This is a genomic window from Alkalihalobacterium chitinilyticum (genome assembly GCF_029028005.1).
Lineage (GTDB): Bacteria > Bacillota > Bacilli > Bacillales > Bacillaceae_F > Alkalihalobacterium > Alkalihalobacterium chitinilyticum.
In genome coordinates this window covers 1-115343 of sequence record NZ_JAOTPO010000004.1, presented here as the reverse complement: position 1 = coordinate 115343, position 115343 = coordinate 1, and the positions used below count along the sequence as shown (strand labels likewise).

At 37.5% G+C, this 115343-nt stretch carries 114 protein-coding genes and 2 pseudogenes (1 of these 116 running past the window's edge); 87 read left to right on the top strand and 29 right to left on the bottom strand.

Going from position 1 to position 115343, the window contains the following annotated elements; all coding sequences use genetic code 11:
* Nucleotides 1-510, bottom strand: the 5' portion of a protein-coding gene (locus tag N7Z68_RS07840) for a response regulator transcription factor (RefSeq protein ID WP_275117915.1). It extends 186 nt beyond the left edge of the window; 510 of the gene's 696 nt are visible here — the first part of the coding sequence; the start codon lies at nt 508-510; its stop codon lies beyond the left edge, outside the window.
* A gap of 193 nt (nt 511-703) precedes the next feature.
* Entirely contained in the window at nt 704-1267 is a 564-nt protein-coding gene (locus tag N7Z68_RS07835) for a DUF7010 family protein (protein WP_275117914.1), read from the bottom strand.
* Nucleotides 1268-1451: 184 nt separating this feature from the next.
* Here N7Z68_RS07835 and N7Z68_RS07830 point away from each other — a divergent pair, with 184 nt between their 5' ends.
* The 5 genes from N7Z68_RS07830 to N7Z68_RS07810 all read left to right on the top strand — a co-directional run bounded on the left by N7Z68_RS07830 (nt 1452) and on the right by N7Z68_RS07810 (nt 6220).
* A complete protein-coding gene (locus tag N7Z68_RS07830) occupies nt 1452-1604 on the top strand; it encodes a hypothetical protein (RefSeq protein ID WP_275117913.1) in 153 nt (50 codons plus the stop codon).
* 497 nt (nt 1605-2101) lie between these two features.
* A complete protein-coding gene (locus N7Z68_RS07825; RefSeq protein WP_275118074.1) occupies nt 2102-3493 on the top strand; it encodes a protoporphyrinogen oxidase in 1392 nt (463 codons plus the stop codon).
* Nucleotides 3494-3781: 288 nt separating this feature from the next.
* On the top strand, nt 3782-4462 hold the full coding sequence (locus N7Z68_RS07820; protein ID WP_275117912.1) for an alpha/beta hydrolase: 681 nt from the start codon (nt 3782-3784) through the stop codon (nt 4460-4462).
* Nucleotides 4446-4757 (top strand): alpha/beta hydrolase family protein, encoded by a 312-nt coding sequence (locus tag N7Z68_RS07815; RefSeq protein ID WP_275117911.1) that lies wholly within the window; start codon nt 4446-4448, stop codon nt 4755-4757. Before N7Z68_RS07820 ends, N7Z68_RS07815 begins: the two co-directional genes overlap by 17 nt.
* A gap of 410 nt (nt 4758-5167) precedes the next feature.
* Nucleotides 5168-6220, top strand: a complete 1053-nt coding sequence (locus tag N7Z68_RS07810; RefSeq protein ID WP_275117910.1) for a hypothetical protein — start codon at nt 5168-5170, stop codon at nt 6218-6220.
* Between the two features lie 62 nt (nt 6221-6282).
* On the opposite strand, the gene N7Z68_RS07805 is transcribed toward N7Z68_RS07810, so the two are convergent.
* The gene (locus tag N7Z68_RS07805; RefSeq protein WP_275117909.1) at nt 6283-6729 is read right to left on the bottom strand and encodes a DUF2512 family protein; all 447 of its coding nucleotides are present in this window, start codon (nt 6727-6729) and stop codon (nt 6283-6285) included.
* A 214-nt stretch (nt 6730-6943) separates the two neighbouring features.
* Between N7Z68_RS07805 and N7Z68_RS07800 the strand changes: the two genes are divergently transcribed.
* Both N7Z68_RS07800 and N7Z68_RS07795 read left to right on the top strand, forming a co-directional pair.
* Complete coding sequence (locus N7Z68_RS07800; RefSeq protein WP_275117908.1) at nt 6944-7306, top strand: HIT family protein; 363 nt, start codon at nt 6944-6946, stop codon at nt 7304-7306.
* 220 nt (nt 7307-7526) lie between these two features.
* A complete protein-coding gene (locus N7Z68_RS07795) occupies nt 7527-8471 on the top strand; it encodes an anti sigma factor C-terminal domain-containing protein (protein WP_308447218.1) in 945 nt (314 codons plus the stop codon).
* Nucleotides 8472-8570: 99 nt separating this feature from the next.
* Here the strand turns inward: N7Z68_RS07795 and adhP are convergent, their stop codons facing one another.
* Entirely contained in the window at nt 8571-9581 is a 1011-nt protein-coding gene (gene adhP, locus N7Z68_RS07790) for an alcohol dehydrogenase AdhP (RefSeq protein ID WP_275118072.1), read from the bottom strand.
* Between the two features lie 554 nt (nt 9582-10135).
* Here adhP and N7Z68_RS07785 point away from each other — a divergent pair.
* The 6 genes from N7Z68_RS07785 (at nt 10136) to N7Z68_RS07760 (ending at nt 17578) form a co-directional block, all read left to right on the top strand.
* On the top strand, nt 10136-11785 hold the full coding sequence (locus N7Z68_RS07785; protein WP_275117907.1) for an ABC1 kinase family protein: 1650 nt from the start codon (nt 10136-10138) through the stop codon (nt 11783-11785).
* Nucleotide 11786: 1 nt separating this feature from the next.
* The gene (locus tag N7Z68_RS07780; protein ID WP_275117906.1) at nt 11787-12044 is read left to right on the top strand and encodes a hypothetical protein; all 258 of its coding nucleotides are present in this window, start codon (nt 11787-11789) and stop codon (nt 12042-12044) included.
* A 1037-nt stretch (nt 12045-13081) separates the two neighbouring features.
* Entirely contained in the window at nt 13082-13756 is a 675-nt protein-coding gene (locus N7Z68_RS07775) for a response regulator transcription factor (protein ID WP_275117905.1), read from the top strand.
* A complete protein-coding gene (locus tag N7Z68_RS07770) occupies nt 13753-14781 on the top strand; it encodes a sensor histidine kinase (protein WP_275117904.1) in 1029 nt (342 codons plus the stop codon). The genes N7Z68_RS07775 and N7Z68_RS07770 overlap by 4 nt, the downstream gene beginning before the upstream one ends.
* 92 nt (nt 14782-14873) lie before the next feature.
* Nucleotides 14874-15632 (top strand): ABC transporter ATP-binding protein, encoded by a 759-nt coding sequence (locus tag N7Z68_RS07765; RefSeq protein ID WP_275117903.1) that lies wholly within the window; start codon nt 14874-14876, stop codon nt 15630-15632.
* On the top strand, nt 15629-17578 hold the full coding sequence (locus tag N7Z68_RS07760) for an FtsX-like permease family protein (RefSeq protein WP_275117902.1): 1950 nt from the start codon (nt 15629-15631) through the stop codon (nt 17576-17578). The genes N7Z68_RS07765 and N7Z68_RS07760 overlap by 4 nt, the downstream gene beginning before the upstream one ends.
* 87 nt (nt 17579-17665) lie before the next feature.
* Here the strand turns inward: N7Z68_RS07760 and N7Z68_RS07755 are convergent, their stop codons facing one another.
* Together N7Z68_RS07755 and N7Z68_RS07750 are read right to left on the bottom strand one after the other, a co-directional pair.
* The gene (locus tag N7Z68_RS07755) at nt 17666-18967 is read right to left on the bottom strand and encodes a DUF4179 domain-containing protein (protein WP_275117901.1); all 1302 of its coding nucleotides are present in this window, start codon (nt 18965-18967) and stop codon (nt 17666-17668) included.
* The gene (locus tag N7Z68_RS07750; RefSeq protein ID WP_275117900.1) at nt 18943-19482 is read right to left on the bottom strand and encodes an RNA polymerase sigma factor; all 540 of its coding nucleotides are present in this window, start codon (nt 19480-19482) and stop codon (nt 18943-18945) included. The genes N7Z68_RS07755 and N7Z68_RS07750 overlap by 25 nt, the downstream gene beginning before the upstream one ends.
* Nucleotides 19483-19764: 282 nt before the next feature.
* Between N7Z68_RS07750 and N7Z68_RS07745 the strand changes: the two genes are divergently transcribed.
* From N7Z68_RS07745 to N7Z68_RS07735, 3 genes are all read left to right on the top strand, one after another.
* Nucleotides 19765-20145, top strand: a complete 381-nt coding sequence (locus tag N7Z68_RS07745; protein ID WP_275117899.1) for a small multi-drug export protein — start codon at nt 19765-19767, stop codon at nt 20143-20145.
* 33 nt (nt 20146-20178) lie between these two features.
* Nucleotides 20179-21615, top strand: a complete 1437-nt coding sequence (locus N7Z68_RS07740) for an RNA-guided endonuclease InsQ/TnpB family protein (protein WP_275117898.1) — start codon at nt 20179-20181, stop codon at nt 21613-21615.
* A 152-nt stretch (nt 21616-21767) separates the two neighbouring features.
* Nucleotides 21768-22001 (top strand): small multi-drug export protein, encoded by a 234-nt coding sequence (locus N7Z68_RS07735; protein ID WP_275118071.1) that lies wholly within the window; start codon nt 21768-21770, stop codon nt 21999-22001.
* A 166-nt stretch (nt 22002-22167) separates the two neighbouring features.
* Here N7Z68_RS07735 and N7Z68_RS07730 read toward each other — a convergent pair whose 3' ends face one another.
* On the bottom strand, nt 22168-23412 hold the full coding sequence (locus N7Z68_RS07730; RefSeq protein WP_275117897.1) for a S8 family serine peptidase: 1245 nt from the start codon (nt 23410-23412) through the stop codon (nt 22168-22170).
* Nucleotides 23413-23766: 354 nt separating this feature from the next.
* Between N7Z68_RS07730 and N7Z68_RS07725 the strand changes: the two genes are divergently transcribed.
* The 3 genes from N7Z68_RS07725 (at nt 23767) to N7Z68_RS07715 (ending at nt 25840) form a co-directional block, all read left to right on the top strand.
* Nucleotides 23767-24003: a DUF3953 domain-containing protein gene (locus N7Z68_RS07725; protein WP_275117896.1), complete on the top strand. Its 237-nt coding sequence runs from the start codon at nt 23767-23769 to the stop codon at nt 24001-24003.
* Between the two features lie 206 nt (nt 24004-24209).
* Nucleotides 24210-24773, top strand: a complete 564-nt coding sequence (locus N7Z68_RS07720) for a hypothetical protein (protein WP_275117895.1) — start codon at nt 24210-24212, stop codon at nt 24771-24773.
* A gap of 95 nt (nt 24774-24868) precedes the next feature.
* Nucleotides 24869-25840 carry an aldo/keto reductase gene (locus tag N7Z68_RS07715; RefSeq protein ID WP_275117894.1) on the top strand — a complete coding sequence of 324 codons (972 nt, stop codon included), beginning with the start codon at nt 24869-24871 and terminating at the stop codon, nt 25838-25840.
* A gap of 51 nt (nt 25841-25891) precedes the next feature.
* Here the strand turns inward: N7Z68_RS07715 and N7Z68_RS07710 are convergent, their stop codons facing one another.
* Nucleotides 25892-27322, bottom strand: a complete 1431-nt coding sequence (locus N7Z68_RS07710; protein ID WP_275117893.1) for a sigma-54 interaction domain-containing protein — start codon at nt 27320-27322, stop codon at nt 25892-25894.
* Nucleotides 27323-27525: 203 nt separating this feature from the next.
* Between N7Z68_RS07710 and N7Z68_RS07705 the strand changes: the two genes are divergently transcribed.
* The 5 genes from N7Z68_RS07705 to rocF all read left to right on the top strand — a co-directional run bounded on the left by N7Z68_RS07705 (nt 27526) and on the right by rocF (nt 33300).
* Entirely contained in the window at nt 27526-27777 is a 252-nt protein-coding gene (locus N7Z68_RS07705) for a biotin/lipoyl attachment domain-containing protein (protein WP_275117892.1), read from the top strand.
* A 247-nt stretch (nt 27778-28024) separates the two neighbouring features.
* Nucleotides 28025-29569 (top strand): L-glutamate gamma-semialdehyde dehydrogenase, encoded by a 1545-nt coding sequence (gene pruA / locus N7Z68_RS07700; protein WP_275117891.1) that lies wholly within the window; start codon nt 28025-28027, stop codon nt 29567-29569.
* 17 nt (nt 29570-29586) lie between these two features.
* Nucleotides 29587-30783 (top strand): ornithine--oxo-acid transaminase, encoded by a 1197-nt coding sequence (locus N7Z68_RS07695; protein WP_275117890.1) that lies wholly within the window; start codon nt 29587-29589, stop codon nt 30781-30783.
* A gap of 27 nt (nt 30784-30810) precedes the next feature.
* Entirely contained in the window at nt 30811-32097 is a 1287-nt protein-coding gene (locus N7Z68_RS07690; RefSeq protein WP_275117889.1) for a Glu/Leu/Phe/Val family dehydrogenase, read from the top strand.
* Nucleotides 32098-32400: 303 nt separating this feature from the next.
* Nucleotides 32401-33300, top strand: a complete 900-nt coding sequence (gene rocF, locus N7Z68_RS07685) for an arginase (RefSeq protein ID WP_275117888.1) — start codon at nt 32401-32403, stop codon at nt 33298-33300.
* Nucleotides 33301-33497: 197 nt separating this feature from the next.
* Here the strand turns inward: rocF and iadA are convergent, their stop codons facing one another.
* Nucleotides 33498-34670, bottom strand: coding sequence for a beta-aspartyl-peptidase (gene iadA, locus N7Z68_RS07680; RefSeq protein ID WP_275117887.1), 1173 nt, complete (start codon nt 34668-34670; stop codon nt 33498-33500).
* Nucleotides 34671-34691: 21 nt separating this feature from the next.
* The gene (gene yfcC / locus N7Z68_RS07675) at nt 34692-36197 is read right to left on the bottom strand and encodes a putative basic amino acid antiporter YfcC (protein WP_275118070.1); all 1506 of its coding nucleotides are present in this window, start codon (nt 36195-36197) and stop codon (nt 34692-34694) included.
* Between the two features lie 415 nt (nt 36198-36612).
* Here yfcC and N7Z68_RS07670 point away from each other — a divergent pair, with 415 nt between their 5' ends.
* The 10 genes and pseudogenes from N7Z68_RS07670 to N7Z68_RS07625 all read left to right on the top strand — a co-directional run bounded on the left by N7Z68_RS07670 (nt 36613) and on the right by N7Z68_RS07625 (nt 46763).
* Nucleotides 36613-37422, top strand: a complete 810-nt coding sequence (locus tag N7Z68_RS07670; protein ID WP_275117886.1) for an HAD family hydrolase — start codon at nt 36613-36615, stop codon at nt 37420-37422.
* Between the two features lie 907 nt (nt 37423-38329).
* A complete protein-coding gene (locus tag N7Z68_RS07665; RefSeq protein ID WP_275117885.1) occupies nt 38330-38689 on the top strand; it encodes a hypothetical protein in 360 nt (119 codons plus the stop codon).
* 79 nt (nt 38690-38768) lie between these two features.
* Nucleotides 38769-39575, top strand: coding sequence for an SMI1/KNR4 family protein (locus tag N7Z68_RS07660; protein WP_275117884.1), 807 nt, complete (start codon nt 38769-38771; stop codon nt 39573-39575).
* A 165-nt stretch (nt 39576-39740) separates the two neighbouring features.
* Complete coding sequence (locus N7Z68_RS07655) at nt 39741-41819, top strand: methyl-accepting chemotaxis protein (RefSeq protein WP_275117883.1); 2079 nt, start codon at nt 39741-39743, stop codon at nt 41817-41819.
* 471 nt (nt 41820-42290) lie between these two features.
* Nucleotides 42291-42452, top strand: a pseudogene (locus N7Z68_RS07650) (SMI1/KNR4 family protein); the annotation flags it as partial.
* A 21-nt stretch (nt 42453-42473) separates the two neighbouring features.
* Nucleotides 42474-42842: a hypothetical protein gene (locus N7Z68_RS07645; protein ID WP_275117882.1), complete on the top strand. Its 369-nt coding sequence runs from the start codon at nt 42474-42476 to the stop codon at nt 42840-42842.
* Between the two features lie 167 nt (nt 42843-43009).
* A complete protein-coding gene (locus tag N7Z68_RS07640; protein ID WP_275117881.1) occupies nt 43010-43756 on the top strand; it encodes a class I SAM-dependent methyltransferase in 747 nt (248 codons plus the stop codon).
* Nucleotides 43757-44039: 283 nt separating this feature from the next.
* On the top strand, nt 44040-44639 hold the full coding sequence (locus tag N7Z68_RS07635; RefSeq protein ID WP_275117880.1) for an SAM-dependent methyltransferase: 600 nt from the start codon (nt 44040-44042) through the stop codon (nt 44637-44639).
* A gap of 132 nt (nt 44640-44771) precedes the next feature.
* On the top strand, nt 44772-46208 hold the full coding sequence (locus N7Z68_RS07630; RefSeq protein WP_275117879.1) for a spore germination protein: 1437 nt from the start codon (nt 44772-44774) through the stop codon (nt 46206-46208).
* Between the two features lie 177 nt (nt 46209-46385).
* Nucleotides 46386-46763, top strand: a complete 378-nt coding sequence (locus tag N7Z68_RS07625) for a hypothetical protein (RefSeq protein WP_275117878.1) — start codon at nt 46386-46388, stop codon at nt 46761-46763.
* A 209-nt stretch (nt 46764-46972) separates the two neighbouring features.
* Here the strand turns inward: N7Z68_RS07625 and N7Z68_RS07620 are convergent, their stop codons facing one another.
* Genes N7Z68_RS07620 through N7Z68_RS07610 form a run of 3 tightly spaced genes read right to left on the bottom strand, consistent with a single transcriptional unit; the run spans nt 46973 to nt 49520 of the window.
* On the bottom strand, nt 46973-47887 hold the full coding sequence (locus N7Z68_RS07620) for a glycine betaine ABC transporter substrate-binding protein (protein WP_275117877.1): 915 nt from the start codon (nt 47885-47887) through the stop codon (nt 46973-46975).
* A gap of 16 nt (nt 47888-47903) precedes the next feature.
* On the bottom strand, nt 47904-48542 hold the full coding sequence (locus N7Z68_RS07615) for an ABC transporter permease (RefSeq protein WP_275118069.1): 639 nt from the start codon (nt 48540-48542) through the stop codon (nt 47904-47906).
* Nucleotides 48543-48551: 9 nt separating this feature from the next.
* The gene (locus N7Z68_RS07610) at nt 48552-49520 is read right to left on the bottom strand and encodes an ABC transporter ATP-binding protein (RefSeq protein WP_275117876.1); all 969 of its coding nucleotides are present in this window, start codon (nt 49518-49520) and stop codon (nt 48552-48554) included.
* 338 nt (nt 49521-49858) lie between these two features.
* On the opposite strand from N7Z68_RS07610, the gene N7Z68_RS07605 reads away from it, so the two are divergent.
* The 4 genes from N7Z68_RS07605 to N7Z68_RS07590 all read left to right on the top strand — a co-directional run bounded on the left by N7Z68_RS07605 (nt 49859) and on the right by N7Z68_RS07590 (nt 53749).
* On the top strand, nt 49859-50650 hold the full coding sequence (locus tag N7Z68_RS07605; RefSeq protein WP_275117875.1) for an IucA/IucC family C-terminal-domain containing protein: 792 nt from the start codon (nt 49859-49861) through the stop codon (nt 50648-50650).
* A 168-nt stretch (nt 50651-50818) separates the two neighbouring features.
* Complete coding sequence (locus N7Z68_RS07600; protein WP_275117874.1) at nt 50819-52765, top strand: IucA/IucC family protein; 1947 nt, start codon at nt 50819-50821, stop codon at nt 52763-52765.
* A 94-nt stretch (nt 52766-52859) separates the two neighbouring features.
* Nucleotides 52860-53255, top strand: a complete 396-nt coding sequence (locus N7Z68_RS07595) for a rhodanese-like domain-containing protein (RefSeq protein WP_275117873.1) — start codon at nt 52860-52862, stop codon at nt 53253-53255.
* A gap of 77 nt (nt 53256-53332) precedes the next feature.
* A complete protein-coding gene (locus tag N7Z68_RS07590; protein WP_275117872.1) occupies nt 53333-53749 on the top strand; it encodes a nucleoside deaminase in 417 nt (138 codons plus the stop codon).
* 400 nt (nt 53750-54149) lie between these two features.
* Here the strand turns inward: N7Z68_RS07590 and N7Z68_RS07585 are convergent, their stop codons facing one another.
* Entirely contained in the window at nt 54150-55838 is a 1689-nt protein-coding gene (locus N7Z68_RS07585) for a formate--tetrahydrofolate ligase (protein ID WP_275117871.1), read from the bottom strand.
* A gap of 300 nt (nt 55839-56138) precedes the next feature.
* Nucleotides 56139-57389 (bottom strand): erythromycin esterase family protein, encoded by a 1251-nt coding sequence (locus tag N7Z68_RS07580; protein WP_275117870.1) that lies wholly within the window; start codon nt 57387-57389, stop codon nt 56139-56141.
* 570 nt (nt 57390-57959) lie between these two features.
* Here N7Z68_RS07580 and N7Z68_RS07575 point away from each other — a divergent pair.
* From N7Z68_RS07575 to N7Z68_RS07540, 8 genes and pseudogenes are all read left to right on the top strand, one after another.
* A complete protein-coding gene (locus tag N7Z68_RS07575) occupies nt 57960-58955 on the top strand; it encodes a helix-turn-helix transcriptional regulator (RefSeq protein WP_275117869.1) in 996 nt (331 codons plus the stop codon).
* Between the two features lie 359 nt (nt 58956-59314).
* Nucleotides 59315-60643 (top strand): DUF4139 domain-containing protein, encoded by a 1329-nt coding sequence (locus tag N7Z68_RS07570; RefSeq protein ID WP_275117868.1) that lies wholly within the window; start codon nt 59315-59317, stop codon nt 60641-60643.
* Nucleotides 60644-60812: 169 nt separating this feature from the next.
* Nucleotides 60813-61526 (top strand): SIR2 family NAD-dependent protein deacylase, encoded by a 714-nt coding sequence (locus N7Z68_RS07565; protein WP_275117867.1) that lies wholly within the window; start codon nt 60813-60815, stop codon nt 61524-61526.
* A 51-nt stretch (nt 61527-61577) separates the two neighbouring features.
* Complete coding sequence (locus tag N7Z68_RS07560) at nt 61578-62063, top strand: hypothetical protein (RefSeq protein WP_275117866.1); 486 nt, start codon at nt 61578-61580, stop codon at nt 62061-62063.
* 250 nt (nt 62064-62313) lie between these two features.
* The gene (locus N7Z68_RS07555; RefSeq protein WP_275117865.1) at nt 62314-62922 is read left to right on the top strand and encodes a class I SAM-dependent methyltransferase; all 609 of its coding nucleotides are present in this window, start codon (nt 62314-62316) and stop codon (nt 62920-62922) included.
* On the top strand, nt 62894-63586 hold the full coding sequence (locus tag N7Z68_RS07550) for a response regulator transcription factor (protein ID WP_275117864.1): 693 nt from the start codon (nt 62894-62896) through the stop codon (nt 63584-63586). Before N7Z68_RS07555 ends, N7Z68_RS07550 begins: the two co-directional genes overlap by 29 nt.
* 188 nt (nt 63587-63774) lie before the next feature.
* Nucleotides 63775-64662, top strand: a pseudogene (locus tag N7Z68_RS07545) (HAMP domain-containing sensor histidine kinase); the annotation flags it as partial.
* 189 nt (nt 64663-64851) lie between these two features.
* Nucleotides 64852-65244: a hypothetical protein gene (locus tag N7Z68_RS07540; protein WP_275117862.1), complete on the top strand. Its 393-nt coding sequence runs from the start codon at nt 64852-64854 to the stop codon at nt 65242-65244.
* A gap of 246 nt (nt 65245-65490) precedes the next feature.
* On the opposite strand, the gene N7Z68_RS07535 is transcribed toward N7Z68_RS07540, so the two are convergent.
* Complete coding sequence (locus N7Z68_RS07535; RefSeq protein WP_275117861.1) at nt 65491-66843, bottom strand: cytochrome P450; 1353 nt, start codon at nt 66841-66843, stop codon at nt 65491-65493.
* A gap of 252 nt (nt 66844-67095) precedes the next feature.
* Between N7Z68_RS07535 and N7Z68_RS07530 the strand changes: the two genes are divergently transcribed.
* From N7Z68_RS07530 to N7Z68_RS07510, 5 genes are all read left to right on the top strand, one after another.
* On the top strand, nt 67096-67566 hold the full coding sequence (locus N7Z68_RS07530; RefSeq protein WP_275117860.1) for a hypothetical protein: 471 nt from the start codon (nt 67096-67098) through the stop codon (nt 67564-67566).
* A gap of 1 nt (nt 67567) precedes the next feature.
* The gene (locus N7Z68_RS07525; RefSeq protein WP_275117859.1) at nt 67568-68581 is read left to right on the top strand and encodes an alpha/beta fold hydrolase; all 1014 of its coding nucleotides are present in this window, start codon (nt 67568-67570) and stop codon (nt 68579-68581) included.
* A 218-nt stretch (nt 68582-68799) separates the two neighbouring features.
* A complete protein-coding gene (locus N7Z68_RS07520) occupies nt 68800-69996 on the top strand; it encodes a M50 family metallopeptidase (protein WP_275117858.1) in 1197 nt (398 codons plus the stop codon).
* Between the two features lie 683 nt (nt 69997-70679).
* Nucleotides 70680-71840: an ATP-binding protein gene (locus N7Z68_RS07515; RefSeq protein ID WP_275117857.1), complete on the top strand. Its 1161-nt coding sequence runs from the start codon at nt 70680-70682 to the stop codon at nt 71838-71840.
* A 186-nt stretch (nt 71841-72026) separates the two neighbouring features.
* Nucleotides 72027-72236, top strand: a complete 210-nt coding sequence (locus tag N7Z68_RS07510; RefSeq protein WP_275117856.1) for a hypothetical protein — start codon at nt 72027-72029, stop codon at nt 72234-72236.
* 634 nt (nt 72237-72870) lie between these two features.
* On the opposite strand, the gene N7Z68_RS07505 is transcribed toward N7Z68_RS07510, so the two are convergent.
* On the bottom strand, nt 72871-75981 hold the full coding sequence (locus N7Z68_RS07505; protein ID WP_275117855.1) for a trifunctional glycoside hydrolase family 18/polysaccharide deacetylase/glycosyltransferase family 2 protein: 3111 nt from the start codon (nt 75979-75981) through the stop codon (nt 72871-72873).
* Between the two features lie 204 nt (nt 75982-76185).
* On the opposite strand from N7Z68_RS07505, the gene N7Z68_RS07500 reads away from it, so the two are divergent.
* Nucleotides 76186-76839: a hypothetical protein gene (locus N7Z68_RS07500; RefSeq protein WP_275117854.1), complete on the top strand. Its 654-nt coding sequence runs from the start codon at nt 76186-76188 to the stop codon at nt 76837-76839.
* 60 nt (nt 76840-76899) lie between these two features.
* Entirely contained in the window at nt 76900-77208 is a 309-nt protein-coding gene (locus tag N7Z68_RS07495) for a hypothetical protein (protein ID WP_275117853.1), read from the top strand.
* 141 nt (nt 77209-77349) lie between these two features.
* On the opposite strand, the gene N7Z68_RS07490 is transcribed toward N7Z68_RS07495, so the two are convergent.
* Nucleotides 77350-77898, bottom strand: a complete 549-nt coding sequence (locus N7Z68_RS07490) for a helix-turn-helix domain-containing protein (protein ID WP_275117852.1) — start codon at nt 77896-77898, stop codon at nt 77350-77352.
* 200 nt (nt 77899-78098) lie between these two features.
* Between N7Z68_RS07490 and N7Z68_RS07485 the strand changes: the two genes are divergently transcribed.
* The 7 genes from N7Z68_RS07485 to N7Z68_RS07455 all read left to right on the top strand — a co-directional run bounded on the left by N7Z68_RS07485 (nt 78099) and on the right by N7Z68_RS07455 (nt 82299).
* Nucleotides 78099-78260, top strand: a complete 162-nt coding sequence (locus N7Z68_RS07485; RefSeq protein ID WP_275117851.1) for a hypothetical protein — start codon at nt 78099-78101, stop codon at nt 78258-78260.
* A 777-nt stretch (nt 78261-79037) separates the two neighbouring features.
* Nucleotides 79038-79529: a MarR family transcriptional regulator gene (locus tag N7Z68_RS07480; RefSeq protein WP_275117850.1), complete on the top strand. Its 492-nt coding sequence runs from the start codon at nt 79038-79040 to the stop codon at nt 79527-79529.
* Nucleotides 79530-79565: 36 nt separating this feature from the next.
* Entirely contained in the window at nt 79566-80066 is a 501-nt protein-coding gene (locus N7Z68_RS07475; protein ID WP_275117849.1) for a CBO0543 family protein, read from the top strand.
* Nucleotides 80067-80170: 104 nt separating this feature from the next.
* Nucleotides 80171-80296, top strand: a complete 126-nt coding sequence (locus tag N7Z68_RS07470) for a hypothetical protein (protein ID WP_275117848.1) — start codon at nt 80171-80173, stop codon at nt 80294-80296.
* Between the two features lie 162 nt (nt 80297-80458).
* Nucleotides 80459-81118 (top strand): hypothetical protein, encoded by a 660-nt coding sequence (locus N7Z68_RS07465; protein ID WP_275117847.1) that lies wholly within the window; start codon nt 80459-80461, stop codon nt 81116-81118.
* Between the two features lie 85 nt (nt 81119-81203).
* On the top strand, nt 81204-81449 hold the full coding sequence (locus N7Z68_RS07460) for a hypothetical protein (RefSeq protein ID WP_275117846.1): 246 nt from the start codon (nt 81204-81206) through the stop codon (nt 81447-81449).
* Nucleotides 81450-81930: 481 nt separating this feature from the next.
* Nucleotides 81931-82299, top strand: a complete 369-nt coding sequence (locus N7Z68_RS07455) for a hypothetical protein (RefSeq protein WP_275117845.1) — start codon at nt 81931-81933, stop codon at nt 82297-82299.
* Nucleotides 82300-82357: 58 nt separating this feature from the next.
* On the opposite strand, the gene N7Z68_RS07450 is transcribed toward N7Z68_RS07455, so the two are convergent.
* Nucleotides 82358-84415 (bottom strand): catalase, encoded by a 2058-nt coding sequence (locus N7Z68_RS07450; RefSeq protein WP_275117844.1) that lies wholly within the window; start codon nt 84413-84415, stop codon nt 82358-82360.
* A 276-nt stretch (nt 84416-84691) separates the two neighbouring features.
* On the opposite strand from N7Z68_RS07450, the gene N7Z68_RS07445 reads away from it, so the two are divergent.
* From N7Z68_RS07445 to N7Z68_RS07420, 6 genes are all read left to right on the top strand, one after another.
* Nucleotides 84692-85279, top strand: coding sequence for a histidine phosphatase family protein (locus tag N7Z68_RS07445; RefSeq protein ID WP_275117843.1), 588 nt, complete (start codon nt 84692-84694; stop codon nt 85277-85279).
* A gap of 50 nt (nt 85280-85329) precedes the next feature.
* Nucleotides 85330-85476 carry a hypothetical protein gene (locus N7Z68_RS07440; RefSeq protein ID WP_275117842.1) on the top strand — a complete coding sequence of 49 codons (147 nt, stop codon included), beginning with the start codon at nt 85330-85332 and terminating at the stop codon, nt 85474-85476.
* A gap of 169 nt (nt 85477-85645) precedes the next feature.
* Nucleotides 85646-86281, top strand: coding sequence for an FMN-dependent NADH-azoreductase (locus N7Z68_RS07435; RefSeq protein WP_275117841.1), 636 nt, complete (start codon nt 85646-85648; stop codon nt 86279-86281).
* A gap of 681 nt (nt 86282-86962) precedes the next feature.
* On the top strand, nt 86963-88507 hold the full coding sequence (locus N7Z68_RS07430) for a methyl-accepting chemotaxis protein (RefSeq protein WP_275117840.1): 1545 nt from the start codon (nt 86963-86965) through the stop codon (nt 88505-88507).
* 218 nt (nt 88508-88725) lie between these two features.
* The gene (locus N7Z68_RS07425; protein WP_275117839.1) at nt 88726-89061 is read left to right on the top strand and encodes a hypothetical protein; all 336 of its coding nucleotides are present in this window, start codon (nt 88726-88728) and stop codon (nt 89059-89061) included.
* A 75-nt stretch (nt 89062-89136) separates the two neighbouring features.
* The gene (locus tag N7Z68_RS07420) at nt 89137-89370 is read left to right on the top strand and encodes a hypothetical protein (protein ID WP_275117838.1); all 234 of its coding nucleotides are present in this window, start codon (nt 89137-89139) and stop codon (nt 89368-89370) included.
* 225 nt (nt 89371-89595) lie between these two features.
* Here N7Z68_RS07420 and N7Z68_RS07415 read toward each other — a convergent pair whose 3' ends face one another.
* From N7Z68_RS07415 to trhA, 3 genes are all read right to left on the bottom strand, one after another.
* Nucleotides 89596-90015 (bottom strand): hypothetical protein, encoded by a 420-nt coding sequence (locus N7Z68_RS07415; RefSeq protein ID WP_275117837.1) that lies wholly within the window; start codon nt 90013-90015, stop codon nt 89596-89598.
* A 175-nt stretch (nt 90016-90190) separates the two neighbouring features.
* Nucleotides 90191-90331, bottom strand: coding sequence for a hypothetical protein (locus N7Z68_RS07410; RefSeq protein ID WP_275117836.1), 141 nt, complete (start codon nt 90329-90331; stop codon nt 90191-90193).
* A 462-nt stretch (nt 90332-90793) separates the two neighbouring features.
* A complete protein-coding gene (gene trhA / locus N7Z68_RS07405; protein WP_275117835.1) occupies nt 90794-91432 on the bottom strand; it encodes a PAQR family membrane homeostasis protein TrhA in 639 nt (212 codons plus the stop codon).
* Between the two features lie 394 nt (nt 91433-91826).
* On the opposite strand from trhA, the gene N7Z68_RS07400 reads away from it, so the two are divergent.
* From N7Z68_RS07400 to N7Z68_RS07365, 8 genes are all read left to right on the top strand, one after another.
* Nucleotides 91827-92522: a peroxiredoxin gene (locus N7Z68_RS07400; protein WP_275117834.1), complete on the top strand. Its 696-nt coding sequence runs from the start codon at nt 91827-91829 to the stop codon at nt 92520-92522.
* Between the two features lie 686 nt (nt 92523-93208).
* Nucleotides 93209-93805: a TetR/AcrR family transcriptional regulator gene (locus N7Z68_RS07395; RefSeq protein WP_275117833.1), complete on the top strand. Its 597-nt coding sequence runs from the start codon at nt 93209-93211 to the stop codon at nt 93803-93805.
* A 13-nt stretch (nt 93806-93818) separates the two neighbouring features.
* Entirely contained in the window at nt 93819-94730 is a 912-nt protein-coding gene (locus N7Z68_RS07390) for a cation diffusion facilitator family transporter (RefSeq protein ID WP_275117832.1), read from the top strand.
* A 1023-nt stretch (nt 94731-95753) separates the two neighbouring features.
* Nucleotides 95754-96347: a hypothetical protein gene (locus N7Z68_RS07385; protein ID WP_275117831.1), complete on the top strand. Its 594-nt coding sequence runs from the start codon at nt 95754-95756 to the stop codon at nt 96345-96347.
* 201 nt (nt 96348-96548) lie between these two features.
* Complete coding sequence (locus N7Z68_RS07380) at nt 96549-97388, top strand: SDR family NAD(P)-dependent oxidoreductase (RefSeq protein WP_275117830.1); 840 nt, start codon at nt 96549-96551, stop codon at nt 97386-97388.
* The gene (locus N7Z68_RS07375; RefSeq protein WP_275117829.1) at nt 97385-98941 is read left to right on the top strand and encodes an AMP-binding protein; all 1557 of its coding nucleotides are present in this window, start codon (nt 97385-97387) and stop codon (nt 98939-98941) included. Before N7Z68_RS07380 ends, N7Z68_RS07375 begins: the two co-directional genes overlap by 4 nt.
* The gene (locus N7Z68_RS07370) at nt 98928-99458 is read left to right on the top strand and encodes a hypothetical protein (protein ID WP_275117828.1); all 531 of its coding nucleotides are present in this window, start codon (nt 98928-98930) and stop codon (nt 99456-99458) included. Before N7Z68_RS07375 ends, N7Z68_RS07370 begins: the two co-directional genes overlap by 14 nt.
* A gap of 107 nt (nt 99459-99565) precedes the next feature.
* Nucleotides 99566-99943 carry a cytidine deaminase family protein gene (locus tag N7Z68_RS07365; RefSeq protein ID WP_275117827.1) on the top strand — a complete coding sequence of 126 codons (378 nt, stop codon included), beginning with the start codon at nt 99566-99568 and terminating at the stop codon, nt 99941-99943.
* A 320-nt stretch (nt 99944-100263) separates the two neighbouring features.
* Here the strand turns inward: N7Z68_RS07365 and N7Z68_RS07360 are convergent, their stop codons facing one another.
* The 3 genes from N7Z68_RS07360 to N7Z68_RS07350 all read right to left on the bottom strand — a co-directional run bounded on the left by N7Z68_RS07360 (nt 100264) and on the right by N7Z68_RS07350 (nt 102051).
* Nucleotides 100264-100473, bottom strand: coding sequence for an ATP-binding protein (locus N7Z68_RS07360; protein ID WP_275118068.1), 210 nt, complete (start codon nt 100471-100473; stop codon nt 100264-100266).
* Nucleotides 100474-100608: 135 nt separating this feature from the next.
* Nucleotides 100609-101541, bottom strand: coding sequence for a sensor domain-containing diguanylate cyclase (locus N7Z68_RS07355; RefSeq protein ID WP_275117826.1), 933 nt, complete (start codon nt 101539-101541; stop codon nt 100609-100611).
* A gap of 204 nt (nt 101542-101745) precedes the next feature.
* On the bottom strand, nt 101746-102051 hold the full coding sequence (locus tag N7Z68_RS07350; RefSeq protein WP_275117825.1) for a DUF3784 domain-containing protein: 306 nt from the start codon (nt 102049-102051) through the stop codon (nt 101746-101748).
* Nucleotides 102052-102398: 347 nt separating this feature from the next.
* Here N7Z68_RS07350 and N7Z68_RS07345 point away from each other — a divergent pair, with 347 nt between their 5' ends.
* Entirely contained in the window at nt 102399-102770 is a 372-nt protein-coding gene (locus tag N7Z68_RS07345; RefSeq protein WP_275117824.1) for a hypothetical protein, read from the top strand.
* A gap of 56 nt (nt 102771-102826) precedes the next feature.
* Here N7Z68_RS07345 and N7Z68_RS07340 read toward each other — a convergent pair whose 3' ends face one another.
* Nucleotides 102827-103147, bottom strand: coding sequence for a DUF3592 domain-containing protein (locus tag N7Z68_RS07340; protein WP_441296787.1), 321 nt, complete (start codon nt 103145-103147; stop codon nt 102827-102829).
* Nucleotides 103148-103515: 368 nt separating this feature from the next.
* Here N7Z68_RS07340 and N7Z68_RS07335 point away from each other — a divergent pair, with 368 nt between their 5' ends.
* Entirely contained in the window at nt 103516-103710 is a 195-nt protein-coding gene (locus N7Z68_RS07335) for a DUF4177 domain-containing protein (protein WP_275117823.1), read from the top strand.
* Between the two features lie 118 nt (nt 103711-103828).
* Here N7Z68_RS07335 and N7Z68_RS07330 read toward each other — a convergent pair whose 3' ends face one another.
* Nucleotides 103829-104209 (bottom strand): DUF1761 domain-containing protein, encoded by a 381-nt coding sequence (locus N7Z68_RS07330; protein ID WP_275117822.1) that lies wholly within the window; start codon nt 104207-104209, stop codon nt 103829-103831.
* Between the two features lie 147 nt (nt 104210-104356).
* Here N7Z68_RS07330 and N7Z68_RS07325 point away from each other — a divergent pair, with 147 nt between their 5' ends.
* From N7Z68_RS07325 to cuyA, 6 genes are all read left to right on the top strand, one after another.
* The gene (locus N7Z68_RS07325; protein ID WP_275117821.1) at nt 104357-104767 is read left to right on the top strand and encodes a hypothetical protein; all 411 of its coding nucleotides are present in this window, start codon (nt 104357-104359) and stop codon (nt 104765-104767) included.
* A 39-nt stretch (nt 104768-104806) separates the two neighbouring features.
* Nucleotides 104807-105361 carry a hypothetical protein gene (locus N7Z68_RS07320; RefSeq protein WP_275117820.1) on the top strand — a complete coding sequence of 185 codons (555 nt, stop codon included), beginning with the start codon at nt 104807-104809 and terminating at the stop codon, nt 105359-105361.
* 180 nt (nt 105362-105541) lie between these two features.
* On the top strand, nt 105542-105697 hold the full coding sequence (locus N7Z68_RS07315; RefSeq protein ID WP_275117819.1) for a hypothetical protein: 156 nt from the start codon (nt 105542-105544) through the stop codon (nt 105695-105697).
* Between the two features lie 377 nt (nt 105698-106074).
* Nucleotides 106075-106371, top strand: coding sequence for a hypothetical protein (locus N7Z68_RS07310; RefSeq protein WP_275117818.1), 297 nt, complete (start codon nt 106075-106077; stop codon nt 106369-106371).
* A 307-nt stretch (nt 106372-106678) separates the two neighbouring features.
* A complete protein-coding gene (locus N7Z68_RS07305; protein WP_275117817.1) occupies nt 106679-107170 on the top strand; it encodes a hypothetical protein in 492 nt (163 codons plus the stop codon).
* Nucleotides 107171-107390: 220 nt separating this feature from the next.
* Nucleotides 107391-108386 (top strand): D-cysteate sulfo-lyase, encoded by a 996-nt coding sequence (gene cuyA, locus N7Z68_RS07300; protein ID WP_275117816.1) that lies wholly within the window; start codon nt 107391-107393, stop codon nt 108384-108386.
* A gap of 147 nt (nt 108387-108533) precedes the next feature.
* Here the strand turns inward: cuyA and N7Z68_RS07295 are convergent, their stop codons facing one another.
* Both N7Z68_RS07295 and N7Z68_RS07290 read right to left on the bottom strand, forming a co-directional pair.
* Nucleotides 108534-110381: a YhgE/Pip domain-containing protein gene (locus N7Z68_RS07295; protein WP_275117815.1), complete on the bottom strand. Its 1848-nt coding sequence runs from the start codon at nt 110379-110381 to the stop codon at nt 108534-108536.
* 5 nt (nt 110382-110386) lie between these two features.
* Nucleotides 110387-112444, bottom strand: a complete 2058-nt coding sequence (locus tag N7Z68_RS07290) for an efflux RND transporter permease subunit (RefSeq protein WP_275117814.1) — start codon at nt 112442-112444, stop codon at nt 110387-110389.
* Between the two features lie 140 nt (nt 112445-112584).
* Here N7Z68_RS07290 and N7Z68_RS07285 point away from each other — a divergent pair, with 140 nt between their 5' ends.
* From N7Z68_RS07285 to N7Z68_RS07270, 5 genes are all read left to right on the top strand, one after another.
* Nucleotides 112585-113151 carry a TetR/AcrR family transcriptional regulator gene (locus N7Z68_RS07285; protein WP_275117813.1) on the top strand — a complete coding sequence of 189 codons (567 nt, stop codon included), beginning with the start codon at nt 112585-112587 and terminating at the stop codon, nt 113149-113151.
* A 289-nt stretch (nt 113152-113440) separates the two neighbouring features.
* Complete coding sequence (locus N7Z68_RS07280; protein WP_275117812.1) at nt 113441-113683, top strand: hypothetical protein; 243 nt, start codon at nt 113441-113443, stop codon at nt 113681-113683.
* 156 nt (nt 113684-113839) lie between these two features.
* The gene (locus tag N7Z68_RS24340) at nt 113840-114040 is read left to right on the top strand and encodes a hypothetical protein (protein ID WP_373323119.1); all 201 of its coding nucleotides are present in this window, start codon (nt 113840-113842) and stop codon (nt 114038-114040) included.
* Nucleotides 113971-114219, top strand: a complete 249-nt coding sequence (locus N7Z68_RS07275; RefSeq protein ID WP_373323118.1) for a YjdJ family protein — start codon at nt 113971-113973, stop codon at nt 114217-114219. The genes N7Z68_RS24340 and N7Z68_RS07275 overlap by 70 nt, the downstream gene beginning before the upstream one ends.
* 700 nt (nt 114220-114919) lie before the next feature.
* On the top strand, nt 114920-115343 hold a 424-nt coding region (locus N7Z68_RS07270), incomplete at its 3' end, for a reverse transcriptase domain-containing protein (protein ID WP_275117811.1).

The window sequence follows — 115343 nt, the reverse complement described above, 5'->3', positions numbered from 1 at the left end:
CTCAGCAAAAAGCAAAAGCAAGTCATATTCTTTCGGTTTAATTTTCACTTCTTCCTCTCTTTTAAACACCGTACGGGAGGCAGGATCGATTTTTATGTATTCGTTAATTTTCATGAAAGTTTCGATGTTTGCTAGACGTTGCCCCCGGCGCAATGCAACTTTTACACGGGTTAAAAGCTCTCGAATGTCAAACGGTTTCGTCATATAATCATCGGCACCCAGCTCTAATCCAAGAATTTTATCAACAATGTCATTTCGAGCAGTCAGCATAATAATCGGAATATGTGGATAGTCGTGCACCACTTTTTTGCAAATATCAAATCCATTCGTATCTGGCAGCATTACATCCAACAAGATTAAATTCGGTTGCATACTCTCCATCAGGTTATATGCTTCTTTGCCGGTAAACGCACATTGTACAAAATAGCCTTCTTTCCGCAGCGAGTACGAAATGATATCTGAAATGGATTCGTCATCTTCAACTACAAGAATTCTCTTAGTTTCTGTCATAAGCGTTACTCCTCTTTAAAGGTCGATCGTCCACACTCTATTGTACTACCAAGTTGTTGCCAAAATATAAACAATTTTATAGAGATTAAAATCAATTGTCTTAAGTGTTGACCTATCGTTTATCATCTCTTATACAACAAAATTTAGCATGGAGAACAATTCTCCATGCCTAATAAGGGGTTTTTAATAACTCTCAAATAGATGACGTTGTACCTTGCATGGCTTTTAATCGTTTAACCTCTAATGATAAAAAGCACGTAATAATGGAATACTCAATCGCTAATGCGAACGGAAGAAACACCATCATTCCATTCGGGATATAAAAAGAGATAAGGGCAATACCAATGACCGCAAAGGAGTGAATGAGATACCATTTTGTTTGATAAACCCAGGAAAAAGGTAAAAAGTGAGCGCCTGTTAAAACCGCTAGTACATAAGGGATAATCGCTGGGTTCTTCGCAATAAAGATCAGAACAACCGGAATAAATAAAATTTGCATGGCACCTAATAATCCAGCCAGCGAAGACAGAGGATTGTCGTGGACAAACATATCTTTTTTTAGGATTTTCGAAATGAGTATCCCTAACGGAAAGATAATTCCAACCCCATAAATATACACCCAAAACCTAATGTCCTCAGGGATAAAAAAATAGGATAGCCCGGCAAAAAACCAAAACAAAATCCCCGCATACAGCATAGGTGTTCCTTTCGCAGTAGAAATGGATAATTCCCTTTGAAGCTGTTGAAGCGACTTCATTCGCATCCCTCATTTCTTGTATAGAATTGTATGACATATGTACAACAGAATCACACCTTTTCTGTCTATATTGATATGTAGGATGCTATGAGCAAATTTATACCACTATATTAAAATATGTAATTTTTTGTTAAGATCGTTAGGCGACAAGTCATTTTGTCATAAAAATCGAATAGAAACTACCTTGGGACGAATTGAGAAAGACCAAACCGAAGATGTAATTGCTCTACTAAAGCAAATGAACGATAAGATGGATGTGCGTGACTCAGAAATACAAGTCTTAAATAAACGTGTCTTTAAAGTAGAGTCAGAAATTGAACGGCTGTCACATCCATAGTTCGGCGTAACCTTCAATAAAATAAAGTTGCGCCCATGAATTGAAAGACGCGCTGATAAAATGTAAACCCCGCTCATAATACGCAGCAGTTACCGTAAAAATGCGTGCTACTCACAACTGCGCTTCTATGTTACTGCAAATCAGGGACCCCCACGAGTTACTTTTCAACTCCTAATGTGAAATCTCCAGCCGTTAGCATGATTAACTCAACCAACAAATCCGATAGAATGATCCAACATGCATTACCAATTAAATCCCCATTTGAAACCCTCATCTGTTTGTCCTAAAGCTAAAATCCTTGTCTTCCCTAGATTTTTATATTACTTCAGACCCTTACCATGAACCTCTACATAGCTAGAAAAATGACAATTTGATGGACACGAATGATCCCCATGAAAATTATGTTAAAATTATGAAGGACAAAGGATAATAATGCTATAAGTAACAAAGAAATAATCATAATACATAATGGAAACTTGGATCTAGGAGTGAGTACGCTGAAAACAGTTGTAGTTATAGGTGGAGGAATTACTGGTCTAACGACAATGCACTACTTACAAAAACTGAAGAGAGAGCACAATCTCGACATTCAATTAAAACTCATTGAAAAGAACGAACAGTTGGGGGGGAAAATTAAAACGGTACGCGATGACGAGTTTATTATAGAAGCTGGAGCAGATTCCATGGTTGCGCGTCACGAAAGCGTGATGCCGCTTGTTCAAGATTTACAACTTGAGGACCAACTCGTTTATAACGCGACAGGTATCTCATACATCTACACGAATGATGAATTACATCCGATTCCAGCCGATACCATCTTTGGAATTCCGACAAGCGTGGAATCCCTTTATAACAGCACTTTAGTATCGGAAGAAGGGAAGGAGGCTGCCTTAAAAGATTTAGAAACTAAAAATGAAACGTTCACGAAGGAAAGTTCGATCGGCTCCTTTTTAGAATACTTCTTAGGAAAGGAATTAGTTGAGAAACAAATTGCTCCTGTTCTATCAGGTGTGTACTCAGGGAATATTTATGAGCTGACACTAGCCTCGACCCTTCCTTATTTGCTCGATTATAAAAATAAATTTGGCAGCATCATCAAGGGTTTAGAAGAAAATAAAAAACAATTCCAAGGCGCATCCGATAAAAAATTCATTTCCTTTGACACGGGTCTTACAGCGATCATTGACAAACTCGAAGAAGAACTGACCGACTGTACTATTCTAAAAGGTGTTACGACAACCGGTGTACATAAAGAGAATGAAAGCTATCAACTGACATTTTCTAATCATGAACCAATCGAAGCAGACTATGTCGTCTTATCGACTCCGCATGATGTCACGCAGCGAATACTAAATCACAATCAACTAGACGAAGATTTTAACGAATTTAAAAATTCTTCGCTCATTAGTATTTATTTAGGGTTTGATATTCCAGACAAAGAATTACCGGCTGACGGAACAGGGTTTATCGTTTCAGAAAACGGCAATTTAAATTGCAATGCCTGTACGTGGACGAGTCGCAAATGGGAGCATACGTCAGCTAATCACAACTTATTAGTCCGTCTTTTTTATAAAAGTTCGAGTGAAGTCTTTTCTTCCTTAAAACAGATGACGGAAGACGAACTTGTGGAAGCCGCATTAGCAGATATCCATAAAGGGTTAGGCCTTCAAGGAAAACCGAAAACGGTTCAAGTGACGAATTGGGATGATTTAATGCCAAATTATCATTTAAATCACAGCCAAGCGGTTCAGTCACTAACAGAAAACATGTCGGCTCTATATCCTAATGTTATTTTAGCTGGTTGTTCTTATTATGGCGTCGGGATTGGCGCTTGTATCAAAAATGGTGAAGATACAGCAAAAGAAATTGTCAACCGAATTATGGAGTAAGATATTTAATACAAAAGCTGTTGAGACGTTCAACAGCTTTTTATTCGTTAGTTGCAGATCAGTCGCTAATTACAAATTAAAGGTCAACCACAAAGACCGTATATTCTTCATGAGTTCTTATCCAAAGGAATACACCAAAGGGAAATCGCCCCGAGTTGCTCACTTTATTTACTTTAAAAAATTCTATAGGAGTATATTGTTTACGATTGGCGTTGTTACTGTTTTACTCACTTCCTTTAGATATATGAGTGGCACATTAAAGTAAGACGTTAAAGAGAGGGTTTTGCTATGGTGCAAACGAAAAAGATCTCAATCAACAGAAGTGGATCAAAATTGAAATCAAGAAAAGGTATTATTCTAAAAATCATTTTAGGTTTTCTCGTATTTTCCGTACTTATTACATTCATTATCAACACGGTTATTGCGTACAATATTCTTTCTTCCATGTCAGATGTGAGAGTGGAATTTAACGAGGCAACTTTAGAGGATTTTCATTTGGGTGGCGAACAAATCGAAGTTTTCAGTAGTGACGGTTTGAAAATCAATGCTTACATCGTACCGCATGAAAACTCCAGAGGGAATGTGTTAATCCTTCATGGTATGCATGGAATGGATGCGACATCGTTATTTGGGTATGCTCAATTTTTATTTGAAGCGGGTTATACTCCGGTTGCCGTCGATATGAGAGCACACGGAAAAAGTGAAGGGGAGCGTTTGTCCTTTGGATATCATGAAGTAAATGACGTCAATGCAGTTGTAAATTATTTAAAAACAGACGATCGTTTTCAAGGTGCTCCAATGATTTTGTACGGATTATCAATGGGGGCAAGTACTGCGATAAACGTGGTAGCAAAGAATGATGACATCGCTGCTGTTATTGCGGACAGTCCTTATCTGTCCATGCAACGCCAAGTGGCAGATTATATGAAAAGAGACGGGGCGCCATCTTTTTTTGTTAAAACTATTTGAGCCTTCTGTTAACCTGGTCTTTTGGCATTTATTTCGTATCAATCCTGTCGATAACATTCCAGAGAAATCGATAACCGAACTAAATCACATACCCATTTTTATTATCCATGGCGATGCAGATACGCAAACAGCTGTGTACCATGCGAGTACGTTGTCTGAACGATCTAGTAGTGACATGACGGAACTATGGATTGTTGAAGGAAAAGAACACTTAATTATTGAGGATGTATTGGATGATGAGAGTCTGTTTTATCGAGAACGAATTATTGGTTTTTTAAATGCTAATAGTGAGTAAAAAGAAAAGTGAAGAAGGGGTTGTTAAAAGTGCCTAACAGGAGGTACTTTTTCTCTGTATGCAGTAATCATATAAAATTTTATATAAAAAATATTACTGGTATATTAGTCATGATTTTGTTGTTTCATCGTAGAGCAGTGATGGTATTAAGAAATGGGTTCTTGATGAAAGTATTCATGAGCGTAGAAATATGTGGATAAAAAAACATCTTTAAAACTTTTACCTTAAGATCTATATTTTCCCATCTACCTTTAGATATAGGGCGAACTCAGTATATATTTATCATAGTTTTAATGGTTTTAACAGATAGGTTAGAACTATTTTTAAAATTTTATCAATATTTGCTATTATTGTAATATTTTTGTAAAATATTTACTGGTTTGTATAAATAGATGGAGGGGAGTCATAGTATGTCTCGGAAAAAAGGTGTATTCTACCTAGTACTTACGGCAATGTTATTTTTGATATTAGTAGGTTGTAGTGAAGCAGGCAAAACTTCGGTGGAGTCCGGTGATAATGAAACAGAAGAAGTGGATGTAAACGAAAGCGAAGAAAACAAAGGTGAAACAGAAGAGGAGGAGAGCAGCCGGGAAGTCGTTAATGTATCAGCAGTGACTTCCGATATTGGTGATGTTCCTCAGGATCAAGGGGATTATGAAGTTCGTTGGGAAATTACGATTGAAGAACAAGAAGAACTGTACCTAATCACGGGGCAGTCGAATTTACTCCCAGAATCAAAAGTGAGAGTGTCGGCTAACTCTGATGACTACACATTTATTGGTTATCATACGAATATGACCGTTGAAAAGGACGGTACCTTTAAAGGTGAACTAAAGCACCCGCAGAAGTATGATACAGAAATTGATTTTATTTTTGAAGTAAGAGCTCATATGCAATACGACGAGATTAAGGAGCACTATGGAGAGTTGTTTGAAAATGTCCAAGGCCCACTTGTCGCGGCGAACACAAGTGATGGAGAAGAAATTGAATACCATGTCGTTTCGGTCATTTCACATGCTCCAAAAGAAGATAAGTATGTAACGTTAAATTCGAAAATACCAGATTGGAACTTTCGTGAGGATCAAGGTGATTTAGAGGTTAAGATTGAAAATGTTAAAGTAGAAAAAGATGATGAACGTTTTTATATAAAAGGAGAAACAAACTTATTAGATGGTTCTAAACTCCATATAGAAGTTGATTTGCCGGATTATATATCTTTTGGCTATACAAATGTTACCAAAGTGAATCCAGATGGTTCATTTTCCTCTCGTGTTAAATACCCTGATGGAATTGCTGAAGATGCTGAGATGAATATTGTGATTTCCTTTCATTTAAATCGAAATCAACAGATGGACTATATTGAATTACACTATGGTCTAGATGGAGAAAATCTAACAGGTGAATTAGTCGAGGAAGGTAGAGACGGCAAGAAGTTTAGTCAGTTAAAGCTAAATATTCAATAACCGAAAATGTGGAAGCTGGAGAATAATCGTTTATTTCTCCAGCTTTTTTATTAACCATAAGATTATTTGTCCTCTTCGTTTTCTTTTAGTGAGTGAATATCTTCTTCTTCCGCGATTTCTGTTTGTAAATTAGGGTGTGTTGGAATAACAGCTGTATCTTCGAGTTCCCCAATAAAAACGTACATCCCTAAATACTTATGGAAAAACCATTCGCCGGCACCGATGCCAATCGCTGAAATAATCGATGATCCTAGAAGGGGAACTGGAGAAAACGTCCAAGTGACTAAAAAGATAATGATAAAGGCAACCGCTGTATCGATTAAACTAGTGAGAAGGTTATTAATCCGCGGCAGTGCCCGCAAGTCAATCACATAATAGGAAAACAACGTATAAGTAATCGAAATAATCATCACATAGCCGATGGGAACACTTACACCTAATGTTAATACGAAAAATAATAATAGCGTGGTAACTAAAAATTTGATCAGTAAGGGACGAGCGTGTTTCATCGCAAAAATTCCTTTCTATTGGATGACTTTTGTTTCTTGTACTATACCCTTGAATACAAAGTGCTATTCAATTCGGATTTTAGTTGATCATATTTTTATTATGTAAACTAATTAGATGCAGTAAAAATCTAACGTCACATCAACCATAATCGATTATACTTAAATTAGAAATTTTTTTATCTTTTATTTTATTACCATACTTGGAGGTCAACTGATGGAGTGTCCATTTTGTAATCCAGAAAACATTGTAATATCCAATGAACTTGCCTTTGCTATTTTTGATAAATACCCTGTTACGAAAGGTCATTTACTAATCATACCGAACCGACATGTCAGTGACTTTTTTGACACTAGCCTTGAAGAAAGGGCAGCAATTAATCAGCTATTAGAAGAGGGAAAAGCATTGCTTGAAGAAACGTATCAACCGGATGGTTATAACATCGGAATCAATTGTGGAGAAACAAGCGGACAAACGATTTTCCACGTTCATGTCCATCTCATTCCGCGCTATAAGGGAGATATCGAAAATCCAAGAGGCGGAGTGAGAGGGGTAATCCCAGAGAAGAGAATGTATTAATGAAGTAATTTCGTTCACGCTTCCTCCTAATTATTCCCTCCACCGCTCACGAATCAGCGCTTTTCGTTCACGCTTGCTCCTAATTTTTCCCTCTACTGCTAACCTAGTGAAGCAACGCGTTCCTGTTATCAATACGTTTTTTGATGAGAGAAGGGAGATAGGATATAAATGTTATTGATTTTGGAGTACGCTAAAGTGGGCAAAGAAAAGCAGAAAAAACATTCAATATAATTTCTCTATTTTTCGTAATGTGATCATATCGGTTACTGTAGTCATTTTCTTAATAATAGCTTTAGGTTTTACTTGGCTTTCATTGATGAGATCAAGTCAAGAGAATGCCATACGTGATGTACAGCTTTTTCAACAAATTACACGTCCTAACGTAAATCAGTCAGGGGTACAAAATATAGGGAATAGCTTATTTGAAGGGGTTTTATACTTTAATCAGTATAAGGAAATAGAAGGGATCCCTGTAAATTGGGGAGATCACGTGGTTACTTACAGTCTTTTTGGCGGAGTCAGCCGATTAACAGGTGACCACTCACCGATACAACTTTTAGATCCCTCAGATGGACAAATGAGATATTATGATCGGGAAACCAAACAACGGATAATGGAATTTTACCACCCTGAAGTGGAGTATAGAAATATTAGAAATGATTTGGAACAGTTGGAGCAAATGACAGGTGAAAAATACATTGAAATGGCCATTTCGTTTGATCAATCTTATACAGCAGAACAAGTCCGTACTTTTTTACCGGAGAATGTTTCACTTAAATGGTTGTGGGCAGATACGTATACTGATGTTGAAAGCTTAAGAGAAATCAATACAGTGGATGGAGATGGAGAGGAATATGTTGTTCCAGCTTTTCCAGAGTTAGCAGATCGTATTTATGGTTTTAGCGAACGCCCTGATGGTCAAAGTAAAGGGGAAGAATGGTTTGTCCAAGCGATTGAACAAGGAATACAAGTAAACGATGGAAAGTACTATCGAGAGTTTGAACGAATTTATCAATACCTAAGAGGAGACTCTCAATCGATTGACACAACAAGTGTTAAAGTATTGGGAGCTGTTGTTACGGGTACATCAGAACAATTAGAAGTATTAAAAGAGATGGAACAAGTTCGATCATCTGTTTTTGGAGTGATGGCGGAGAGGTTTTAGTAGTTCAAGCGGTGCTCAATATGGACCCCTAATGAAATAAAAAAAGCAGAGTAGACATTAGCTTCTACTCTGCTTAAAGATAGGGGTGTTGTTATTACATTAGAACTCTATAACAATACGACCGTTAATCTTCCCTTGTTCTAAATCATCAAATATTTGATTGATTTGATCAAGTGGTGCTACTTCGACGATCGTTTTCACTTTTCCGTCTGCCGCAAATTGGAGGGCTTCTTGTAGGTCCATTCGAGTTCCAACGATCGAGCCGACAATACTTACCCCGTTTAGGACAGTGTCAAAGATAGGGACTTCCATCATTTCAGGAGGAAGGCCTACTGCTACACACTTTCCACCTCGTTTTACAGCACGATAAGCTTCGCCGAAAGCTGGCTTAGAGACTGCAGTACAAATGGAAGCTTGTACACCGCCAACTTCTCGTTGGATCCAATTCGCTGAATCCTCAACTTTTGGATTAATGACTAAATCTGCTCCTAAGTCTTTGGCTAACTGTAACTTTTCATCAAAAGTATCGACGGCAATAACTTTATAGCCCATCGCTTTGGCATATTGAACCGCAACATGACCAAGACCGCCAATTCCATAAACCGCAACCCAGTCACCAGGCTTCGCTTCACCAACCTTCAACGCCTTATAAGTAGTCACACCAGCACAAAAGATAGGGGCAGCTTCTACATAGTTTAAGTTATCCGGTATTTTCACAACATATCGTGCATCAGCTAAGCAATATTCAGCATATCCTCCATTTACTGAGTAACCAGCATTCTGTTGATTGTGGCAAAGAGTTTCGCGTCCTGATAAACAATATTCACATTGACCACATGCGGAATATAACCAAGGAACACCCACTCGATCGCCGATTTGTAAATGAGAGATATTTTCTCCTATTTCTATCACTTCTCCAACCCCTTCATGTCCAGGGATAAGAGGTAAAGTAGGTTTAACTGGCCAATCCCCATGCGCTGCATGTAAATCAGTGTGACATACACCGCAAGCCTTAATTTTTACTAATACATCATGAGGGCCAACCTTTGGGATTTGTACATCTTCAATCATTAGTGGCTTTTTAAATTCTTTCACCACAGCGGCTTTCATTGTTGTCTCATTACGGCATACTTCACACATGCCAATCACCTCTGAGCTCTCTGTTAGGATTTATATTACAATTTAATATTCTAATATATTGCTAAAAAGAACAATAGTTCCACTGATACCTTCATGATGTTGACTAAATTTTATTACAAAATTATTAAATTTTCCCATGTACTATTGTATTTTTTACCATGTAAAGATGGGATTTATGTTGTGAAATCATTAAATACAAAGTGTTTTATGCTATAACTACAGTAGATATAGTGGTAATTCTAGACTTGGTTGATTAATTTTATTTATTAGAAAAATTTAAATGTTTAAAGGAATAAATATTATATTAATAAATTATTACTGGCTGGGTTTTTAGTGGGATATACGTTCTTGAACTCATAAATTCGATAATCAATAGTATGAATTGAAGTGGTGTAAATACTATACAAAATTTATACATATATTATACAATATAAGTGTAGTTCAACAGGAAAGTGTTCTACTGTTGTTGGACAGGTCCAAATTATATCTTGTACCGTACCTTTTTCTTGAAAGGAGGGACAAAATTGAAAAAAATCGCCCTCTATCGAATATTTGTTATCGTTTTTATGGCAGTTAAATTTTTTATTCAGATTACACTTTTTCAAAAACGATATCACTCAAAAGGGTCTGATCAATTACAAGTTCAATGGGAAGCATTATTAAGAAGACAGGCGATTGAGTATCGTGAGACAGCTTTAAGGTTAGAAGGGCTTTTAATTAAGTTAGGCCAATTTTTAAGTACACGAGCAGACATTATGCCACAAGTTTTTATAAAGGAACTAGAGGATTTAGTGGATCATGTCCCTGCTGTTCCATGGGAAGAAGCAAAAAAAGTACTCGAAAATGAATGGGGCCGAAACTATGGCGAGATCATCCATAAGATTAGTATTGAACCCGTAGCATCAGCTTCAATCGGCGAAGTGTTTCACGGATATTTGCACAATGGCGAAGAAGTTGCGGTTAAAATACAGCGCCCTGGAATTGAAAAAGTTATCAGGACTGATTTTAAAGCGATAAAAATTATCATGTGGCTTGCGGATCGTTTTACTTCTTACGGAAAGAGAATAGATTTGCCTAAACTTTATACAGAAATGAGATATGTTATCGGCCAAGAGTTAAACTTCCGAAAAGAGTTAGAAAACGGACGATACTTTGAAAAACGATATGATGATTTTGATGACGTACAAATTCCTTCATACTATAAAGAGTTTTCAACTAGAAAAGTCCTTGTGATGGAATGGATGAATGGGAAAAAGGTTACCGACCTATCTTTTCTTGAAAAACATGGAATTGACCGTCAAGAACTAGCGGAACGATTATTTAAAGTGTTTCTGGAGCAATTACTGCAAGAAGGAAAATTTCATGCGGATCCACATCCAGGAAACATCCTGGTAAAGAGCGATGGAACGATCGTACTCATCGATTTTGGAATGATTGGTGAAGTCAAAAAAACAGATGCCCTAGCCATTCGTGAGGTTGTTGAAGGAATTATATTTGATGATTTTGACAAAGTTATCAATGCCTTAGAAAAATTAAGGTTCTTATTGCCTCATGCGAATAAAGATGAGCTGAAGAGGGTGTTAGTTACATTGATAAGCACCTATGTTGAGCATGATATTACACAGATGGATGATCTTTTGGTCCAGCAAATTTTTGAGGACGTTCAACGTGTGGTTAAGAATGAACCGATTCAAATGCCTAGTGAATTAGCATTCTTTGGTCGAGCCTTATCGACGTTTGTTGGCATATTATATATCCTGCATCCAAAGATTAACTTACTAAAGTTAAGCCAACCTCTTATAAAGGATTGGCTTAGTCGAAATCAAGAGGGTACGAGTGATTCAGTCGTTAAATTGCTACGCGAATATGCAAGGCCGCTGCTTGGTATTCCACGTCAATTGCAAGAAGCTTTAAATGAACCAAAGCGCTATCGAGAATGGCAAGAAAGAAAAGACCTTACGGATAGAACCATTTCTTACTACCAATCAAAGAAGCGAGATGCCTTTCTTTTTATGGTACTTACTTCAATTGCCATTTACGTATCGTTCTTATTGAATGAGCTTGAACTTGCATATGGAAGTGTAGCTGTTTTTACTATAAGCTTTCTTTACTATCTACGTTCAACTCTAGTGTATCGCCGATTAGTAAATCAATTTTCTCGAAAGGATGAGTAATATGTCAGAAGCAAAAGTACAAAAAGAAGCTGCTGAGGAATTTGGATCGTACGAAGTGAAGTTTGAGGGACTCGAAGATGGATATCGAGTGACCGTACGGGGCGACAAAGAAAAAGTAAAATCACAACGACGCGTCGGGGCATCCTTTATCAACTTTCTTCGTCAAGTGGAAAAAGCAGGTTGGCCCATCCCGTTCCCATTTCGATTATTGCTGAAGTTCTGGGGGAATTACAATACCAAAGGTGTAAAGGGAGCATAACCGGTCAAAGAAAGAATCACCAAGAATCAGTGCCAGCCGTTTATGGTGCATAAGCAGAAACAATACTAAAGAAGAAAAAAATGATAATAAATGACACAAACGAAATGAGTAGTGAGATGAACCCGACCCTTCTTTTCTCTTTGTGGGGGTCACTGATCCAAAAGGCAAAGAACACTAAGCCAACAAATGGAAAGATGGATACTAAATAGCACAGCCATTTTTTAGAGGGTGTCAATCGATCAGCTCCTTATAGTATTTTATGGATTTAGATTTATGAGAGTTTTTTCCAATAATCAAATACCATCAAACACGAGTAGTGTGTTTCAATAAATCATATTATGTACTGTTACAAGTGTTTTATAAATAACATAGGTCATTCCCTTTAGCTTCCATACACAAAAAAAATCTTCCGTAACGTAGCACAGTACAACTTTCTTCACGAATATCCTAAACATACAACTGCTTTTAATCTTAAAACAGAAAGGAAGAGGTTGTATATGGAGAAGAAATTAATCAAAAAGCTCGTAAAAAAAGTCCGTAAAAAGCAAGAAAGGAAATATAAGATCACACTGAAACGTCTAGAGGAATTTAAGGCGAATTCGAAAGTCAACGAACCATCATACATGAGCAGGAGAGGGAATTAATAATTTGGTAAAAGGGGTTGACCCTTCTCGATCCAACTGGAAACTTTACACAAAAAAATCGAGAGCGCCAGAGCTGGAGTGATTGTAATTTATTCGAACGAGGCTGTATATAGCTTCAAGTTAGTGAGGGAATTATGAGCGTTCCTGTCGCCTGTGACAGGAGCGTTTTTGTTGTGCCAATAGGAAATTAAAGAGGAGATTACATTACACACCCAAAAATGCGTAGTAAGATGAATAGTTAATCTACAAAATACACGAATTCATCCAAGCCTTCTTTTATAATATCAGTCATCCTAATTATGGTAAAATATGATACGAATGACCGTGGCGCATGTAATTTCAAATTAGTGAATGATACTACTTTTATAAAACAATTCTTGAGGAGAAATACGAATGTATAAGATACTTATTGTTGAAGACGATGAAACGATCTCTGCTATTATGGAGGACAATTTATCTAAATGGGGATATCTACCGAAGCGGGTGACAGATTTTACGGATGTCTTATCCCTTTACACTTCGTTTAAAGCGCATCTCGTGTTAATGGACATTAATTTACCCTATTATGACGGGTTTTACTGGTGTGCAAAAATAAGAGAGGTCTCGAATGTCCCTATTGTTTTTTTATCATCGAGAGACTCAGATGCAGATAAGATCCGTGCAATGTCTCAAGGCGGGGATGATTATATTGAAAAGCCCTTCTCCATGGACCTGCTCATAGCAAAAGTTCAAGCGACGCTTCGTCGGGCGTATTCTTATAGTGATCAATCGTTAAATGTCATTCAATATAAAGATTTAATTTTACATCTTGAACGGCATCTCGTTCTATGTGGAGAAAAAGAAGTAGAGTTGACTCGCAATGAGGCAAAGGTTTTAACTGTACTTGTTCAACATCAAGGAAAAGTAGTTTCACGCTCGAGACTCATGAAAGCACTATGGGATGATGAAAGTTTTGTAGACGATAATACGTTGACTGTTAATGTAAATCGTCTGCGAAAAAAATTAGAAAAGATAGATCTCCCTAACTATATTAAGACCATTATAGGTGAAGGATATCAATTAGTATGAGTTTTTTAAACTATTTAAAAGAACGTTGGATCACTCTTTTATTTATCTTTTTGGCGTCTGCTTTTGCTGCTTCTGTCTTTCATCTCGATCATCGTCTGCAACTAAGTAATGCGAATGGCTATTATATGGTTGCTGGTTGTGGGCTATTATTTTTGATGTACATTAGTATTGATTATGTTGTTCTACGATCCCGCGTAAAAAACTTAAGTCAATTTACAAAGTTAAACGCTTCTTCAAAAGAAGTTGAAGATTTTTCCTATCCAACGGACCGGGCGCTGGCAGAACAAATCCAACAGATCGTCATAGGTTTTGAAAAATATAAAGCTGAAGTTCAAACACAATCTTCCGAAGAGTTAGAGTTTATAACAAAATGGCTCCATGATGTGAAGGTGCCGCTAGCTGCTGTTCAACTAATCCTTGAAGAAGAAGAACATCAAATTCCAGCTCATGTATTTGAACGTTTATATTATGAGTTATTCTCGATTGAAGAGTCTGTTCAGCGGGTGTTTTACGAGATAAAAAGCAATCGATTTTACGATGACTACAAAATTGCACCAGTGAATACAAAACAGCTGATTGTTCGTGCATTAAAAGGATACTCTAATTTATTTAGTTACAAACGAATATTTATTTCTATCGAAGGGGAAGATCATTCGGTTTTAACAGATGAAAAATGGAGTGGTTATATTTTGTCGCAAATGATTTCGAATGCGGTCAAATACACACCACATGAAGGAACGATTTCCATTACTACGAATAAGACGGAAAATCAAACAACGATTTCTATAAGAAACAGTGGAAAAGGAATTCATCCAAGAGACATTGGACAAGTCTTTAAGAAAGGCTATACAGCATCAGATCAGCGAACGGGTTTAAAGGCTACAGGCTATGGACTATATTTATCAAAAAAGGTAAGCGATTTGCTCGGTCATCAGGTAACGGTGGAATCCGTTTATAACGATTATGCCATGTTCCACTTAGCGTTTCATCATAGTGACACGATTCATGATGTGACAAAAATGTAAGATGGACAGAGAAACTGTAAGGTCATTCGATTTTTGTTATGCCGTATCTGAGATAAAGTAAATGTATAAATCATAACTCGGGGGTGTCTGTTATGAACATGATACAAGTTGAGAATATTAGTAAAATTTATGGATCAACCAATAGTACCAATCAATATCAAGCTTTACGTGATATTAGCTTTGTAGTGAAACAGGGTGAATTTATTGGTGTGATGGGGGCGTCTGGTTCTGGGAAAACAACATTGCTTAATATTCTTGGAAGTCTGGATAAGCCAACATCTGGTCGCTTTATAATGAATGAAAAAGATATTGCGGGGCTGAGTAAAAAAGAGCTTGCGACGCATCGAATTGAAAATATCGGCTTTATTTTTCAAGATTATAATTTACTAGAAACGATGACGTTAAAAGAAAACATTATTTTACCGCTAGCTTTACAGGGAGCTTCTGTTGAAGAGATCGAAGTAAAACTGCGGCCATTAATTACAGATCTAGGGATAACGGAAGTGATTGATAAATACCCTTATGAAGTGTCAGGAGGTGAACAACAACGGACAGCTGCTTGTCGTGCTTTAATTACAAAGCCTAAGCTGATCCTCGCTGATGAACCGACTGGGAATTTAGATTCGCGATCGAGTAAGGATCTCCTTCATCTATTAACCTATATTAATAAGGAGTACGGGGTTACGATATTAATGGTTACTCATGACGTATTTGCCGCTAGCTATTGCCAAAAAATTATGTTTATCCGTGACGGTAAAATCTACAACGAATTATATGCTGGAGATGATAAAAAACAGTTTTTTGATGCGATTATTGACGTCATGAGTGTGCTGGGAGGAGAGCGCCCATGAATCTTTATACATTAGCTCTTCGAAATATTAAATTGAATTCAAAGAAATATTTGATGTACTTTTTTTCATTAAGTTTTAGTGTATTTACCACGTATACGTTCATTGCGCTCATTCACAATGAAACTGTCAGGAACGCATTTACGTATAGTGACAGGTACCAGGCACTGCTTTTGAGCTTTGGGGTCATTATTATGGTGTTCGTATTATTCTTTCTGATTAGCTCAAATACTAGTTTTATTAAAGCGAGAAAAAAAGAGATTTCAACGTATTCATTGTTTGGGATGACAGACGTAAAAATTGGGAAATTGCTGTTTATAGAAACGATGATGGTTGGTATAGCGACGTTGGCTGTCGGGATTGGTACAGGGATTTTCTTCTCAAAGTTGGTTGCGATGGTGTTACTAGATTTATCGCTCGCTTCCTATACTGGACATATTTCTTTTGCTATCGATCCTATGTCTATTTTTATAACGATCGTAGTTTTTCTCGTCATTTTTTCAATAATGGGTTTGTCGGGATTTCGTATCATCCATCAGTTTGAATTAGTTGATTTATTCAAAGCTGAAAAAAAATCTGAAGGTGTTGCCAAAGGATCTTATGGACTATTAATTTTCTCATTTTTAGTTGTTGGCTTAGGTTATTATTTGGCTGCCATAAACGATGCAAATCAAGTGGTCACTTATGCCTTTCTCATCATTACATTAGTTGTTGTCGGAACGTATTTGTTTTTTTGGGGCGGGCTACCAAAGGTTTTCAGCCTGATTAAAAGAGATCAAACGTTGTATTACAAAGGGGCTCGTTTAATTTCTACAGCGTCTTTTTCTCATCAAATGACAACGATTTCTTCACTGATGGCAACAATTGCTGTCCTTTCTGCCGTTGCAACAACAGCGATTGCTACCGGTTATACGCTTTATAGTAATATAGAAGAAAATACGTATGAAATCATCGGGTATGATATGTACTTTTATGGAGGAGAGGAAGGGTTACTCGAACAAGTAAACGCGAGTTTTAATGAACACGACGCGACGGTTATTGACGCTTACTCAGTCGAGATGTTTCAGACCGCACCGAAAATGCAGAATGTGTTCGATGAAAGCAGAACGTATATAACGAGTGAGGATAATTATTTTAGAGTATACAGCGAGACAGAGTTTAATCAACTTATTTTATTGTCTCAAACAAGACTACAACCATTAAATGTAAAAGAAGGCACTGTAACTTATACTCATCCCTCATTACTAAGTGATATGGAGCAGGCGATCCTGGGGCATGAGCTTCACTTTTCCGAGAACACGATGGAAATTACAGCAGCGCTTGCGACGGGGCTGGGAACGTTTGGTGGTTTGCATAACCTCATACTGCATGATGATGATTTTCAAGTATTACGTCAGACCGGAGATGTTCTTTCAACGGACAACTTCGCTCATGTATTTAATTATACAAACGCTTTAACATCGAGCACTCTCAACGAAAGGTTAAGCACTATTTTAGCTGGAAATGCAGGGAGTTACCGAACAGCTTATAACCATTATAGTGAAACGATGGAAGTGTTTGGGCTTGTTTGTTTTATTGGATTTTTCATGAGTGGCGTCTTCATTTTAATGACGGCCAGTTTGTTATACTTCAAGCAAGTCATGGCTGCAGAAGAAGAAAAGCATCAATATAAAATGTTACGAAAAATTGGAATGAATGAGGAAGTTGAAAAGAAGGTCATTACGCAGCGTTTGCTACCGGTTTTCCTTATTCCGTTACTCATCGGGATCCTCCATAGTATATTTGCAATGAAAGCTGCCGATACGATCGTTTTCACGCATATGATTACTGTTAATCATTCGTATCTGACGGTGTTAGGATTTTCAGCAATTATGTATGTCGCATATGCCATTGTATATGGAGTCTTTTATTACATAACAAAAGCACAGTATTCACGTATTGTCAGGTAAAAAGGAATAGAGGTTACTCCGTGTTTGGAACAAAAAAAGTATAGAGGAAGGAGGTTAGATACCTGTTCCTCTATACTTTTTAAATAGTTATCTGTCTAACTCTATCTTTATCTCTAGCTCTTCCAAGAAGTTAGGAGCATTCAAACTAATTGTAGTAAAGTATAACTCCTCTAACGGTACTGTCGTTTCAAAGGAAGATTGATATTGATGGGTCGTTCCGTCGACGCGAAGTGCGGGTTTTAAACTGTAGTAACGATTTCCGTCTCCGTCTTCTAGCCAGATGGCATTGGCTTGACGATAGGCATCCAATCCGCTCACCTCGTAAGTTAATGTAAAGACATCATCACTTTTTTTAACATCTAAGAAAGTGATTTCACCCATTTCTCCTTGGGAAAGTATAAGTTCCTCGTTCATCCATTTTTTCTTGATGCTCTTAGGAACGGTTTCTTTAAAGTCACCAAGGTACGGACGAATCGTAATCGAGCTCGGTACAACATCAAGTGGTTCAAAATACTGTTCAAATGTATGAGTGACTTTACCATTTTCGGGTCCCCCGCCACCACCACCGCCACTAAATGGTTGCAGTACACGACCTTGATCATCTGTCACAAGATAATCTAGCAACATAAAGCGATCATTGAAGAAATCTTCTTCGTCCATAATTAATCGCAAAGTCAATTGTGTAGAGGTAGGGAAGAATGTAACTTTATCATATACAATTGCTAATCCGTCTGTTTCTCTTTTTTGATTGACTAGAACTGATTTTTGATCTCCCTGCTTTTCTACAGGTAGTTGTACAAACCATGAACGCCCTTCATGTGGACGGATGCCAAGTAAAAACGAATCTGGTACTTCTTCACTTAACCTGATACTTACAGCCCCAGCATACAAACCTTCTTCTATTTCTTCTTCATGACCACCCATTCCGTAGCCACCTGAAGGTTTTCCGTTGATTAGTAAGTCAAATGTCCCTAAAAACTGAGGAGGTTGGGCTGGGTTTGTCATTTCAAGAATATAGCCGAGGTGGATCTCACCGCCATCATAAAGTGTCTCTGTGAAGGTAACAAGATGGCCATCAAATTCAATTTGCTCACCTAGAGAGGTCGCTAAACCATCATCAGCGCCTTTTTTCATGCCGATATTACCAACAAATTCAAATGCAGAGCCAACAACAGGGAGCTTTTTCATGGTCTCGGCAATCGTTGGAGATAAAAATGGTAAACTCGTTGTCACAATTAAGGCTATTACTGCTGCCGTTAAACCGAAGATGAATTTAGGGCGTTGTTTTTTTCGTGGCAGTTGTTGCAAGGTTGCTGAAATACGTTGATCGACTTCAGTTGGCAGGGAGGTATTCACGTCATTTTTTAGTTGCTGTTCCCATTTTTCCATGTTAAACCCTCCTCATGTTTTACTAGGTGTTGACGGACTTTTTCCCGCGCCCTGCGTAATTTAGTTTTAATCGTATTTTCAGGTGTTTCATAGATTTGAGAGATTTCCTGAATTGAAAGATCTTCAATATGAAACAGTTTTAAAAGTTGACTCTGTTCACTTGGAAGAGTGTCGAGCATTTCCTGGATTTCAATCTTTTCGTAACCTTTATCTTCGGAAAAGGGCTCAACAAAATGGTCATAGGTCGTAAGGTTTCTTCTTTGTCTGTGCAGTTGATGAGATTCATTCATTAAAATGCGGATCAACCAGGATTTAAAGTAAGCAGGTTCTCGCAACGTATGGATGCTTTGGAAGGCTTTTAATATCGCTTCTTGCATCGCATCGGCACAATCTTCATCTCGTGAAAGTATCGTTTTTGCTACACGATACATCGTTAATTTATGAATAAGGATGAGTTGCTCGAATGAGTCCACATCGCCTTTTTTCGCTTTTTTGACGATCTTTATTTGCTCCACGAATCGTGCTCCTTTCGTGATGTTCTATTTGTTAGATACATAAGTGAGGGAGGAAGTTTCAACAAAATAATGTTTTTCTTTAAAAAGTAGATATTTATGTAAAAACGATATGTTGTTATTAACCATCTTGCTATTATACAAGATTAGTAGGGGAGATAGGAAAATATTGTAATGGAAGTGGAAGGTGAAAAAATCAAACAGGAGTAAGTCCAATTCAAAAGGAAGATATGATAAGATGAATAAAAGTGGAAATTTTAACAATTATGGAGGAAATTTGTTCGAGTGGATAATTTTAAGAAAACGATACAAGAGGGACTCATTGAACATTTAAGTTTTTTACCACCAGAAGCTATTATTGTTATCATTTCAGCATTGCCGATTATCGAATTACGGGGTGGGTTACCGGCAGGAGCATTCTTAGACTTATCATTTCAATCAGCGCTCGTATACAGTATATTAGGAAATCTGCTTCCGATTGCACCGATTTTATTACTGTTCCGCCCGATAAGTAAGTGGTTAGTCAGGTTCAACTTCTACGATCGTTTCTATCATTTCAGCCAAGAGGACTCCTTCCTCAAAAATTCGTTAGAATTTCAGGTGGGAGTCCTCTTGGCGGTTTTGAGTGTCATCACTAGGAATTTCTCACCTTTTTTGGTAAAATAAATATAGAAACATATGTTCGGAGGTGAAATTGAAATGGAAAACTATAAAACAATGCAAATATGGGTGAAAAAGGGTCATCGTATGTATTCTTACTTTCAAGAGATGTGTCAAAACGCAAAAAATATGCACAATACAACTAACTTTTTTATTCGTCAAATTTACACGGGTCTTTATTCAAGTAAAGAGCTACAGCCCCTCCAGAAAGAAGTTTTAGAAATGGTGTATCAAAACATAGATAAAATGAACGAAGTTCAGACCATTTCTTGTTTTAAAAAAATGAAAAAAGAAATGCAGAAAGAGAAAGATACACAAAAAGACATCCAATGTAATTTATTTGAGTTGCCGTCAAAAAAGAAACCGTACGTAGATTACAACTTTTTGGATGCTTTGTTTAAGGTTTTAGCACAAAACGACTATCGCTCTCTCCCTGCTCAATCAAGTCAAGGAGTCATGAAAACAGTATTCCAGAACTGGAAATCGTTTTATGGTAGTTTACGAGAATACAAATCCAATCAGAATAAGTTCAAAGCAAGACCCAAAATTCCAGGGTATAGTCGTGCTACAGAAAAAGAAGTATCTTTTTCCAATCAAGATTGTGTGATTAAAGATGATAAGTACTTGAAGTTTCCCAAAACAAAAGACCGTTTGAATATCGGAAAATTGGGTTACTCCGAAGGAAAACTCAAACAAGTTCGTGTGAACCCAAGGTACGGACATTATGTTGTTGAGTTAATTTTTAGTGTTCCTTCGGAACAAGAAATGAAAGTTTCCAAGAAACGTTATATGTCGATTGACTTAGGAAATGATAATCTTGCAACCATCGTCACAAACACAGGTAAGACTGTATTAGTGAAGGGCAAAAATATTAAATCTGTCAATCAACGGTATAATCAATTGAAAGCCCATTTCACGGGTATTCTTCGTCATGGAAAAAATGAAAAAGAGGGTCCTTTTACCTCCAAGCGTTTAGAAAGAATTAACAATAAGCGTTTTAACAAAATCAAAGACTTGTTTCATAAAGCCAGTCATCATATTGAGAAAATCGCTCTAGAAGATGATATTGATACCATCATCATCGGTCACAACAAAGAGTGGAAGCAATGCTCCAATATGGGGAAAAGAAATAATCAAGCATTTACAACCATTCCGCACAGCCTTTTAATCCAGATGATTAAATACAAGACAGAGAGACATGGAATTAAAGTCCATGTTAATGAAGAGTCTTATACTTCAAAAGCGAGTTTCCTAGATAACGATGATATTCCCGTTTATGGTGAATGTGGTTTGAAAAAATCATTTTCTGGTAAGCGTATTAGTCGTGGTCTTTACCGTTCGAAGAACGGAATTCTTATCAATGCTGATGTAAACGGAGCAGCCAACATCATGAGGAAGGTATTCAAACATGCATTTGAAGAACCTTTTTCAGACTTTAAATGCTTACTGCAACCGACATCATTCCTACTCAAATAAAAGTAATCCCAAAGGCAAGACCAATGGGATAGCGGGGTTGGGTGTTTTTAGCACACCAATGTGTCAACTCCACTGATGGTTAATCGTCATTTCCAAAGTCGATACCTCAGAAACCCCCACTTCAAATTTCGTAGAAATTAAGTGGTGGGAGTATTCATCATTGGTTATATCAGAGGACGATGAGCAAAAGTCGTAAATTAGAAAAGTACGGAGCTTTTGGATTAGTGTTATTTACAGCGGTTCCGTTTCCGACGACAGGGGCGTATAGTGCATGCTTAGCTGCAATCTTGTTTTTTATTCCATTTCGAGTCGCTTTTCTATCGATTAGTTTTGGAGTTTTGGTATCTGCGGTAATTATGGGGATAATTACATATCCATTGTATTAAGTTAATTCTTGTTGGACATTGTAAACTTGATCCGACGCCTCGTAGTCTTGTTAGTTAGTTTAGTAGCAGGATGTTAGTGCAAGTAATGAAAATTAATTCCCTAAAAGCTATAAAAAAGGCTGCCTCATCACGATCCAATCGTCAAAGGGGAGCCTCTTTTTATTATTTATCTTTGTAACGCATTATAAACATTCACAATCCCATGTCCAAAATGTTGACGGCTTGTTCCTTTGCTCCCACCGTCCGCTGTTTGCTGAAGTAAAGCTCTAATTTGAGCTGGTTTCATATCAGGGTTTTGTGCTTTCACAACTCCGATCGCAGCAGCTACTTTTGGAGCAGCCATACTTGTACCGATCATATATCCGTATCCACCTGAAATTGTTGATAATGTACGTGCGGCGGCATCTCCACCTGGACCAGCAAGGTCAACATTACCATAATTGGAGTAATTTGCTAGAGTGTCGTTAATTGTAGACGAAGAAACACTGATGACCCAAGGGATATCCGAGAATGTGTCATGTAACGGGCCTGACCACTGTGCTCCTTCTCCAGGAACCGTATGCATTTTCTTGCCTAAGTCAATTGCGTTGTTTCCGTTTGCACCAACAATAAACATGCCTTTGTTTTGTGCATATCTAACCGCGCGAGATGCGGATAAGTGAAGCGTTCTTTGTTGTTCATCGTTCATAAAACTGTACGTACCTAAGCTTAAGTTGGCCACATCGACCCCATCATCAGCAGCGGCTGTGATACCAGCTAAAATACTTGTCCAGCTTGAAACGCGGTAGGATGCAATTCCTAATTCAGGACCTACTCCCATGACTCTACCGTTAGCTCCAATCGTACCGGCAACATGTGTACCATGATTTCCTCTAAAAGAATCATCAGCAGTGCCTGGAACAAATGATTTTGCATATAATAGGTTTCTTTGTAAATCAGGATGTGTCGTATCCACACCACTGTCAATGATTGCTACTAAAACATCATGATTCCCGGGCTGAATGTCCCAAGATGCTCCGTTGTTTGTAACTCGTTTAATATCCCACTGATATTCTTCATACAAATCAGGACCATCTGTGTCCACACGTAAACCTTCGTCAAAACGGTAGGCAAATTCAAATTCTGTTTCAGGAGAACGAATTTCAACATCCTCTGATACAGCTGCTATGCCAGATTGACTTTCCGCCCATGCTTTAAAGTCAGGGTTTGAAGAACTTACATTGACAACACCGATTTGCGGTACTTCCTGAATGATCTCGGCCCCTAAACCTTTCATTTCTGTGATAAGACTTTGAGGAATGGATTGACCCGAGAACGTGACGATATAGTCCGTTTTTTCCGCTGCCATTGCCCCTGAGCCTCCAAGTGCAAGTAAACCTGCTAATGATAATCCAGCTAACCATTTCTTCATAAATGACCTCCATAAGTTTATAAATTTTTTAAAAACTTGCTAGAGGTATATTCGTGTCGCGAAATAGTTTCCCTTTAGAAATAAATCGTTTTTTGAAAAATGAGAAAATAGTATTTTAACTTACTAGTAGATATTTAGTGTTTCGAAAAATCCAACTACATCAACCTACCTAAAAATCCTAATAGTGACTGTAAGAGAGAGTAGGGTAAATGTACTGTATAAAATTCAGTTAATAAAATTGAGATTGAGAAGGAACTGCTTAATCTCGTATCTGTCATAAACCTTATTTCATACCAATATATATCTATTAAATGGACTTAAAAGGTGTAACGAACTAGTGGCAGGAGGTAGAGTATGCTAAAGAAACTAAGATTGGTCTCATCTATAATCGTAACAGGATTAGCGCTATTTAGTATGATCACAGGAAACATGGCGACTTCACCTTATTTATTATTGTTTTTATCAATAGCGATTATGTTGACAGGAATCCTTGAACTACAAAGAGATAGAAAAGCGTTTTGGGGATATATGAGCATCGGGGTATCTTTATTTGTTCTATTAGTTTCTATACAAGGGTTTTTACTGAGTTAAAGCTAATATAGCAAAGGAGTTGTTGGTAAAGCAGCTCCTTTTTCTATTGTGAAGAAATTGTAATAGTTTCAACTTTAATTAGACGAAGGAAAAACAGGAACTCAAATCGAACTTAATAAAGGAAACCCCTAGAGGTAAAACAGAAAATGGCAGCAACTACGAATAGAGTACTCTAGTATTTTATATTTGATATGAAGGTGAAGGATATGAATTTTAATTATATAGTAAGCGGGACTGGCTGGGCGACGTGTACCTTGGAACTGAATTCGCAAAAACTAGAGTTTACCGCGAGTTATATCACCAACTGTTTGGATGATTTTTTAGTCGCATTAATGGAGTTAAACTCAGATTGTGTCCCTAAAAGAGACGTAAAGAACATCAGCAACTGTCAATGGGACGGTGAACCAGATGGGATTGTCTGGACCTTTGAATTAAAAGAGAAGCGCGTATTGTCTGTAAAAGTAGAATACTATGATGATTTAAGCTTTAAAAATAAGGCTGAAATATGGATGGATACAGAATGTTGCTATGACGAGTTTTTAAAATGCGTGATTAAAGAAGTAGATTTATTGATTAAGAGACAAGGAATCGTCGGTTATCGTACCGATTGGGATGACTGTGATTTTACGTTAAGTACATTTTTACGGTTAAAACACTCGATCGTTTCACAGGAAAAATACCCAGTCGAAGAAGTGACGGGTGATGTGGACCTGGAAACGAGAAGCAACTTGAAGTATGAGTTGGAATTGTTATTAAAGGATATCGATTGAATTTTACAGAAATCATACTTAACTCAATAGTTATAAAAGAAAGTCAGGGATACTTAAGTAATGCATTACGAAATGAATTCAATGGAGGGGTAACGATGGAGTATCGTACAGTTGGAAAAACAGGAATTAAAGTGTCAAGCTTATGCTTTGGGACAATGTCTTTTGGTGGAAATGCCGATCGAGAAACGTCTAAAAAGATGTTTAAGCGCACACGTGAGGCAGGCATTAATTTTTATGATTGTGCCAATATGTACAGTAACGGAGTGGCTGAAGAAATTTTAGGGGAATGTATTGAAGACTGTCGTGATGAAATTGTGCTAGCTTCCAAAGTCTATTTTCCAACGGGTAATGATGTCAATGCAAGAGGCCTTTCGCGTCGCCATATTATGTTGGAAGTGGAAAATACGTTACGACGGTTAAAAACCGATCGACTTGATTTTTACTTTGTACATAAATTTGATGAAGATACACCGATGGAAGAAACCCTTCGTGCATTAGATGATCTTCAAGCTCAAGGAAAGATCCTTTATCCAGCGGTTAGTAACTGGGCAGCGTGGCAAATCGCGAAGGCGCTCGGTATATCAGCCAAAGAGCAATTGGCACGGTTTGAGTTAATTCAACCGATGTACAATCTCGTAAAACGTCAATCCGAAGTTGAAATTTTACCGCTTGCTCAGTCCGAACAATTGGGCGTCATCACATACAGTCCATTAGGTGGCGGATTATTAACTGGGAAGTATGGTGTGAATAGTAAGCCGCAGCAAGGTCGGTTAGTCGAACAAGAGATGTATACCAAACGTTATAGTGAGCAAATGAACTTTGAAGTAGCAGAACGATTTACTGCCCACGCGAACGAACAAGGAATACATCCAGCTACGCTTGCGGTGTCATGGGTGATGGCACATCCGGGGGTCACCGCCCCAATAATCGGTGCCAGAAACGTTGAACAGCTAGAATACTCGTTAGCTGCATTAGATGTAAACATGACGAAGGAGTGGCGTGAAGAGATTTCAAGTTTATCGATCACACCACCACCTGCAACTGATCGTACGGAAGAAATAAATTAAAACTAAAAATAAACCATTAGGATCCTTTGTCCTAATGGTTTATTTTGATTATTAGTTATTATCTAATCGCTTCATTCTATATTGAAGACTTTGTCTGCTGAGTCCGAGTTCTTTAGCAGCGTTTGTTACGTGAAACTTGTGTTTCTCAAGTGCTTTGTTAATATAGTAATTCTCAGCTTCTAACAAGAAATCTTTAAGGTTGCGTAACGGTTGTTGTTTATCGTTAGCTGTAAATTGATGAACCCCAATGATCGACGGTTCTTTTGGGTATGTATCATTAGACTTGCTCACGGACTTATTTCGAAAATTATAAGGTAAATGGGAAACTTCAATTACCTCTTCATCTATCATCAGATTTATAGCTCCTTCAATGACATGTTCGAGCTCTCTTATATTGCCAGGCCAATCATAATTCGTTAAAAGAGATGACACTTCCTCAGAAACGCCTTTGATATTCATTTGAAACATATGGTTATATTTTTTAATAAAGAAATCAATGAGTTGAATAATATCTTCTTTTCGTTCACGAAGGGGAGGAATAAAAAGGGATACTACACTTAGTCGATAAAAGAGATCCTTGCGTAATCGTTGATTCGAAATCGCCTCAATCGGGTCTTCATTAATGGTTGAGATAATCCGAACATTTATTTTTCGGTCAACAGTATCTCCGACTCTTCGGATTGATTTTTCCTGTATAGCCCTTAATAATTTAGCCTGCAGCATAGGACTTAGGGAGTTGATTTCATCAAGTAAGAGAGTTCCGCCTTCCGCTTGTTCAAATAATCCCGGACGATCGATAGCCCCTGTGAATGCTCCTTTTTTCGTCCCAAATAGTAGACTTTCTATTAAGCTATCAGGAATTGCCGCGCAGTTTTGAGAGATAAACGGTGCAGACGACCGGTCACTTCCATTATGAATACTTTGAGCAAATAATTCTTTACCAGTTCCGGTTTCTCCTACGATAAGTACGGAAGAAGCGGTACGTGTTGCTCGCTTTGTGTTTTCAATGACTTCTTTAATAGCTAAGCTGGATCCAATAATGTTGTCAAAAGAATAGCGCGTATTAACGTTGATCCCCATATTTTTTCTGACTAACCGTTCTATCACCGTAACATCTTTAGCAATCTCAATGGCTCCTATAGCAGTTTCGCCGTCATAAACCGGGAATGTGTTATTAATCGTCGTTATTTCTTTTCCTTTATTGTTATAGTAGGTCTGCTTCTGATTTTTCACTTCCTTTTTATGATGTAAGGCGTTCAGTAACGTACTTCCTTGTCCATCTTCAAACATAAATACATCTTGAAAATTTTTATCAATGACTTCTTCCTTCCTCATTGACTCAATTTCCATCATTTTGTCATTATAGATCATCGTTCTTCCTGTATGGTCAATGGCATGTACACCGACATCTATTTCATTAATTAACGTTTCATAGATTTTTTGAGTCTGCAGGAGCTTATCGATTGTTTGTCTATTAATCATTTCATCTATCCTTTCTATTCCACTTTTCTATTATATTAAAATTTTCAAATAAATTTAGCAAATATTTTTTTCGTAATAAAAAATATTGCGAGAAAATGGACAAAAAAATTGTCTTTGAGGTTGTTATTTGAATAGTGAGAGTATTTTTAAAATTGGCACGCGAATTGCAATATAATTCACAAATAGAAAAAGGAGGTAAGGAAATGGGAAGTTATCACATCGTTACAAGTGAATCAAATGGAGTTGTTGAAGAGGTCCTTATCAATGAAGGTGAGTACGTCTATGAGTGGGAGCCGTTATTTCTTATTAAGTCTCAAAATGGGAACTTAAAAAAAGTCGAACTTGGAGTAAGTGGGAAGATCAATTCGATTAGAGTTATACCAGGAGAAAAGATTTTATCGGATATGACGTTAGCGGTTGTAGAAGAAGACGATTTGCCAAGGGGGTGTGATTAAAAGAGGTAGGATTTAACGTTTTAATATTTCGCCAAAAAAATTGTCGTTATTATAAAAAAATTCTTAAGAAAGAAAAAAATATTTGCGAATCGAATGAGGTAGCAAAATTTTCATGCCAAATTAAACAACGTAAAGGCTAGAGTGCACGTAAGATTTAGAGAAATTCAATGAATGAAGTAGTTGGCATGGAATTTGCAATAGTTTAGGTGAAAAACAAAATTCTTTAAATAAAAGGAGTAGATATAATATGTACCAAGATTATACGCATGAACCATTCACGGATTTTACAGTAGAGAAAAATAGAGAGGAGTTTCAACTGGCTTTAAAGCTAGTTGAATCAGAATTAGGTAAAGAGTATCCACTCATTATTGGAGGAGAACGAATTACGACTGAAGCTAAGATTATCTCGGAGAACCCGTCAAATAAAGAACAAATTGTTGGAGCGGTTTCTAAGGCCAATCAACATTTAGCCGAACAGGCGATGCAAGTTGCAGACAAAACGTTTAACACATGGAAAAAATGGCGTCCAGAAGTTCGAGCAGATATCTTATTTAGAGCGGCAGCTATTGTTCGCCGTAGAAAACATGAGTTTTCTGCTTACCTTGTATATGAAGCAGGGAAGCCATGGAAAGAAGCAGATGCAGATACAGCAGAAGCGATTGACTTCTTAGAGTACTATGGCCGGCAAATGTTAGGACTAAAAAAGGGTTTTCCAGTTAAAAGCCGCAAAATTGAAAAGAATAAATTAGCTTACATTCCGCTAGGTGTCGGTGTTGTCATTTCACCATGGAACTTTGCATTTGCGATTATGGCAGGTATGACTTCAGCTGCACTTGTAGCAGGAAATACGGTTCTTTTAAAACCAGCTAGTACAACGCCAGTAGTAGCCTATAAATTTATCGAAGTATTAGAGGAAGCAGGTCTTCCGGATGGCGTTGTCAATTATATCCCAGGTAGTGGAGCAGAAGTTGGTGATTATTTAGTCGACCATCCTCGTACACGTTTTATTAGCTTTACTGGTTCACGTGAAGTTGGTATCCGTATTTATGAGCGAGCAGCTAAAGTGCATCCAGGACAAATTTGGTTAAAGCGCGTCGTTGCAGAAATGGGAGGAAAGGACACAATTGTTGTTGATCACACTGCGGACCTTGACCTTGCTGCACAATCGATAGTTCAATCTGCATTTGGCTTTTCAGGGCAGAAGTGTTCAGCTTGCTCAAGGGCAGTTATTCATGAGGATGTATACGATGAGGTATTAGAAAAATCGATTGCGTTAACGAAAGAATTAACGGTTGGTAATCCAGTTGATGATACGAATATGGGCCCTGTAAATGATCAAGGTGCTTTTGATAAAGTAATGAGTTATATTGCAATCGGTAAAGAAGAGGGGCGCTTAGTAACTGGAGGAGAAGGCGATTTAACCAATGGATACTTTATTCAGCCAACGATCTTTGCTGATGTTGATGAAAATGCAAGATTAATGAAGGAAGAAATTTTTGGTCCTGTTGTGGCGTTTTGTAAAGTTAAAGATTTTGATCATGCTTTAGAAGTGGCTAATAACACAGAATACGGCTTAACAGGTGCAGTCATTTCGAATAAGCGAGAGCATATTGAAAAAGCTCGTGAAGAATTCCATGTCGGTAATCTATACTTCAACCGCGGTTGCACAGGTGCGATTGTCGGGTACCATCCATTTGGCGGCTTTAATATGTCAGGAACAGACTCAAAAGCAGGAGGACCGGATTACTTATTACACTTCACACAAGGAAAATTAACAACAGAGCAACTTTAATCAGGGAGGTAAATGACATGACGACTACTGTAACAGATACAATTATTGGAACAACTGAAAGATATGGTGCCAAAAACTATCATCCTCTGCCGATCGTTATTTCTAAGGGGAAGGGCGTTTGGGTAGAAGACCCAGAAGGTAATCGATACATGGACATGTTGAGTGCCTATTCGGCAGTCAATCAAGGGCATTGCCATCCTGAAATTATTCAGGCGCTAAAAGAACAGGCGGATCGAATAACCTTAACATCACGAGCGTTTCACAATGACCAATTGGCACCTTTTTATGAAAAAATTTCAAATTTAACAGGAAAAAGCAGGCTGCTCCCGATGAATACGGGAGCAGAAGCCGTCGAAACAGCTGTAAAAGCTGTTCGCCGCTGGGCTTATGATGTAAAGGGTGTTCCTGCCAACCGAGCTGAGATCATTGTTTGTGAAAATAATTTTCACGGCCGTACAATGACAGCGGTTTCACTTTCTTCAAATGAAGAGTATAAAAGAGGTTTTGGGCCGATGCTGCCAGGAATTAAGGTCATCCCGTACGGTGATTTAGATGCACTTGCACATGCTATTACACCAAACACTGCGGCGTTTATGCTTGAACCTATTCAAGGAGAAGCGGGAATTATCGTTCCCCCTAAAGGGTTTCTAAAAGCAGCCTATGAATTATGTCAAAGAGAGAACGTGTTGTTCGTTGCCGATGAAATACAAACCGGCCTTGGGCGAACAGGTAAGATGTTTGCTTGTGACTGGGAAGGTGTTATACCGGATATGTATATTCTGGGTAAAGCACTCGGAGCTGGTGTTATGCCAATATCCGTTGTCGCTGCCAATGATGATATTCTCGGTGTATTTGAACCAGGTTCACACGGATCAACTTTTGGTGGAAACCCGCTTGCTTGTGCAGTTTCAATTGCTGCTATAGACGTCATTTTAAAAGAGCAGCTCGTTAATCGTTCACATCAACTAGGAACATATTTTAAAGAAAAATTAAAAGAAATTAATAATCCATTGATAAAAGAAGTGCGTGGTAGAGGGTTATTTATTGGTGTTGAATTAACGGTACCTGCAAGAGAATACTGTGAACAATTAAAACAAGTTGGATTGTTATGTAAAGAAACACATATCAACGTTATCCGCTTTGCACCGCCTTTAGTCATGTCGATCGTGGAAATGGATTGGGCCATTGACCGTATCAAAAGAGTATTATCTTAATTATTTTAATTAAATGAGGTGGAAGGTATGGCAGTTAAAACTTCAGTAAGCCAAAAACGTAACGAGCAAGTGGATCAAAAAAAGAGTTTGTTAGACTCGACTCAGATTGTCATAAAAGAAGCGCTGTCTAAATTAGGTTATTCTAATGAAGTGTATGAATTGATGAAAGAGCCCCAACGAATGTTGACGGTTAGAATCCCGGTTCGAATGGATGACGGGAATGTTAAAGTTTTTACGGCTTACCGTGCGCAGCATAGTGATGCTGTTGGACCAACAAAAGGGGGTGTTCGCTTCCATCCCGAAGTGACAGAAGAAGAAGTGAAAGCATTATCGATTTGGATGAGTTTGAAGTGTGGGATTTCCGATTTACCTTATGGTGGAGGTAAAGGTGGCATTGTTTGTGACCCTAGAGAAATGTCGATGCTTGAATTAGAACGTTTAAGCAGAGGTTATGTAAGAGCGATCAGCCAGTTAGTAGGACCAACTAAAGACATTCCAGCACCAGATGTTTTTACAAACTCACAAATTATGGCGTGGATGATGGATGAGTATAGTCGAATTCGAGAATTCGATTCACCAGGTTTTATTACGGGGAAGCCGTTAGTGCTCGGTGGTTCGCACGGGCGTGAAACAGCTACTGCTCGCGGTGTCGTCATATGTATTGAAGAAGCGGCTAAGCGAGTAGGGATTGAGTTACAAGGAGCTCGTGTGGTTGTTCAAGGCTTCGGGAATGCGGGTAGTTATCTAGCACAATTCATGCATGAAGCTGGAGCGAAGGTAATTGGGATCTCGGATGCATACGGTGCTCTTTATGATGAGAGTGGGTTAGATATCCCTTATCTTTTAGATCGTCGTGACTCATTTGGAACCATAACTAAACTCTTTAAAAATACAATAACCAATATAGAATTGTTAGAGCTGCCTTGTGACATTTTAGTTCCAGCTGCCATTTCTAATCAAATCACAGCGGAAAACGCAGAACGAATTAAAGCCAAGGTTATTGTTGAAGCGGCAAACGGACCTACCACTTTAGAAGCTACTAACATATTATCCGACCGAGGAATTTTGTTAGTGCCTGATGTATTAGCAAGTTCGGGTGGAGTAACCGTATCCTACTTTGAATGGGTCCAAAACAATCTAGGATATTATTGGTCAGAAGAAGAAGTTTCCAAAAAACTTTATGATGTGATGGTAAAATCATTTGATGATATTTTTAATACGGCGAGATTTCATAAAGTAAATATGCGGTTAGCCGCCTATATGGTAGGGGTTCGCAAAATGGCAGAAGCTTCGCGCTTCCGTGGTTGGGTGTAATCTATCTAGTATTCTATTTTTTAAAAATCTAATTCTCATCTAGGTTTTTTGTACTTATTTTTAACTATAATTTATCTAGTACGCGTGCTTTTAGGGGGCTCAACTTTTGCCTTATGAAAAAAACGGCCCCCGTATAACAATACATATTTTAGAAAGTACATTTGATAAAAAATAGATTGTGATGATTAGTTATAGGATTGAGTATTGATATACATAACCCATTCTAAAGCCGCCTTTAAGTTGGCATGGTTTTTGCAAATTATATAGTGTAATAGATTTTGACAAATGAGAGGAGTTACAAACATGAAAAAGTTTCAAAAAGTTTCGGTAATCGGAGTACCGATGGATTTAGGGCAAAAAAGAAGGGGAGTAGATATGGGGCCTAGTGCCATGCGATATGCAGGGTTAATTGAAGAAATTCAGTCATTGGACTTTGAAGTAGAAGATTACGGCGACATTTATATCAATCGTCCTGGCTCTAGTAAAGAAGATGGCCTAAGGAATTTAGAAGAAGTGATAAAAGCAAGTGAGGAACTGTGCAGAAAAGTGTGTGAAATTGAGGCTGAACAAAGCTTTCCACTTATATTAGGCGGTGACCACAGCATAAGTATTGGATCAATTGCTGGGATTAGCCAGCGACATCATAACCTTGGTGTGATTTGGTATGATGCACATCCGGATTTAAATACAGAAGAAACGTCTCCTTCTGGAAATATACATGGGATGCCCCTAGCGGTAAATCTTGGGATCGGTCATTCTAGACTAACTGAAATTGGAGGAATAGTACCTAAGGTTAAGCCTGAAAATATAGTTATTATTGGTGCCCGTTCTATAGATGAAGGGGAAAGAGAGTTAATTAAAGAACAAGGTATAAAAGTATTTACGATGCATGAAATTGATCGAATTGGGATGACTAAAGTCATTGAAGAAACCATCGAGCATTTTGCCGGCAGGACGGATGGGGTCCATTTAAGTTTTGACTTAGATGGTATTGATCCTTTAGATGCTCCAGGTGTAGGTACACCTGTTTTAGGTGGAATTTCATATCGGGAAAGCCATTTAGCACTCGAGATGTTAGCCGAATCACAATTAATCACATCGGCTGAGTTTGTAGAGATTAATCCTATATTAGATAATAAAAATCAAACAGCTGATGTAGCCGTAGCTTTAGTTAGTTCTTTACTAGGTAAAAAATTATTATAAGTTGTCGTCTGCTTAACGGTACGAATCTTAGAATGGGTTCGTACTGTTTTTTTGTAGTTTCGTAAACTAGGGAGAAAGGAGTAACCAGATGGTGAAGGGAGGCTTTTTATAAGGAAAAATAGTATGATAAAGAAACAATCGCCCTTTTACCTTAACTATGTAAAAGAGCGACTGTCATCATTGTTTATTTGATTTAGTTATTCAAAAGTTCCTTTCACGAGTATTTCTCCTTCAGTCATCATAACTTGGCCTTTGGCAATTACTGACTGAATTTTTAAGTTTTCTTTAGATAATAGTACAAGATCAGCATCTTTTCCTTCCTTAATATATCCTTTGTTTTCTAATCGTAGGATATTAGCGGGATTCGAGGTAATGACCCGTATAGCCGTTTCAATTGGAACTTCCTCTATCAGAATAGCATCTCTAACTTCATGAAATAGGCTTTCTACTTTTCCGATTTGCAATCCAATCAAGTTCCCTTCAGAATCGAAGTCTGGTAAGCTGGCTTGACCGTCTGATGTAAAAGTAATGTTTTCAATAGGTACTTCGGTTTCAATCATCATTTTTAAGCCTTTACTGCATTTCACTTCATCTTCCATTAAAAATTTTTCAGTTGTGCTCGTAGTGAAATCGACATAACCGCCTTTTTTAGCATAATCGATGGCAGCTGTAAATAACGGTTCGTTACGGTTAATATGAGTAGGTAAGAATTGTTTGATCGGTATATCTGTTTGATCTGCGACTTGCTCTAATAAGCTGAGTTTACTAGGGCTGTCGCCAACATGAATATTTACAATTCCGGATTTTCCGGACAACATACCGCCAACCCGTGCGGCTGATGCGATCCTCGCCACTTCTTGTGCGGTAGGTTGTGAAGAGCGGTGATCTGCAACTGCGACTTCACCAACACCGATGATTTTATCAATTAAAATAATATCATCTTCAATGGCACCAGTAAGAGTTTTGACAGGAATTTGATAGGATCCGGTTTGAACAAAACAGGTAATTCCTTCCTCATCTAATGCTCTTGCTTTAGCAATTAAATCTGGCATCGTTCTTGTTGTCCCATCGGTACCGATGACCCCAATTACCGTGGTCACTCCGCCTTTAATCGTGTCCGTTAGTTGAAGTTCGGGGGTACGAGTTTTGTATCCGCCTTCACCGCCACCTCCAATAATATGAACATGAGCGTCAATAAAGCCGGGAGTAATAACCAATCCTGTTGCATCAATCACTTTTACATCAATAAAGGCTTCAGGTAGATCAATAGTGTCCTGAATTACGATAATCTTTGAATGCGCAATCAGAATATCTTTTCTTCCAATATAGTCTGGTGTATACAGTTCACCGTTTTTTATTAGTAGTAACAAGTTTATCCCTCCTCAATCTATTTAATTGAAGCCAATAAATGCTGCGCCAATAACAAATAAAGACCCGAAAACAAATAGTATAATTTGAAATTTAATCTGAAACCTTAACCATTTACTCCAATCGAGTCGTGCTACACCTAAAACGCCCATTAATGCTGCAGATGTCGGTACAATTAGGTTGGTGAACCCGTCACCTAATTGATAAGCAAGCACAGCCACTTGTCTGGTTACACCAGCCATATCTGCTAACGGAGCAAGGAGGGGCATTGTTAATGCGGCTTGTCCCGTACCTGAAACAACAAAGAAGTTAAACGTCGATTGGAAGACAAACATTAACCAAGCTGAAAATTCGGTTGGCAAACCGTTAAACAATTGACCCGTATGGAATAAAATCGTATTTAACACCGATGCTTGAGCAGGGTCATCACCCCCAAGAATAATGACAATTCCTTTGGCCATCCCAACAATTAAAGCTGCAGGTAATAAATCTTTAGCACCGTTTTTAAAGCTGTGCGCAATGTCATTAATCCTCATCTGATTTAATTTAAAAATGACACCAATCACCCCTGCGACTAAGCCAATCGTAAAGAATTGAGTCGCAATCTCAGGAATGTAGTACGCATGATTGACGACACCCCAAATGATCCAAGAGATACCTAGAGCTAAAGATAAGATGACAAGCCCATGCCCTACTGTGAATTTTGCATTAATCTTTTCCTCCCGAAAATCTTTTCTGAAATAATCATCAGACTCATAGGATAAAGATGATGTTGGGTCTTTTTTAATTTTTGAAGCATACACCATCGTGTAAATAATCCCTAGCAATGTAAAGAAAGCCCACATGGCAATTCGAAATGGAGTTCCACTTAATACAGGAACATCTGCAAGACCTTGAGCAATCGCAACTCCAAATGGATTCATCCAAGATGTCGCAAATCCAATTTGAGTCGCTACATATGTAATCATAATGCCAGTTATCGCATCATAACCTAAGGCAATAACGAGAGGAATAAGAATGAGAGCAAATGCAATCGCTTCTTCCCCCATACCGAAAACGGCTCCACCTAATGAAAAACAAGTGAACATCACAGGAATGATTAACATTTCTCTTCCTTTGGTCCGTTTGATGACAGATAGAATTCCTTCTTCAACTGCCCCGGTTTTCATAATGACCCCAAATGAACCGCCGATAATTAAGATGAAAGCAACGACTCCTACAGCCGATCCCCATTTACTACCGGAAACAAGTCCCTCAAATAAATAGTTCAAGAAACCCACGCCGCCACCAGGTTCAAATAAACTCACACCATCTTTCACTGGATTTCCGTCAGGGTCGACTACAACGGAGAAAGTTTCTGGGTCCAATACAGTCCTTGTCGATTCAGTTCCTTGATACTCATATGTAACTTCCTTTGTTTCAAATTCACCTAGTGGTATGAGGTAGGTGAGTAATGCGGCTGCTACCACTACGAAGAAGATAATGACAAAGGTATCAGGTGTTTGAAAACGCTTTCTATTTTTTGGCATTTCCAATTAAATCACTTCCTTTCAAAAATAGATTAATTCTATACTAGTATTGCAAGAGTTGTGCCAATCGACAAAATAGGTGTAAATCACCGAATTGTTAGTTAATAGTAATATTAAGCGTATGGTTAGTGGTTTTATTGGTTCTTTTGGTTGTTTATTTGGGTGTATAGGTTGTTTTATAACCCACATTAAGAAAGTGGATTTAAAAAAGTGAAAATTAGTTTTAGAAAAATTACTATAGTTGTTGAACATTAATATTAATCTTAATACATGTTTCTCGGTTCAATACCAAAGGTCGTATAATTGGTAATTTTCCTCAAAAGAACTTCAAGTATTACAAAATATGGTACGCTATTAATAATTTCACTTCTAGTTGAAATAAACTTAATTGTCGGTTGAGAGGAGAACATCATAAGTGAGACCAAAAGCAATTATATTAGATTTAGACGGGACTCTATTAAATTCGTCGAAAACGATTTCCAAGAAGAGTATTGAGGTACTAAAAGGGTTAAAAGCGAGCGGGATCGAGCTCATTTTTGCTACAGCACGGCCGCCGCGATGCACCGATTTCAAAGAGATCGACTTAGCATCATTAGGAACTATGGTCTTTTATAATGGTGCTTTATTTCATTGTATTGATACGAACGAACAAATACATTTTTCAATTCCGAGCAAAAAGACAAAGGAACTCATCGAATTCTGTTTTTCGATAGATCATGAGGCGAATTTAAGTATTGAAGTGAAAGATCAATGGTTTAGTAGTAGACCATTAGATTATAGAGAGATGATGAAGGTAGAGCAAAACCCAACGATGATCAGTTACGAGGAATTGCTAGCATATGATTGTACAAAGGTACTATTAACGAATTTTGCGCACCCTGAACAGCTGCTTGATAAGTTTGGAAAAGAGCTAAATGTTCTCATTACTGATCACGGCGAGCTCATTCAAATCATGTCACAGCGATCCTCTAAAGAAGCTGCAGTTGAGTATCTTTTAGATAGAATGCAATTAACATTTGATGACGCGATGTGCTTTGGAGACGACTTTAATGATCTTGGATTATTCCAGATGTGTGGCTATTCGGTTGCCATGGGGAATGCTGTTAAAGAATTAAAATCGATTGCTAATACAATAACGGAAACAAACGATAATGATGGTGTAGCTATCTTTTTGGACAGGTATTGTGATCAGCAGCAAAGTGAATTGAAAAAATTATTAAACTAGCATAATTAATAGGATTATATGGCCTCTTTACTGGATGTGTTGAAGGAATAGAGTGCGCAATAGGGGGAAATTAGGAGAAAGCGTGAATGAAAAGCGCGGATTAGTGAGCGGTAGAGGGAAATATTAGGAGGAAGCGTGAACGAAACGGTGCGAATCGTGAGTAGTAGAGGAAAAATATAGGAGAAAGCGTGAATGAAAAGCGCGGATTAGTGAGCGGTAGAGGGAAAAATTAGGAGGAAACGTGAACGAAACGGTGCGAATCGTGAGCGGTAGAGGAAAAAACTAGGAGAAGTCGTGAACGAAACGGTGCGGATCGTGAGCGATAGAGGAAAAAATTAGGAGGAGGCGTGAACGAAACGGTGCGGATTGTGAGCGGTGGAGGGAAAAATTAGGAGAAAACCTGAACGGAACGGCATGAATCTGGAGCGGTAAAGGAAAAAATTAGGGGGAAGAGTGAACGAAAAGGCGCGAATCGTGAGCGGTAGAGGGAAAAATTAGGAGGAAGCGTGAACGAAACGGCGCGAATCGTGAGCGGTAGAGGAAAAAATTAGGAGGAGGCGTGAACGAAATGGTGCGAATCGTGAGCGTTGGAGGAAAAATATAGGAGAAAGCGTGAAGGAAACGGTGTGGGTCGTGAGCAGTGGAGGAAAAATATAGGAGAAAGTGTGAACGAAACGGCGTGGATCGTGAGCGGTGGAGGAAAAATATAGGAGAAAGAGTGAACCAAAAGCAAAGAATGGTGTTTGGTAGAGGGGAAAACAGGTTCAACAAAGAGAAGCTGTTTCAGCAAAATTAGAGAGGAAGGAATAGGTTTAGATAGATGCAACCAAAGAGTGTGTTATTAACCCTTATGTTAAGTTGCATCCTTTTTGCCGGGTGCTCATTCGGGGAATACGAGTCGAAAAAAATGGAAACGATTAGTGGATTAAAGGCAGATCAAGAGGGTCAATATTATATGTATGTGTTTTTTGACTTTCCACATGATGAGGTTCCTCCTCCCCCAGACAAACGGGGAGTCGTTGATGACAAATTAGAAAGACAGTATGAAGTGTATGAGAATATGATGCGATTAGATCCACTCCTTAAAGTACATCAATTTGGTGTCAAGTCGGCTGATAGAGTACCAGAACAAGTGGATTTCCTAAACATCAAAGAGTTTCCTACGTTTGTTATATTCGACGATAAGGGAGTTGTTTTTCTATCTACTGATATGAGTGAAACGGAAAAGTTCTTAGAAACACTACCTGATATTGAGTTAAAGAATTAGCTAGTGATGCAAAAGAAGCTCTTTTATCCAAAATAATATAATGACTAAGATCTTACTTAGTTGTCCATAAGGAGGCATTATGAAAAACATTTGGCAGAAAGATAATCATTTTTATACGTTAGAACCTTTAACACCAAACCTAGTCACACAAGCAGCGGAACGTTTAAAAGTAAAATTACCAGACTCCTATATCCAGCTTCTGAATAAACAGAATGGCGGTCACATCAAATACACTACTTACCCTGCCAACGAACCAACCATTTGGGGGGAGAACCATATTCAAGTTGAACACCTGTTAGGTATTGGTGAAAAGGATAGTATACTAGATAGTCACTATTTAATTCAGGAATGGGGGCTACCTAAGGATATTGTCATTTTATCAGGAGAGGGTGAATCCTGGATTGCTTTTGATTACAGGAATACGGAAGAAAATCCACCGATCATTTACATAGAATGTGAGAGCGAGGAGAACAAGGTGTTGAAGCTTGCAAACTCGTTTGAAGAGTTTTTAAACGGACTAAGCTTGTACGAAGATATTCACCAAGAGTTAATAGATGATACTAATGAAGAAAATCAACAATCGTGGTCAACAGAAGCAATAGTTAAAGCATTGTCCTCTAATAATAATGAAGAAATCGTTCAAGCATTCAATTACCTGCATGCTCTTAAGAAGAAACAATTGATAGAATTAAAATACCTAACAATCATTGAAAACAAGATAATCGAATTACTTGGAAACAGCAATGAACAGATTAGAGAGATTGCTGCGCTATATGCTGTGCACTTTAATGAAAAACGATTATTTTCTCCAGATTATATCGAACAAATCCTCAAGGTCCTTCGTGAAGATGAGAACTTAGCGGTTTACGTAGGGATGATTTTGTAATTTATTGAGGACAACTATTCTTATTATCATTTTTGAAGGTTTTAATAAATCTAAATTATGATTAACAAATTCGACGGATATTATTATTCTATTATAAAGTTATTCCTTTTAAAGTTCCTTTATAGTACTATGTATCTAGTACATAATTCAAAGGGGCTGACAACTATGACATTACGGACGAGAATGCTAGTCCTCATACTAGGAACTGTTTTTATCATTTTTGGTGGGGTTTCTGTATTTACGATAACAAAGGTTGCCGAAATGAGTAAAAATAGTTCTACAGAAACACTAAGAGCTGAAACAGAAATATTGGCTTTAGAAGTTGAAAGTGAGATAGAAGTGGCATTAGATACGGCAAGAGCTACTGCTCATATTTTGCAAGGGTTAAAGCAGTATAACGACATGAACCGCGATCAGGTGAATGCGATGTTACAATCTATCCTAAAAGAAAATCAAAGTTTTACAGGGATTTGGACTATTTGGGAGCCAAATGCCTTCGATGGGAATGATGTAGAATTTGCCGGTGCAGAGTTTCATGATCTAACTGGGAGGTATACTCCTTATTTCTACTGGGACGATCAAAATCGAATTGTAGGCGAGCCTACCAGTGACCCGGACAATCAAGATTTTTATAATATACCTAAGCAAAAAGGGACTGAAGTGGTATTAGAACCGTATCTCTATGAAGTACAGGGAGAACAGGTAATGTTTCTGTCCGTCGTTGTTCCAGTCAAACAAAATGATAACTTCTTTGGTGTGATTGGAATAGATGTTTCATTTGACTATATTCAAGAATTTATTGGTTCGTTTTCATTTTATGAAACTGGCTATGCGATGCTTAGTTCAAATGAAGGTCAGATCGTATCTCATCCGAATAGAGAGTATATCGGTTCAGAATTAAGCTCAATCATTCCTTCCAAAATTTTAACTGATGTACAAAATGCAATCCAAATCGGAGGGGATATTGAACTAGGAGACGGTGGAATGATTTACGTCGCTGAACCCGTTACATTTGGATTTACAGACGCTCCTTGGTCTGCGATGATCATTGTTCCTGAAGCTGAAATTATGAAAGAAGCCAACGATCTAAGGTTAGTTCTTATAATTGTAGCTTTAGTAGGCCAAATCGTAATTGTTCTAATAACAATTTGGATTGCGAATTCAATCACTAGACCAATCAAAGAAACGGTTAAGGTGGCTAATAAGCTATCTCAAGGAGATTTTACAGAAAACATTCAGGCAGAATATTTGAAAAGAAAAGATGAAATTGGTGAAATTACGAGAACCTTTGATGTAATGAAACGCAACTTATCAGGCATGATCCTAAATATTACGAGCAGTGCTCAGCACGCTTCCGCAGCTTCTGAAGAATTAGCATCGAGTGCTACGGAAACAAGTGAGTCATCCAATCAAATTAGTATGACGATTAATCAAATAGCTGATGGAGCGGCTAAGCAGTCGGAAAACACAACTACTATATTTGAGATGATGAAAAAGACCGTAGATGATGTTAACAAAGGTGAAAAGGCCTCCATACAAGTGTTAGATATTGCTGTAAAGTCTAGTCAATCTGCTCTTAAAGGAGATGAAGTAGCACAGGCGTCTGTAGAACAGCTAGAAAAAATGAATGAGCAAGTTCGTGCTTCAGCTGATTCTGTGAAAGCACTAGGTCGCCGTTCTGAGGAGATTGGCGGTATTATCACAGTTATTTCAGAAATAGCTGATCAAACTAACCTTCTAGCGTTAAATGCAGCGATTGAAGCTGCTCGAGCTGGTGAACATGGAAAAGGTTTTGCAGTCGTTGCTGATGAAGTTCGTAAATTAGCGGAACAGTCTTCGAAATCAGCTAACCAAATTCGTTCATTGATTGCAGGAATACAATCAGAAACGAATGACATTGTTATAAAAATAGAGCAAAATCTCTCGTCAGTCGCATCACAAGTGGAAGTAATATCCCAAGTTGGTGCGTCACTGAAGGAAATTGTTTCTTATACAAAGGGGACAGAAGAGAAAAGTATTGAGACGAAAGAAGTTCTTACAAGTGTTTTAATAAACTCTCAACAAGTATTAGCTTCCATTGAGGAAATCTCAGCGATTGTTGAACAGTCAGCGGCCTCGGCTCAAGAAGTTGCTGCAGCTTCTGAAGAACAATCTGCAACCGTAGAAGAAATAACAGCAAATGCTAACACTTTAGCAAAAATGGCGGAAGACTTAACAGAAGAAATCTCTAAATTTAAACTTTAATATGAAATACTCGTTATGCTTGTAACATCATTTCGTCTCGATGATTGATGTTACAAGCTTTTTTTTGTTTAGGAAATTATAAATTTTTAAACTGTGGATAAGTGTGTTTTAAGAAAGAATTTTTCTATATTCAAGAGAAAGTTAAAAATTATTATTGATATGTACACTATAATTAGTGAAGAGATTGTACCACAGTTACCGTTTTTTATGAATTGAGTGAAGAGATAAGAGAAACATTTAGAGATGGAGGAAAAATTAGGAGGAAGCGTGAACGGAAAGTGTGGAATGATGAGCGGGAGAGAAAAAAAAAGAAAGTATGAACGAAATAGCGCGAATCGTAAGCGGAAGAGGGAAAATATAGGAGAAAGCGTGAACCAAGAGCACATAAGGAGGCATTATGAAAAACATTTGGCAGAAAGATAATCATTTTTATACGTTAGAACCTTTAACAACCAACCTAGTCACTATTTAATTCAGGAATGGGGGCTACCTAAGGATATTGTCATTTTATCGGGAGAGGGTGAATTTTGGATTGCTTTTGATTACAGGAATACGAAAGAAAATCCACCAATCATTTATATAGAATGTGAGGGGGAGGAAAACAAGGTCATAAAGCTCGCGAACTCGTTTGAAGAGTTTTTAAACGGACTAACTTTGCATAATGATAATGATAGTCACCATGAATTTGAAGTAGATAGGAAAGAAAAAAATCACCAACCGTGGACGACAGAAGCAATAGTTAAAGCATTGTCCTCCAATAATAATGAAGAAATCGTTCAAGCATTCAATTACCTGCATGCTCTTAAGAAGAAACAATTGATAGAATTAAAATACCTAATAATCATTGAAAACAAGATAATCGAATTACTTGGAAACAGCAATGAACAGATTAGAGAGATTGCTGCGCTATATGCTGTGCACTTTAATGAAAAACGATTATTTTCTTCAGATTATATCGAACAAATCCTCAAGGTCCTTCGTCAAGATGAGAACTTAGCGGTTTACGTAGAAATGTTTCAATAATCTAATTTAGGTCATAGATTGCTGACTGTTCACTTGACGGTACTTCAATTGCTAATTAAGATGGAAGTATCTTACTTAGGAGGGTTTTGTTTGAATAACTTCTGTTTAGAGCTGGTAGGCACCTTTTCTATAAAATAATAAAATGATAGAGGAGCGTGTTTACAAACATGAGTAAATATTTTTTTGAGGCATTTGAAAATTTAGTTAGGTTAGCGCCAGGTAGCGAGATATCAACTAAAAAAGCGATTTCTATGCTAGATGTAGATGTGAAAGATCATTTAAGAATTCTAGATATTGGGTGCGGTACAGGAAGTCATACAATGATTTTGGCGGAAATGTTTCCAGCCGCCCATATCACAGCCATTGATACGCAAGAAGACTTTTTAAATGAATTAAAGAAAAAAGTGGTAAAAAAACACCTGGAAAATCGAATCGTTGTAAAGAATGTATCGATGTTTGAGCTAGATTTTCCTTTAGAATATTTCGATCTCATTTGGGCTGAAGGTACGATCTATATCGCTGGATTTCAAAATGGCTTAAGAGACTGGAAAAAATACCTTAAACCGAGTGGTTATCTCGTTTGTAGTGAAATCTCTTGGCTAAATAACCATCCTTCTTTAGAGTGTAAAACGTTTTGGGAGACAGCGTATCAAGAGATGGATACGATTGTAAATAAAATAACACAAGTCGAACAAAACAATTATCATTACCAATTTTCTTTTGTCCTTCCGAAAGAAGATTGGACAGTGCAATACTACGGTCCACTTGAAGCAAACCTCAAGAAAATGGTGCAAAAATATCCACAAAACGAGGATGCTTTAAAAGTGGTGCAAATGTTGCGCGAAGAAATCCAATTGTACGATAAACATTCCGATGATTACAGTTATGTTTTTTACGGGATGAGAAAAGAATAAAGCAGATCAAGGAAAAAGGGCTGAAGAGATTCAGTCCTTTTTTATATTTATCGGTAAAAAAATTTACGATGAAGGAAATCTATTGAAACAGTAAAGATAAGCTTGAACAGCTATAAACAGATGAATTGAAATCATACCTGCTACGGTATAAGATAGGAATACGAATAGAAAGTAAGGTAAGGACACAGATAACGTAGTTTTTTAACAGTGAACAAAGTTAAACGAAGTGATTTAATGATTTAAAAAATTTTATCACTATAAGTGATTGAGAGGAGTATTTAGCATGAGCGATTGGAATACACGTTTTACAAGTGAAGAATATGTTTACGGAAAAGAACCGAATGAATTTTTAAAAGAAATGCAGAAAAGGTTAAACCTTTCTGGCCAGGCTTTGGCAATTGCAGAAGGCGAAGGTCGTAATGCCGCCTTTTTAGCTGAACAAGGACTAAACGTCACCGCATGGGATTATGCGGAGTCAGGTTTACTTAAAACGAAAAAGTTAGCTGAAACTAAAGGCGTATCAGTAAAGACGGAACTCGTTGATTTAAATGATGCCAAGTGGCAACCTAATCAATGGGATGAGATTGTCTGTATTTTTGGACATTTTCCAGAAGAACTTCGAAAGAAAACACTTAAAGGTGTAAAAGAAGCAGTAAAGCCAGGAGGCTATTTTATTACCGAAGTTTATTCCCATTATCAAATTCCTTATCAAAGTGGCGGTCCACAAACCGTTGAGCTTCTTTACAAACCAGATGAGTTTTTACGGTGCTTTTCAGATTGGCGTATTGTTCACTTTTTTATGGGAGAGGTTGTTCTTCACGAAGGAAAGTTACACAATGGGTTGTCTCATGTCATTCAATTTGTCGGACAAAAACTGAAATAAAGATTATCGTAGAGGAACCAATAATATGGAATGTAATCGAAGTAGATAAAACATACTTTTCTAGTTAGACTGGGATAATGTATAGTTCAAGCGTTCATAATAAGATTATTATTATCACAGGTGGTATACGTTATGGAAGATGCTCTTAACAAAGATAGTAGTAAAACTTTGAACTCGATCCAATCACGGTTTCATCATACTTCTGACCTCATGTCCAGAGACCTTTATATTATTGAAAAAAAAAGAATAACGATTGTTTATATTGATGGAATAATTAATACAGATTACTTAAGAGATTCAGTAATTGAACCAATAACTAATGGCTTTAAAAACATAAATGAAGGCAATCACCTAATCCAACAATTAACAAGAATAGTTACAAATCCCAATTATAAAATAACGAAATCCCTACAGGAAGTTATTGATGAATTAATATATGGGAAAGCAATCCTCTTAGTTGATGGATACACTGAAGCTCTAGTAGTAGATATTGCAGAATGGAAAGAACGAGCTTTAGAAGAATCCCTAGGTGAAAGATCGGTACGAGGAAATGTAGTCGGTCTTACTGAAAGAGCGAAGACAAATATTAGCATTTTAAGAGGCATTATTAAGACTGAGAACTTCTGTATAGACAAACAGTCTTTGGGATCTAAATCAAAAAATGATGTATTTATATTATATATTGATGATATTGTGGATAAACAGATATTGGCAGATATTCAGAACAAATTAAAAAAGTTAAATATAAAATATCTATTAGAGGCTAGAATTATTCAAGAATCATTAGCTAGTCATCCAAAAACCATATTTCCACGGACACTCTCAACAGAACGACCAGATGTTGCTGCTTCTGCACTTTTTGAAGGCAGGGTAGTAATCATAGTAGATGGTAGCCCACAAGTTATCATAGCACCTTCGTTGTTTATGGAATTTCTCCATGCACCTGATGAATACTATACGAGTTATGGGCGATTTTCAGGCCGTTTAATTCGACTCTTGGCATTTTTATTAACTATTTTATTACCAGGTATCTATTTGGCTTTGGAGGGGCTTGGCCAAGAAAATGTACCTAAAAAGGTATACGATATTTTAGTCAGTGAGGAAGAAATTTTGCCTACAGTATGGGAACTTGTGTTTCTTCTTATCCTCCTAAGAATATTGTTAGATTCATCCTTTAGGGTTCCAAAAGGGGCTGTTTTACTTATTTCTGTTTTAGGATCTGTATTACTAGGACAAACAGCTGTCGCCGCAAAGATCATTCACCCGGTTAGTCTACTTGTTGTTGGTATATCTTTTATAGCCAGTTTTACAATGGGTAACAAAGGACTTTCCCCAACTTTAAATGTATTAGTTACTAGTTTTATTATTATAGGGTATCATTTTCAATTCATGGGAATTATAGTGGGTTTAACATTATTACTTTTGTATATGACAAACTTAAAGTCTTTCGGTGTCCCTTATCTCTCTCCACTGCTTCCTTTTAGGCATAGAGAATTTAAGGATAGCTTATACAGAGGTGACCTAGAAACTTTAATAAATAGTGAGCATAATTACCCTAATCATAATTGAGTATTTTGAAAGCCAACTATACTGTTGGCTTTATATTTTTCGGGTATTATGCAGAATTAAATCGTATTTGATATATAAACTAACCTGATTTTATGTTTGAATGTAAATTGATAAAGTTGAATATTTATGGTAATGCAAGCGATGACCGTTAATTAATAGTTTGTTAGGGGGGAAGAAATGGGTAAACTACAAAAGTATCTTTTTATCTTTATTATTTTAATAGTTGTGATCGGTATAACTTCTATGTTTTTGAATGCAAATCAACAGGAACCCGAACTAACCATCCCAGAATGGGGCACGGTTCCTTATAATGATACCTACTATGCTTATGCAGTACTCATTTTAGATGAAAGGCATAAACAGTTGAGAACGTTGGATGAGATAAAAGTGGGAAGTACATTTCTTCTAGATCAATATGCGATCAAAGGGATACCTCAGCGTTTTCCTAACTTGTGGGAGCAACAAGAAAAATTACAGTTTCCCCTCGAGCTGGAGCCTAATCCGAATATCATATTATTTTGTCTTCGAAGGACAATGATTTTTTCGAACAAGTGAATGAGTACGGTATAGATATTTATTTTAATGACTTTTGGTATAACGTCAATTGATCTATCATGCGAAATGAGCAGAAGAAAAAACAAGTATTTTGACTTAAGGTGGTTGGATTGTATTTATCCTTCTTTATAGGCTAACCATCATCCAAATTTACATAAAAAGACGACGAAAACCAACAAGGTCTCGCCGTCTTTTTGTTTGAAACACTATTAATCAATTAATCCTTTTGAAAGTAAGAAGTCTCTTGCAACCACTGGATAGTCCTGATTATCAATATCGACTCTTGCGTTCATTTGCTGCATGTCTTGTTCAGAAATTTGTCCAGCTAACTGGTTTAATACGTCTTCAAGGTCAGGGTATAGATCGAGTATCGGTTGTCTGACAATAATTGCTGCATCGTAACGAGGGAAAAATCCGAGATCATCTGTCGTTGTTTGCATGTTAAAACGCTCGATACGTCCATCTGTCGTAAAGGCTGGTATAACATCGACATCGCCTTGAATTAGAGCCTGATACATAACATTTGGATCAAAACTTTCTCTTTTAGCAAACTCGAAATTGTAGGCATCAGCAAAAGCATCGTAACCATCCCCTTGACGCTCATAAAAGGCATGTGGAGCACCAAATGATAGATCAGCAGATCGTTTAGCGATATCTGAATATGTGTCTGCCTTAAAATCAGCATTTTCTGAGTAGGCCAGTGTATAGTTGTTTTCAAATCCTAGTGGTTGTAACCAAGTCGCATTGTAAGTTTGTTCATATCCTTCTTTGACGCGGTTAAAGATACTTTCACTTGATTCGCCAACTTCTGCTTGCTCACCTAAGACTGCTTCCAGCCCCGTTCCCGTATATTCAACGTATAAATCAATTTCACCGTTTTGAAGGGCAGGGGTTAAGATCGCTACTTCACCTAATCCATCCTTCAAATCAACGCTATAATCTGTCGTTTCCTCGATGTAAATCGCTATTAACTGTGACAGGATGTATTGTTCCGTCCAGTTTTTCCCCGAAACGACAATTGGACGATCTGTAGCGTCTCCACCAGTCTCTTCACTACTACCACAGCCTGTTAAAAAAAGTGTGAAACTTAGCAAACTAGCAATTAGTAATTTTGTTTTTTTCATCCATATTATCTCCTTTTTATGATTTAATGCCTTTCGGTGTTACTTTTTTCTCCACTAGCTTTAATACAAAGTCAAAAAACAACGCCATTAGGGCAACAGGAATGGCTCCAGCTAGGACTAGACTATTGTTCCATGACTGTAAACCGCGCCAAATGACATCTCCCAATCCACCCGCGCCGACAAATGTGGCGAGAGTCGCAACACCAACTGTTAAAACGGTAGCCGTTCTAATACCAGCCATAATAAAAGGTAAGGCGAGAGGTAACTGGATTTTCCATAAGATTTGTCGTGAGGTCATGCCCATCCCTTCACCAGCCTCAACAATACCTTCATCCACACTATTGATGCCTGTATATGTATTTCTAAGAATCGGTAAAAGAGCATAAATAATTAAGGCAACAAGAGCGGTTATGGTACCAATTCCTAAAAACGGAACGAGAAAACCGAATAGAGCTAGACTTGGAATTGTTTGAAAAACGGCGGTTACTCCAATGTAATATTCGGCAACCTTTTTCCTTTTCGAAATATAAATACCTAGTGGTAAAGATATCGCTACAGCGATAAGAATCGCTGCAAAGGATAAGTAAAGGTGCTCTATGGCACGTTGTATAATTAGATCTTGTCGAGTGATTACCGTATCAAAAAACACTTGTATTGCTTCCACTTACTTCACCTCTCCTTCAATCCCCGCAAGCTCCTGTAATAATTGATTTTTTTCAACTAAACCAATAGGTGATCCCTTATAATCTGTAACGATAATTATGTTTGTTTCATTTAATAGCATTACCCGAGTCACATCTTGCAAGGTAGATTGAGAGGGGAGTGTTGGATATTCTGCTATGCTTTGTGTAAGGTCTAGCGTCTTCATAATCGATGCCACAGAAAGTTCTTCTTTAGCTCGGTGCTTGATCCGTTCTTTTCCAATAAAAGAATGGACGAATTCATTCGCCGGATTTTCTATTAGGTTCATTGGAGAGGAGATTTGCTGGATTTTACCTTCTTTCATAACGACAATTTCATCCGCTAGTTTAATAGCTTCATCCATATCATGCGTAACAAAGACAATGGTTTTATGGATGTTTTTCTGTAGAAGTTTCAGCTCAGCTTGAAGCTGCTCTCGACTAATCGGATCGAGTGCACTAAAAGGCTCATCCATTAAGATAATAGGTGGTTCTCCAGCTAAAGCTCGTATGACACCAACCCGTTGTTGTTGCCCGCCACTTAATTCTAGTGGGTATCTTTTTTTATAGACACTAGGATCAAGTCCAACTAAATCTAATAATTCATCGACTCGTTTCTCGTAATCTTTCTTTTCCCAGCCCTTGAGTTTTGGTACTAGCGAAACATTTTCTTCAATCGTCATATGGGGAAGTAGACCGATCCGTTGAATGACATAGCCGATATTCCGTCGTAATTCAACAGCATTTTCATTCGCAATATCATTTCCGTTAATTGTAATAGTTCCTGATGTCAGTGGAATGAGCTTATTAATCATTTTCATCGTCGTCGTTTTCCCGCAGCCACTAGGACCAATTAACGTAACTAAGTTACCCTTTTTAACTGTAAACGAAACATTATCAACAGCAATCGTTCCATCTTCATATGCTTTTGTCACTTGATCAAATGTTATCAATATTCACACCTCCTTTTTTCTAGCCACCAATGAATTTTTTCAATTATGAGCATAAATCTAATTCATATTTGTTAATGAGCATTTGCTGATTAGCATTTTAATTTTATTAAGAGCATGAACAATAAGTCAAAGAATAAGGTCTCTAAAATAAGTAGTCTTATGATTATCTATGTTTTGAAATTTTATTTTTAAATAATTACAACTCAACAATTGACAATGATTATCATTACAGATACGATTGTAATATACTAAACTTACTAAACAATTGGTGAACGACACCTGTCATAAATAAATGGTACGAGAAGGCGACTTAAAGCATAAAATTTTTGGAGGTTCGTATGTGTACGCAATTGATGTCATTGGAAGAACAGCAAAAATTGGCAGACTACCGGGTTTGTTTTGAAGAAGAAAGCGCATCAATGTTAAACATTGATGTCATCGATCTGTTTGATAAGGAAAAGCTTCTATCTTTTTTAGAGGAAGTACAGGAGGAGTTACAAGCTCCAGACTTGATGGTAACGGGTTCTGCCTTTTCCAAACGGTACAGTTACCTTATTATTGCCTCTGCATTTTATTCGTTCTTAATGTTTAATAAAAAATTAAATATGTCGGCTGAAAATTTAGCGATTTTATCTTCTACCTCTCAAGAAAAATGGTTACCTCGTCTTTTCTTTAATGATCAGACGGCTTACATACCTGAGACAAAAGAGGATCGTAAAACCTGCAGGGATGATTTAATTAAAGAGCTTTTCGTTGATCATTTAAGTCCTTTATGGGACAATATTTCAGAACTTTGTAAAGTTCCAAAGCCTATTTTATGGGAAAATACAGCGATTTATTTATTTTGGATTTTCGAGACGTTACTTAAGCGGGATGACCTTGCCCCAGAGCTAAGGGATACCATTCAACTAGATTTTGATTATTTCCTTTATGCGACCGAACATTCCATTTTTAAAGATTACAAAAGTCACCCAATCACCGGTTTCTATTGTGATATGACAAGCCTTGGGGGACAAGCTGTTCGAATTCGAAAAACGTGCTGTCTCTATTATGCTCTTTCTGAAGAAGGCAAAATGTGTAAAGGCTGTCCACGAAGAGGTAGTTACCAGGCTTGTAACAATCTGGCCTAAATTTCCTTGAAACAAAAAGGATTCTGCTCATTAAACTCGAATTCATTCATGAAACAGTGCTAGGGACGGTCAGCTTAGACATAAACATTAATAGGATTACATAACACAACAGCGGCTTATCGTTGTTGTGTTATTAGCAACCCTAAAAAGTAGAGTGGGAGTGGGTAAATGTTACTTACTGAATTAAATTTAGAAACAAAAGAAATGAAAATCCATGATTTCATTGCAACTACATATCCAGAGTTAGTGAATACATACTTAACGATCGTACCTAAAGCGCGATTTATGATCATGGAGCGAATGATCAATGCCCTGTTAAGAGAAGGGTTTATTCAAAAAGATCAAATAGAAACGCAACTTTCACAGTCAAAGCCAGTTGAATTAACTTTTCAGAAAGGGAAGATCATCATTCCAATCGCTGAAAAATATAGTTATGATCGATATAAGCTTGGAGTAAATGTTAAATTTGTTGATCATAAGCAGGCAGTAATTGAGGTTTTACACCCGATCTTTTTAGTCGAACTATTAAAAGAATATATGGAAGAACAAAACATCACGTATTCCAATTTAGAGGGATTCCAGTTAGAGCTCGCTGATAGTGTCGCTAATATGGGATTAGGGTTGTTATTCCAAGAAACGAAATATGAACAGCTGAAGGCAATTGGTCAGAAAAACAACTGGCAAACAACGTTAGAGCTTGTAAACGGCTTAGCAGCTACAGACCCAACTTTTGATCGGGCCTTATTTTTTGAGCAGTCTTGTGTGACAGGACACCAGCTTCATCCGTGTACGAAGTCCAAAGTCGGATTAACGATCGGAGAAATTGTGCAGTATTCTTCAGAGTTTGATCAAGTGGTTGAACTGTCTTTTGTGGCTCTTCATAAAGATGTCGTTTATATAAACCCGCAGTTTGAACGCCGACAGATGAACGAATTCTGGTCCAAAGAATACCCTACGCTCTATGACTGTTTTATCAATAGTTGTTTAGCAAAAGGAGTAAATCCAGACGAACATGTCGTTTTACCCGTGCATCCGTGGCAAAAGGATCAAACTTTACCGGAATTATATGCAAATGAGTTAGAAAAGGGGGACATCTTTTTGATTGACAATTATCGGCTGCCAATAAAGCCGACGCTGTCAGTCCGTACGGTTGCACCGATTTCTGTCGATAAAAAATACCACCTTAAATTACCGATCAACGTACAAATGACTAGTGCTGTCCGAACGATCTCTCCAAACTCTGTCCATAATGGTCCAGAATTGACAGGCATCATTAAAACCATTTTAGAAAGAGAGAAAAACTTTAACGGAACATTTCACGTTGCAGGTGAAGACTTTGGAATACGCTTTAACTCCACAATCGAAAATGACACCCAATTGTATCATCGAAATAAAAATTTATCACTGCTCATTCGTCCCAATCCAGAGTCGCTCGTCAATGAAGGTGAAAATGTAATGGTCGCTTGTGGATTATACAGCCCGTCTCCTGTTTCAAACCGTTCAGTCGTTTATGAGATTGTCGATCAATTCAACTTGCGCCGTCCGTACCATTCGTTAGAAGAGAATGTAAAATCTTTCTTTAAAAAATATATCGATGTCGTTCTTTCTGGGATTATTCCATTGATGACCCGCTACGGCATTGGTCTAGAAGGACATTTACAAAATTCATTGATCGTTTTTAAAGACAATGAGCCTGTTAAAGCGTTCATTCGAGATTTAGGCGGTGTAAGGGTTTATAAAAAGAGATTAGATCAACAAGGGGTACCTGGTACCTTTTATCCTAATTCCGTTACGATTGGTGATGATTTCGTTGAAATGCAAAACAAAGTCATCCATACGGTGTTCCAAAGTCACATTGGGGAGCTTACGGCTCATCTAGCAAGACAATATCCGCTCCATGAGCAAGAGCTTTGGGATGTTGTAAGAGAAGTGTGCATCAACATTTTCACCGAACTTAAACAGGATGAAACCTTACGAGAAGATGTAGAGATGGATATGGAGGCGTTACTCGGCCCAACCGTGGAAACAAAGGCATTAACCATTATGCGGTTAAAAGATGATGTGACCGATTATGCCTATATCGGTGTACCTAATCCGTTGTATAAAGAAATATAGGTTTAACATATGAAATTAAGGGCAATAAAATAAGGGTAATCGAATAAAGTGTTCGGTACTCAATAATGTTGTTGTTAAAATAGGAGGGATATTCATGGCATTAACGTTTAAGCAAATGGTGGGAACAGCTAAAGAAAATGTAGCTGGCATTTCTTCAGCTGACGCACGCGAAAAGATGAATCAAAACCCGAATACACTGGTCATTGATGTGCAGGACGCAGCAGATGCAGGTGCTTGTGGTTTAATTCCAAGCAGTATGAACATTTCACTGGGAATGTTGCCGATCCGTGCAGATCTTGAATTACCAGAACACCTAAGAGCACCTGAATTAGCAGATCGCAGCCGTCCAGTCATCGTCACGTGCGGGGCAGGCGGTCAAGCCGCTCTTGGGGCCTATCTTTTAAAGCAGATGGGCTTTGAAGATGTAGCCTACATAGAAGGTGGAACGACAGCTTGGAAAAATGAAGGATTTGAAGTAGAGAACGCTTAATCATAAGGTATTGAGCTCTGCTTTCTTAACAAGTAAAAAAATGACGATCGACCAATTAAGGTTTGATCGTTATTTTTTTGCCTACACCAATAGGTTCAATCATTGTACATAATGATGTGGTTATATCACGAGGTTCAAACCGGACGTTCACACAAGGAAATGATTTAGCCCATGCAGAAATCAATGCAATGAATAACTGCAACGCTTTCCTTATACAAAATGCTTTGAACTGCATCCTTTATACTACCGTTGAACCGTGTATGATGTGTTTGTCTACGATTATTACTGCAAACATTAGAAACGTTGTTTTTGCCTTAGAAGATAAAAGCTTGGAAATGAAGCACTTTATTGATTCGAACACATTCATAAATAAACGTTTGCAAAATTATCAAGGTGGGGTGCTGTCAGATCAATCAGCACAAATGTTGAGAAGCTATAATCCGCATTTGGCTGCGATTATGATCAACGGGTTAGAGGCAGAGCCATTGCCGTGAATGGTTAGGCGTTTTAGGTTGAAATAAGCAGTCTAGTGGTAGTGAGTAAGTTGGGGTTATCGGGTGAATAAAGTGCCAGGAATGAAAAGTGAGTTATCGGAAAGACAAAGCGTCAGGGATAAAATTGAGTTTAGAGGACTGAGAGGCCTTTATTTATGCAAAAACTGAACATTTTACTCTTTTGGAGGACTCAGAGGCCTCTATTTTACTTATAAGCCACGGTTTTCTCCTGAATATCAGTGAATAAGGGCCTGTGAGTCCGCTAAATTCTAGAAATCGATGCTTTAGTGCCAAATAAGAGCCTGTGAGTCCTCTTAAATTACATTACAGGTAATTGACGAACGAGCTTTCAACATGAAAACCGCATGGGAAGCATATTCCACACGGTTTTAAGTATCATCTAGAAAAGTCCTAAAGCACGACCGTCTTCATCGACATCCATCTTTAATGCGGATGGTGCTTTTGGAAGGCCGGGCATCGTCATGATATTACCGGAAAGGGCGACGAGGAAGCCAGCTCCAATCGAAGGTTTGAATTCTCGGATCGTAATTGTAAAGTCTGTCGGTCTGCCGAGTTTCGTTGGATCATCAGATAGAGAAACTGGAGACTTTGCCATACAAATCGGCAAGTTATCCCAACCTAATGCTTCATACTGGGCCATTTGCTTTTTAGCTTTATCGGAAAATTCAACGGCTTTTGCGCCATAAACGGTTTGAGCAATTTTTAAGATCTTATTTGGAATCGTGTCACTCACATCATATAACGGTTTGAACGAATGAGTATTTTGTTCCATCGCTTGAAGAACTTGCTCGGCTAAGTCGAGTCCGCCTTCACCGCCTTTTTCCCACACTTCAGTAAGAGCAACCGCGTATCCTTCTTTTTCACAAAATGCTTTTAAAGCATCTACTTCTTGGTCTGTATCTGACGTAAATCGGTTAATCGCAACAACAAAAGGCAAGTTAAACGCTTGGATCGTTTCGATATGTTTTTGTAAATTACTTAATCCAGCCTGTAACGCTTCGATATTTTCCATATGTAACTCTTGTTTAGAAACGCCGCCATGCATTTTTAACGCTCGGATCGTTGCTACGATGACAACCGCTTCTGGCTGTATATCAGCAAAACGAGATTTAATGTTTAAGAACTTTTCAGCTCCTAAATCAGCACCGAATCCTGCTTCAGTAATGACAATATCGCTCAACTTCTGCGCCATTTTCGTTGCAATGACACTATTGCAGCCGTGAGCAATATTTGCAAAAGGTCCGCCATGGATTAACGCCGGTGTGTGTTCAATCGTTTGTACGAGATTTGGTTTAATCGCATCTTTTAATAAAAGCGTTAGAGCGCCTTCTACGCCAAGGTCTGCCACTGTTACAGGTTCTTGATCGAAAGTGTAAGCGACAACAATTTTTGCTAAGCGCTGTTTCAAATCTTTCAAATCCGTAGCTAAACAGAAAACAGCCATAATTTCAGAAGCGACTGTAATATCAAATCCATCTTCACGCGGTACTCCTTGCATCGGCCCGCCTAAGCCAACGACAACTTGACGTAACGCACGGTCATTTAAGTCTAGAACTCGTTTCCAGACAATTCGTCTCGTATCTATTTGAAGATCGTTTCCTTGGTGAATGTGGTTATCTAAAAAGGCTGCTAATGCATTATTCGCAGTTGTAATTGCATGAATGTCGCCGGTAAAATGGAGGTTAATCTCTTCCATTGGCAACACTTGCGAGTATCCACCACCTGCAGCGCCGCCTTTAATCCCCATCGTTGGGCCAAGGGACGGTTCACGAAGAGCAATCATCGCATTTTTACCTAGCTTGTTTAAAGCTTGTCCTAATCCTACTGTAACTGTTGATTTTCCTTCTCCTGCCGGGGTAGGGTTGATCGCAGTAACTAAAACGACCTTTCCGTCTGGTTGACCTTCCAGCCGTTTCATTAAATCAAGTGAAATTTTAGCTTTATAGTGACCGTGTAACTCTAATTCTTCATCTAAAATGTTAAGCTGTTCCTTAAATTGTTGAATGGGCTTTAATGTTGCAGCTTGTGCAATCTCAATATCTGATTTTATTTGCTTATTTGTCTTCATAGTTCTCCCTTCTCCACTCGTAACATGAAATTGTTGTATCTCAGGAAAGTATATTCGAGCCCCTACTTAAATATAGCACAAAAAGGAACTTCACTATAAAGTGAAGTAATTGAGGAGAAATGATAATAGTAGTGGCCTCTTTCTTAGGAGGAATAACATGAAGGAGTTTTGTTATCCGATAGGTTTAACGAGGCCAGATTAAACCTTTAAATTATATATATGTTTATTTCTTTAGTTTTATGACTAAAGTATATGACTTTTTCGATTTGTTGCTGAGAAGAGGGGGCACGACCGTTTCCGCTAAAGCGGAGAAAGGGCAGTTGTTTTATCGATATGAATAAAGGCATCGTATCGTTGTGATAGACGGGATGGAACATAATTTCCGTGATGTTCAAATTCAGGATGATAAACAACACCAATTGCACGATGGCCGATCACATTAGAGAAAAGGTCTTTATTGTCATCTGTAAACAGTAAAAATTGATTATAGGCACCTGCCTGATGAAGAGCTTCTTCCCAGCTGCCTGTAACGCCTTGAGGGACAGTCATAATTTCAGCAGGTGAACCCCATTCCGTTCCAGCAATAACAGTACCTTCGTAAGTTCCGAACCCTACCGCATAAACGTGATTCGCCCCGAAAGATTCTCGAGTTAATTGTCCGACATTGACCATTCCTTCTTTAGCCATATCGGTCGCGCGCGCATCGCCAATATGGGTGTTATGTTCCCAGATAATTCCCTTAGCAGAAGAGCCATGAAACTCACTAATATGTTGTAGCGCTTCGACCATATGACGGTCGCGAATATTCCACGATTCATTATCATTCGTCACCATCGTGTGGTAATAATGTTCAGCATTCATGGCAGCGATCGCATTAATATTCATATTCAATACCGCTTCGGGGTCCTGATCGTACATCTTCTTGTTTTCTTTTATAGTTGATAACAGTTCCATCACTTCACTCATGCAGTCTTCGCCATAAAAGGCCGCTGAAATCCCGTAGTTCTCAGGTTTCCTGTGATAAGGTTCGAAGCATTCGATTGCTTGTAGCGCTTTGTCCAAATCAGGGGATTTAATCTTTTTTAAGTAATCAACAATCGCTTCCATAGACTCCCATAAGCTATACACATCTATTCCGTAAAAGCCTATTTTTCGATCGGTTTGTTGTTGGTTGTAAGCGTGAAGCCATTGGATGAGATCGACCATTTCCCGATTTGCCCACATCCAACTCGGCCAACGATAGAATGATTTTTTTAATACATCTTCAGCACTCGAGTACTCGGGGGCCCTTCCTTTAATGTAACGATTTACTTCATAACAGGCCGGCCAATCTCCCTCGACGGCAATAAAAGAAAATTGATGCTCCTGAATGAGCTGCTTCGTAATATCGGCCCGAATCGTATAAAATTCCCTCGTTCCATGACTTGATTCACCAAGGAGTGCGTACTTTGCTTGGCCTGCTTTTTGGATTAACGGTTGGAGATCTGCTGTCTTATTAAATGGAACCGCATGTTTTTTGATATGGTCAGTTAATTCTCTTGTTGTAATCAATACCTTCACCTCGGGCTTAGTATGAGCGGGAATGAGCCAAGTAATTCCAGTTGATGAGGAAAGAAGCGACGGGTGCCAGTTGGGAAGAAGTAGTATCAAGAAGTGTTAATTGATGATAGAGAATAGTGATCGAAAGGAAAAAACTTAGTGGAGAACGGTCGTCAAACAGTGCGGATAGTGCCTCATTAAATAAAAGCACAACACTAATCAATTTGTGAAGCAGTTAACAAAAGCAAATTAAAATCTATATTAGGCTATAAGTTCCTTGTTTTATATGGTCTTTTAAGCACTTCATAATAAAATGAATGAACGCTAAAACGATGAAAAAAGTAAAAAAGATTGTTGTATACATAAATGACTCCTTCACAAATCATCTTTGTTTTAATAGAATGATATGGTATTATTTTACTAGTTTTAAATATTATATCATTTTATGTAAAAGTTTAGTTGTGATCGTCACTTCTATTGAATACTTAAGATTTTAATAGATTAAGTATGAATAACATATGCAACCCTTAGCTGCACCGACATGACCTTAATATAAATCCGTTATCCATGGAGGTTACCTCGATGAATGAAAAGCAATCCACAAAACAACGACTATTGATCATTAGGGATTTGTTGAAAAAATACACCGACGAACAGAACGAACTGACAATTAGAGAGTTAGTAGACTTGTATTATGAAAACACAGAACAAACGGTGGGGCATAAGGCCATTCGAGATGACCTTAAAGAGTTAGCAGAATCCGGACTGTTTGATGTGATAGAAAATCACGAAAAAAATGGGGTAGAGAAATATTACAGTCACCAAACCCGCTTATTCGAAATTCATGAGTTACGTCTTTTAATTGATGCTGTTTCTTCAGCGAAGTTTATCACGCAAACGGAAACTGAAAATCTAGTAAACAAATTAAAAAAGTTGACGAGTTATCACCTGGCTAAACAGCTCGAAAATCGAATTTTATTACCAGCGGGGACTAAAACTGAAAATAAGAGTGTCAGAAATGCGATCAATTCCTTACATGAAGCCATTTGGAAACAACAGACGATTCAGTTTCAATATGGAAAGTACACCATTCAAAAAGACTTTCAACTGAATAGAAATGGAGATTATTATCTGGTCAAACCGTATGCGCTTGTCTGGAATAATGAATTTTACTATCTGATTGGCGAGTTTGTCCCAGAAGGAGATATCCGTCATTACCGGATTGATCGAATGCGAAACGTTGAGGTGACTGAGAATACGTTTATTCTCGACCCTAATTTTAACATCAATCATTATACGCAAACCCTGTTTCACATGTATTCGGGAGAAGAACGAAGCATTGAAATTGAGTTCGTTAATCAATTACTTAATGTAGTGATTGATCGGTTTGGTTTAAATGTAAATATTCGTCCACATTCAGAAGGTACATTTAGGATAACGACCAATGCGGTAATTAGTGACGGGTTAGTGCGCTGGCTACTAACATGGGGCAGCGATGCAAAAGTACTTACACCACCGTCACTGGTGGACCGGATGAAAACAGAAGCGGAAAAGCTGTATAAACAATACCAGCAATAACTTGGATGAAAAGTTAAGTAGAACAAATTAAAACGGACTCCAGTGCTCGTAAAATGTTAGAGCCATCTCGCTTAGGAGAGACGTTAAAGAAAAAACAAAAACAAATATACAATGACGAAACCGACGACCAGTAGGAGTAGTCGGTTTTTCATCGTCTTTTAGTCTCCTTGGAAACCTAACCATTCTTCGCATCTTTTTTCCTACCCTACCCAAAAAAGGAAACGGTCTCAGCTTTTTTCTTTGTAAAATATAAGGAGAAATGGAGATGGAGAAAATTCACTGAAAGTTAATAAATAGAAATAGGTAAAAGTTTTCGTTTGCTCGAATAACATACTAATTCGAAAAAAGGAGACATGACAATGAGACTGCAAACAACGAATGAGGATTGTCAAAAGCTTAGTATTACGATATATAATGATGGTTTTGGTCTAGTGAAAGAGGAAAGGAAGCTTTATAGTACGGATGCCATATCAGAAGTTCAATATGTGGATGTAGCTGAAAAAATAGAAACCGATTCTATCATTGTGAGTGGTCTAAAAGTAGAGGAATTTAATTTTGACTATGATCTTGTCAATCAAAGGAAACTTCTAGAAAAATACTTAGAACAAGTCGTTACGGTCCATGATAAAGAGCGGGGCGATAAGACGAGAGTTCGACTATTAAGTGTAACCGATGGAATAATTGGTGAAATAGTGGATACGAAAGAAATCATCATAAATCCTGTCGGTGAGCTCATTTTGCCTTCCTTACCATCAGGACTAATGGTCAAGCCCGCTCTAATATGGAATATCAAGCCACAATGGATGAACCATGAAATTAAAGTTTCATATTTAACAAAAGGAATACAGTGGAACGGAAACTATGTTTTAGAGCTGCAACACAATACATTTCAACTGACTGGCTGGGTACAGATTAACAATCAATCTGGTACAACGTATAACCAAGCCCAATTAAAACTCATTGCGGGTGAAGTAAATCGCGTTCATGATATACGTGATTTTGATCACGATGAGCATGTCGTTTATAGTCAAATGTCAATCGAAGAAGAAGCCGAGAATTTCACTGAAAAAAGTTTTGCGGACCAGCAGATGTACACCTTAAGCAGACCTGTGCAATTAAAAAATCAGCAAGAAAAGCAAATTAATTTTTTGAATATTGCAAACGGCGAATACAAAAAATATTACGTTGTTGATCGTTACACCGAACAACCACCGATTATGATTGAAATGATGAACAGTAAAGACAACCAAATGGGAATACCGCTTCCTAAGGGCAAAGTCAAAGTGTACCAGGAAGATGAAAGCGATCAAACGTTAGAGTTTATCGGGGAAGACGAAATTCCGCATACCCCGAAAGACGAATTAGTTACACTAACGATTGGAAAGGCATTTGATATTGTAACAGATAGTAAGGAAAAAAAGCGATACAGAGCGTATGATTTTGAGGGTGAGTATGAGTACGTCGATTACGAATACGTCATTAAAAATAAAAAAGATGAACCGGTTATGATGAAAATTGAACATTCGATTTACGAAAGATGGTCCCAAATCATGAGAAGCAGTCATTCGTATGAACAAGAGAACACAAGACAACTTGTATTTTGGGTTGAAGTCCCTGCCAATCAGGAAACAATCGTTTCATTCACTTATGAAATCGACCAAGTGTTCCATGTAAAAGTCCATAAATAATAAGGTTGTTGCTATTCTTTTTCATGTTTTGAACCGCTCCTTTTAACAAGGCTAGTACATGGAAAAGATAGGAATGTAAACTTGTTTTATAGGGACTCATTTTGTAAGTGGACAAATGATGGTTCAAACCATCAAGGACAATGGAAACTATAATTCGGTGGTGATATTAGTGAACAAAATCGATGAACTTTATCATGCATTAGTGGAATCCAATCATACGGTCGTACTTACTGGTGCTGGTATGAGTGTGGAAAGCGGGATTCCGGATTTTCGCTCGAAATCAGGATGGTGGAAGAACATTGATCCTTTAACCGTGGCTACCGTCGATGCGCTAGAGGAAGATTATGATTTATTCCATGAATTTTACTCAACCAGGCTTCAAACACTTGGAGACTGCAGGCCCCATGATGGACACCGTATACTCGCTAAATGGGAGCAAAAAAACCTTGTTCATGAAGTTGCAACGCAAAATGTCGATGAGCTTCACATGATGGCTGGCAGCAAACAAGTGGACCAATTGCATGGCTCAATTCGAACGTTTCGTTGCCATCAATGTGGAAGTTCAGCAAGTTTTGAACAATTCAAAAACAAAGAAAGCTGCAGTATTTGCAATGGACAGATTCGCCCGAATGTGGTTCTCTTTGGTGAAATGCTGCCGGAAGATGCGTGGAACAGCGCTCTTCATCACATTGAGCGAGCTGAACTTGTCATCGTCATTGGCACGAGCTTGCAAGTATATCCTGTAAGTCAATTACCACAAATGACGCAGGGGAAAACCGTTTATATCAATAAAGAAGTGAATGACCATCACTCATTTTTTGATTTAATCATCGAAGGAAGCGCAAAAGAAACATTGATCGCAGTCGACCAGTTGATTCGGTAAATAGTTTAGGAATTAAAAGTCTAACCAAAAGAAAAACGGGAGGTATTAAGAGTGGATATTGCCGATATAGCTAACCTTCGAATGGAGAAAATGGTTCATAAGGTTGAACATTATTTAAGAGAGTTTGACGATGATTATGAATATTGTTTTATAAAAGATTATGAATTGCTGTTTGACGATTTCAAAAGTCAATCCATTCAAGTTGCCGATTGTTTTGTTACGCTGTTGGAGGTAAAAGATAAGACATTTCTTACCTCCTTACTTTTTTCGAAATCGTATGACGTTCTTGATATCGTCCAATGGCTCGATTCCCATACCATTTCTTACAATAACCGTGATCAAACAGGTTATTTTGTTAAAAATGCGGGGAAGATCATTGAAGCGGTAAAATTCAAAGGGGTCCCAATCGTACTTGCAACCCGTGGAAAAGATAAGCTGTATTATGACGCAGACCCTTTAGTTGAAGTAACGGAGCGTTATGAGCATTTTTCTCAAATAGTAAATACGGCAAATGCAAATTCAATTGAAATTATATAGGATTAAGAAATATACGTGCTATCGAATAGATTCAGAAATGAATTTTTTTGATAGCTTTTTTCAATACATCGGTCCGCAATCAATTCAAAAGCAAAAAAATTTGTATGGATATTTGAAGGTCTCTAGTTGCTGTAGACGTGATATATAAAGAATATTAAACTTTTAAGAATTCTTAAGAACTTTCACTGCTTTTTCTTCAGGTTTGGCTATTAAAGTAGGGTATAAATTCAAGCCAATGGAGTGGTGGAAGATGAAACATCTAACCTTCTTATTTCAATATATTGTTAATCCGAAAACAGTGGGTGCGATCTTACCCAGTTCAAGTTTCCTTGGGGATAAAATGATTGAACATATTAATTTCGATAATGCCAAATATATTGTTGAATATGGACCAGGAACAGGGGTATTTACTGAAAAATTGCTTAAGAAAAGAAACCCTAATACCATTATTATGTTACTGGAAAACAATGAAGAATTTTATTTATTACTGAAAGAAAAATTTAAAATGGAAAAGAATTTATACATCGTAAATGGATCAGCTGAAAAAATTGAACAGTATCTTCAAAAATATAAAGTGCCTTATGCAGACTATGTGATTTCAGGGCTTCCTTTTGCAAGTTTGCCCGAACAGGTTTCACACAATATTTTACTCAATACTTCGAAAATCCTAGATAAGGATGGACAATTTATTACTTTCCAATACACTAAAATGAAAAAGGCATTGATTGAACAGTTTTTTACCAAAATAGAAATAAAGAGAGAACTGAGAAATGTTCCACCAGCTTACGTGTTTAACTGTTCGATTAAAGAAAAAAATGTGGAGGAAAACTATGGAATCGAAAATTCTTATTGTGGATGATGAGAAAGATATAAGAAATCTTATCTCGGTCTATTTAGAAAACGAGGGAATGCAAACCATTCAAGCGGAAGATGCAATTGAAGCACTAAAACTGTTGGAGAAGCAGGATTTTGACCTAATTATTTTAGATATTATGATGCCTAAAATGGATGGTATCGAAGCTTGTATGAAAATCAGACAAGAAAGAAATATGCCGATCATTATGCTTTCGGCAAAGTCTGAAGATATGGATAAAATTCAAGGTCTTGCATCCGGGGCTGATGATTATTTATCCAAACCATTTAATCCGTTAGAATTAATCGCTAGGGTGAAATCTCAATTAAGAAGATTTAAAAAATACAATAGCGATACCGATAACAATAACAATCAGACTGTTATTGAGATAGGGGATTTAAAGGTCAATACCGACACACGCCAGGTTTGGGTAAGAGGAAAGGATATTAGACTAACTCCAAAAGAATTCGACATATTGGAAATTCTTGCACGTAACAAAGGAATTGTCCTTAGTATTGAGAAAATTTATGAGGCCGTTTGGAAAGAAGACTTTTTTAAGTCAGATAATACTGTGATGGTACACATTACAAAAATTCGAGATAAGTTAGAGGAAGACTCGAAGCATCCGATTTATATTAAAACGGTTTGGGGAGTAGGGTATAAAATATGAGGGTAAATAAGCTTAGAAATAAGCTAATCATAAAGCTTCTTGGTGCGATTGCCATTAGTTTTTTCGTTTCGTACTGTGTAATGGTCTTAAATGCCCTGCTCTTTAGGTATCTTTATGATAGTGGATACTTTGATATGGAAAGTGTACTTCATTTTAATTTTATGAACCTTTTTACATTTACAACTGGAATTTTATCATTCATAGCTGCATTTTTATTACTAGTGCGAAAAAAAGTAGCATACCTGAAGCTAATATCAGACAGTGTAAACCACATAGCAAATGGAAGCTTGGGTTTAACGATAAAAGCGGAGGGAAAAGACGAATTGACCCAACTGGCCGAGAATATTAATTTCATGTCAAAAGAGCTGGAGAATAAATTTGAGCATGAAAGACGTTTGGAAGCTGCCAAAAATGAGCTGATAACCAATGTCTCACATGACTTACGAACTCCATTGACTTCCATGATTGGATATTTGGACTTGTTAAAAAAGGGACAATATGAAGGCAAAAAACAGTTTGATGAGTACGTTGAGACCACATATTCAAAATCACTTCGATTAAAAACTTTAATTGATGAACTGTTTGAATATACTCGGTTATCCGACCTTGATGTAAAGTTAAACTTAGTGGAAGTGGATGTAACTGCTCTTTTAGAACAGATAGTGGGAGAATACATTCCCATTTTTGAAAGGGAGCACTTAAGTGTAAAGAAAAACATTACAGATGAACACGTTCCTGTTCTTTTGGATATTGAAAAATTTGTTCGCGTCTATGAAAACCTTTTTATGAATGCCATAAAATATAGTATAAAACCGTCCGATATACGTATAAGTCTTGAAGCAAAAGGAAGCAAAGCCGTTTTTAAAGTATCCAACCGAGTAGATCAGCCACCGGTAGAAGATGTTAACAAATTATTTGGGAGGTTTTTCACAGGAGACAAGGCCAGAAGTGAAAATCGAGGTACAGGACTTGGACTCGCAATTTCTAAAAGAATTGTAGAACTTCATAAAGGGTCCATAGGTGTGGAGTACAAAGAAGGATGGATGACTTTTTATGTGGAGCATACTATTCATTGAAAAGGCTTATGAGGATAAATTTCTCATAGGCCTTTTTAGTTAATTAAATTCAATTTTGAAAGAGAATACTGACCGCTACAAAAATAGAACCTTTTTGGTTAATTCTGTTAAACTTAAATGGAGTTATGAACAATTTCAAATCTTTTAAAACTATAAAAACAGAGTAGAAAGAAAAGGTGGGACTTCGTCATGAAAAAAGTGATCATTTTTATATTGCTAGGATTCGTAGCTGGGTATTACTTCATATCGTTGTTCGATCGAGGCTTCAAGGTTGAAATTCGCAACGAAACCAACGCAGAAATTTCAGGGATGTATCTAACCTACTATACTACCATTCCTAACGTAGACATACCTGCAATACCAGCGAACAAAAAACATAAGTTGAAAGTCAATCCAACTGAAGATTTTAGTGAAACCTCGATGGAATTACAGTATCAGGATAAAGAGGGGAGACTGCATCAAGAAACGGTATTTGGCTATATTGAACAAGGTTATTCAGGAGAAGCGATTGTTACCATTCAGTCAATAAATGAAGACGGGAAGTTGCAAATTGAAGTGGAAGAGAAGACATCATTTTATTAATAGAGCGATGCTAGCAAACCACTAGCTACATCCTATCAATATCCTACAAACTCCTAATCTAAAGGAACAGTCAATGTGTATATTTCATCACCATTCACCACAATTCTATATTATCCCCGATTATTCACTCTGGTCGCATTATATAAGAACTTAAAGTTTGGGTGACCGATATTTTTCTCGTATGTAACTGAGAGCTGGAGAAATGATCCATCTCTCATTAAAACTTACTATCTGCCTATAACATTTTTACTTTTTCGTTACAATCATTCTAATTCCTTGTTTCGGTCTCAGTGTTATGAGTGGTTGAGGTTTGACGTCGTGATGATCGGGAGCAAGTGTTAAGTGATAACGCTGGAAAATAGAAACTAAAACAAGGACGGCTTCCATGACCGCAAAATGATTACCAATACAGACTCTCGGGCCGCCACCAAATGGAAAGAAGGCAAATGAAGGCAATGTTTTTAGTAGGTCTTTTTCAAATCTCTCAGGAATAAATGAAGTAGGATCCTCAAAATAGAGTGGGCTACGGTGAACGACATAGGGGCTTATTAAGATCATTTCGCCTTTCTTGAAAACATAATCACCGATTTCCACATCACTATCTACTTGTCTCCCAATGACATAGGCTGGTGGAAAGAGTCGAAGTGACTCCCAAAACACATTTTGTGTATAGGTCAGCTTGCTAAAATCATCGGGTTGAATGTTCCGGTCCCCAATTACTTCGTTAATTTCCTCATTTAACTTTTTCATAACTATAGGATGCTGTGAAATTAGGAACAGAGTCCAAGTCAGTGCATTGGCAGTCGTTTCATGTCCGGCTAAAAAAATCGTCATCAGTTCATCCATTAGTTGCTGATTAGACATCCTAAGGCCATCGACTTCAGAACGTGCTTTCATTAACATCCCCAGTAAATCTTCGTTTCTCTCATCGCTTTTTCTTCTGTCTTCAATGATATTGGTTAAAGTTTGCTCCAGTATATGGATTGATTTTTTATAAGACTTATTGTTTTTAGTAGGTAGCCAGAGCGGTAAGCGGACGATAGCTCTCATTCTTTTAACAGCTAATTTCATATACGTTTCAATGGGTTGCCCAATCGCTTCAGAACCTTCCTTAAAGTCCATGCTGAACATGGTCTTTGTAATGATACCGAGTGTTACATTCATCATCTCTTTTGACATGAGGTATTCACGGCCATCTTCCCAATCAGAAATATAATTAGCAGTAACGTCTATCATGTCCTGAGCGTATTGAGTAATATGAGTTTTTTTAAAAGCTGGTTGGATTAGTCGTCTTTGTTTCAAATGCATCTCTTTTTCACTCGTAAGGAGGCCTTCGCCGACAACGTCTTTTAGTACGTTTAAGTCTTTAGATTTTATAAAATTCTTTTGTTTCGAAACTAGAATTTCTTTAATTAAATCAGGATTTGAGACATGATAGACTTTCTGAAAGGGCCCAAAACGAAATTTAGCCACATCCCCATAGACATTAGATAACTGGGTTAGAAAAAGTAATGGATCCTTTTGAAATTCTTTGAGGTTTCCAGATAACCAGCTGCCTCTTGGTCCTTTTATCTGATGCCAATCTTTTATTTTCCCCATACAACTTAACCCTCTCTTTTTTTAGTCTGCTTTATTAATTTATGTTGAGTAATGATCTCCGCTTGGACAAATATCTGCTCTATAAAATTATTGTTAATAAATAGGCATTCGCCATGCTGTTGAGGGATAAATAGCAGAGTCTTTATGCCTAAAAATAGTCAAAAGTAGGCAAAGTAGAAAACCAATCGGGAAAGCAATGAATAGGTTATAAGTGTATCTTTTTTAGTATTAGAAAATAAGGAAGTGATACGATTGGTTCAAAAGAAAAAAGTAAAACAACTACAAGCGTTAAAGTCGAAAACTAAAAAATCTGAAGATACGATTAGTGGGATTGCTCATAAGCTACTAAATGACCCGAAATTGGTTGAGGTTATTAAATTAGGATCTAAATCACATTATGAATTCATTAAGTTAGTTCGCGAGTATGCCGATGTTATAGCGTTACATTTAAATACACCAACAAAAGACGATGTAGCGAATGTTGCACAGCTAGTTAAACAACTAGAGGAAAAAATAGATAGTTTAGAAGAGAAATTAAAAGACGCAGAATTGGGTGCAGAAAAAAATACTCCAGAACATTACCAAGAACATTTTAGAACTTACGATAAAGATAGGAAGAAAAAATGGAAGGATATGTTGACACAAAATATGTTTGACACATCAGTTGATAACTCCTTAGGAACGAAAGAGTTACTTGAACGCCTAATAGATCGGAGGAGATGATGTGAAAAATAAGCATGGCAGAAGTCGGTTGAGATGCGAATCCACTGATAAAGAATCTTTAGATTTAAAAGTGGGACAAACACCTAGAAAATTAATTTGGCGGTTAAATAAGGCTGCATTATGGTATTATCCTTCCAAAGAAAAAAAGTACAAAACTCCATTGTTACTCGTTTATTCATTAGTTAATAAATCATATATTCTTGACTTACACCCTGGAATGAGTATGATTGAAGCTTATCTAAAGGAAGGGTATGACGTTTATCTACTTGATTTCGGGGAACCTGGATACGAAGATAAGGACTTAACGTTGGACGACTATATTCTTAAGTATATGGATCGAGCGGTAAAACGGACGCTTTTACATTCGAATGCTCGTGAAATTACTTTAATTGGCTATTGTTTAGGCGGGACACTTACAGCCATTTATGCAACAATAGCTGAAACACCGATAAAAAACCTAATTATCTTTGCTACACCCATCGATTTTAGTAAATTAAATATCCCTCAAGATTGGAATAATGCGTTACAGAGAAATGAATTTGAGTTAGATGAAATCATTGATGAGTATGGTACTATCCCGGCAAAAGTTGTTGAAAACGCAATAACCCTAGCAACAACCCCGTTTACGATTAAATCTAAATTGTCTCTTAAAAAGAAACCAAAGAATTTGAAAATGAAGTTATTATACCATTGGATTAATGATCAAATTGCATTTTCGGGAGCCTTGCTTAAACAATTAATCCAGATGGTCTTGGGGAACCAATTAGTAAAGGATGAATTAGTGATTGGTGGAAAAAAAGTAAGAATAGCCAACATTAAAGCTAATACACTAGTTATATCAACAACACATGACGAACTCGTTCCTGAAAAATACACAAAAACGATCATGAGTTTATTAACTTGTAAGGATCAAACATTCGAGAAAATAAATGGCGGTCATGTGACCATTGCCATGACGGGGAAAATCCCTCGTGTTCTGAAAGAGTGGTTAACGAAGAGGTCTACTCCCTTATAACGTAGCCAATTAATAATAAGGCTGTTTAGCTCCGGGCTTCAATGTTCTATTTCGAAGCCCGTTTTTTTGTGTTTCACATTAAATGGAGCATAGCATAATAAAATAAAAATACATCTTTCTTTGAAACTATTATCGTTTTTTATACGTATATTAAGTGAGGATAAACGTCACTGCGAAAACCAGAAAGTGAAATCTAAAATTATAAGTGAGGGAATGAGATGAAAAAGCAGTTGATCAAAAAATACTTAATTTTCATAGCCTACATGTTAATCGGTGCCATTGCAGGCGGAGGAATTGCTTATAGCTTGTCTAGCATCGAGTTCCCATCTGAGTATAGAGCATTCCCTTTTTATGTGAATCTATTAATCGTTGCATGTACATATTTTATGGCCGTCGCTTTTCACGAGTTTGGTCATGCCTATAGTTTTTCTAGAAATGGTGTAAAGGTGCGAGCAGTTATTGTTATGTTTTTATTTTTTATTAAAGAAAATGGGCGTTGGAAGGTTAAATTTCGTCCGAATAAATTAACGGCGATTGGTGGAATTGCTATTCCTGATATACGAGCAATCAAGGATCAAGCTGACTTAGAACAAACGCAGCGGGCGTATGCCAGAGCAATTATTGCTGGTCCCGTTTCTTCGATCATGCTTTGGGCAGGTGTTACGGTCCTTTCTGTACTGCTCTTTTTTACAGCTGCGAATGCAGCCCTTATATCAACAACATTTACCGTTATGATATCTTTAACGATTATTACCTTGTTTTTACTCGCAACTAGTTTCATCAAAAATGAATATGCAGTAGGGGATTTTCCAGCCTACAAGCTAGCTAAAAACGATCGTTTTTTTATTGCGATGCAGCTTTATCAGTATGCGCTTTTCTCAACTGAACATGAACGGGTTAGGAACGAAAACCAGTATTTAAGAACTGTTTTGTTAGATGAGTTGGAGAAAAAGTTACAAGAAAGGGATAATCATATTTATACGCTTGGTCTTGTCGATCATTTTATTATTGAATATTTAACAGGGCGTATCGAGCAAATGCCTTCGGTGATCGTCGACTATGTCGATTACTTACAGGAAGATGAAGAGAGGTTAGCGAAAATAAAAGCAAATGACTTTGGGTTGAGCATCTATTTTCATATTTTAAGATATATGTACACGAAAGAAGAAACGAAGCAAAAAGCTCTAAATCTTTATGAAAACCTAAAGAGCGAATTGAAACCAAATACACCGATGAGGAAATACTTGTTAAAGCAAGCCGACCATGCATTTGGCCTCGCCGACCACAGCGAATTCTTGCAGAATAAAGAAAACATTTGTATATCACCCGCCCACGACATCTGGAAGAATTTCGAAGGGTATTTTGTTGACGAACTAACGTTAAATCAATTGGAAGTCAAAAAAGTAGTTTACTAGACGAGCGCTATGTTTGGTGTCACGGGGGTCGATAAAAAGGAAACTGGTCCGCAATTACGAAAATAAGGATTAAGCGGGTTAGAAAAAGAAATATGACCCCGGAATCACAGTATAAGGGATAAGTGGGCTCGTAAAAGAAATTTGCGGCTCGGGATTACCAGAATAAGGGATAAATGGGCTCGTAAAAGAAATTTGCGGCTCGGGATTACCAGAATAAGGGATAAACGGGCTCGTAAAAGAAATTTGCGGCTCGGGATTACCAGAATAAGGGATAAATGGGCTCGTAAAAGAAATTTGCGGCTCGAGATTACCAGAATAAGGGATAAACGGGCTCATAAAAGAAATTTGCGACTCGGTATTACCAGAATAAGGGATATGTGGGCTCATAAAAAGAAAAATCGACCTAGTATCCCCAAAATAAGGGAAAAGTAAGTTCATAAGTGAAAACAGCTCGATAGATTAGATCGAACCAGGAAAAAACAGGTTCAATTAAAGAGAACACATCACAGTACTCCGACTATTAAAGAAACTTTTCATTTATATTACAATTGCAATAAATAGATTAAAATATAATTTTTTTCTTATTAGCACTTTATTCATGTGTCATAAATGTTAAAGTTATATTATAGTGGTAGTATGGAATGTGTAAATTTTTTACATCTACTCATGATTGGGGTGAGACCTTGAATACGAAAAGCTTGAATATTGTTAAAGAAAAAAGTGAAATTGACCGGTTACACCAAGAGATTGAACATTTAAAGTTAGAACTCAATGCTTATAAGCAACTGGCTCAGAATTTTAATGATAGTGAAAAAGCATTTGACCAGTTATTTAATAATGTTTCGGATGGGATCTATTATAATAAAATCTACAAGGATGGTAGAGCCGGAAATTTTATTAACGTAAATCAAGTGGGTTATAGTAGGTTAGGCTACACTCGTGAAGAAATACTTAAAATGTCTCCTGTTGATATTGATATTCATGACGAAGATGAGATCCTTCAAATGATTGATGCTACGTTTCAAAATGAAACTTATATTTTTGAAACGACTCATATTTGTAAAGATGGACAACAAATTCCTGTTGAAATTAAGGCGCACATGTTTGATGGTGAGGGTGAAAAGTACATATTATCGGTTTGTCGGGATATTTCAGTAAGAAAACAAACGGAACAAATGATGATCCAAGCCGAAAAAATGAATGTAGCGGGGCAACTTGCGGCTGGTATTGCTCATGAGATTAGAAATCCGCTAACGTCATTAAAGGGATTTGTGCAGCTCTTTCGTTCCGGAACGATCCCAAGTGATGTATTCCTTAATATTATGGAGGATGAACTAGAACGAATCGATTTAATTTCTACCGAGTTTCTATCACTTGCAAAACCGGTAACTACGGATTTTACAAAAGTTAATTTACCTGTTCTTTTAAAAGATATAGTTGCGCTTCTAGATACGGAAGCTTTTAAGCAGTCGATTTCCATCTCTACTGTATTTGAAACCGAAGAAGCAGTCGTACTAGGAGTAAGTTCTCAGCTTAAACAAGTGTTTATTAATCTAATAAAAAATTCTATTGAGGTTATGCCTGATGGTGGTAGTATCTTAATTAAAATAGAAAAAGAAAAAGAGTATTTGAATGTCTCCATCGAAGATAAAGGTGTAGGCATGACAGAAGAACAGTTAAGTCGAATAGGTGAACCGTTTTATACAACAAAAGAAGCGGGTACAGGAATTGGGCTGATGGTTACTTATACGATTATTGAAAACCATAACGGAAAGGTAAACGTTAAAAGCAAATTAAATGAGGGTACGACGTTTACAGTACAATTACCTGTTATTTCTGAATAAGTATCAACTTCATATCAAACGGAAGCATTACTTCAATAGTAAGTAATGTTTTTTATTATCAAAAAAAGTTACTAGGTTGCCCTTATTCTAGGTTGTTAGTGGTAAAATATAGAAAAACACTTCGTCCGGAGGGGAAGCGCTATTAAGATTTTAAGGTATCTGTCTAACTTCATTACAGGTGTTTTTGTGTTACTCTTTTCGGTTTGGATGAGTGGTCCAGGAATCGCTGAAACTGACTCACCCATTTACAGATGGTATTATATGTTGTTTTTTGTTTGTTGGATTATTGGTTTTTTCCTGCAAACGAAAGAGCGAACTCGAGTAGCAGGTGTGGGTCTGACGCTGATTCCTGCATTGTATTATTTCGTGTTATTAATTAGAGCTGCTACTCTATAAAACAACAAACAAAGTGTGCTAGCGATGGAGGAACTATGTGTCAAACTAAACAAAAATTAGCGATAATTACTGCAAGGGATCGGATTAGCCATTTGCCAAGAGTTAGTAGAAGCAGGTTATGATATCTTTTTTTACTATTGAATGAAAAACGAAATAGAGATGTCGAGTAATAAGTTTAAAATTATGTTTTGCTGTTTATAAAAACAAACTAGATCCGTGTGATTAAGGAGGAAAACGTTCCACTGAACAGGAATTTGAGATTGCAGAGCAACTCGTCCAATTAGACTTTTCCATCCTTCTCTTGTTTGACTATTATTCTGGCGAATCTCATCTTCCAATATTATCTCACCGGCAAGTGCTCTCCTGGTTAATGCGTGAGCACCGTTATCGGCTTTTTATTGATTTTATAGAAAAGCAAGTATCTGACGTTGAGTTAGATATGGCTAATGAGTCATCGCAGTTGTTCGAGGGTCGGCAATAATTAGCTAGGTTTTTTAGTAGAGATTCAAGAGTTATAATTAAAACTAATTGAAACTGAAGAGAACTTATACTGCATAGGTAAAACGAAACAAAGCAAAGGTTGATAGACTTCGCTTTGTTTCGTCGACGGATATTCCTAAATTCTTTTGACGCGCTAATAACCCTTCTTACCTAAACGGTCAAGTTTTACCCATTTCACACTAACTCCCTGGATCGCTTTGATGACGACCTTCCACGTAATGTAGGCGAAAAAAATACGGTAAGCAAAACGTTGAATAATGATCCAACGAAGGGGTGAGAGTCTTTCTCTTTCTAATTTAAAGGCGTAAAGGGAAATGAAAGTATCTATGGCAATGAAGAACAAGATATAGAAAAGCAAGCTGTAAGTTTGAGTGAGTAGAGCGATGATGAGAAGGATATCAATAATAGGAACGAGAAGCTGAAACGTAATTTGAAACATCATATTTGGAATTCCTATAAAAGCTAACCCTTTATATTTCGGTTGAAATAATGCATCTTTATGCTTCCATAAGCTTTGGAGAATTCCAAAATACCATCGCAATCTCTGTTTAGTAAGGTCCTTTAGTTTCGTTGGGACTTCGGTATAGCCTAGGGCTTTTTCTTCAAAAATAATTCGTTTACCAGTACGTATTATTTTAATAGTTAAATCCGTATCTTCTGCTAGTGTCTCTTCTTCAAATAAATTCACCTTTTCAATGTCTTCTTTTCTCCAAGCACCTAAAGCTCCGGGTACAACCGTAATGGAATTGATCATTTGTAACGCGCGTTTTTCTAAATTAATACTCGTTACATATTCAATATGTTGCCAAAGGGATAGAATTTTTCTTTTATTCCCTACCTTTACGTTTCCAGAAACTGCAGCTACCATAGGATCGTTAAAATGTGTAACTAAATAGCAGATTGCCTCTTCGTGAATTTCAGTATCAGCGTCCATCGTAATAATAATGTCACCTTGTGCTTCTTGAATTCCCCGATTTAATGAGGCCGCCTTCCCTTCGTTTTCTTTTGAAATAAGATGAATATGATCTAAATGGTTGAAATTAGCCTCAAGAATGGAACGGGTTCGATCAGTGGAGCCATCATCAATGATCACTAATTCATAGTTTGTGTAATTTGATGCCAGGATGGTAGAAACGGTATTTTCTATGACTTTTTCTTCATTATAAACAGGGAGGACCACGGAAACGAACGGCTTGTAATCATCCGTTATAATGGATGGATGCGTTTGTTTTTGTTTATAGCTCAAATAAATAAATAGGACGACACGAACCAGGACGATTACAAAACTAGTGAAAAAAATGAGTTTGAATACAGTTGCTAGTATTGGTCCAAGTGAAGCAACGGATTCGATTATGGAACCAAAAGATGAATTTTTCTCAACGGGTGGCATTAAATCAACTTGATCAAGATCTAGAAGTTCACTAATCGATACAAAAGAGTAACCGTTTGACTGCAATTGTTTTATGATTTGAGGTAAAGCAGCAACGGTTTCAGAACGATCGCCGCCACCATCATGTAGCAAGATGATGTTTCCGTTCGGTAGTTCTTTTAATACGGTGTCAACAATTTCTTCACCAGATTTACCTTCCCAATCTCTAGAGTCTATATAGTTTCCTATAAAAAAATACCCCATGTCTTGTGCTGTCTTCACTGCTGATAATTGATTCTTATCGTAATCAACATCTGTTGTATAAGGAGGTCTGAGTAAGGTGGTTGAATACCCTGTCACATCTTTAATCAATTTTTGGGCAGCATTCACTTCAAATTTAAAACGTAGAGAAGACATATTGGATAGATCCTTGTGAGTAAAGGAATGGTTTCCAATTTCATGGCCTTCGTTCACTATTTGCTTTAAGATATCAGGGTGTTGGAATCCTTGTGAGCCGGTAACGAAAAAAGCCCCCCTGATTTCATGTTCTTTTAAAATATCTAAAATTTCTAAAGTGTATTCAGAAGGGCCATCATCAAAGGAAAGCACGATCTTTTTTTCATCCCATCCCCCCATATGAAAGACCTCATAAGGAACTGGGTATTTTTCGTAAGTTATATCTTCTATAAAACCTTCACTGTTATAGAGAACTGAACGCTTTCCGCTTTGCTTCATCGAGCCGATTTTAATGATTTCTCCACTTCCAAAACGTTTAAAACTGACTAGAGGTTCTGTCGTTTCTATTGCATTACTTATTTTCTTGTTACTGTCTAGTTGTTTATTAAGCAACTTCCAAATCGATGGATCTTCAAAACCTAGTGTATCTATAGCAACAGAAGAAAATTGCATAGATGAAATACGTTGCAATTGATTAAAAAAGGTACCTGCATCACTTAGCCATCCATCTTTTTGTACGTATCGATGGTCAAGGTAACTAAAATAATGCTGACTCAACTCGTTATCCCAATACAGTTCACTATTGCTTTTATTTACGATCGACATCGCTTCAGTAAAAGAGAGTTTATCAGTATATTCGTCATTTGCAGTAAGAGTATATGTTGGAAGTGCTATAACGACTAGGTCTTTAAATTCACGCCATTTTAAAAGTGTTTCTGTCAGTTTTTCAGGAGGAAGTGAAGGTTGAACATTTGGGTTCCTTGGATCATATGCCTTCAAAATAATCTTATCAACAATAGAAGAGAGTTCTTTGATTTCTTTTGAATTTCTATTGCTTTGAACGGTAATATAAAGCTCTTTATCAATCCCTGAGAGTTGCTCATTTAATATATCTAGAAAAGGGAAATAAAGAGTATATTCAATATCTGGGGCGAGTTCGATATTTACGCCATCTGATTGAAAATATTGGATTTGTTTTACAATTTGTTTACCAACCGTTTCGCTGACTAGATCACTTTGTAACAAGTGTTCAAGTTTCCATCGTTCTAGTGGTAGGGTAGGAACGATCTTTACACCCGCTTCTTTAATCAAAGAGTTAATCGGATCAATTGACTGATAAGTGACTTTGTAGTTTTCATTAATGGCTAATGCATTAGGCAGTACAACATCCATAGAATGTATATGTTTACGTAATGATTCTATACCTAACGGATCATTTGGTGTAATAAAAGCATATACTTCCTTCTTTTCTTCTTCAGATAGATTGAAAACAACGGAAGGTAGGGCAGTAGGTGCATAAATATAGGCGATTGTTAACCCGACTAAAGTGAGTCCAATTAACAAAAGAGAAAGGGTAATTCGTCCTAACCATTTTTTTCTTTTTCCAGTCTTATCGGTAAATATGAGCTCTTTTTTCATGCAACAACACCGCCTCTCAAAAGAAGAATATGCTTGTAACACTCATATGGTGCATACCTCCTATGAATAAATAATTGTTTTTAAATTAAATTAAACATAAGAAAAAGGTAGTAATAACTATAGATCTAAGGAAATTAGTATTGGTTAATGTTAGAATGAAAACCATATATATACTTTTATAGTGGAGCAAGAGGTGATAATAACTTGAATGGATTGATCGAAATCGATGAACCTAGTAGACAGGATCAAATTGAATGTGGTGCATTCACAATTGAAACAGTACAGTGCGGGAAGCAACTTAATGATATGACGGCTGTTTGCCAATTCTTTGCTGCTTTAGATGTGATAACTGGACAAGATGCACTAACCATTTTACCAACACCGACTAAAAAGGCGGAAGACATCATTATGAATGAACTGGTGCCTCATTACCAAGATGTGAAAAAGATAGTTGTTGATGAAAAACTAGTAGAAATCAATGTACGTTTTCTGAAAGAAGGATCGAAAAAAATAGTGAAACAAAGACTAGTGCAAGGGGAATTACCGTTTGTACACGACCTATATCGTACGGAACCGTTGAATATACCTGCTTATCCCCGAGAGTTAAAATACTATTTGATTGATAAAAAATTCGTAAAACCTGTACATACGAAAGAAGCAAAAGAAATTGGAGACTTTGTAAAGAGCTCTTTTTTTGCTAGAGACGGTGTGCTTTCCTTAACACCGAGGGGGTGGAATTTAGAAGAGGAATTATTAAATGCTGTTTCAATTCGAACATTCGCATCATTTGCAGACCGGATCATACTTGTCGTGGATCGTGAAGACCTTAGCATAGTAGGGCTGGATTTATATGGATAATGGATTGAAATTACAAGGTCTGTTGTTATGAAAACTAAATACTATGGGGTGAGAAAAACGATGAGAGAAAATACGATTTTAGGTTGTTTCTTTTTGTCGTTAGCTGCTTTTTTATACGTTTCTAAACATTTTACGGCAGCTTTTATAACGATACATATGCTGAATTCGGAACCAGGACCCATCAGTTATTATGAATATACGTATGCCAATATTGGGAATGGCTTTTCATTTTGGATTTTTCTTTCTTTTCTTATGGGAATTTTCTTCTTAGTTAGAAGTAAAAAAGAGTTTTTTCAACAAAAACTATTCCGGCGAAACGGAAACAAGGCGATGGACCATAAGGAACAATCGATCGATGGAAGCCAATGATTACTCAGGGCTGCAGCTTCATCTTAGAGGTCTAAATAAAGCAAAACGAAAGAGGGCATTTCTTCTGCGTTTTGCTTATTTCTTACACTAATTATGTAATTTTCCAACTTACTAGGAAAGTAATTTATGCAGCATTTGGTTTTATTCTTCCTCATCCGGTGTGAATTCAGTGATGTCCATTGAAGCTGTAACGACTCCAACAATTTCAGAGTTGCTGTCTACAAGAGGTTCCGCGAATACATAATAACAGTGCACACCATCGGTTAAAGGAAAACAAATTTTTTTCTGCATTTGTTTACCTTTTCTTATAACTTCTTGTTTTAAGGCCATCAAAGCAAGTGTTCCTTCGTTCACGGCCAATTCGTCATCTCGTTTTCCAACACTATTTTCTGGATCAAAATCAGGATGTTGATTAAAAATCCAAGTATATCTTAACTCTAAATCGCAATGAGCAATAATCATTGGAGAATTTCTTAAAGCGAGCTGAAAAGGTTCACTAAACTCATTCGTATAAAAGGCTGATGGGCTAATGCCAAGTATAGTTGCTATATTTTTTGCCACTTCAAAACTAGGGTTGCGACTGCCATTTTCGATTTGAGTATAAAATGCACGATTGATAAATGCAGATGAAGCAACTTCTTCCTGTGTTAAACCTCTTTCTTTTCTTACATTTTTTAACCAATCTCTCATAAATAAAATAATCCTTTCTCAATCACCAAAGTATGGTCAATTATGGTTTGTGTATTGTTGATTATAAAGAAAAATTTATATATTTGGATAAGATGTAGCAATTAGCCACCTTTTAATTGGTAGATATGAAGTAAGATTAATATAACGAGATATGGTAGATAAGTAAAGAAATAAGCTTATAAATGAAGTGGTGAGAAAAATTGATAGGAACAAAAGTCATTTATAACAACGAAATATATATTGTTTTGCATGACTATGGGAATGGGCAAATCGAGATACGTAAAGAACAAACCATTTTATATTCAGAAATACAACTAGTAAAGATAGATGATGTAATGTTCTTGAATGAGGAGAAGGACTGAGCCAGTGAAGACAAACAATGAAATGCTCTGTGTGTTTTACTACACAGGTTAATTTACATACAAATACGAGTGTTCCATATCGAAGGACTGTTACTCCAGCAGTCCTTTTTGTTTTTTTAAAATGTGTTCTTCGTAAACTGTGGTGCTAATCAGCCTAAAAGAGAGAAACAATTATTCATCTAGTGAGCAATTCCAAAGGGATGCTGAACGAACAGGCGCGAATTGTGAGCGGAAGAGGGAAAAATTAGGAGAAAGCGTGAACGAACAGGCGCGATACGTGAGCGGAAGAGGGAAAAATTAGGAGAAGGCGTGAACGAAACGGCGCGAATCGTGAGCGGAAGAGGGAAAAATTAGGAGAAAGCATTAACGGAACGTCGCGATACGTGAGCGGAAGAGGGAAAAATTAGGGGAAAGCATTAACGGAATGTCGCGATACGTGAGCGGAAAAGGGAAAAATTAGGAGAAGGCGTGAACGAAACAGCATGATACGTGAGCGGGAGAGGGAAAAATTAGGAGAAGGCGTGAACGAAACAGCGTGAATCGTGAGCGGAAGAGGGAAAAATTAGGGGGAAGCGTGAACGAAACGTCGCGAATGATGTGCGTTAAAGGAAAAAACTAGGAGAAAACGCAAACTAGTACTGCGCACCTCATAAGTTAAATTCTATTAAATATAAAAAATGTAAAAGCACTAAACGAAAGTCCCCATGTATATGACTTTAGAATCAGGAGAATATTACTTGTATGTGCAATTGTAGATACAAGTGAGGAGGGTTAGGATTGAATTTACTCTTAAAACAACAGCTGTTACTAACGGTCAGAGCGTTATATTTTTGTATGGAAAACCAGTGGGCCGAAATAGGAAAGGAATATGATATTTCACCAGCGCAACAGCATATTTTATTTCTGCTTTCAACGAATCGAAATGAATTAACACCTTCTAAGATCGGGGAATTAGGCTGCTGGCATGCATCAACAGTTACAAGATTACTTAAGCGTCTTGAGAACAATGGATATATCGATGTGAGAGCGAAAGAGAATCAAGCCCGATATAAACTCGTGTCCATGACAGATAAAGGAAAGTACGTTCTAGAAAACATATTTAAAACCGTTAAGTCAATGGAGCAGTTTCCTTTTGATTTGCGCCAGTTATCTGAGGATGAAGTAGTACATTTTATAAATTACGGTAAAAAAATATTAGATGTCCATAAAGGAGAAAGCTTCATGAGGGACGTGATTAGTAAACCAATGAAGGACCTAGATTATGCGTAACCTACTTGACCCCCTATAAGCTCAGGAGGTGGAATTGTGTCAAAAGATAAAAGAGTTTTACTGTTTTTTTGGGTGGTTACAATTGTCCTATTAGTTTTGAATGTACCAAGAAACCGAGTGAAACATGCAATTCTCGCTTTTCTCTATAAACAAATGGTGACTTGGTTGTTTGGTTTGCTCGTTGTCGAAAGAGGGTTGATTAAATATCCTGTAAGATTTTTTAAGAAAGCAAATAAAACGAGCTTTTCATTTGAATATTTTATTTATCCTGCTTTATGTACCATTTTTAATATGAATTATCCAGAAAACAAAAGTAGGCTTATGAAATTTTTTTATATAATGTTTCATTCAGGAGCTGTTACGTTCGTTGAATATTTAATTGAAAGGAAGACAAATCTTATTACATATGTAAAGTGGAAATGGTATTGGAGCTTTATTACGATGTCCATTACCTATTACTCCTCAAGAATATTTTATCGTTGGTTTTTTAAAGATGAATTTTCCAAGGGTAACGGCAATTCTTTAACATCCTATTAGGGGATAATTTTAGATAAACTTCAATCAGCGTGATAGAAGTATTCCTACTGTGGAAAAATAAGTTAGCTATAACAACAAATTGATCTGGAAAAGGAGGAAAGGGAATGGGTAAAAAGAAACGAGGCCAAAACGAAACAGAGATCACAAACAATGCAAGTGATGCCGAGTTTGGAATAGAGTATACAGAAAGTAAAAAAAGTAAAGTCAAAAAGGACAAGAAAAATAAATAACCATAGTGGATGGATAACCTTAAGACGGGTTATCCATTTTTAAGTTAAATGTTAAATAGAAGTAAAGATTGTCGATCGTAGAAGGATTTTGAAGGTTGAATGTTAAATAAAATAAAGCTTAAATTAAAATTTTTCAAAAATCCTCTAGAGAAGGTGTAACGATTGATTATTTATAGTGATATTTCGGTCGCGTGGCTATTATCTTTACCGTTACTAGTAATCTATTTTAAGTTTAGCAATTTAGCAGAAGAACACAAAAGGTCGAGCCTAGCGTTTCCACTATGGTTCACTAATTTTTTGCTGCTCCAGCACTTGCTTAATTATGGTGATTTGTTTTGGGTTGTTCTGTTGTTTCAATTGATTTTCCTTTATCCAATTAGCATAGCTGTATTCCTCTATATTTCACGACTTAATCAAGACGAAACCGCTATTAATACTTTAATTAAAGGTTTAAAAAGAAAACAAATTATTGTGGTTTCAGTCGTTTCTTTATTGAGTGTAATTGGAATTGGGTGGGGCGTCAGTGATAGCAATCAAAAAGTCGCTCAACTGCATCACCAAGCTATGAATGAGATTGTTGAGAGTGAAGACCCCCTGAGCTATCTCATTTACCACTCCATTTCTCCTGAAACATTAATCGGAATTTTACCCTCCCTTGAAGACATGAACGATGGTGAAGTGACTGTTACCTCTTTGCCTTGGAAGAGCACAGTTCGAGTTAGTTATGAAAACGATACTGAGGCGGGAGTAAGAACATTTACTTACGTTCGTTTCAATGAGGGATGGAAATTAGATGGAATGTATAGAGAAGAAATTCGGTAGATGAATTAGGATTATTGTTATTGAGATAAAGATGAAACCACCAACTTTGTTATTCGTATGATTAGTTGAGAGGGAGTGGTTGGAGTTGCGGTTTATTAGATTACTATTTTCAAAATATAAGTATTTGGTTTACACGGCATTTGGTAATAAAAGTTATATGAAGGTAGCTAGTCGTTTAAAAACAGCTGGAATTCCGTTTCAAACGGAAATTATAAGAAACTCTAATACGTATCAAGCGATTGTTCACAATGACAAGGCTTACTACGATATTTATGTGAAAGAAGAAGATAAACATAAAGCACAGGAAGTCATCCATCAGCGTTTTGAGTAAGAGTATTTAATTAATGTAAAAGGAAATGGGGAAGCAGCATGACTAATTGGTGGTATACACTTTATTTTTTGATTTTAGGTATCATCGCTTTTTTCACTGGAGAAATCATTACGTTTCTTATGTTGGGTTTTATTTTATTAAGTTTAAACAATATTCATTTAACACTTAAGAAAATACATAAGAGTCTTACAACCCAAACATCTGAGGAAAAGTAGAATATATTTGAAAAGTGAGCATCTTTTAGGTTGAAGCCCGAAAATAAAAGAGGATCAGGAAAAACGGTCAACAAACAGGCGGTTGAAGCACGAAAAGAAAGAGGGTCGGGAAAAGCGGACATCAAAAAGACTACCGATCCCCGAATGTAAAGGCGGACAGGAAAAACGGTCGACAAGTAACGTGAATTCGCCGGTTAAGCGTAAACTAAACTCGGCAGCCGGCAGCAATTACAACTATCGTTCGAATAATCTCAGGAGGCCCCGATGTGAAGCGAATTTTAATAGTTATTATCACCCTACTCGTACTTCTAATTAGCTTTATCGGATTAAGATTTGGAAGTGCGTTATTCCAAGAAGAACGTCCGATACTCATACTGTATACTGTGATGAAACTAGAATTCTCGGATCATGATTTTGAACTAATCAGTGATACTAGCACATCAAAAAGGTATTTATCCAAGACAGGTTCTTCATCAGAAGAGATCTTTCACGACTTTATGAGAGACCGAGGCTGGAATTTTAAAGAACAAATGGGTTCTGGTTTTATTTTTGAAAAAGATGGAATGGTGAGTGTTGTAACCACGAGGATGTATACGAGACATTATTTCATCTGGTCAGTACCAAACGAAATTTAAGAGGCTATTCTCTAACAAAAAGAGCTTTACCAATAGAGAAAGCCTCTAATAAAAGTATCTAACGCCGATCCCAGAACCGGCGTGTAGCGATGGCAGTAACAAAATCTGTACCGAAATCAGGGTTGTTCGCAGCAAATACGACTCCAGCCAAATGATTATCTTCTGAGGGATGGATATAGGATTGGCCTGTCGTTGCTACACCAATAGGCTTATAGCGACTATATGCGCCATCAATAAACTCGCTGACATTACGATCGAATATGGCTTGATTATCCGTACGCCCGCCAACAACATATAGAGAATCATATAAAACATTATGAGTGCTGACAAAGATTTCGTCGATTTTTATTTTAGTGCCGTCTGTCCCTGTGACATAGCCGAGTTTTTCACTAATAAATTCAGTAAATACCCCATGTTGCTGTAGTGTCTCAATAGCACTCCGTACTTCAGGTCCATCAAATCCGTTTCCTATTAGAACACCTACTTTTAAGGTGTTTGGGTAATGTGGTGTATTTGCTTGACTAACAGCTGGTGAGGAAGCTGTGACTGATACATGCTCCCCAACTGGAGGGTTTGCTCCCACATTGTCAGCAATGGTTGTTGCCATGTCTTTATCTACATTGACGAACATATCAACTACTTGCTGGCGAACAGACTCGTTTTTTACGTTCGCGAGTTCAAAGCTAAATGCTTCAATAATGTGTTGTTTCTCGACAGTCGACATACTGTTCCAAAACAACCTGGCATGAGTGTAGAAATCTTTGAATGACTCACTGCTGGCTTTCACTTTATAACCTTCCACTCTGTCCGGATAGTCAAAATATCCACCTTCTTCTGGCGGTGTAGGGCCTGGCGTATTACCGGCCAATGAATTGCGAATATAGTTCACTTGATCGACATCAATTCGATGCCTACTAAAGCTATCGCGCTGGTTATTATGGAATGGACAAATCGATCGATTAATCGGTAAGTCTGGGTAATTGGACCCTCCTAGTCGGTGTTGTTGCGTAATTTTATAGGTGAACGTTCTTCCTTGTAAAATTGGATCATCCGTAAAGGTGATTCCTGGAAGAAGATTCGTTACATCAAAGGCTACTTGTTCCGTTTCCGCAAAGAAATTATCGACATTTTTATTCAATGTCATTTTCCCAACGATTTCTACAGGTATTAATTCTTCTGGCCATATCTTCGTAGGATCTAACACGTCAAAGTCAAACTGAAACTCATCCTCTTCATCAATCAGCTGCACACCTAGCTCATATTCAGGAAAAGCCCCTTTTTCAATCGCATCCCACAAATCTCGTCTATGGTAATCTGGATCTAACCCGCCAATCATTAGTGACTCTTCATTTAGGAAAGAATGAACTCCAAGTATAGGCTTCCAATGAAATCTTACAAAGGTTGCTTTCCCGTGTTCATTGACAAATCGGAAGGTATTAATAGCGAACCCTTCCATCATTCGGTAACTTCTTGGAACGGCTCGATCTGACATGGCCCACATGATAAAATGCGCGGATTCTGGATTATTGGCGACAAAATCCCAAAAGTTATCATGAGCAGCAGAGGCTGTCGGCATATCATTGTGCGGTTGAGGTTTCAACGCGTGTTGTGAATCGACGAACTTAAAGGCATCGAAAAGTACAAATATAGGAAATTGGAGCCCTAATATATCATAATTTCCTTCTTCTGTATAAAATTTCACGGCAAACCCACGCACATCTCGGGCTGTATCCATCGAACCTTTTCCGCCTTGAACGGTTGAAAAGCGAGCGAAAACAGGCGTCGTTGTTCCTGGTTCTTGGAGAAAGCCCGCAATCGTATACTTTTTCATCGATTTATATAACTGAAATTCCCCATGTGCCCCGTAGCCTCTTGCATGAACGACCCTTTCCGGTATTCGCTCAGTGTCAAAATGCATCTGCTTTTGAAAAAAGTGAAAGTCTTGCATAAGTACAGGACCGCGATCTCCGGCTTTCAAGGTCGACTCGTTATTTGCGACCTTCAGTCCTTCATTTGTCGTCATTCGATTCCCCGTGTTTTGGATACGGTGTGCTTCTAACTGTTCTTGCTTGCTGTTTTCATCCACTTTCTTGTTGTCTCTTGATGACTGATCCATGAATTCACCTGCCCCGCAAATTTATTAACCGATCTATATGTATGATTTTTCTATGGGTTTAGACCGATTTATGAAATTCTTCATTGTCGAGACCAGCAATTTTTATTAGAAAACAACTCTAAGTATCCGCTATACAGTGTATTATATTGATAGGTAAACAAGTTATGGAAGATGATAAGCAAGGTTCAATCCAGAAAAATTCAGACATATACTTAAAACAGAAATTCTCGAAAACAAAGAAGATGCAGTAATCTGTAAATAAAAGGAGGGTGAGATATGACAACGATAGGTCTGATTAGGCACGGGATTACGGAATGGAATGTACGCGGGCTCGTACAAGGAGTATCTGATATTCCTTTACATGATATCGGCAGGAAACAAGCTTTAGATGTTGCCAATCGACTCGCTCAAGAAGAACCGTGGGATATCCTCATTACAAGTGATCTATCCAGGGCGGTTGAAACAGGGGAAATCATTCAATCGCAACTCAACATACCAACAAGCTTTACGGATCCACAAATTCGAGAAATTAATTGCGGGCAAATCGAAGGAACGAACGAAGAAATACGTGTTGCGAAGTGGGGGGAAAAGTGGCGCGATCTTGATCTTGGAATTGAAAAGTTTGCAGTGGTAGGAAAACGTGGAGTTTCTTTCATGGAACATGTAGTCAAAACCTATAGTGGAAAACGGATATTGGTAGTCAGTCACGGGACTTTCATAGGTATAACATTAAAACAGCTGCTTCCCGAAAAGTTTCAAAAGACGATGATTGATAATACTTCTCTTACTATAATAAAAAACACGAATAACACATGGGATTGTGAGCTTTATAACTGCACAAAACATTTGAAACGTGAGATATAGATAATTAGTAAAATAGTTGCACAAACTATTCGTACGGAGGTGAGGTACATATGGAAGGGAAGCCGATTCATTATGACGGAAGTTTTCATAATAGTGAAAACTCTGCTGGAGAAGCGGGAATTGAGCCATTTAAGGTAACGGATGAAATGAGAGGGAGTATTAGTGGGAATCCCTACTTAAGCGGTAATCAGGAATAGTTTTGCCAGAAAGGTTGTCTTTCATAAAAAGGCGACTTTTTTATTTGGGCAAAAAGTCAGTATTCGTCGGCAACGAAGTTCGGTGCATTTTTATTATTAATCACATAAATGTCCTCTTTTTGCAAAACCTAAACTGCAAGGACTATAGGAAAAGAAAGGATCAATGTATATGACAAAAGTATTGTACATCACAGCGCACCCTCATGATGATACACAATCTTATAGTATGGCAGTTGGGAAGGCTTTTATCGATACATACAAAGATGTGAATTCAGATCATGAAATTGTTCATGTTGACCTTTACAATGAGGATATTCCTCACATTGATGTTGATGTTTTCAGCGGCTGGGGGAAACTTCGTTCAGGTCAAGGGTTTGAAGAACTGTCAGCCGAAGAAAAAGCAAAAGTAGGAAGACTATCAGAGTTATGTGAACAGTTCATATCAGCGGATAAATATATCTTCGTTACACCGTTGTGGAACTTCTCGTTTCCACCAGTTATGAAAGCCTATATGGATTCAGTAGCTGTTGCAGGTAAAACTTTTAAATATACGGAACAGGGTCCAATCGGTCTGTTAACGGATAAAAAGGCGTTGCATATTCAAGCGCGCGGGGGCGTCTACTCTGAAGGTCCAGCAGCTGCGATGGAAATGGGTCACCGCTACTTAGACATTATGATGCAATTCTTTGGAGTGCCTTCATTTGAAGGATTATTCGTCGAAGGGCATAATGCGATGCCGGATAAAGCAGAAGAAATTAAAGAAAATGCGATTGCAAGAGCAAAGGACTTTGCCCAAACGTTTTAATACGAGAAGAGTTAATAATTGTGTTACAAGTTCCACATAACGATGATAAATTACAGCTGAAGCAGGGGTGGAGAAACTTAGGATCTTCACTTCTTTTTGTGTATTGATATTGCGGTATTAATTCTAATAGAATATGCAATTAGCCGCGCATTTTAACAAACTTACAGGTGCTATGGTTTATGATTAGATCCAAATTCTAGTTTTATGTTGTTGTCATATACAACGAAACGTAAGAGGACTCCAAAGCCCTTATGTGTGTCGAAAACACGATTTTTACTAAATTAGCGGACTCAGAAGCTCTTATTCCATAAAAAAAGAGACAGTAACACATGAAATCTTGCAAATAAGGGCCTCTCAGTCCGTGAGCATTGGAAAACTTGGTGATTTTAGAGAAATAAGAGCCTCTGAGTCCTTTAAAGAGCTCACACACTAACTTTTAATGTATGATGCTTCTAATCTTCGTAATCTTCGATGGAGGGCATGCTTTTGGTAGTTTTTCCTTTTAGCCAGGCAAGTGTCCACTTACTAAATTCTTTAATGTGTGATATCCGTCATAGTCTTTTCTTCTCAAAAACATTAAAATTTTTTATAAAAGTAGGTTTAACTTTTTTGGGGATGGGTATATATCATTGTTATTTGGAATTTTATAGTTACATATTACTAGTTTTGGGGGAGATTACGTTGCAAGCGAGAAAGAATTTAATCATGATTTTATTTAGTGTATTTGTAGTTGTGATTTCGATTTTGGTTCACTTTTTACACCGTTCGATTGGCTGGTTGGATACCTATCTGCTTTTATCACAAGTTCATTCAGGTACACCGACGGAGTTGCACTTTTTATTAAATAGTTTATTCTTTTTGCCGTTTCTATTTTTAGGAGTTTCTGTTTTTCTTTTCTGGAAAAACCGCATACATACGTCGATACCACTCTTTGTAACGCTTACACTTACGTTTGGTAGTATTTCAATTATCGCTGGTGGCGATGGTTTAATTGAATACCATTTTTCGATTTTTATGGTTTTAGCGAGTCTTGCCTATTATGAAAATATTCGCCTTGTTATTGTGAGTACCGTGATTTTTGCAGTGCAGCATTTACTCGGTTATTTTACTGTGCCAGAGCTAATCTGCGGTAGTGATAATTATCCTTTTTCATTACTACTAATCCATGCTGTATTTCTTATTTTTACGAGTGCCGTCATTATCATTCAAATTATCGCAAGACAACAGTATGATCGTGTGGTAGCAAAAAATGAGGAAGAGCAACAGAGTATCATTGAAGGTCTTGTCCAGCATATTGCGACTACTTCTAATAAAGTGCTTAAAAACGTTGAAACGTTAAAAGAAGGAGCGGTAACTTCGACAGAAGCATCAACAGCCATTAGCGATTCGATGATCCAAATGGTCGCTGGTGCGGAACGGCAGCTAACCGAGGCAAAGCGAAGTAACATCGCACTAGAAGAAATGACAGGTGATGTAAAGAAAATCATCACACAGGCGAAGCATTCGGTTCAGTCCTCCGAACGAACAGCTGAAGAAGCAAAAGACGGAAAGGAAAGTATGCGACAAACGGAGCAAACGATACAAGAAGTGGCTTCAGCTGTGGAAAGAATGGACGAAGTTGTAGTGCGTCTAAATGAACGTTCAAAAGATATTCAACACACACTATCGCTCATTACCGACATTGCGGAACAGACGAATTTATTGGCTTTAAATGCTGCAATCGAAGCCGCACGGGCAGGTGAGAATGGTAAAGGGTTTGCCGTTGTAGCAGATGAGGTAAGGAAGCTCGCGGACCAGTCGAGAAACTATGCGAACCGAATTAACCTCGTCTTGAATGATTTGGTTCACGATACAAGCGCCATGGCTGAAGTGATGGAACATGGAAAAAGACAAACCGCTGCTGGGATAACTCAAGTAAATTATACAGGTGAAATTTTTAGTCGGATTGTTGAAGAAATTGATCGTGTAGCCTCAGAAATAAAAACATCAAATGAATTATCAGAAACGGTCGGCAAAAAAATGGGCGATGTACAAGCAGCGATTCAAGAAATGATGGCTGTAGCAACGGAAAACCAAATGGCTACCGAAAGTATTTCAGCAACATCCCAACAACAGCTTGCAACCTTCGAGGAATTCAATACGATAACGAACGATATTCAAAAATTAAGTGATTCATTGTCTTCACAAATTGAACAAATTCAAAAGGATATGGAAAGCCGAGATTAATGGGTGTCGTTCCAAAGTAGTGTAAAAAAACAAAATATATCTTCCACAGACTAAATTGAACAGGTTTAGTCTGTTTTTTATGGTAGGAATTATAAAAGCTGAAACGTAAAAAGTTTTAAATACCGTGTATTATAAAGACAAAATTCCAACAAATTTTACCAATAGATCTGTTATAATTAAAGTATGTAAACAAAAGAATTCATAGGGGAGGGTGGAAATTGAATGCTACCGAATCTACAATCCGGCTCAAAAGAACATCACAATATATCAATCTAGTCAGACGATTTCAAGTGTATATAGATGATGTTCATGTACAGGACATTAAAGACGGGGAAGAAGTGGTGATACCGATGGAGCCTGGGCATCATGAATTATATATTAAGATCGATTGGGTGAAAAGCAAGAAGCTTGAACTAGACATAGAGCCTGGGGAAGAAATTCAGCTTATTTGCGGCTCTCCCGTAAAAGGTGCTAAACTTTTTATCCCTTTCTACCCCATAATTAGCTCATTTGTACCCAAGTGGTATTTATTTTTAAAAGAAATAGAGAAGTAGAAGTAGGGTTTTGTGATCTATTATGTTATCATCAATTTTATACATATTTTGGTTGTAAGAGTTAGGGAGGGTACTATGAATTCACATATGAACAAAGGCTCAGCCGTAGCCGTTGTGGCGTCAGTTGCAATAGTAATCGTTGGTATTTTAATGATCACCAATTTATATTTTAATTCAAAAGAAATTCAGGCAGCAGCAAATACTTGTTACGATAACGGTGGACTTCCGATTGTTGAAAAAACGAATGGGAAATTAACGTATTTCAAATGTAAAATGGATGAAACTGATGAAATACAAATTATGGATTGAAATAAATAGATAGGTTTTGCGTATGAACGTATTCATAATTGCAAGATGAAAAGAAGAGGCCAATGATTCAGCTAAAGGATCATGGCCTTTTTATATGATCACATAAAAATAGTTACAGATTATACTCTATAAACGACTTAACCTAACCAGATATAGGACGGTACTGTGACCATTTATGGTTACAGCCGTCCCTTTGTTACATTATCTAATTACTTTTAAATTTTTTTAGTTCGTACTTTTAACTTTATCCAATTGTACTTTTATATCTGCTAGCTCCTCAAGTATTTGATCCAATTTAGACTCCAATTTTTTCAAATCATTGTTTTCCTGATTTTGCACAGTTGAAAGATTATCTATTAAACTGGTTTCATTTATAATTGTACTTATACTACTTATAATCTTATTTACATTATCGGATTTCTCATTTGATTGCTCAACCGTTGCTAATTCGTCTAACAGACCATTTAAACTGTTGAGGGATTGATTAGACGCCAATTTTGAAAGGGTATTTAGACTATCTGCATTTGTGTTCTTTAATAAATTTGTTGCAATATTAAGGATCCCACTTAGATCTACATTTTCATCATGTGTTTCATGATTTGGTTCTGATTGATCTTCTTTCTTTTTGGGATTAAATTCACTCATGCTATTCCTCACCTCCCTTTAATTCAATTAATTCACCTAAAGTGTGACTTTAAGTAACGTGTACTAAAATAAATCATATAAATAATAAAAATGTGTATACATTTTTTACATTGGGATATCTAGGAGGCGCATGAAGCGCTCTCCTAGATGTGTGGGGCAAGGATGATTCTTAAGCTTATGCCGTAGCAGAAGACCCTTGTCCCAGAAGTTCTTGAAGACATCTAATAATAAGGTTATGCTGCTGTTGGTTACCAATTAAAATGGCCACTAGTAAGGCAACTAAAAACAGTAGCGCAATAACTACTAATGCTAACATTTATTCTCCACCTTTCTTAATATATTTTTTGTAAGGTCTCGTACCTTACAGTTACATACTATGACTTAAGATAATGCTTGCTTATACTATTTGCCGTGTTTCTAGTAAAAAGGGCGAATCATAGATAATAGTCATTCGAAGAGATTAATATAAATAAAGCTGTTTAAAGTGATCTACAGCACCATTTGATACGTTCGTTTTATGTAAAAGTCTATAACTTTTAAATGGGAAACCTTCATATGAAAATAGCATTACATAAACTACAAAAATATACTTAGTTGAATAAGTAAATAGAACAATTAAAGGCACGAAGAACATATCTTCGCGCCTTTTTTTCTATACGATTAAACTGTGTTTGCGGTATGAAAGTAGTGATTTTACCTGTGAGTTCATATTTGTTTTCTCGTTTCGTACTCATTACAGGGAAGTAGAGCTTTTTATTTTGAACCCCAACGTATGATCCTATGGCAACAAGGTTAAAACCGAGAAAAAGTGCATAATAGACCCAGCGACTACAAATAGATGCCAAATCGCATGGTGGTAATAAAAGCCTCTCCATACATAAAAGATTGCGCCACCTGAATATAACACGCCGCCTATGACTAGCATGACAATGCCTTCTGAAGGAACATTTTGTACTAAAGTACCCCAAGCAAAAACAATCATCCAACCTAATAAAACGTATAAGACGGTAGACGTATGCAAGAACCGTTTGACGAAGAACGATTTAAATATCGTCCCCGCAATCGCAAGCCCCCATACAATTCCGAAAAGAGTCCACCCTAAAGCACCTTTAACCGCAATAAATAAAAATGGAGTATACGTACCAGCGATAAAAAAGTAAATGGATGAATGGTCTAAAATTTCAAAGACATCCTTTGCTTTACCTGGAGGAAAGCTGTGCACGAGAGTCGACGATGTATACAATAAGACCATCGTTGTTCCGAACAAGGTAAAACTCACAACATGCCATGCGGTTCCGTATAGTGATGAAAAGACAATGAGGAGAACTAAGGCAGCGATACTTAAAAGAGCACCGATCCCGTGGATAATCGCGTTAGCAATTTCCTCTCCTTTAGAGAAAACATGTGTATTGGACATGTATTGATCATTCCTTTTTTGTTTTAATAGTATTCGAGCAGCTATTGGGCTATTTCTAATCTATTTACATCATTCTTTTTTCATAACTCACCTTAAATTCACTTGTGATATGACTTTAATTTTCAACATCAATCTTATCACTTAATTGTAAAAACAGCTCTTCCTTTACATAATCATAATATTTTTTTACAACAGAATCACTATTATTGATTCTATAAAACTATAAAAAGGTTAATAGCGTTAAAGTGTATGTCACTTATAACTTATTAATCAAGTAGGTGTCAAGTTGAACGAATTGGACTCTAACGGATCGGGGTTACTGTAAACACCATTTCACTAGGACGAATGTAGGCGAATAAACATAAATGTGATTATATTTTAGGAGGAAATGGTAATGAAACAAGACCACAATGTATTCCCGCCGTTTATTGGTGATCGCATGCCGCGATTAGAAGTTCATACGACTCTTGGGAAGAGAATTCTTCCTGATGATTATGAAGGTCGGTGGTTTATGTTATTTAGTCATCCCGGAGATTTTACCCCAGTGTGTACGACTGAGTTTGTATCATTTGCTAAAAATCAAGCCGCTTTTCAACAGATGAATTGTGAGCTCGTGGGTCTTTCCATTGATACGGTATATGCCCACATGAAGTGGATTGAATGGATTCAAACTGAATTAGGTGTCAGTATCACATTTCCAATCATCGCCGATGAACTCGGCAATGTCTCACGTCGTTTAGGCATGCTTCCGCGAGAAGGAGTTAAACGTACGGTTCGATCCGTATTCTTTGTCGATCCAAATGGCTATATTCGATTAATTCTAACGTATCCAGATGAATTAGGGCGTAATACGAGTGAATTATTACGGGCACTTAAAGGGTTACAAGCGGCTGATGCACATGGCGTTGCGATGCCAGCGAATTGGCCAAATAATGAAATCATCGGTGACCAAGCGATTATACCACCTGCAAATACGGTGATGAAAGCGAGAGAAAGACTAGAAGCTGCTCAAGCTCAAGAATTTTCATGCTTTGATTGGTGGTTCTGTTATAAAGACATACCCGTTCGGAAAGAAACTGATAATAGTTAAATAGGGAAAAGGTCAAGTGAATGTTCGGGAAAAAGTGCTCGATGGAGTCATCATGAAAAACATATTAGGTTTAATATTTGTTAATCTCAAGCATAGTCAAAACCTTCTAACTAACATTAGAGGGTTTTGTTGTGTTTACATTCCCAAATAGCTCCATTCGCATCTACCAATCGAGGCGAGTGGGTGCGATTTTCCTAGATCTTTCCTTTGGTGCGCAATTATGCTTGCAATAGGCTGACTAATTCTCCTAAAAATTCCCTCAAGTGCACACGAAACAGCACTATTCGTAAGCGAGATCTCCTAGAAATTCCCTCAAACGTCCACGAAACAGCACTATTCGTAAGCGTGCTCTCCTAAAAATTTCCTCAAGCGTCCACGAAACAGCACAATTCGTAAGCGAGATCTCCTAAAAATTCCCTCAAACGCACATGAACCAGCACTATTGATAAGCGCAATTTCCTAATAATCCCCATAATTGCACACTAATCAAGGCAGATGGTTGCTCATGCACCAATCAGCACAGTTAAATACAAGACATTATAATCAACACAACAGTTTATAGCGTTTAAATGAAGGACGTATGCTCTTTTCGGAAGTAAATGCGGACAAAGTAGCCAAATTCTGTCATTCGTGATATAATAGTGAATGACAGTCAGTCAGTGACTACTTTTACTGGAGGATTGATAATGAAGCAAGACAACAAATACGAATTGTTAGTGAATGCTGCACTAACTGTAATGAAAGAAAAAGGGTTTGAGAAAGCGTCAGTTTCGCAAATCGTCAAAGAAGCAGGAGTTGCCCAAGGTACATTTTATTTATACTTTGACTCCAAAAGTGCAATTGTTCCGGCTATTGCCGAGAAGATACTAAATGCCCTTTTCTTGAAAATAAAGCAGAATTTCAATGCGGAAGAAACGATATTTCATACACTTGAAATGATCGTCGAAGTTACATTTGATATTACGAAGGAGTACCGTGAGCTGATTTTATTTTGTTATTCCGGACTCGCCTATTACCATTCGTTTGAGCGGTGGGAAGAAATATACCAGCCTTATTACAGCTGGCTTGAGGAACGACTTGATCATGCCAATCAAAATGGGCTCATTCATACAAATCTAGACTTAAATTCGTTAGCTAAAATGATTATAGATTTAATAGAAAATTCAGCGGAAACGTATTATTTAACTAATGAAAGTGATAGAAGTATGGAACATAGTAAAAATCAAGTATTACTGTTTATAAAAAGCGCACTGACTGACAGTCAATCATTAAACAAAGCCTAGACGAGGTGTTAATATGCATAGTGATTATGCATTGGAAAAAAAGTTGTTGAAGATTTCAGTTTATGGTGCGGTCATGTTTGCTGTGACTGGTGTCGTTTGGGGATATCTCATTTCTTCACAAATGGTCATGTTCGATGGACTTTATTCATTAATTAGTGTCATGCTGTCCCTGATGTCCTTATTTGCAGCACAATTTATTCAGAAGCGGGATACGAAGAAGTTTCCATTCGGTAAGGAGGTACTTGAACCTCTAGTCATTATTATTAAGTATGCGGTCATTCTGATACTTTGTTTGGTTGCCGTGGTCTCAGCATTGGAGGCGCTTGTATCAGGTGGTCGAGAAACAAATATCGGGTCCGCTCTTCTTTATTCTATTTTATCTACGGTAGCATGTTGGGGCGTATTTGTGTACTTAAAGAAACAAAAGCAAGGATCAGGCCTCATTCAAGCGGAGGCCAATCAATGGAGAATGGACATGGTACTTAGTGCGGCAGTCCTAGTGGGATTTTTCATCGCAGCGCTTCTATCCTATACTCGATTTACGTTTTTAACCCCTTATATTGACCCGCTTATGGTTCTTCTTTCTGCTGGGTTCTTCTTGAAGGTTCCAATTGTAGAAATTGCAAAAGCTTCAAAAGAAGTACTCGAAATGGCACCCGACCAACTGATCCAAAAGAAATTTAAATCGGTGATCGATTCGATCCAAGCCCAATATCAAATAGAAGATTCGATGCTGCGAATGTCCAAGGTAGGCGGTAAGCTTTTCATCGAAGTTGACTTTATTTTAAATGAGCAATCCAAAGTAAAAACCGTCGCAGAACAAGATTTAATTCGTGAAGAAATTAATAAACGTACAAAAGATTTACGCTATAAAAAATGGTTAACCGTTTCATTTACAAATGATCGGAAATGGGTTAACGGTTGATCAAACGAAATAGGAAGTCTCTGTATAAAGTTGTACCCGTTAGAGAAGATGCTTAAAAAGTCTACTCTAACGGGTACTTTTTTTCGCTAAATGTGTAGAAGATAGCTTAATAGTCCATGTCTGTTGGTATAGCGAGGGAGAATGTGTAAGTTCATTTAATGATATTGTCGGGTTTGGAGATTTTATTGTCCAATTTGAAATTTTATTGTCTGATTTCACTTTTTATTGTCCAATTTCAAAATATATTGTCCAATTTCACTGTTTTATTGTCCAAAATGTGAATAGATGGCGATTTCAACGATGCAATATATGGCGGAACTACTGTACGACTAAGAAAGATCCCATCTATTAAACAACCAGCATCATCGAATAGGATGCTGGTTGTTCCATTTACAGGGATGTTATCCATCCATCAATACTTCCACTTTGTTATGGTAAACGGCAAGGTTACTACAAATAAATCTAAAGCATAAAAAGAGTATAAAATCCCATGGTTCTTATTTGCAGTCTTTTTATCAGAATAAAGCTTTTTTTCATAGACTTTCTTTATCCCAAACCTGAAAGGAAAAAGCCGATAAATTTTAGGGATGTCCATTTTATTTTTCATTATAACTCGAAAAATAGCATCCTGTATGTATGTCACTAAACAAAATATGAAGAAACCAATAAGGATTTTCATTAAAGTAACCATGCTTCAACACCTCGTTAGGCCTGTATTTTATTCGTAAGCTCTTCTTGATGACTTTATTTAATAGAACGCGATCTAAAAGAGAACTACATGCATTATATCCCATTCGTATGTATAGAGAGTTGAAATTTTAGTTAATTTTTTTATAATAACGTTCTTGGCGAAGCAGTTTTTGAACACTTTTTAAAACTGCGAAACTTTTCCTTTCGCCAGTCGTAACTAATAATAAGCAAGTATTAAAGTTTAATTGCCGATTTATTAAAACCGTTTTAGAGCAATTGATATTTAGTGTATTTTCATGCTCAGTAACTTTATGTAACAAAAGGGGTGGTAAGATGTTTGAATTTATCGTAGCGGTGATCGTAGGGATTATTCCGTTACTTTATGTGTATTTAGCGGTTAAATTTATGATTAATAATAAAAAGGGTGGACAAACGCTTTATCCGATTGAGAATCAACCATTTATTTATAAGCAAATGGGGGTTCAGTTGAGGACAGTGACTCCTAAATTAATACTCCTCGAAAGTCCTCTTTACCTTATTGGTTTTACATGTGCTGTAGTTGCAAATGTTTCACTTTACTCTGGAAACGATGCGTTCTTTCTGCTCGCACCAGCAATATTGCCACTAATGTTTTCCAGGGGCTCTTTATTCGCAGCGTTTGAATTAAAAGAGGAAGGCGTTTTAGTTGGCAGTGTTTTTCATGAGTGGTCCCAAATTGAAAAAGTGGAGTTCTCCTCATTAAAAGTCCATGAAAAAGAATATGGTTTTGGAAAAGAAGACCATCATCTTAAGTTCAAGTTTCATTTAAAAAACGATAAGAGTTTTAACATCATTATTGGAGAAAGTGAACATGAAAAGGTCATTGAGGTTTTAAAACAAAAAGATTTACTAGTATGTGAAAAAGCAGATTTAGGCTTACCACAATAAAACATTTTCAGGATAGTACGAACAAAGGTCATATGTAAATGTTGTTTAAAGTGTAATAAGAAAACTAACCGACAAATGGATACTTATGGTAAAGTTAAACGGTAATGTATTAAGTAAATGTAATGAGTAAATGCAACAAAACAACTAGACATAATGAGCTATGCGTATTACAACGATCATGAAAGTGAAACAGGTGTCCATATGTATAAACAACGTTGTTGGGACTATTTTTTATTTCGTCCGATCTCTTGTAACAAAGAGAAGTTAAAGAAAGTCATTCGTGGTAAGTCAATTCTTATAACGGGTGCTAGTTCAGGTGTTGGAAAAGAATTAGCCTATGAGCTGGCAGATGTAGACTGTCATTTAGTTTTAGTGGCAAGAAGAGGAGACGAACTTGCGAAAATAAAGAAGACGATTGAAACAAAGAATGCTAGAGTCAGTGTTTTTCAAGCGGATCTTAGAGATGCGACCGAAATGGAGAACTTTCTCTCTTTTCTACATGGACTGCCACATGGGCTCGATGTCGTAGTCAATAACGCTGGTTTATCCATTCACAGATCCATCAATGACTCGTTAAACCGTTATCATGATTTTACACGGACGATGGCGATTAATTATTTTGCTCCTGTTCAATTGCTGTTATCTGTTACTCCTCATCTTCAAAGAAATAAAGGCCATATCATTAATGTTTCCACGATTAATGCACGACTAGCACCTGTTCCGTATTTTGCGGCCTATCAAGCATCGAAATCAGCTTTTGATGTGTGGCTTCGTTCAACAGCGCCTGAGCTACATGCCCAAGGAGTATCAACGACATCGGTCTATCTTCCTTTAATTAAAACACCGATGATCGAACCTACAGCAACCTATCGAAATCTACCGGCAATGTCTCCAGGTTATGTTGCCAGAATTATTTGTAAAAGCATGTACACCAAAAAGAAAACTTACCAGCCTTGGTGGTTCATCTTCGGTCAGATCGCTTCCATATTTCTATCCAATTTTAGCGGGGTTTCAACAAAGAAAAGGGGGAAGGGCCGGTGAAGGTATTCAAGCTTATCTATGTTTTATACAAGATAAAATTGCTGTCACCACTCGGTTTGTACCGGTTCATTACTTCCTTTTTTGCCTGTGGAATGAACTTGATGACTCTATTACATTTTGCGGAAAAGAAATATGCTAATAAAACCGTGTTAGTAGATGACAAGGAAACATTATCATATAGCCAATTGCTAGCAGAATCATATCAACTAGCTATCTATCTAAAAGAGAACTATCAAATACAGAGCGGTCAAAAGGTCGGCTTTCTTTGTAAAAATCATGCTTCTCTTGTGAAAGCTATTTTTGCTGTGTCCCGATTAGGAGCAGACTTATATTTATTAAATGCTGAACTAAAGACAAGCCAGTTTAATCAATTTGTCGAGCGTCATGATTTTGACTTTTTAATATACGATTTGGAATTTACGGACGTAGTTCATCACTCTGATTATTCCAATGCAAAACTCTTAAGTTATCATGATCAACTTGCAGCAATTGATAACATTGTCCATTCAACCAAGACTTCAAAGCTAGCTTTACCACGGTATTCCACGAGTAAACTGGTCTTGCAAACGAGCGGTACGACTGGAATGTCGAAAGAAGCACCCCATAAACCGTCCCTATTTAATTACTTAAATCCGTTTGCAGCCTTTCTTCAACGTTTGAAAATTTTAAACTACAAAACAGCTTATATTGGGTCACCGTTATTTCATGGGTATGGAATTGCGGTCCTCTTATTATTTATTCCATTAGGGAAAAAAGTAGTGATTAGTCATACGTTTGAGGCGTCAAAAGCTTGCAGGCTTATCCGCGACCACCAAGCGGAAGTGGTTACTCTAGTTCCTTTAATGCTGCAAAAAATGTTACAACACAATGTCGACGATTTGCGATCGCTAGTATGTGTCGCTTCGGGTGGAGCAAAGCTTAGTACTAAACTGGTCGATGAGACGCAGCGCTTCTTGGGTGATGTACTCTATAATTTATACGGCACATCCGAGTCAGGACTTAACTTCATCGCTACACCTGAAGATTTGCGCTATTCTCCTGCAACCATAGGTAAGAGAATAAACGGGATGGCTGTAAGAGTCGATGAGCAGATGGAAGAAGGGAAAAGCGGGCAGGTCGGTCAGCTTTGTATTAAAAATGATTGGTCAATCAGCAATAAAAACAACACCTGGATTCAAACCGGTGATTTAGCTTACAAGGATGAAAATGATTATTACTTTCTATGCGGGCGAAGCGATGACATGGTGGTGTCTGGCGGTGAAAACGTGTATCCAATCGAAGTGGAACAAGTAGTGATACAACATTCTTTCATTGAAGATGTTGCTGTAGTCGGGGTACAAGATGAACAATTTGGACAGAGATTGACCGCATTTGTTCTTCTAACAGAAGATGCTGATCTTACGGAAAAAGATTTACTAGAATGGATGCGTCTGAGATTGCCTAGATTTCAGATCCCTAAAAGTATAACATTCGTTCATCACATGCCCTACACACTACAAGGTAAGTTGGATAAAAAACAGTTACGTCGGAGGATCGAAAATGAAGAAAAATAGACTCTTGTTCATTATTGCTATTCTCATTGGTTTTATTGTTTCTATTATTGGTGTCCAATACTATGGAAATTCTACGATCGAGCGTGTTGCTGAAAAACGAGGGGCGCTAGAAATTTTAGAAAAAATAGAGACTGGACACAGTACGATTGTCATTTTTGATACAGGTAATTATATTAAAGGGGAAGAGTTTGTCAAAGGATTAACCGGCTGGAGTGCACGAACGATAAGTCAAGCGACAAATGACCGAAGTAATGATCTCATCTTTAGAACTGATAATATGAGTCACATCCATAGTGGCCCCATTGGATTTTGGTACGGGTATGTGAATGCGAATCAGGTGGACTATATCCGGTTTCAAACGAATGGCTTTGACATTCAACATCGAGTTAACGCTTATCACTGGTATATCCCTGATTTGTCGGAAGTGGAAGATCAAGGGAGTTTTATGGCGGAGCAATTCAGTGTTATCTTAAAAGATGGACGAGAAATCTATTATCCATTTGATGAATTGCAGTAGAAAGATGCTCGATTTGCTGTAGAAAAGGGAACAAGATCATTACTTGGAAACAGAATTAACGAAATGGCTATAAACGGCCACAAAAAATAAAAATCGAGGGATGCAATATGGAAATAAATCAACTCAAAGACCTTGCAATGAGTAAGGTAAACCCGCAAAAGCTAACAGAAAATTGTTACGTAGGCTCAGTCGCCTGTGCGCTTGTGACGGAACAGGGGAACGTTTACACAGGGGTATGTATCGATGCGCCGTCTGGAATGGGGTTTTGTGCCGAACATGCCGCGATCGCACAGATGATCACGAACAATGAAACGAGAATTACCCAGATTGTTGCCGCGGGACCTGAAGGAAAGATTTATCCTCCTTGTGGCAGGTGCAGGGAATTTATCTATCAAATTAATCCTAAAAATATCGAAGCCGAAATATTAGTTGAAGAAAATAAAGTAGTAAGTCTTGAGGAGATCTTGCCTTATCGTTGGAACTAATATAGCCAACTACCTTTAAATGACCATATCAAAAAGAGAGCAGGTGATAAAATGAAAAATTACCTATTGATTATGATTTTACCCTTGTTAGCCCTAATTTTGATTGGTTGCAGTAATGAACAGATTGGGCAAACAAACAACATTTGAGTTTGATATCCACATTCATTTATTTCTCACTAAGTCTGGTTAGAGATTTAATGATCAAATATAAAGCAAAAAATGAAGGTTCACCTTAACAATTATAAAATGAGAGTAAAAACACACAGATGATTGTGTGTTTTTGTATGTTGATCGCATGTGGTTCACACTTTCACTTGCGCTTATAATTGAAGTTTTACAGGAAGTTCAATTGTAAAGGTGGTACCAACCGTAAGTTTACTCTCAACGTGAATGTTTCCTTGGTTACGGTTTTTAATAATGTTTTTAGTGACCACCATTCCTAAACCGTTTCCTTTTTCTTTCGTTGAGAAGAAGGGCTCTCCTAATTTTTCAATTTGTTTATTTGACATTCCTGACCAGTCATCAGCGATTCCAAGATCAATTGATTAATATTGGTTAGTTTCTTTATTTCATTTTGAAGAGTATTGACTGAAACAATCTCATTTGGCATTAGAATTATCCTTTTTATTTAGATTCTTAAACTAGAGTATATCCGGAAGTGGAACTCACTTACTCAATTGAGAGCAGGTAGAGGGACTTAGATAAAATCGGTAAGTGTTCTTCTCACTTCTCTTTGCCTCGTACATTGCATGATCTGCTTTTTTCAATAGTTTACTTAGTTCTTTACCCTCCTGTGGATACTGAACTATACCGATACTTGTAGAGACGTTAATGGTGTAATCAAATGCCGTCCAATTGGATAAGTCTTTAGTTAACTGTTTACCAAGCTGATCTAACAAGTTTTTGTCTGTTTGATGAGGGATTAAAAGGACAAACTCATCGCCGCCCATCCGGATGGCTAAATCATTAGGGCCAATCGTTTGTTTTAATCGATTTCCTACTTCTTTCAATACGAGATCTCCAACATCGTGACCATATGTATCATTGACTTGTTTGAACCCGTCTAAATCAAGAAGCATGACAGCCCCTTTATCCGCTATAAACTCAAAATTATCAGCTAAGTAACTTCTATTATATAAACCGGTGAGCGGATCGGTTTTCAGTTGTTTTTCTAATTCGATAACGTATGAAAAGAGATTAGAATACTTTACTAGAATATCAATATCTTTCTCAGTGAAATGTGAAGGTTTGCAGTCTAGGGCACATAAAGTCCCGAACATTTCTCCGTCTTTATAAAAGATGGGTACACCGATGTATGATTGAATATTTAAATCATTCGTAACCGCTAATTGGCTAGTGAATGGATGAGATTTAGAGTCGTTGATGATAAGGGGTTCACGGCTACCAAAAAAAATTTGTTGGCAATAGGATTCTTTAAGCCGTATTTCTTGGTTATCGGTAATCGGTATCTCTGTACCGTTATCTATAGATTTAATGATTGAGAAAGTATCTTCTGATGTTTTACCGATAAATAACATTTTTCCTTCAATCGATGAATTCACTAACTCCAGTAGGTCAGTTGCAGCCTTGTAAGTCATTATTGAACTCCTTCGCTTTGTAAAATTTAGATGTTTTACATCTATGTGCCATAATGAGTTTTCAATTCTATGAACATGGCAAACATCTAAATTATAACAAGATAATGATCTTCTGTCTGTCAAATTATATTAACTTTATATAAACAGACACATAAATAAGACTGTGTGTAGAGAGGTGGAAAATGAACTGTTACAATATAAATTCTATTTTTTAAAGCGATTTCCTGTATTGGCGTAAATTAAAAAAAGAATGATGGCTATTATAGCTATTATCCAACTATATTTGGTAATCCAAGTCATGTTAAGGAATTCACCTAGTCCGGTAATAAATAGTAGCCCACTTAATAAAAAAATAAAATTCCCTACACCATTACAAAGCGCCTGTTTATCGTATGTTGCTTTTTCTTCCTTAGAAGAAGTGTTATACCCCGCTATTAACCAACTCCATTGTTTATATTTGATCAAATACCCTAGTAAAATAAAGAATAAACCAGTAACGAAATGAGTCATTTTGTTATACCTCTCTTTCTTTCAATTAATGAATAGGTCAGGTAGGGAAATAGGATGCAGGAATGTAATACATATAACTAAAACTAGTCTTTTTTTAATCGGTTTCAATCTAATTTCCCCATTCATATTGAACTAATCACTGTCGAACTTCCACAGTACTTCATTGAAAATTGTCGGTTTCTGCGCTTGCCTAGGAAATTTTAGAAATATTCAAACGATCGATTAAGAGATCACTTATAATAATACTAGTTAAAAAGGATATAGGGATAAATGGAAATTCGTGATGTAGTAATAAATGGCGCTCTTAAGTTCATTGTATACTTAATTTATGGGGCAGGGGAGATAAAATGGGGAATTTTTGTAAAATATTACTTAGCTGCTTGGCTTTATTGGTAAGCCTCATTGTTGGGTTAGGCTTTTTTTATTACGTTGAACGGGAGTATGCTGCAACGGATACAATCGGATTGACGACGATTGAAGTACTTGAAGACACGATCCACCTAAAAGGGTATACGTCAAGCAGCGCCACTGGATTTAGCAAGTATATGTATACATCTGTTAATGATGCTCTCTATATTCGCATAAAGTACAGCCTAGTCAGTCGTGTCAATCCAAACGCTGATTTCTCAATAACGATTAATGAACCGACAGACAACATCAATAAAGTCTATATTCAAGGTAAAGATCACCAAGATATCAGACTGATTTGGGAAAAGTAGATTTTGTAAAAACAATGAATTCGCAAATCTCTACTATGTTTAGGGTGATTTAGAGTTTAATAGATTGTAACGGAACCACCTAATCCTATTAGAAAAAAGATGAAACCAAAAACGGCAGCAAAAACACCTTTCCCCCATATGGAAGACCAATTATTAATCATAAGCTCTTTTTTATTATTTTTAATATAATATCGAACTTCAATCGATTGGCCAATCTCGTACTTGTGACGGTCATAACCCATGTAGGACTTAAAAGTTCTTACTTCTTGTTCAATTTCATCAAAGTATTCAATTACAGGAAAGTAGGCCATCGCTCTTGCAACAGGCTCTAAACGTAAATCAATAATCTTGCCTTTCGTTACCTTCGATTGCTTCATCGTTCGATCTGTTTTTATAAGCGTATAAATCCCGTATAGTAAAAATGAAATTCCAATGAAAAGTACAGTTTGATCGATATAGCATCACCTCTACTAGTAATAGAAAATTATTCTTCGATAATTGTAATATATTTCTAAAAAAATAAATAGCGAGAAGCTTTCCTTTTCTAGGTGGTTGTCTATTTTATTTCTATAGTCGAAAGAAGTAATTAAGAGTTTTAAAGCGGAGTAGGCGAAGACTCAAGCTCCAAGTAACATTTTATATTAATTTATGGATAAACACTAATAAAAAGTTGAAACCAAAATGTTTGTGCTTCGTATGTATGGTAGTTGTATTGTATTGAATTGAATGGAGGAGGCTATCGTTTATGTATGAATATAAGTTTGTCAAAGTCGACTTAAAGTCAACATGGAAAGGGACAAAACCTGAAGAAGATTATCATACGGTCATTGAGCAGCATGGGGCAGAAGGTTGGAGGTTAGTACAGATCTTTGCGCCGGCTATTGCAGGGTATGGGGCTGCTGAATTTTACGAGATCATTTTCGAAAAGAAGATAGATTAAAGGGTAAAGTTGAGAGAACAACCTGAGAATTTTTAAGGATTATTAAAAAACTTGATCATCCATTTAGCTAATTTGAGAGGCATAAAGATCGTTTCTCTATGCCTCAGTTCCGTTTATGTTAAATAAAAAACATCATAACAGTACCAATAACAGTAAGGGCAATAACATGGTAACCGACGGCAATAAAATAGAGAGAAATGGCGTTTTTTGAATTTGATCCTAAACTAAAAATAAAGTCTTTGGCATAGGCAAGCGCAACGATTAACCCTACACTGCCGCCAATGAGCGCACCATCTACTAAGGTTTCGGCTTGGGAAAGGTTTAGGAGGCCAAAAAGTAAAAGGGTCGTCAATAAAGTGACGAATGTTAGCAGCCCATAGTTAGGTTGTTTTTCTAATTTAATATGTAATAAATTGACCCAACGTTTCCCTAGAATGGAATAATAAATCATACCACTAACCATGTAAATAAGAAATCCTGTTAAGATAGCTAAAAACATTGCATTACCTCTTTCTATAGTCTATATGGGTTCATTTACTTGAATTATATCACTTTATAATTGTAAGGTTAAGGTAACTATATATGCTAAAGAAGTGTTAAAGCTCTTATTAAAAATACGATTACAGTTACAGATCGGAGGTCGGAGATGAAAATAAAAAATGTTTTAGTGATCCTTCTTGTTTCTCTCTTTCTAGCTGGGTGTATGCCTAAAAATGATTCGGTGACAGCAGTTGGTGAAGGAGAATATGGTAATGTTGAAATTCATTACACAATTTCAGATAACACTTTAAGTGAAAAAATCTTACTGAAATTCATGGGTGAAGATGAACTAACTTCTATTGTTTATGAGGTAGAAAATCCCCATTCATTAGAACTATTAAACTTTCAAGGGCAAATGGGAACTTTTGAAGAACAAACGGGCTGGATGGAAGGAAAATCCAAAAGATCTGTAGACAAAGAAGAACTTATTAAAATAATTAATGATGCTCAAATTACTGTAGAGTGGAAAATAGCAAATGGAAACTACACGGAAACTATTTATCTAGCAGCAAAATAACGTTTTAAGCTAGAAAGTTTACTAGAAATGGGGATTGTCATGTTTAAGAGTAATACAAGTTTGGTCGGCTTACTACTTATTTTGGGTATACTCCTTATGGCGTGTTCCGGAAGGCCCTTAACAGATGCTCCCATTCTAGAACTCGAACAGTATGAAGGACGGCCATTACATATCGCGGTGATTGGAGAGCTGCCATCCGTCAGAGAACAACATATTCAATTTTCAACCATTCAATTTACGGATTTATTGGAGCGAAAACTTGAAATATATGATGCGGTTTTTATAACGAAGGAACATTTAAATGAGGCGTCAGAAGATCAATATGCTAATGTTTATATGGAAACTCAAATTCCGTTTTTCTTTATTGATGCGAGTAAATCGTATTATTCTTTTATTGAAAAAGATTTTTCCTACGAAGAAAATCTAGATTTAAAAGACATTAGTAATCATTATATTATTGGTTTACAAGCAACAGAAGAAGCAGAATTTACGTACTGGTATTTCGGACTCTATGATGATATCGTCTCAGACCAAACGATAAAAGGGGCGTTATCACAAGTTTTCATGACGATCGAAAAACAGATGAACTTCTAGCTATAACAACTTTTGAAGCAACGATAAAAGGCACCCATCCAGGTAATCCATTCATAGGGAGAAGTTTAAGGCGACGATTACTATTCATACTGTTATGTGGAACAGGGTATATATCAAATAAACTATTTTGAACACACTTGCGATAGGTACCCATTAAGTGAAGAGAAGGAGGTTTTTGGAGTGAGCGATAAAAATACAGCGGTAAAAACAGGAATTGGTTTCGGATCAGTTTTAGCAATCACCATTTCATGGAGTGTCAATCAATCGATCCTATGGGCAATCATTCATGGGGTTTTTAGTTGGTTTTATGTGATTTATTTTGCATTGACGAGATGATGAGTACTGTGTCGAGGCGGCGCGGTAAAGTAATTCATTCCAATATCAGACTTCGGTTTTGGTGTACCCGAATGAACCTGATATTACCAGTAACAGGAAGAAGCGGGCCATAAAGAGAAGATATGACCCTGGTATTACCAGTAACAGGAAGAACAGGGCCATAAAGAGAAGATATGCCCCTCATATTACCAGTAACAGGAAGAAACGGGTCATAAAGAGAAGATATGCCCCTCATATTACCAGTAACAGGAAGAAGCGGGCCATAAAGAGGAGATGCGAACCCGATATTACCAGAAACAGGAAGAAATGAGCCAAAAAGAGAAGATATGACCCTGATATTACCAGTAACAGGAAGAAACGGGCCATAAAGAGAAGATATGACCCTGGTTTTACCAGTAACAGGAAGAAACGGGCCAAAAAGAGAAGATATGACCCTGGTTTTACCAGTAACAGGAAGAAACGGGCCAAAAAGAGAAGATATGAACCTGGTTTTACCAGTAACAGGAAGAAGCGGGCCAAAAAAAGAAGATATGACCCTGGTATTACCAGTAACAGGAAGAACAGGGCCAAAAAAAGAAGATATGACCCTGGTATTACCAGTAACAGGAAGAACAGGGCCAAAAAAAGAAGATATGACCCTGGTATTACCAGTAACAGGAAGAACAGGGCCATAAAGAGAAGATATGCCCCTCATATTACCAGTAACAGGAAGAAGCGGGCCATAAAGATAAGATGCGAACCCGATATTACCAGTAATATGAGGAAACGGTCATCAAGTCATCTTTTTTCTTCCTCGCATAATACAAGTTTGAGTTGAATAAAGCTTAGTGACTGGAAATAAAATGGTCGAGGACAAGTCAATTTAGTAAAAACAGCTGTCCTATAAGAAAAAGGGAACATACATGCACACTGCTCCAAATGATTAAATACTTTCCCAATAAAAATATTCTTACATATCGAGAGGAGGGAGGTACTTTTTCATTGGAGAAGTTTATTGACGACAAGAAGGGAAACTCACAGTCTCATCAAAAACTTCGTATTCAGAAACCCCATACACCGAACGAATTTGACGAAAAGTACATTACAGTTCAGGTGACGGAAAGTACGTTAGATTGGATTGTGAACAAGAAAAAAGTGAAAGGCATTACAGACCTTACTATACGTCTCATTGAAGACAAAATGGTTATCAACGGGACCGCGAAGAAACTGAAAATACCCATTCACTTTCAGATTGTCCTGAGACCTTTAGAAGCTAACAATCGCCATTTATCATTTCAAGTCACGGATCTCAAACCGGTAAACCAACATTGGATTACAACGAAACTCCTCAATAAACCACCACTCATCCGCTATCATAAAGGAATTATCAACCTTAACTTAAATCACATAGAACAAGCCAAATCCATTCGTTTCGGAAATCTTAAACTTTTTGAAGTCCGTGACGAAAAACTTTGGATCGGGGTGCAATTTTAATCGTATATGTCTATATCAGTGATTAGCCCTGCTTTTTAATGTGGGGCTTTTTTTACTAAGTGTGATTTTAAGAAATCATGCGAAGTTATGACTTAATTAAAACAACAGTAAAACTTACTCAAATCCGCTCCACCAAAAAAATAGCCCAAAAACTCCCACCAAACAAATAAACTCATGTAAACTAAACGTAACTAATCATTGAATACAAAGGAGAGAGACAATGAACATCTCTAATTTTCCACGAAATCGTTATACACCTAACCAAACTCCGATTGAAAAAGCGAGTCGTTTTACAGCAGAACTTAACGGTCCAAACATTTACATAAAACGAGACGATTTACTTGGACTGACCGAAGGAGGCAACAAGACGAGAAAGTTAGAATTTTTAATTGCGGATGCTCAAGCGAAAGGCGCCGATACAATTATTACAGCAGGCGGCATCCAGTCGAACCATTGTCGTCTCACATTAGCGGCATGTGTCAAAGAAAATATGAAGTGCATCCTTGTTTTAGAAGAAAATAAAGAAGACCAATTTGATTTAAAAACAAACGGTAACTACCTTCTTTATCAATTACTTGGCACGGAATCGATTCAAATTGTCCCGAATGGAACCGATGTATATAAAGTAATGGACCAAGTCGCTGCCAAAGTCAATGAGAATGGTGGTTCCCCTTATATTATTCCAGTCGGTGGATCTAATGTGACAGGAGTATCGGGGTACGTCTCGTGTGCCGAAGAAATCCAACAGCAATCAGAGGAACTGGGCGTATCTTTTGATTATGTTATTTGCGCGAGTGGAAGCGGGGGAATGCATGCCGGACTTGTCGCTGGCTTTTTCGGTTTAGGCGGCAGCACTAAAGTACTCGGGATGAATGTCAGTCGCGGGAAAAACGAACAGGAAGACAAAGTGCATCAACTGACAAACGAAACTGCTGTTCACATCGGGATAAAGGATGTGATCCCAAAAGAAAAAATCACGTGTTTTGATGATTACGTCGGTCCGGCCTATGCGGCTCCAACAAAAGGTATGTTAGAAGCGGTAAAACTTTTAGCACGAACCGAAGCGATCATTCTCGACCCGGTTTATACCGGAAAAGCAATGGACGGCTTGATTAGCTTGATAAAGCAAGGATATTTTAAGCCAAGCGATAACATTTTGTTTTTACACTCGGGAGGAACACCAGCAGTTTATGCGTATTCGCCGATTTTTCAGTAAAAAAGTTCAAGGATATGAAGTGAATTCTTAGATCTTTGTAGGAGTAGTATTCATGGATAAAAGTTTGCCGAAACTGGGAGTCCATTAATTAAATGCAAAATAAAACCAGGCAGATAGAACAAACCTGCCTGGTTGAATAGGAGTGATTTAAGAGAATAATTTTTTTAATCGCTGCCAAAAGCTTGGTTCTTCTTCCTCTTCAACAGCGGCTGATTTATCATCTGGTATTTCGATCGCTTCCGTTTTAAGAATAAATTGTACATATTCAACGTTTCGATTGTCCGGTGACACAAATGATACTGGATCGAAATCGGACTTATCAAATTCTGCAAGCATCGCATCCACTTCCTCCTGAAGCTGATCAGGTAAGTCGCTAGTCGCGTCAGCTAATTCGTCCGTGCCATCTGCCAGCTCATTGACGCCAGATTCCAGCGCAGTAGTACCGTCTGCTAGCTCACCAATTCCTGAATGAATTTCAGCATAAGCATCTGCCAGCTTGCCAACCCCGTTCGTATACGAAACGAGACCAGAATGGAACTCACCATAGTTCGCTGAAAGCTGTGCGAGGCCTTCTTCTAATTTTTTCAGTCCGTCCAGTCCTTCCATATTTGCCATACCCGCGCCAACCTCATTGGCAATTCCAGAGAGGTGACCGCTCATTTCGTGAAGTGCACCGCCAACTTCTTTCAATACTTCTTCAGTCGTACTAAATGCTTGTTTTACTGCATTGTAAGTTCCCTTTGCAGTTTGGGCTGCAGTATATACTTCAATCAGGTGGCCAACGGTTTCAGGATCAGCTCCGCTCGCATATAGCTGCTGGATCTCTTCCTCAGAAAGGGTAGCGGCTGGAATTTTGTTCATAGCTTCATCTAGCGCATTGAAAGCTTCTGAGAACCCGCCGTGGAGCTGGAGCAGTCCGTCGCCTGCTTCAGAAAGGCCTTTTGCCATTTGTGACAAGCCTGCTGGGAGTTCAGCAAGGTCGCTTAAATCTAGATCTGGCGCGCCGCTCAACTCTCTGTGTACTTGTGCGAGAGCACCCTCGATTAATGCGGAAGCTTCAATGACTTCAGCGGAAGATCTGCTTATTTCCCTTATCCCATTATTGTACTCTCCTGAGCCGTTACGTAGCTTTTGGACTCCATTATTGAGCTCAGTAACACCATTATTTAATTCAGAAACTCCCTTATTTATTTCAGCAATGGCATCACTTAATGTGCGCATTTCACCAGTCATTTCGTCTACATCAAAACCATCTATGACCATAGATAAAGGAATGGCATTAATATTGATGCCTTCCATTTCAAAATCTGTCACATCAGCTGTAAGTCGGAAGGAGCCGTCGCTGTCCGGCATCACTGTATAGGTGACCTGCCGCTTTTTCCCGACCTTAGCAATGTTGGCATCGACTGCATCAATAATGTTAATATTTTTCGTATCGAGAGTACAAGAAATTTGCAACGTGTAATTTTCATAGAAAATCGAATTTCCTCTGTCATTTTTGGCAGTGTTAATGGCCAGTTCTAGACGTCCAGTTTCTCCTGCCAGCTCATCGGAAGAAATTTCCTGCCCATCGAGACGGTAAGAGATATCAATATCCCAAGGAAGTTCAGCTTCTTCTAAATTTCCTTGGTAGTAGAAGAGACCTGAGGGAGCATCGAATTGAACAGTACCGTCCACATTCTTGATTTCGGATAGGTCAGTTAAATTTTTTACTGAGGTGTAATTGCCGTGGTCGATAATTAAACCAGGCTCAATAACCTCTAGCATATTGACTACATATATTTCAGTCAGAGTTCCGTCAGAATTTAAGGTTCCATAGACCACCTCCTCCTTTGAAGAGGCTTCACGAGCGACCACTGTGCTCACAGGTGCCAAATCCTTTGACCCTTCAAGAGAGGAGGAATTATTATGACCTTGGTTTTCATTCGCCAGTCCGGATATAACCGGGAAGGAGAGGAGGGATGTTGTTAAAACGATAGTTATTATCTTTTTCATATCTATTAATCCTCCTTATAAAAATTTGCTTTCAATGTAGTTTTAGAGACGATCTTGTCAAAGACAAGCAGTACCGCCGGCAGGAAGAATAAAACCATAATAAAGGCCAAAATAGCACCTCTGCCTAGCAACAGGCCGATAGATGAAACGATCGGGTTTGTAGAAGTTATCCATAAAATCAGGCCCACACTTGCCAGTATCGCAGCCGAGATGGAAATAGAGAACGTCTTGTCATCAATCGTTTTCATGATCGCTTGTCTTGCAGGCATCACTTTTCTGTTGTGCAGATAGTTCTCCGTATATAGGATGGCATAGTCAACAGTGGCCGCAAGTTGAACAGTACCGACAACCAAGTAACCAACAAAAACTAACGGCGTGTCAGTAAAATAAGGAACAGCAAGATTTATCCAAACGGCTGACTGAATAGTCAACAACAGAATGACCGGCAACGCCAGGGATCTGAATGTAAATAATAATACTAGGCCGACAGCTACAACAGTGAGTATATTCACGATGTAGTTATCCTTTTGTATGACTGTTTTCATATCGTAAAGGGCTGCACTTTCTCCGAGTGCGAATGCCTCCTTACCGTAATACGTTTTTGCTACAGCCATAATGTTTTCAAACACATTGAAGGCAATATCACCTTCCGATTCTGTTTCTGTATTAATAATGATCCGGCTGTAGTTTTCAGAATGGAACTGTTCTCTAATCGATTCATCCAGATACTCGGGAGGTATCGCAGGGCTGACAGACTGGTTGTAGGATATGATACCTGAAACATATTCAATTTCCTCAAGCTCTTGTTCCAACTGAACCTCTCTGGCTACATCTCCTCTTGGAACGAGAAGTACAACAGGTGTGGACTTACCGAACACAGCATTTATGGCTGTCTCATCTTTCCCTAGGCGAGTATCCTCTGGTTGTTCGCCAATTCCGTATATAAATGCTGTTTCCTGCTGTGCCAGATAAGCAGGCACAATCACAAGGAAAACTATGATCAAGCTGATATATCTTACCTTCAGCACTCTCTTGCCAATGGACCTGAAAGCAGGGATGAAAGGTTTGTGCTGAGTTTTATCGATCCATTTATAAAACATAATTGTCAAGGCAGGAAGAAACACCATCACGCTGATAAAGCTGAATACAATACCTTTAACGAGGTTGATTCCTAAATCCGCGCCGATTTCGAACTGCATGAATGTTAGCGCCATAAACCCGAAGAAAGTAGTAGCGGCACTGGCTGCGATAGCCGGAGTAGATTTTTTAATCGCCATCTGCATCGCTTCTTCTGGTGAGGATGTCTTCCTACGATGTTCTGAAAAACTATGAAGCAGGAAAATTGCATAATCAAGGGATACGGCCAGCTGTAAAATAGGGCTGACAGACTGTGTTACAAAAGAAATTTCCCCAATAAATATATTTGTCCCGAGGTTTATAATGATCGACACACCAATAGCAGTAAGGAAAAACAATGGTTCGATCCAGGAATTCGTGGAAATAACAAGAATGATTATAATGATTGGGACTAACAACATCGCTGCATACATGCTTTCAGTGAACGCCATTTTCTGAGAAACGGCTGTATCAGCTGCTTCTCCTACGAGTGCATTTTCCTCGCCAATGAGCTCATAAATTTCATCGGTAATAACGACTTCGTCACCTTCACGGATGGTGAGAGAGAAAAGAGCATTATGGTCCTGATAATAGGTTTCTATTAAGTCTTGTTCCATCATTTCAAGAGGGATCGTTAAATCAACGGTATCATCGAGCCAGATCACATCTGTCACTCCGTCAATTTTCTCAAGTCTATCTTTATAATAAAGTGCCTCCTGGACGGTAACATCCGTTACCATGACCTGGGCATTAGACATCGCGCCACCAAACTCTTCTTCCATGATCTCAACGGCAATGGTGGAGGAGGTGTTTTCAGGCATATAGTCACTCATGTTGTAATTCACATGAACAAAAAACTGTGCGACGGCACTAACCATTGTCAGTACCATAAAAACAATTACGATTGCTTTATTGTGTTTTATAATTTTTGCTGCAATGTCAGCCATGTAACCACTCCTTGAGTCTTCACTAAGAAATAATTATAATGACACTGTGTAGTCTTATCAACAAACAGTTTATTAAAAAATATTAGTTTTCCAACACATTGCAAAAAAATGTTGGATATGTAACAAAAGGGGATGAATTGATGGGCTTAAAGATGGATCGACGAAAGAAATATACGCGCTATGTATTAAAGGAAAGCTTTATTAAGAAAATGCATGAGAAGCCTTTATCGAGTATCACGATTAAAGAGGTGTGCGAAATGGCTGATATTAACCGGTCCACCTTTTACTCCAATTACAAGGATTTGTACGACCTTCTTTCACAAATCGAGGATGAGATTATTGCAGACTTAAACAATACCTTGTCTTCTTACAACTATAATAAAGATGATGAAGCGATTCAGATGACGGAAAAATTGCTTGAATATATTGCAGAAAACCAGGAAAGCTGCCAAGTATTATTCAGTGAACACGGTGACCCGGCTTTCCAGAAAAAAGTGATTATGCTAGCCCACAACCATTTACTGAAATCATGGTTTCCTGGGAGTAGCATGCCCGACGAAAATAAACAATATTTAACCCTTTTTATCGCAAACGGCAGTATCCATATCCTGCAAACTTGGCTGAAGAATGGTTTGAAGGAGTCCCCAAAAGAAATGGCGGAACTCATTACTAAGCTGGCGACAAAAGGGGTTTCGGCATTTCAATAAAAGCATTGCTGAACCGAGGACCGGGAAAAGACTGCTAGTAAAGAGGCTGCTTAACTACATTAGAGAGTCCAATCCTCCACAAACTAGATGGTTAAAAATTGAACGTGAAAGCAAGTAGTGGTTTGTTGATGAAAATTAACCAGATAATCGAATGCACCTTATTTCACTAATGGGTGAAATAGTAAAATTACAGGCTGTAATAGATGCAACTCTTTTTTTATGCTATATATTGGAAAATGATGTTAAACTAAAGGCAGGATTGTTTACTAATAAATTAGGGGGTTATGTATTGCAAACTCTAGTAACAACGTTAAAAAAACCAAATGTACTGTTTCCAATTTTATTTGTGTATTTAATTATGCCAGAATTCATTGAATCAGATTTATTTAAAGGAATTATAAATATTTTATTTGGATTATATTTCTTGGTCCTTGGATATGCATTATCAGATGGTAATAAAAAGTATATCTTAGCTTCTTGTTTTCTTGCTATCCTCTTAATATTCTTTGGGATTTCAAGGTTATTAAGTTAACGAGAGCGATAGTTTAATAACGGTTATATGATTGACATTATGAAATGAATACAGAATAAGACAATTAATACATTGCACTGATTAAGGATAGATGAAATAGTTGATGCTTCTATCCCGTATAGTCAGAGTAGTACATTCGTATATTTATACTCACACTTGTTTGTAAGATATAATGATTACTTTTACCTTTTTCTAAGACTAACAGTAATTGGCATATTTGTTAATTATGTAATACCAACAAGTGGATGGATTTTTACTCTCCTAATTTTATTTGCGACTGGATACAATTGGGAATCGCCATTACTTCTCTTTTGTTTTCTACTTTTGCCAGTTGGTATGAAGGAAGTGCTATATTAGATAATCCGTGGGAATGGGAATATTCAACACCATTTTCTCAATTGTTATATGGAGAAATACAAAATGCTAATCAAATATCGCAACTTGATCATTTTGTATACGCAGCGAAGTTTCAACCAACGTTTCCTCTTATTATGGTAATCAGTGGATTGTATTTGATACTCCTTAACGCAGTATAAAAGAGATAGCGGGGGGCTTAACGGGACAACTGCTATTCAACAACGGGCAGCGATAAACAAAATATCGTAATAAGGACTTGGTTACTTATCTAACCAAGTCGTTTTTTGTTCGCCCAGCATGGGCGAACTCTAACGGGTGAAAGTCCCGAGTACGACCTTGTAGCGGTAAGTACATAGCCAAAAGCAAGGGTGTCCATGGTGACGTGGAATCTGAAGGAAGCTCGAGGCAAACCTCCGGTCTGACGAACAGAAATCATATAAGAGGCGACGTATGAGGATAAGACTGCAAAAGAAGTTGAAGTCCAATAGCTACAACAATCATACGGTGTATATATGGCGGATAGATGGAGGGAAAGAGTTCGCACCTTAACTGGGGAGATCTCACTGGTCTGCCTCAAAATCTTGTAGTGATACAAGACTGGATAGTGAGAAGTCAGCAGAAGCCGTAGTAGTGAAGATACCTAGCGAAAGTTAGAAGGAGCGAAGGGCTGAACAATTTTATCGTTATCGAAATCTCGATTGGAAGAGGAAATAGACCACTGGCTAATAAGCGCAAAAGTGGATACCGACTTTACGAGACAGAAAGGAAATAACAAGCATGGATGAAAGAAAACTACTCGACAAAATATTGGACAGAGATAATCTTAATCTAGCATGGAAGCAAGTCAAAAGAAACAAGGGTGCAGCAGGCGTCGATGGGATGACAATAGATGAATTAGAGCCATACCTGGCACTAAATAAGGATGAAATCATTCGTCAAATTCGTCAAAGAAAATACCAACCCCAACCTGTGCTAAGGGTTGAAATCCCCAAAGCAAATGGAGGGGTTCGACTACTAGGAATTCCAACTGTTAAGGACAGAATGATCCAACAAGCCATAGCCCAAGTCCTAACGCCTATCTTTGACAAGCAATTCAGCGAATATAGCTATGGATTCAGACCAAGAAGATATGCGGAAATGGCGATCCTACAAGCACTAGAGTTTTTGAATGATGGTTACGAATGGATTGTCGACATTGATCTAGAACGCTTCTTTGACACAGTGCATCACGATAGATTGATGAACCTCATATCAAGAACAGTGGATGACGGCGACGTCATCTCACTCATCCGAAAATTCTTAG

Coding starts and splice junctions, on each gene's coding strand:
- N7Z68_RS07835 (WP_275117914.1), bottom strand. CDS start 1,267: ATGAAGTCGCTTCAACAGCTTCAAAGGGAATTATCCATTTCTACTGCG.
- N7Z68_RS07820 (WP_275117912.1), top strand. CDS start 3,782: ATGGTGCAAACGAAAAAGATCTCAATCAACAGAAGTGGATCAAAATTG.
- N7Z68_RS07810 (WP_275117910.1), top strand. CDS start 5,168: ATGTCTCGGAAAAAAGGTGTATTCTACCTAGTACTTACGGCAATGTTA.
- N7Z68_RS07805 (WP_275117909.1), bottom strand. CDS start 6,729: ATGAAACACGCTCGTCCCTTACTGATCAAATTTTTAGTTACCACGCTA.
- N7Z68_RS07800 (WP_275117908.1), top strand. CDS start 6,944: ATGGAGTGTCCATTTTGTAATCCAGAAAACATTGTAATATCCAATGAA.
- adhP (WP_275118072.1), bottom strand. CDS start 9,581: ATGAAAGCCGCTGTGGTGAAAGAATTTAAAAAGCCACTAATGATTGAA.
- N7Z68_RS07780 (WP_275117906.1), top strand. CDS start 11,787: ATGTCAGAAGCAAAAGTACAAAAAGAAGCTGCTGAGGAATTTGGATCG.
- N7Z68_RS07775 (WP_275117905.1), top strand. CDS start 13,082: ATGTATAAGATACTTATTGTTGAAGACGATGAAACGATCTCTGCTATT.
- N7Z68_RS07770 (WP_275117904.1), top strand. CDS start 13,753: ATGAGTTTTTTAAACTATTTAAAAGAACGTTGGATCACTCTTTTATTT.
- N7Z68_RS07765 (WP_275117903.1), top strand. CDS start 14,874: ATGAACATGATACAAGTTGAGAATATTAGTAAAATTTATGGATCAACC.
- N7Z68_RS07760 (WP_275117902.1), top strand. CDS start 15,629: ATGAATCTTTATACATTAGCTCTTCGAAATATTAAATTGAATTCAAAG.
- N7Z68_RS07755 (WP_275117901.1), bottom strand. CDS start 18,967: ATGGAAAAATGGGAACAGCAACTAAAAAATGACGTGAATACCTCCCTG.
- N7Z68_RS07740 (WP_275117898.1), top strand. CDS start 20,179: ATGGAAAACTATAAAACAATGCAAATATGGGTGAAAAAGGGTCATCGT.
- N7Z68_RS07730 (WP_275117897.1), bottom strand. CDS start 23,412: ATGAAGAAATGGTTAGCTGGATTATCATTAGCAGGTTTACTTGCACTT.
- N7Z68_RS07725 (WP_275117896.1), top strand. CDS start 23,767: ATGCTAAAGAAACTAAGATTGGTCTCATCTATAATCGTAACAGGATTA.
- N7Z68_RS07720 (WP_275117895.1), top strand. CDS start 24,210: ATGAATTTTAATTATATAGTAAGCGGGACTGGCTGGGCGACGTGTACC.
- N7Z68_RS07715 (WP_275117894.1), top strand. CDS start 24,869: ATGGAGTATCGTACAGTTGGAAAAACAGGAATTAAAGTGTCAAGCTTA.
- N7Z68_RS07710 (WP_275117893.1), bottom strand. CDS start 27,322: ATGATTAATAGACAAACAATCGATAAGCTCCTGCAGACTCAAAAAATC.
- N7Z68_RS07705 (WP_275117892.1), top strand. CDS start 27,526: ATGGGAAGTTATCACATCGTTACAAGTGAATCAAATGGAGTTGTTGAA.
- pruA (WP_275117891.1), top strand. CDS start 28,025: ATGTACCAAGATTATACGCATGAACCATTCACGGATTTTACAGTAGAG.
- N7Z68_RS07695 (WP_275117890.1), top strand. CDS start 29,587: ATGACGACTACTGTAACAGATACAATTATTGGAACAACTGAAAGATAT.
- N7Z68_RS07690 (WP_275117889.1), top strand. CDS start 30,811: ATGGCAGTTAAAACTTCAGTAAGCCAAAAACGTAACGAGCAAGTGGAT.
- rocF (WP_275117888.1), top strand. CDS start 32,401: ATGAAAAAGTTTCAAAAAGTTTCGGTAATCGGAGTACCGATGGATTTA.
- yfcC (WP_275118070.1), bottom strand. CDS start 36,197: ATGCCAAAAAATAGAAAGCGTTTTCAAACACCTGATACCTTTGTCATT.
- N7Z68_RS07665 (WP_275117885.1), top strand. CDS start 38,330: ATGGAAACGATTAGTGGATTAAAGGCAGATCAAGAGGGTCAATATTAT.
- N7Z68_RS07660 (WP_275117884.1), top strand. CDS start 38,769: ATGAAAAACATTTGGCAGAAAGATAATCATTTTTATACGTTAGAACCT.
- N7Z68_RS07655 (WP_275117883.1), top strand. CDS start 39,741: ATGACATTACGGACGAGAATGCTAGTCCTCATACTAGGAACTGTTTTT.
- N7Z68_RS07640 (WP_275117881.1), top strand. CDS start 43,010: ATGAGTAAATATTTTTTTGAGGCATTTGAAAATTTAGTTAGGTTAGCG.
- N7Z68_RS07635 (WP_275117880.1), top strand. CDS start 44,040: ATGAGCGATTGGAATACACGTTTTACAAGTGAAGAATATGTTTACGGA.
- N7Z68_RS07630 (WP_275117879.1), top strand. CDS start 44,772: ATGGAAGATGCTCTTAACAAAGATAGTAGTAAAACTTTGAACTCGATC.
- N7Z68_RS07625 (WP_275117878.1), top strand. CDS start 46,386: ATGGGTAAACTACAAAAGTATCTTTTTATCTTTATTATTTTAATAGTT.
- N7Z68_RS07620 (WP_275117877.1), bottom strand. CDS start 47,887: ATGAAAAAAACAAAATTACTAATTGCTAGTTTGCTAAGTTTCACACTT.
- N7Z68_RS07605 (WP_275117875.1), top strand. CDS start 49,859: ATGTGTACGCAATTGATGTCATTGGAAGAACAGCAAAAATTGGCAGAC.
- N7Z68_RS07600 (WP_275117874.1), top strand. CDS start 50,819: ATGTTACTTACTGAATTAAATTTAGAAACAAAAGAAATGAAAATCCAT.
- N7Z68_RS07595 (WP_275117873.1), top strand. CDS start 52,860: ATGGCATTAACGTTTAAGCAAATGGTGGGAACAGCTAAAGAAAATGTA.
- N7Z68_RS07585 (WP_275117871.1), bottom strand. CDS start 55,838: ATGAAGACAAATAAGCAAATAAAATCAGATATTGAGATTGCACAAGCT.
- N7Z68_RS07575 (WP_275117869.1), top strand. CDS start 57,960: ATGAATGAAAAGCAATCCACAAAACAACGACTATTGATCATTAGGGAT.
- N7Z68_RS07570 (WP_275117868.1), top strand. CDS start 59,315: ATGAGACTGCAAACAACGAATGAGGATTGTCAAAAGCTTAGTATTACG.
- N7Z68_RS07555 (WP_275117865.1), top strand. CDS start 62,314: ATGAAACATCTAACCTTCTTATTTCAATATATTGTTAATCCGAAAACA.
- N7Z68_RS07550 (WP_275117864.1), top strand. CDS start 62,894: ATGGAATCGAAAATTCTTATTGTGGATGATGAGAAAGATATAAGAAAT.
- N7Z68_RS07540 (WP_275117862.1), top strand. CDS start 64,852: ATGAAAAAAGTGATCATTTTTATATTGCTAGGATTCGTAGCTGGGTAT.
- N7Z68_RS07535 (WP_275117861.1), bottom strand. CDS start 66,843: ATGGGGAAAATAAAAGATTGGCATCAGATAAAAGGACCAAGAGGCAGC.
- N7Z68_RS07520 (WP_275117858.1), top strand. CDS start 68,800: ATGAAAAAGCAGTTGATCAAAAAATACTTAATTTTCATAGCCTACATG.
- N7Z68_RS07505 (WP_275117855.1), bottom strand. CDS start 75,981: ATGAAAAAAGAGCTCATATTTACCGATAAGACTGGAAAAAGAAAAAAA.
- N7Z68_RS07495 (WP_275117853.1), top strand. CDS start 76,900: ATGAGAGAAAATACGATTTTAGGTTGTTTCTTTTTGTCGTTAGCTGCT.
- N7Z68_RS07490 (WP_275117852.1), bottom strand. CDS start 77,898: ATGAGAGATTGGTTAAAAAATGTAAGAAAAGAAAGAGGTTTAACACAG.
- N7Z68_RS07470 (WP_275117848.1), top strand. CDS start 80,171: ATGGGTAAAAAGAAACGAGGCCAAAACGAAACAGAGATCACAAACAAT.
- N7Z68_RS07450 (WP_275117844.1), bottom strand. CDS start 84,415: ATGGATCAGTCATCAAGAGACAACAAGAAAGTGGATGAAAACAGCAAG.
- N7Z68_RS07445 (WP_275117843.1), top strand. CDS start 84,692: ATGACAACGATAGGTCTGATTAGGCACGGGATTACGGAATGGAATGTA.
- N7Z68_RS07440 (WP_275117842.1), top strand. CDS start 85,330: ATGGAAGGGAAGCCGATTCATTATGACGGAAGTTTTCATAATAGTGAA.
- N7Z68_RS07435 (WP_275117841.1), top strand. CDS start 85,646: ATGACAAAAGTATTGTACATCACAGCGCACCCTCATGATGATACACAA.
- N7Z68_RS07420 (WP_275117838.1), top strand. CDS start 89,137: ATGAATTCACATATGAACAAAGGCTCAGCCGTAGCCGTTGTGGCGTCA.
- N7Z68_RS07415 (WP_275117837.1), bottom strand. CDS start 90,015: ATGAGTGAATTTAATCCCAAAAAGAAAGAAGATCAATCAGAACCAAAT.
- N7Z68_RS07410 (WP_275117836.1), bottom strand. CDS start 90,331: ATGTTAGCATTAGTAGTTATTGCGCTACTGTTTTTAGTTGCCTTACTA.
- trhA (WP_275117835.1), bottom strand. CDS start 91,432: ATGTCCAATACACATGTTTTCTCTAAAGGAGAGGAAATTGCTAACGCG.
- N7Z68_RS07400 (WP_275117834.1), top strand. CDS start 91,827: ATGAAACAAGACCACAATGTATTCCCGCCGTTTATTGGTGATCGCATG.
- N7Z68_RS07395 (WP_275117833.1), top strand. CDS start 93,209: ATGAAGCAAGACAACAAATACGAATTGTTAGTGAATGCTGCACTAACT.
- N7Z68_RS07390 (WP_275117832.1), top strand. CDS start 93,819: ATGCATAGTGATTATGCATTGGAAAAAAAGTTGTTGAAGATTTCAGTT.
- N7Z68_RS07385 (WP_275117831.1), top strand. CDS start 95,754: ATGTTTGAATTTATCGTAGCGGTGATCGTAGGGATTATTCCGTTACTT.
- N7Z68_RS07380 (WP_275117830.1), top strand. CDS start 96,549: ATGTATAAACAACGTTGTTGGGACTATTTTTTATTTCGTCCGATCTCT.
- N7Z68_RS07370 (WP_275117828.1), top strand. CDS start 98,928: ATGAAGAAAAATAGACTCTTGTTCATTATTGCTATTCTCATTGGTTTT.
- N7Z68_RS07365 (WP_275117827.1), top strand. CDS start 99,566: ATGGAAATAAATCAACTCAAAGACCTTGCAATGAGTAAGGTAAACCCG.
- N7Z68_RS07355 (WP_275117826.1), bottom strand. CDS start 101,541: ATGACTTACAAGGCTGCAACTGACCTACTGGAGTTAGTGAATTCATCG.
- N7Z68_RS07350 (WP_275117825.1), bottom strand. CDS start 102,051: ATGACTCATTTCGTTACTGGTTTATTCTTTATTTTACTAGGGTATTTG.
- N7Z68_RS07345 (WP_275117824.1), top strand. CDS start 102,399: ATGGGGAATTTTTGTAAAATATTACTTAGCTGCTTGGCTTTATTGGTA.
- N7Z68_RS07340 (WP_441296787.1), bottom strand. CDS start 103,147: ATGAAGCAATCGAAGGTAACGAAAGGCAAGATTATTGATTTACGTTTA.
- N7Z68_RS07335 (WP_275117823.1), top strand. CDS start 103,516: ATGTATGAATATAAGTTTGTCAAAGTCGACTTAAAGTCAACATGGAAA.
- N7Z68_RS07330 (WP_275117822.1), bottom strand. CDS start 104,209: ATGTTTTTAGCTATCTTAACAGGATTTCTTATTTACATGGTTAGTGGT.
- N7Z68_RS07325 (WP_275117821.1), top strand. CDS start 104,357: ATGAAAATAAAAAATGTTTTAGTGATCCTTCTTGTTTCTCTCTTTCTA.
- N7Z68_RS07320 (WP_275117820.1), top strand. CDS start 104,807: ATGTTTAAGAGTAATACAAGTTTGGTCGGCTTACTACTTATTTTGGGT.
- N7Z68_RS07310 (WP_275117818.1), top strand. CDS start 106,075: ATGACCCTGGTTTTACCAGTAACAGGAAGAAACGGGCCAAAAAGAGAA.
- cuyA (WP_275117816.1), top strand. CDS start 107,391: ATGAACATCTCTAATTTTCCACGAAATCGTTATACACCTAACCAAACT.
- N7Z68_RS07295 (WP_275117815.1), bottom strand. CDS start 110,381: ATGAAAAAGATAATAACTATCGTTTTAACAACATCCCTCCTCTCCTTC.
- N7Z68_RS07290 (WP_275117814.1), bottom strand. CDS start 112,444: ATGGCTGACATTGCAGCAAAAATTATAAAACACAATAAAGCAATCGTA.
- N7Z68_RS07285 (WP_275117813.1), top strand. CDS start 112,585: ATGGGCTTAAAGATGGATCGACGAAAGAAATATACGCGCTATGTATTA.